This is a genomic window from Exiguobacterium sp. U13-1 (assembly GCF_001750115.1).
Taxonomy (GTDB): Bacteria; Bacillota; Bacilli; order Exiguobacteriales; family Exiguobacteriaceae; genus Exiguobacterium_A; species Exiguobacterium_A acetylicum.
The window spans coordinates 2,984,408-3,099,750 of the sequence record NZ_CP015731.1; the positions used below are offsets into that span (position 1 = coordinate 2,984,408).

102 protein-coding genes, 1 pseudogene and 1 other annotated feature (1 of these 104 cut by a window edge) are annotated in these 115,343 nt (G+C 47.0%); of the genes and pseudogenes, 33 read left to right on the forward strand and 70 right to left on the reverse strand.

Annotation, left to right across the window (positions count from 1 at the left end; genetic code table 11):
• From ESP131_RS15495 to ESP131_RS15510, 4 genes are all read left to right on the forward strand, one after another.
• On the forward strand, positions 1 to 643 hold the 3' portion of the coding sequence (locus ESP131_RS15495) for a flagellin N-terminal helical domain-containing protein (protein ID WP_029342505.1). The gene continues 248 nt to the left of window position 1, outside the view; only the last 643 of its 891 coding nucleotides appear in the window; its start codon lies beyond the left edge, outside the window; the stop codon is at positions 641 to 643.
• A 13-nt stretch (positions 644 to 656) separates the two neighbouring features.
• The gene (locus tag ESP131_RS15500) at positions 657 to 1,097 is read left to right on the forward strand and encodes a YaaR family protein (RefSeq protein WP_029342506.1); all 441 of its coding nucleotides are present in this window, start codon (positions 657 to 659) and stop codon (positions 1,095 to 1,097) included.
• Positions 1,098 to 1,121: 24 nt separating this feature from the next.
• A complete protein-coding gene (locus tag ESP131_RS15505) occupies positions 1,122 to 1,784 on the forward strand; it encodes a DUF2225 domain-containing protein (RefSeq protein ID WP_029342507.1) in 663 nt (220 codons plus the stop codon).
• Between the two features lie 87 nt (positions 1,785 to 1,871).
• Complete coding sequence (locus tag ESP131_RS15510; protein ID WP_152548193.1) at positions 1,872 to 3,611, forward strand: sensor domain-containing diguanylate cyclase; 1,740 nt, start codon at positions 1,872 to 1,874, stop codon at positions 3,609 to 3,611.
• 49 nt (positions 3,612 to 3,660) lie between these two features.
• Here the strand turns inward: ESP131_RS15510 and ESP131_RS16825 are convergent, their stop codons facing one another.
• From ESP131_RS16825 to ESP131_RS15560, 11 genes are all read right to left on the reverse strand, one after another.
• On the reverse strand, positions 3,661 to 3,837 hold the full coding sequence (locus ESP131_RS16825; RefSeq protein WP_169738097.1) for a hypothetical protein: 177 nt from the start codon (positions 3,835 to 3,837) through the stop codon (positions 3,661 to 3,663).
• 27 nt (positions 3,838 to 3,864) lie between these two features.
• Positions 3,865 to 4,218 (reverse strand): hypothetical protein, encoded by a 354-nt coding sequence (locus tag ESP131_RS15515; protein ID WP_029342509.1) that lies wholly within the window; start codon positions 4,216 to 4,218, stop codon positions 3,865 to 3,867.
• Positions 4,215 to 4,583, reverse strand: coding sequence for a flagellar export chaperone FliS (gene fliS, locus ESP131_RS15520; RefSeq protein ID WP_029342510.1), 369 nt, complete (start codon positions 4,581 to 4,583; stop codon positions 4,215 to 4,217). Before fliS ends, ESP131_RS15515 begins: the two co-directional genes overlap by 4 nt.
• A 15-nt stretch (positions 4,584 to 4,598) precedes the next feature.
• Positions 4,599 to 6,170, reverse strand: a complete 1,572-nt coding sequence (fliD, locus tag ESP131_RS15525; protein ID WP_029342511.1) for a flagellar filament capping protein FliD — start codon at positions 6,168 to 6,170, stop codon at positions 4,599 to 4,601.
• 17 nt (positions 6,171 to 6,187) lie between these two features.
• On the reverse strand, positions 6,188 to 6,544 hold the full coding sequence (locus tag ESP131_RS15530) for a flagellar protein FlaG (protein ID WP_029342512.1): 357 nt from the start codon (positions 6,542 to 6,544) through the stop codon (positions 6,188 to 6,190).
• Positions 6,545 to 7,072: 528 nt separating this feature from the next.
• Positions 7,073 to 8,272 carry a flagellin N-terminal helical domain-containing protein gene (locus ESP131_RS15535; protein ID WP_029342513.1) on the reverse strand — a complete coding sequence of 400 codons (1,200 nt, stop codon included), beginning with the start codon at positions 8,270 to 8,272 and terminating at the stop codon, positions 7,073 to 7,075.
• A gap of 214 nt (positions 8,273 to 8,486) precedes the next feature.
• Positions 8,487 to 9,770: a methyl-accepting chemotaxis protein gene (locus ESP131_RS15540; protein WP_029342514.1), complete on the reverse strand. Its 1,284-nt coding sequence runs from the start codon at positions 9,768 to 9,770 to the stop codon at positions 8,487 to 8,489.
• A 165-nt stretch (positions 9,771 to 9,935) separates the two neighbouring features.
• Positions 9,936 to 11,444, reverse strand: a complete 1,509-nt coding sequence (locus ESP131_RS15545; protein ID WP_029342515.1) for a peptide ABC transporter substrate-binding protein — start codon at positions 11,442 to 11,444, stop codon at positions 9,936 to 9,938.
• Between the two features lie 98 nt (positions 11,445 to 11,542).
• Positions 11,543 to 11,780, reverse strand: a binding site (T-box leader).
• A 62-nt stretch (positions 11,781 to 11,842) separates the two neighbouring features.
• Positions 11,843 to 12,235: a hypothetical protein gene (locus ESP131_RS15550; RefSeq protein WP_029342516.1), complete on the reverse strand. Its 393-nt coding sequence runs from the start codon at positions 12,233 to 12,235 to the stop codon at positions 11,843 to 11,845.
• 283 nt (positions 12,236 to 12,518) lie between these two features.
• A complete protein-coding gene (locus tag ESP131_RS15555) occupies positions 12,519 to 13,349 on the reverse strand; it encodes a GNAT family N-acetyltransferase (protein ID WP_029342517.1) in 831 nt (276 codons plus the stop codon).
• Positions 13,350 to 13,413: 64 nt separating this feature from the next.
• Entirely contained in the window at positions 13,414 to 13,896 is a 483-nt protein-coding gene (locus ESP131_RS15560; RefSeq protein ID WP_029342518.1) for a hypothetical protein, read from the reverse strand.
• Between the two features lie 136 nt (positions 13,897 to 14,032).
• Here ESP131_RS15560 and ESP131_RS15565 point away from each other — a divergent pair, with 136 nt between their 5' ends.
• A complete protein-coding gene (locus tag ESP131_RS15565) occupies positions 14,033 to 14,536 on the forward strand; it encodes a hypothetical protein (RefSeq protein WP_029342519.1) in 504 nt (167 codons plus the stop codon).
• An 83-nt stretch (positions 14,537 to 14,619) separates the two neighbouring features.
• On the opposite strand, the gene ESP131_RS15570 is transcribed toward ESP131_RS15565, so the two are convergent.
• Entirely contained in the window at positions 14,620 to 15,885 is a 1,266-nt protein-coding gene (locus ESP131_RS15570) for a HAMP domain-containing sensor histidine kinase (RefSeq protein ID WP_029342520.1), read from the reverse strand.
• Complete coding sequence (locus ESP131_RS15575; protein WP_029342521.1) at positions 15,882 to 16,538, reverse strand: response regulator transcription factor; 657 nt, start codon at positions 16,536 to 16,538, stop codon at positions 15,882 to 15,884. Before ESP131_RS15575 ends, ESP131_RS15570 begins: the two co-directional genes overlap by 4 nt.
• A gap of 130 nt (positions 16,539 to 16,668) precedes the next feature.
• Here ESP131_RS15575 and ESP131_RS15580 point away from each other — a divergent pair, with 130 nt between their 5' ends.
• The 5 genes from ESP131_RS15580 (at position 16,669) to ESP131_RS16705 (ending at position 22,915) form a co-directional block, all read left to right on the forward strand.
• Positions 16,669 to 17,820: a hypothetical protein gene (locus ESP131_RS15580; protein ID WP_069940934.1), complete on the forward strand. Its 1,152-nt coding sequence runs from the start codon at positions 16,669 to 16,671 to the stop codon at positions 17,818 to 17,820.
• 198 nt (positions 17,821 to 18,018) lie between these two features.
• A complete protein-coding gene (locus tag ESP131_RS15585) occupies positions 18,019 to 20,844 on the forward strand; it encodes a sensor domain-containing protein (protein ID WP_069940935.1) in 2,826 nt (941 codons plus the stop codon).
• 86 nt (positions 20,845 to 20,930) lie between these two features.
• Entirely contained in the window at positions 20,931 to 21,812 is an 882-nt protein-coding gene (locus ESP131_RS15590; RefSeq protein ID WP_029342524.1) for a YitT family protein, read from the forward strand.
• 23 nt (positions 21,813 to 21,835) lie between these two features.
• On the forward strand, positions 21,836 to 22,732 hold the full coding sequence (locus tag ESP131_RS15595) for an alpha/beta hydrolase (protein WP_034786099.1): 897 nt from the start codon (positions 21,836 to 21,838) through the stop codon (positions 22,730 to 22,732).
• Between the two features lie 15 nt (positions 22,733 to 22,747).
• Positions 22,748 to 22,915, forward strand: a complete 168-nt coding sequence (locus tag ESP131_RS16705; RefSeq protein ID WP_156772520.1) for a hypothetical protein — start codon at positions 22,748 to 22,750, stop codon at positions 22,913 to 22,915.
• Positions 22,916 to 22,965: 50 nt separating this feature from the next.
• On the opposite strand, the gene ESP131_RS15600 is transcribed toward ESP131_RS16705, so the two are convergent.
• From ESP131_RS15600 to ESP131_RS15660, 13 genes are all read right to left on the reverse strand, one after another.
• A complete protein-coding gene (locus ESP131_RS15600; RefSeq protein ID WP_069940936.1) occupies positions 22,966 to 23,790 on the reverse strand; it encodes a squalene/phytoene synthase family protein in 825 nt (274 codons plus the stop codon).
• A 194-nt stretch (positions 23,791 to 23,984) separates the two neighbouring features.
• Entirely contained in the window at positions 23,985 to 24,209 is a 225-nt protein-coding gene (gene csrA, locus ESP131_RS15605; RefSeq protein WP_069940937.1) for a carbon storage regulator CsrA, read from the reverse strand.
• Positions 24,209 to 24,649: a flagellar assembly protein FliW gene (gene fliW / locus ESP131_RS15610; protein WP_029342528.1), complete on the reverse strand. Its 441-nt coding sequence runs from the start codon at positions 24,647 to 24,649 to the stop codon at positions 24,209 to 24,211. Before fliW ends, csrA begins: the two co-directional genes overlap by 1 nt.
• Positions 24,650 to 24,653: 4 nt before the next feature.
• Positions 24,654 to 25,232 carry a DUF6470 family protein gene (locus tag ESP131_RS15615; protein WP_029342529.1) on the reverse strand — a complete coding sequence of 193 codons (579 nt, stop codon included), beginning with the start codon at positions 25,230 to 25,232 and terminating at the stop codon, positions 24,654 to 24,656.
• A gap of 13 nt (positions 25,233 to 25,245) precedes the next feature.
• The gene (gene flgL, locus ESP131_RS15620) at positions 25,246 to 26,184 is read right to left on the reverse strand and encodes a flagellar hook-associated protein FlgL (protein ID WP_029342530.1); all 939 of its coding nucleotides are present in this window, start codon (positions 26,182 to 26,184) and stop codon (positions 25,246 to 25,248) included.
• Between the two features lie 7 nt (positions 26,185 to 26,191).
• On the reverse strand, positions 26,192 to 27,718 hold the full coding sequence (flgK, locus tag ESP131_RS15625) for a flagellar hook-associated protein FlgK (RefSeq protein WP_029342531.1): 1,527 nt from the start codon (positions 27,716 to 27,718) through the stop codon (positions 26,192 to 26,194).
• Between the two features lie 12 nt (positions 27,719 to 27,730).
• Positions 27,731 to 28,138, reverse strand: a complete 408-nt coding sequence (locus ESP131_RS15630; RefSeq protein WP_069940938.1) for a flagellar protein FlgN — start codon at positions 28,136 to 28,138, stop codon at positions 27,731 to 27,733.
• Positions 28,139 to 28,234: 96 nt separating this feature from the next.
• Entirely contained in the window at positions 28,235 to 28,483 is a 249-nt protein-coding gene (flgM, locus tag ESP131_RS15635; protein ID WP_047393186.1) for a flagellar biosynthesis anti-sigma factor FlgM, read from the reverse strand.
• 459 nt (positions 28,484 to 28,942) lie between these two features.
• Positions 28,943 to 29,347, reverse strand: coding sequence for a ComF family protein (locus ESP131_RS16960; protein WP_231925652.1), 405 nt, complete (start codon positions 29,345 to 29,347; stop codon positions 28,943 to 28,945).
• Positions 29,348 to 29,580: 233 nt separating this feature from the next.
• Complete coding sequence (locus ESP131_RS15645) at positions 29,581 to 30,789, reverse strand: helicase-related protein (RefSeq protein WP_069940940.1); 1,209 nt, start codon at positions 30,787 to 30,789, stop codon at positions 29,581 to 29,583.
• 230 nt (positions 30,790 to 31,019) lie between these two features.
• Positions 31,020 to 31,868, reverse strand: a complete 849-nt coding sequence (locus ESP131_RS15650) for a DegV family protein (RefSeq protein ID WP_047393177.1) — start codon at positions 31,866 to 31,868, stop codon at positions 31,020 to 31,022.
• Positions 31,869 to 32,002: 134 nt separating this feature from the next.
• Complete coding sequence (locus ESP131_RS15655) at positions 32,003 to 32,695, reverse strand: response regulator (RefSeq protein ID WP_029342537.1); 693 nt, start codon at positions 32,693 to 32,695, stop codon at positions 32,003 to 32,005.
• Positions 32,692 to 33,864, reverse strand: a complete 1,173-nt coding sequence (locus ESP131_RS15660) for a sensor histidine kinase (RefSeq protein ID WP_069940941.1) — start codon at positions 33,862 to 33,864, stop codon at positions 32,692 to 32,694. The genes ESP131_RS15655 and ESP131_RS15660 overlap by 4 nt, the downstream gene beginning before the upstream one ends.
• Positions 33,865 to 33,963: 99 nt before the next feature.
• Between ESP131_RS15660 and ESP131_RS15665 the strand changes: the two genes are divergently transcribed.
• The 3 genes from ESP131_RS15665 to ESP131_RS15675 all read left to right on the forward strand — a co-directional run bounded on the left by ESP131_RS15665 (position 33,964) and on the right by ESP131_RS15675 (position 36,097).
• Complete coding sequence (locus tag ESP131_RS15665) at positions 33,964 to 34,605, forward strand: YigZ family protein (protein ID WP_069940942.1); 642 nt, start codon at positions 33,964 to 33,966, stop codon at positions 34,603 to 34,605.
• A gap of 135 nt (positions 34,606 to 34,740) precedes the next feature.
• On the forward strand, positions 34,741 to 35,706 hold the full coding sequence (locus ESP131_RS15670; RefSeq protein ID WP_231925653.1) for an LCP family protein: 966 nt from the start codon (positions 34,741 to 34,743) through the stop codon (positions 35,704 to 35,706).
• Positions 35,681 to 36,097 carry a GNAT family N-acetyltransferase gene (locus tag ESP131_RS15675; protein WP_069940943.1) on the forward strand — a complete coding sequence of 139 codons (417 nt, stop codon included), beginning with the start codon at positions 35,681 to 35,683 and terminating at the stop codon, positions 36,095 to 36,097. The genes ESP131_RS15670 and ESP131_RS15675 overlap by 26 nt, the downstream gene beginning before the upstream one ends.
• A 56-nt stretch (positions 36,098 to 36,153) precedes the next feature.
• On the opposite strand, the gene chrA is transcribed toward ESP131_RS15675, so the two are convergent.
• From chrA to ESP131_RS15695, 4 genes are all read right to left on the reverse strand, one after another.
• Positions 36,154 to 37,305 (reverse strand): chromate efflux transporter, encoded by a 1,152-nt coding sequence (chrA, locus tag ESP131_RS15680; RefSeq protein WP_029342541.1) that lies wholly within the window; start codon positions 37,303 to 37,305, stop codon positions 36,154 to 36,156.
• A gap of 52 nt (positions 37,306 to 37,357) precedes the next feature.
• On the reverse strand, positions 37,358 to 38,461 hold the full coding sequence (locus ESP131_RS15685; RefSeq protein WP_069940944.1) for a DUF418 domain-containing protein: 1,104 nt from the start codon (positions 38,459 to 38,461) through the stop codon (positions 37,358 to 37,360).
• A gap of 62 nt (positions 38,462 to 38,523) precedes the next feature.
• Positions 38,524 to 39,567: a glycosyltransferase family 4 protein gene (locus ESP131_RS15690; protein ID WP_029342543.1), complete on the reverse strand. Its 1,044-nt coding sequence runs from the start codon at positions 39,565 to 39,567 to the stop codon at positions 38,524 to 38,526.
• A gap of 59 nt (positions 39,568 to 39,626) precedes the next feature.
• On the reverse strand, positions 39,627 to 40,028 hold the full coding sequence (locus ESP131_RS15695) for a Rok-like winged helix domain-containing protein (RefSeq protein WP_029342544.1): 402 nt from the start codon (positions 40,026 to 40,028) through the stop codon (positions 39,627 to 39,629).
• A gap of 293 nt (positions 40,029 to 40,321) precedes the next feature.
• Between ESP131_RS15695 and ESP131_RS15700 the strand changes: the two genes are divergently transcribed.
• Positions 40,322 to 41,806, forward strand: coding sequence for an N-acetylmuramoyl-L-alanine amidase family protein (locus ESP131_RS15700; RefSeq protein ID WP_069940945.1), 1,485 nt, complete (start codon positions 40,322 to 40,324; stop codon positions 41,804 to 41,806).
• A gap of 93 nt (positions 41,807 to 41,899) precedes the next feature.
• Here the strand turns inward: ESP131_RS15700 and pgmB are convergent, their stop codons facing one another.
• Positions 41,900 to 42,571: a beta-phosphoglucomutase gene (gene pgmB / locus ESP131_RS15705; protein ID WP_029342546.1), complete on the reverse strand. Its 672-nt coding sequence runs from the start codon at positions 42,569 to 42,571 to the stop codon at positions 41,900 to 41,902.
• A gap of 279 nt (positions 42,572 to 42,850) precedes the next feature.
• Here pgmB and secA2 point away from each other — a divergent pair, with 279 nt between their 5' ends.
• Positions 42,851 to 45,214 (forward strand): accessory Sec system translocase SecA2, encoded by a 2,364-nt coding sequence (gene secA2, locus ESP131_RS15710; protein WP_069940946.1) that lies wholly within the window; start codon positions 42,851 to 42,853, stop codon positions 45,212 to 45,214.
• Positions 45,198 to 45,959, forward strand: coding sequence for an SLAP domain-containing protein (locus tag ESP131_RS15715; RefSeq protein ID WP_069940947.1), 762 nt, complete (start codon positions 45,198 to 45,200; stop codon positions 45,957 to 45,959). The genes secA2 and ESP131_RS15715 overlap by 17 nt, the downstream gene beginning before the upstream one ends.
• A 39-nt stretch (positions 45,960 to 45,998) precedes the next feature.
• Here the strand turns inward: ESP131_RS15715 and ESP131_RS15720 are convergent, their stop codons facing one another.
• Together ESP131_RS15720 and ESP131_RS15725 are read right to left on the reverse strand one after the other, a co-directional pair.
• Positions 45,999 to 46,331, reverse strand: coding sequence for an Asp23/Gls24 family envelope stress response protein (locus ESP131_RS15720; protein WP_029342549.1), 333 nt, complete (start codon positions 46,329 to 46,331; stop codon positions 45,999 to 46,001).
• Between the two features lie 57 nt (positions 46,332 to 46,388).
• A complete protein-coding gene (locus ESP131_RS15725) occupies positions 46,389 to 47,450 on the reverse strand; it encodes an acyltransferase family protein (protein ID WP_069940948.1) in 1,062 nt (353 codons plus the stop codon).
• A gap of 42 nt (positions 47,451 to 47,492) precedes the next feature.
• Between ESP131_RS15725 and ESP131_RS15730 the strand changes: the two genes are divergently transcribed.
• Together ESP131_RS15730 and ESP131_RS15735 are read left to right on the forward strand one after the other, a co-directional pair.
• Positions 47,493 to 48,233 carry an SGNH/GDSL hydrolase family protein gene (locus ESP131_RS15730; protein ID WP_029342551.1) on the forward strand — a complete coding sequence of 247 codons (741 nt, stop codon included), beginning with the start codon at positions 47,493 to 47,495 and terminating at the stop codon, positions 48,231 to 48,233.
• 333 nt (positions 48,234 to 48,566) lie between these two features.
• Complete coding sequence (locus ESP131_RS15735; protein ID WP_029342552.1) at positions 48,567 to 49,034, forward strand: hypothetical protein; 468 nt, start codon at positions 48,567 to 48,569, stop codon at positions 49,032 to 49,034.
• Positions 49,035 to 49,093: 59 nt separating this feature from the next.
• Here ESP131_RS15735 and ESP131_RS15740 read toward each other — a convergent pair whose 3' ends face one another.
• Together ESP131_RS15740 and ESP131_RS15745 are read right to left on the reverse strand one after the other, a co-directional pair.
• Positions 49,094 to 49,690: an alpha/beta hydrolase gene (locus ESP131_RS15740; RefSeq protein WP_069940949.1), complete on the reverse strand. Its 597-nt coding sequence runs from the start codon at positions 49,688 to 49,690 to the stop codon at positions 49,094 to 49,096.
• Complete coding sequence (locus ESP131_RS15745) at positions 49,687 to 50,625, reverse strand: VOC family protein (protein ID WP_069940950.1); 939 nt, start codon at positions 50,623 to 50,625, stop codon at positions 49,687 to 49,689. Before ESP131_RS15745 ends, ESP131_RS15740 begins: the two co-directional genes overlap by 4 nt.
• A gap of 178 nt (positions 50,626 to 50,803) precedes the next feature.
• Here ESP131_RS15745 and ESP131_RS15750 point away from each other — a divergent pair, with 178 nt between their 5' ends.
• The 3 genes from ESP131_RS15750 to ESP131_RS15760 all read left to right on the forward strand — a co-directional run bounded on the left by ESP131_RS15750 (position 50,804) and on the right by ESP131_RS15760 (position 53,381).
• On the forward strand, positions 50,804 to 51,697 hold the full coding sequence (locus ESP131_RS15750) for an ABC transporter ATP-binding protein (RefSeq protein ID WP_047393127.1): 894 nt from the start codon (positions 50,804 to 50,806) through the stop codon (positions 51,695 to 51,697).
• Complete coding sequence (locus ESP131_RS15755) at positions 51,687 to 52,886, forward strand: ABC transporter permease (RefSeq protein ID WP_029342556.1); 1,200 nt, start codon at positions 51,687 to 51,689, stop codon at positions 52,884 to 52,886. Before ESP131_RS15750 ends, ESP131_RS15755 begins: the two co-directional genes overlap by 11 nt.
• 66 nt (positions 52,887 to 52,952) lie before the next feature.
• Positions 52,953 to 53,381 carry a hypothetical protein gene (locus tag ESP131_RS15760; protein WP_029342557.1) on the forward strand — a complete coding sequence of 143 codons (429 nt, stop codon included), beginning with the start codon at positions 52,953 to 52,955 and terminating at the stop codon, positions 53,379 to 53,381.
• Positions 53,382 to 53,429: 48 nt separating this feature from the next.
• Here the strand turns inward: ESP131_RS15760 and ESP131_RS15765 are convergent, their stop codons facing one another.
• From ESP131_RS15765 to ESP131_RS15800, 8 genes are all read right to left on the reverse strand, one after another.
• Positions 53,430 to 54,059, reverse strand: coding sequence for a helix-turn-helix domain-containing protein (locus tag ESP131_RS15765; protein ID WP_029342558.1), 630 nt, complete (start codon positions 54,057 to 54,059; stop codon positions 53,430 to 53,432).
• Positions 54,060 to 54,089: 30 nt separating this feature from the next.
• Positions 54,090 to 56,021 carry an ABC transporter permease gene (locus ESP131_RS15770; RefSeq protein ID WP_081834737.1) on the reverse strand — a complete coding sequence of 644 codons (1,932 nt, stop codon included), beginning with the start codon at positions 56,019 to 56,021 and terminating at the stop codon, positions 54,090 to 54,092.
• The gene (locus ESP131_RS15775; protein ID WP_029342560.1) at positions 55,987 to 56,751 is read right to left on the reverse strand and encodes an ABC transporter ATP-binding protein; all 765 of its coding nucleotides are present in this window, start codon (positions 56,749 to 56,751) and stop codon (positions 55,987 to 55,989) included. The genes ESP131_RS15770 and ESP131_RS15775 overlap by 35 nt, the downstream gene beginning before the upstream one ends.
• A complete protein-coding gene (locus ESP131_RS15780) occupies positions 56,744 to 57,736 on the reverse strand; it encodes a sensor histidine kinase (RefSeq protein ID WP_029342561.1) in 993 nt (330 codons plus the stop codon). The genes ESP131_RS15775 and ESP131_RS15780 overlap by 8 nt, the downstream gene beginning before the upstream one ends.
• Positions 57,733 to 58,419, reverse strand: coding sequence for a response regulator transcription factor (locus tag ESP131_RS15785; protein WP_047393119.1), 687 nt, complete (start codon positions 58,417 to 58,419; stop codon positions 57,733 to 57,735). Before ESP131_RS15785 ends, ESP131_RS15780 begins: the two co-directional genes overlap by 4 nt.
• 97 nt (positions 58,420 to 58,516) lie before the next feature.
• A complete protein-coding gene (locus tag ESP131_RS15790; protein ID WP_069940951.1) occupies positions 58,517 to 60,433 on the reverse strand; it encodes an ABC transporter permease in 1,917 nt (638 codons plus the stop codon).
• Positions 60,420 to 61,181, reverse strand: a complete 762-nt coding sequence (locus ESP131_RS15795; protein ID WP_047393111.1) for an ABC transporter ATP-binding protein — start codon at positions 61,179 to 61,181, stop codon at positions 60,420 to 60,422. Before ESP131_RS15795 ends, ESP131_RS15790 begins: the two co-directional genes overlap by 14 nt.
• Positions 61,182 to 61,338: 157 nt before the next feature.
• Positions 61,339 to 61,842, reverse strand: a complete 504-nt coding sequence (locus ESP131_RS15800) for a PTS sugar transporter subunit IIA (protein WP_035396161.1) — start codon at positions 61,840 to 61,842, stop codon at positions 61,339 to 61,341.
• Between the two features lie 175 nt (positions 61,843 to 62,017).
• Between ESP131_RS15800 and ESP131_RS15805 the strand changes: the two genes are divergently transcribed.
• Complete coding sequence (locus ESP131_RS15805) at positions 62,018 to 63,724, forward strand: M3 family oligoendopeptidase (protein WP_069940952.1); 1,707 nt, start codon at positions 62,018 to 62,020, stop codon at positions 63,722 to 63,724.
• 296 nt (positions 63,725 to 64,020) lie between these two features.
• Here ESP131_RS15805 and ESP131_RS15810 read toward each other — a convergent pair whose 3' ends face one another.
• A complete protein-coding gene (locus ESP131_RS15810; RefSeq protein ID WP_069940953.1) occupies positions 64,021 to 66,807 on the reverse strand; it encodes a putative bifunctional diguanylate cyclase/phosphodiesterase in 2,787 nt (928 codons plus the stop codon).
• 138 nt (positions 66,808 to 66,945) lie between these two features.
• A complete protein-coding gene (locus ESP131_RS15815; protein WP_029342568.1) occupies positions 66,946 to 67,368 on the reverse strand; it encodes a CBS domain-containing protein in 423 nt (140 codons plus the stop codon).
• Positions 67,369 to 67,813: 445 nt separating this feature from the next.
• Here ESP131_RS15815 and ESP131_RS15820 point away from each other — a divergent pair, with 445 nt between their 5' ends.
• Both ESP131_RS15820 and ESP131_RS16570 read left to right on the forward strand, forming a co-directional pair.
• Positions 67,814 to 68,971, forward strand: coding sequence for a helix-turn-helix domain-containing protein (locus ESP131_RS15820; protein ID WP_047393095.1), 1,158 nt, complete (start codon positions 67,814 to 67,816; stop codon positions 68,969 to 68,971).
• Between the two features lie 101 nt (positions 68,972 to 69,072).
• Complete coding sequence (locus ESP131_RS16570; RefSeq protein ID WP_083254822.1) at positions 69,073 to 71,214, forward strand: bifunctional glycosyltransferase/CDP-glycerol:glycerophosphate glycerophosphotransferase; 2,142 nt, start codon at positions 69,073 to 69,075, stop codon at positions 71,212 to 71,214.
• Between the two features lie 218 nt (positions 71,215 to 71,432).
• Here ESP131_RS16570 and avs4 read toward each other — a convergent pair whose 3' ends face one another.
• The 15 genes and pseudogenes from avs4 to ESP131_RS15900 form a co-directional block, all read right to left on the reverse strand.
• A complete protein-coding gene (gene avs4, locus ESP131_RS15830; RefSeq protein WP_052169443.1) occupies positions 71,433 to 76,139 on the reverse strand; it encodes an AVAST type 4 anti-phage nuclease Avs4 in 4,707 nt (1,568 codons plus the stop codon).
• 779 nt (positions 76,140 to 76,918) lie between these two features.
• A pseudogene (locus tag ESP131_RS17090) lies at positions 76,919 to 77,116 on the reverse strand (transposase); the annotation flags it as partial.
• 743 nt (positions 77,117 to 77,859) lie between these two features.
• Entirely contained in the window at positions 77,860 to 79,227 is a 1,368-nt protein-coding gene (gene rlmD / locus ESP131_RS15840; protein WP_069940954.1) for a 23S rRNA (uracil(1939)-C(5))-methyltransferase RlmD, read from the reverse strand.
• Positions 79,228 to 79,252: 25 nt separating this feature from the next.
• On the reverse strand, positions 79,253 to 80,215 hold the full coding sequence (locus ESP131_RS15845; protein WP_029342573.1) for a diacylglycerol kinase: 963 nt from the start codon (positions 80,213 to 80,215) through the stop codon (positions 79,253 to 79,255).
• 147 nt (positions 80,216 to 80,362) lie between these two features.
• On the reverse strand, positions 80,363 to 81,796 hold the full coding sequence (gatB, locus tag ESP131_RS15850; protein WP_047393083.1) for an Asp-tRNA(Asn)/Glu-tRNA(Gln) amidotransferase subunit GatB: 1,434 nt from the start codon (positions 81,794 to 81,796) through the stop codon (positions 80,363 to 80,365).
• 14 nt (positions 81,797 to 81,810) lie between these two features.
• Positions 81,811 to 83,253, reverse strand: coding sequence for an Asp-tRNA(Asn)/Glu-tRNA(Gln) amidotransferase subunit GatA (gene gatA / locus ESP131_RS15855; RefSeq protein ID WP_029342575.1), 1,443 nt, complete (start codon positions 83,251 to 83,253; stop codon positions 81,811 to 81,813).
• Between the two features lie 15 nt (positions 83,254 to 83,268).
• The gene (gene gatC / locus ESP131_RS15860; protein WP_047393080.1) at positions 83,269 to 83,559 is read right to left on the reverse strand and encodes an Asp-tRNA(Asn)/Glu-tRNA(Gln) amidotransferase subunit GatC; all 291 of its coding nucleotides are present in this window, start codon (positions 83,557 to 83,559) and stop codon (positions 83,269 to 83,271) included.
• Positions 83,560 to 83,759: 200 nt separating this feature from the next.
• Positions 83,760 to 84,977 carry an Nramp family divalent metal transporter gene (locus ESP131_RS15865; RefSeq protein ID WP_047393076.1) on the reverse strand — a complete coding sequence of 406 codons (1,218 nt, stop codon included), beginning with the start codon at positions 84,975 to 84,977 and terminating at the stop codon, positions 83,760 to 83,762.
• Positions 84,978 to 85,208: 231 nt separating this feature from the next.
• On the reverse strand, positions 85,209 to 86,477 hold the full coding sequence (locus tag ESP131_RS15870; RefSeq protein WP_047393072.1) for a TIGR02679 domain-containing protein: 1,269 nt from the start codon (positions 86,475 to 86,477) through the stop codon (positions 85,209 to 85,211).
• A complete protein-coding gene (locus ESP131_RS15875) occupies positions 86,470 to 90,552 on the reverse strand; it encodes a TIGR02680 family protein (RefSeq protein WP_047393069.1) in 4,083 nt (1,360 codons plus the stop codon). The genes ESP131_RS15870 and ESP131_RS15875 overlap by 8 nt, the downstream gene beginning before the upstream one ends.
• Positions 90,553 to 90,566: 14 nt before the next feature.
• Positions 90,567 to 91,676, reverse strand: a complete 1,110-nt coding sequence (locus ESP131_RS15880) for a TIGR02678 family protein (protein ID WP_052169442.1) — start codon at positions 91,674 to 91,676, stop codon at positions 90,567 to 90,569.
• The gene (locus ESP131_RS15885) at positions 91,663 to 93,141 is read right to left on the reverse strand and encodes a TIGR02677 family protein (protein WP_335583353.1); all 1,479 of its coding nucleotides are present in this window, start codon (positions 93,139 to 93,141) and stop codon (positions 91,663 to 91,665) included. The genes ESP131_RS15880 and ESP131_RS15885 overlap by 14 nt, the downstream gene beginning before the upstream one ends.
• A gap of 190 nt (positions 93,142 to 93,331) precedes the next feature.
• Entirely contained in the window at positions 93,332 to 94,843 is a 1,512-nt protein-coding gene (putP, locus tag ESP131_RS15890; RefSeq protein WP_047393061.1) for a sodium/proline symporter PutP, read from the reverse strand.
• 78 nt (positions 94,844 to 94,921) lie between these two features.
• Positions 94,922 to 96,466 (reverse strand): L-glutamate gamma-semialdehyde dehydrogenase, encoded by a 1,545-nt coding sequence (gene pruA, locus ESP131_RS15895; protein WP_029342578.1) that lies wholly within the window; start codon positions 96,464 to 96,466, stop codon positions 94,922 to 94,924.
• Positions 96,467 to 96,596: 130 nt separating this feature from the next.
• Positions 96,597 to 96,884 carry a HesB/YadR/YfhF family protein gene (locus ESP131_RS15900; RefSeq protein ID WP_023469340.1) on the reverse strand — a complete coding sequence of 96 codons (288 nt, stop codon included), beginning with the start codon at positions 96,882 to 96,884 and terminating at the stop codon, positions 96,597 to 96,599.
• Between the two features lie 122 nt (positions 96,885 to 97,006).
• Between ESP131_RS15900 and ESP131_RS15905 the strand changes: the two genes are divergently transcribed.
• From ESP131_RS15905 to ESP131_RS15920, 4 genes are all read left to right on the forward strand, one after another.
• On the forward strand, positions 97,007 to 97,846 hold the full coding sequence (locus ESP131_RS15905) for a hypothetical protein (RefSeq protein WP_069940955.1): 840 nt from the start codon (positions 97,007 to 97,009) through the stop codon (positions 97,844 to 97,846).
• A 13-nt stretch (positions 97,847 to 97,859) separates the two neighbouring features.
• Positions 97,860 to 98,309 (forward strand): thioredoxin-dependent thiol peroxidase, encoded by a 450-nt coding sequence (bcp, locus tag ESP131_RS15910; protein WP_047393053.1) that lies wholly within the window; start codon positions 97,860 to 97,862, stop codon positions 98,307 to 98,309.
• A gap of 331 nt (positions 98,310 to 98,640) precedes the next feature.
• On the forward strand, positions 98,641 to 100,290 hold the full coding sequence (locus ESP131_RS15915) for a peptide ABC transporter substrate-binding protein (RefSeq protein WP_047393049.1): 1,650 nt from the start codon (positions 98,641 to 98,643) through the stop codon (positions 100,288 to 100,290).
• A gap of 269 nt (positions 100,291 to 100,559) precedes the next feature.
• Complete coding sequence (locus tag ESP131_RS15920; RefSeq protein ID WP_047393045.1) at positions 100,560 to 101,210, forward strand: homing endonuclease associated repeat-containing protein; 651 nt, start codon at positions 100,560 to 100,562, stop codon at positions 101,208 to 101,210.
• 96 nt (positions 101,211 to 101,306) lie between these two features.
• On the opposite strand, the gene ESP131_RS15925 is transcribed toward ESP131_RS15920, so the two are convergent.
• Complete coding sequence (locus ESP131_RS15925; RefSeq protein ID WP_069940956.1) at positions 101,307 to 103,004, reverse strand: GGDEF domain-containing protein; 1,698 nt, start codon at positions 103,002 to 103,004, stop codon at positions 101,307 to 101,309.
• A 132-nt stretch (positions 103,005 to 103,136) separates the two neighbouring features.
• Between ESP131_RS15925 and ESP131_RS15930 the strand changes: the two genes are divergently transcribed.
• Positions 103,137 to 103,745 (forward strand): YktB family protein, encoded by a 609-nt coding sequence (locus ESP131_RS15930; protein ID WP_047393037.1) that lies wholly within the window; start codon positions 103,137 to 103,139, stop codon positions 103,743 to 103,745.
• A 32-nt stretch (positions 103,746 to 103,777) separates the two neighbouring features.
• On the opposite strand, the gene ESP131_RS15935 is transcribed toward ESP131_RS15930, so the two are convergent.
• From ESP131_RS15935 to ESP131_RS15960, 6 genes are all read right to left on the reverse strand, one after another.
• Positions 103,778 to 104,287 carry a hypothetical protein gene (locus tag ESP131_RS15935; protein ID WP_047393034.1) on the reverse strand — a complete coding sequence of 170 codons (510 nt, stop codon included), beginning with the start codon at positions 104,285 to 104,287 and terminating at the stop codon, positions 103,778 to 103,780.
• A gap of 161 nt (positions 104,288 to 104,448) precedes the next feature.
• Complete coding sequence (locus ESP131_RS15940; protein WP_047393031.1) at positions 104,449 to 105,522, reverse strand: ABC transporter substrate-binding protein; 1,074 nt, start codon at positions 105,520 to 105,522, stop codon at positions 104,449 to 104,451.
• Between the two features lie 3 nt (positions 105,523 to 105,525).
• Positions 105,526 to 106,326: an ABC transporter permease gene (locus ESP131_RS15945; protein ID WP_069940957.1), complete on the reverse strand. Its 801-nt coding sequence runs from the start codon at positions 106,324 to 106,326 to the stop codon at positions 105,526 to 105,528.
• Positions 106,326 to 107,135: an ABC transporter permease gene (locus tag ESP131_RS15950; protein ID WP_047393027.1), complete on the reverse strand. Its 810-nt coding sequence runs from the start codon at positions 107,133 to 107,135 to the stop codon at positions 106,326 to 106,328. The genes ESP131_RS15945 and ESP131_RS15950 overlap by 1 nt, the downstream gene beginning before the upstream one ends.
• Positions 107,132 to 108,226: an ABC transporter ATP-binding protein gene (locus tag ESP131_RS15955; RefSeq protein ID WP_047393023.1), complete on the reverse strand. Its 1,095-nt coding sequence runs from the start codon at positions 108,224 to 108,226 to the stop codon at positions 107,132 to 107,134. Before ESP131_RS15955 ends, ESP131_RS15950 begins: the two co-directional genes overlap by 4 nt.
• A 13-nt stretch (positions 108,227 to 108,239) precedes the next feature.
• Entirely contained in the window at positions 108,240 to 108,785 is a 546-nt protein-coding gene (locus ESP131_RS15960; protein ID WP_083254825.1) for a helix-turn-helix domain-containing protein, read from the reverse strand.
• A 187-nt stretch (positions 108,786 to 108,972) separates the two neighbouring features.
• Here ESP131_RS15960 and ESP131_RS15965 point away from each other — a divergent pair, with 187 nt between their 5' ends.
• Genes ESP131_RS15965 through ESP131_RS15975 form a run of 3 tightly spaced genes read left to right on the forward strand, consistent with a single transcriptional unit; the run spans position 108,973 to position 111,008 of the window.
• On the forward strand, positions 108,973 to 109,818 hold the full coding sequence (locus tag ESP131_RS15965; protein WP_069940958.1) for a DegV family protein: 846 nt from the start codon (positions 108,973 to 108,975) through the stop codon (positions 109,816 to 109,818).
• Positions 109,819 to 109,877: 59 nt separating this feature from the next.
• On the forward strand, positions 109,878 to 110,609 hold the full coding sequence (locus tag ESP131_RS15970; RefSeq protein ID WP_029342592.1) for a hypothetical protein: 732 nt from the start codon (positions 109,878 to 109,880) through the stop codon (positions 110,607 to 110,609).
• Positions 110,610 to 110,660: 51 nt separating this feature from the next.
• Positions 110,661 to 111,008 (forward strand): iron-sulfur cluster biosynthesis family protein, encoded by a 348-nt coding sequence (locus tag ESP131_RS15975; RefSeq protein WP_047393010.1) that lies wholly within the window; start codon positions 110,661 to 110,663, stop codon positions 111,006 to 111,008.
• A gap of 229 nt (positions 111,009 to 111,237) precedes the next feature.
• On the opposite strand, the gene ESP131_RS15980 is transcribed toward ESP131_RS15975, so the two are convergent.
• From ESP131_RS15980 to ESP131_RS15990, 3 genes are all read right to left on the reverse strand, one after another.
• Positions 111,238 to 113,280: a bifunctional diguanylate cyclase/phosphodiesterase gene (locus tag ESP131_RS15980; RefSeq protein WP_047393006.1), complete on the reverse strand. Its 2,043-nt coding sequence runs from the start codon at positions 113,278 to 113,280 to the stop codon at positions 111,238 to 111,240.
• 184 nt (positions 113,281 to 113,464) lie between these two features.
• A complete protein-coding gene (locus ESP131_RS15985; RefSeq protein ID WP_029342595.1) occupies positions 113,465 to 114,202 on the reverse strand; it encodes an anti-sigma factor in 738 nt (245 codons plus the stop codon).
• The gene (locus ESP131_RS15990) at positions 114,183 to 114,746 is read right to left on the reverse strand and encodes an RNA polymerase sigma factor (protein ID WP_029342596.1); all 564 of its coding nucleotides are present in this window, start codon (positions 114,744 to 114,746) and stop codon (positions 114,183 to 114,185) included. Before ESP131_RS15990 ends, ESP131_RS15985 begins: the two co-directional genes overlap by 20 nt.
• Before the next feature lie 226 nt (positions 114,747 to 114,972).
• Here ESP131_RS15990 and ESP131_RS15995 point away from each other — a divergent pair, with 226 nt between their 5' ends.
• Positions 114,973 to 115,236: a metal-sensitive transcriptional regulator gene (locus ESP131_RS15995; RefSeq protein WP_023469359.1), complete on the forward strand. Its 264-nt coding sequence runs from the start codon at positions 114,973 to 114,975 to the stop codon at positions 115,234 to 115,236.
• Positions 115,237 to 115,343 lie beyond the last annotated feature (107 nt).

Below are 115,343 nucleotides of genomic sequence, written 5' to 3' on the forward strand. Positions count from 1 at the left end.
ACATAACCTGTTGCAACGAATGCGTGAACTGGCAGTTCAAGCTGGTAACGGTACGCTCGCAACAGAAGACCGGACTGCAATCCAAGAAGAAATTAACCAGCTGACGAACGAAGTCTCACGGATTGCGAAGACGACACAGTTCAACGGCAAGGAATTGTTGAGCGGTAAGTTCAACGATGCCGATAATGCCCTGTTCATCCAAACGAATGCTGGTGCAAACGAAGGGATCTCAATAACGATTGACGATATGCAAGCTCTTGCGCTTGATGTCAGTTCAACAACGCAAGCTGATCCGTCGATTCGCCCGCTTGATTTCCCGAGCGGTAACGCACCAGAGTATGCGCTAAGTGTAATGACAGCTACGGACGCAAACGATGCAATCAGTCGTTACACGCAAGCGATCGATACGGTCTCACAGCAACGGGCACAACTCGGTGCGATTCAGAACCGGTTCGAAGCAACGTCATCCGTCCTCAGTGTCAGCGTCGAGAATTTAACCGCATCTGAGTCACGGATTCGCGATACCGACATGGCACGGGAGATGATGGAATATGCGAAGTACAACATCCTCAATCAATCGGGGATGGCAATGATCGCTCAAGCGAATGCCCTGCCGCAAGGGGTCTTACAACTACTCAACTAAGGAGGCAGATCCGATGGATATCCGCCGCATCCAAGAAACGCAACGACTACAGTCCTTAAAAGGCGGTCCACGTGAAGTCGAAGCGTCAACGACCTTCTCTGCCTTGATGCAGGAGAAACGGGACCATAAAGGTTATGAGCGCCTGCAACAAAAGCTCGCGCTCGTCGAAGAACACGGACAATTACTCGCTGAGAGCCAGACGATCGAGCATCTCGAAAGCTACAAAGAAAAAATCAAGGACTTCCTAAAAGATGCCCTCGACCAATCGCAACAACTCGAAGAGAAGCGTGGCTTTAACCGCCGCGGACGGACGAAGATTTATAAAGTCGTCGAACAAGTTGACGCAAAGCTCCTCCAGTTGACGGATACCGTCATCTCTGGTGAATCGCGCCGTCTCGATATCCTCGACCAAATCGGCGAGATCAAGGGCATGCTCGTCAACGTCTTCGTTTAATTCAGATTAGAGGAGTTCCTCCACATGCCAGACCTATATCTTAAAAAATGTATCTGTCCCTTCTGCTTGAAGACGACGGAAACGAAACGTGTCCTGTCGCGACATATCCGTGTCGCTTCGACCGACTTCGATGGGTTCGTTCGCCATCAAGGCGTCAACGTCTACCTTTACGAACCGATCCAGTGTAGCCATTGCCGGTTCTTCTTCCACGAATCGTTTGAGAAGTTATCTCCAGATGTGCGCACGACGTTACAGGACCACGTCCTCCCAACGCTCCCCGTCCTACCATTCGCTAGCACCGAGCGGACGATCGAGCAGGCAATTCAGCTTTATAAGCTTTGCCTCTACACGGCTCAAGTTACGGAACAAAAGCCAGCGATCCAAGCGATGCTCGGTGTGCGTTTGTCCTGGTTACACCGCTTGGCCGGTCAACCGGACGATGAACAACTCTGGGCGAGTCGAGCAATCGAGAAGTATCTTCCGCTGTACGACAACTATACGTCCGTCAAAGAGAGCGGGATTCCAGAAGACGTCCTCTTGCTACGGATTGCTGACCTGTACGCCGTGACGAAAGAGAAAGACACGGCTCGCCTCTGGTACAGTCGTTTGTTCCAAAGCAAGACGGCGACTGACAAAATTAAAAAAGACGCACGAATTCACTGGGAATGGGTGCAAGAGCAGGACTAATCCTTGTTCGTCATCAGACGGGGCAAGGATTTCTTTCACCGCTCGTCGAAAAAAGCCAACACACCGCTTCGAGAAAGGAGGTCTGTGATGCGACCGACGTTACCCATTGTTTACCTACTCACGAGCTACGGTTTGATATTGCTCGTCAGCGGAACGCCATTCGTTCCACCCGTCGCGGTTCTTTCGACGTTACTCGGCGTTACCTTCGTCGCCGTTAAAGCCAGGCGTTGGTTCTTCCCGAAACACTCGGAACGTTCGGTTGGCATCGCGATTCTCTTGTTCGCCAGTGGCCTCTGGATCAATTTCATCCTGACCTTCTTCCCGCATCCACCGGAAGTTGATTCCGCCGCCAACTTGACGTTGACTGCCTTTCTCGCGCTAACAGCAATCGCCTTCGCTCGCCTGATCGACTGGTCGTCCATTCGTCATGCGCGGCTACTGTACATCGATGGTGTGCTTTTGTTCGGGATGGTCTTCGTCTTCGGCTACACGGTCATCCTCAGGCACTTACCGACGTTCGCGCGCTCTGACATCGAATTCGTCGCCATGCTTGGCTATTCAATCAGTTTTATTGCGCAGTTGTTCTTTTTTTTGATTTTGTATGCGACGGGACTGCGCGGTCCGACCCATAAGCGACTGATTCGCGCAATGATGTTATTCATCGTCGCGAATCTTGGGTATTATACATTTTTCATTCGTAATGAATTGACGTTTGCCGCCTGTTTCTTCCCGCTCTACGCTGTCAGTCTGTTTGAGCTTGCTGTCTACTTCAGGGATGTCCCACCGAAACAGCCGGCACGAGATCGACTCGGAAGATCCTATTTACCGTATATTAGTTTGCTCGTCTTGCTTGCCGGTGTGACGTTCTTGTCGATCGCGCAGGATGTCTACTTCCCGACGCTGATTGTCTTATTCTCGTTGTTTATGTTCCGGCAGTTTTTCTCCGAACGGCTCAATCGAAAATTGCTGACCGAACTTGAGACGTTCGAGGTTGACCTGACGCACCGGATCGATCGTCATACAGCGCAACTCGAACTCCGGAAGGAAGAGTACCGTCGTCTGTTCCTCGCCCACCCACAACCAATCATTCGACTCGATGGCAATGGGCATGAGAAAGCGATGAACCCGGCAGCAGAACGTTACTTCCCGCATGGTTACGTTCCTGATGCCTTAGTCGAGCAATTGAATGCGGCATTTCTAAACCTTGAGACCGGTGAAAAGCAACTCTTGATGCGTCCCATCGACGGACGGACGTTCGAAGTAACGTTAATCCCGATTCCGGGTGAGGCTGATCTGTACGTCATCCTGTCCGATTTGACCGAAGCCTTATCGCAAGAAAAGTGGCTCCAGGAACTCGGCTATCACGATGTCTTGTCGGCACTTCCGAACCGGCGTTACTTTGAGGATTATCTTGGTCCACAGCTCGCAACGCTGACGGAAGGATCGCTACTGTTCATTGATCTCGACGGCTTTAAACAAATCAATGACCGTTACGGGCATGATGCTGGAGATTACGTTCTCCAGGAGACAGCACGTCGCCTGCAGCTCGATTTAACGCATGAAGATTTGGCGGCGCGGCTCGGTGGTGACGAGTTTATCGTCTTCCTCGCCCGCAGTCGCGCCGAGACGATTACGTACGCAGAAAACGTTCTGCTCCGCTTAAATGATCCGTTCTTTTTTGACGCAACGGCGATGCAAGTGACACCGTCGATTGGTATCGCCCGTTATCCAGACGATGGACGGACGACCAGTCTACTCTTGATACGGGCGGACGAAGCGATGTACACCGTTAAGCAGGAAGAGAAGAACGCCTACCGCTTTAAATAAACGACAAAATGCCCTGTCCATTTGCTTGGACAGGGCATTTTTCATAAGCTTACGACTCACGACGGTATTTTTCTTCTTCATAGGCATCCGGTGCATCGGAGACAGGGCGTTCGAACTCTTCCCATGATTCCGATTCAACGTCCGGTTCAATGAACTGATCGTACGAGCCATCTGATTGGAAATACGGCTGCGGTACGGGACGCTTCTTGTCTTCCCGCTTGGTCACGAAAGATCCCTCCCTCACACAAGAAAGTTACTGACGAGAATCAAAATACGGTGAAAAACTATGATCAACTTCTTCATACGGATCAACGTACGATTTACGACTCGTTTGCGTCTGACGCAACTGACTGATTTGTACCCCTAATTTAGCCGTTTCCGCTGATAATTTCAAGTCGATTTTCCGACTATCAGCAACGAGTTCCTGGATGACAGCTTGATTGGCACCAGCCAGCAGATTCGAGTGTGCGGCAATGAATGCTTCCCGTTCGTTCAAGAGACCTTGAATCTTCTCGATCCATTCGTCATATGTCTCTTCATTCGGCGTTTGATCAAGCAGTTCAATCAGTCGTTTTGTCTTCAGGCGAAGCGGATCGAGCGGACTCATCGTTGCCGTGCGAGTTTCATCGCTTCTTTCCACGTCTCGCGGAATTCTTCCGCAAAACCGATCACTTCATCGATTGCAACAAGGTCATTTTTGACATTCGCATCAATCAGGCGTGTTTGCATATAATCGTACAAACTGTTCAAGTCCTTTGATAAGGCAATTGATTGATTGAGCGTCAATTGCAACTCACTAATAATGGCTTGCGCTTTTTGGATGTTCGTATTTTTTTGTTCAATCATTTTCTGTTCGATCGCTCGTTTCGCGAGCATCGAGAATTTGATCAAACCCTCATATAACATCAATGTTAAATCTTGAGGTAACGCCGTCGTTACCGAGTTTGTCTGATACGTAGTATAAGGGTTCATCGCGTTTCCTCCTTGTTATTGTCCTTGTCCGAGATAACCAGCAAGTGTCGCCGACTGACTGTTCGCTTGGTTCATCGCTTGTTCCATCGCCGCGAATCGGCGATAGTAACTGTCTTCTTTTCGTTTTAACTTGTCTTCCCACGACAGCATGCTTTTATCGAGATCAGCCAGTGATTTTCCTAATCGATATGTCGTCGCAACGGCTCCGTCACGTCCAGCAACTCCGGAAACCTTATCGCGGAGTGTCGTTGCGAAACCTTGAATTTGACGGACAAAGCCGTCGAGTCCATTTGGATTCGGAACGGTATTTCCTTGTCCATCTTTTGTTGGTTCAGGTGCATCAGCTGTGAATAGTTTATAGACGCCTTCTGGCTGTTCTTCGAGCATCTTCTTCAGTTTCGTCTCATCGATTTTCAGCTTTCCACCGTCACGGAAATCACTCGTCGAGGTAATACCAATTTGCGACATGTACTGAAGTTGAATCGTATCCGTACCTGACGTATACGAGTAACCGGTATCGATTTTTGACGAGATGGCACTCCGGAACTGATTCATGCCGTCCTGTAAGTAGCTATCGTTTTTCAGAACACCACTCATCGCTTTCTCTTCCCACTTCTTGACTTCATCTTCGCTGAGTTCCTTGCGCTGAGCGTCCGTCAACGGCTGAAAATCACGATACTTTTCTTCACGGACTTTTTTGCTCATCTTATCGATGACATCATTGTATTTGTCGACGAAGTTCTTGATCGAGTCGAAGTTTTTCTGTGTATCGAACGTCGTATTGATCGTTGTTGCCGTCGTCGCGACGTTGTTCAACGTGATCGTCAGACCGTTCTGCGTGAACGTATTCGTTGTTTGTTCGAGTTGTTGTCCACCAATCGTGTACTTGGCGTTCTGTCCTTCACGGCCGAATGTCGCATTCTCTGAATTGACCTTCGCAGTATTAGTCGAAGCATCTACGATAGAAATATCGGCTCCTGCGGGATTTAAGTTACCAGTACTCGTTTTCGTTAAGACGAATTTTCCTGTTAAATCATTGAAGACCGCGTTCATACCGAGACTTGTTTTACCGTTGATTGCCGCTGTTAAGTCCGAAATTTTTTGAGTCGCATCTAGCTGTAACGTCTCCGTCACGGCTACGCCTGAAGCATCAAATGTGTTGATTTGGACATTGATTTTTCCGTCCGCGTCTTTTGTGAACATTCCACTTTCTTCAAGGGTCGCATCGCTCTTTTTCCCGCTTGCTGCAACGATTGTTACGGATGCTGCACTGGCCAGCTGATCAATACTGTCAATCGTCACACTACCAGTTGATGCGGCTGGACTCGCCGTTACCGTCAATGCCGTCGGATTCGAGCTCGTAACGGTCTTCGATTGATAGTTCTTTGATAAGAGCATGTCACTTGCCGCTGTTCGGAAATCAAGTAGCGCCCGGTTTATCTCCCGGTACGCATCGCGTTGCCACGTCAACGTCTGTTTCTTTTGCGATAACCGATCAACCGGCGCTCGCTCCGCCTGCATCAATTGTTTGATCATCGTTTCTGTATCTATTCCACTTGCAAGACCACTCAGTCGAATACCTGCCATCCAATCAGTCCTTTCGGTTAAATCCGTTTATCGATTAATTGATTAAATTCCATGAATGCCGCAAAAAAATCAAGTTCCTTTTTACTCGGAATTTCCTGCACGACGTTATTATTCGTATCAACGACTTGAATGTAATATTCGTTCAATTGTTCATGTTTAACGAACTTCAGTCCTGTCCGTTGAAGTTCAAGTTTGATGTTCGCTTGTTCCATCGCTGTTTCAAGTTTCGTAATGTGTTGGGGTGTCGGTAGGACGACGACTCCTTCTTCTGCTAACGCTTCCTGATTCGCTTCCACAAACACATTCCGTGTCGCTTCGTACGGTAGGACGTTCGAAGGCAGATGAAGGCGAATTTCCGTATTGATGGAATTCATAGTCGGTCACTCCTTATTTTGTTCTCTATGTAGTGTATCGGTGTAATCGCTCAATTCTTTATACTAATTGATTTATAAAACCTTTTAGTCAAACAACAATAACAAAAAAGGTCACGGAACGAGTCCGTGACCTGAACAATCGATATGTGCCAATTACGATTAACGGAGTAATTGGAGAACGCCTTGCGGCTGTTGGTTCGCTTGCTACGCGCATTAGCTTTCGCTAATGATAAGACTATATCTTCATCCTTGAAATCCAAGGAGCTGGGCACTTCCCCCGCCGTTTACGGAGTACGGATTTCATAACCATCGGACAAGTCCATTAGGTCGTCTATCCTAGTCGTTGAACCTTCACCAAGGTTTCCCTACAGGTGCTTGGCTGCTGATTGTCCAATCCTTGATATTTTTCAGAACGGTCACGCTCGCTGTTTCCAGCCACGTTGTCGTACACCAAGGCTCTCAGGAGTTCCAGCAATTCACCCAGTCATGTTCTAATCCGTTACCAGATTAGACGCCCGGTAGAATCAATTATCGAAGGAGTTGGAGAACGCCCTGCGGTGTCTGATTCGATTGAGCCAACATTGCTTGTGCAGCTTGTGCAAGAATCGAGTTCTTTGTTTGGTTCATCATTTCTTTCGCCATATCAACGTCACGAACGCGTGATTCAGCCGCTGTGATATTTTCAGACGATGTTTTCAAGTTGTTGATTGTATGTTCTAGACGGTTTTGATTAGCACCTAAAGAAGAACGTTGTGTTGAAATATCTTTAATTGAACGATCCATTGTAGAAATTAAGTTTTCAAAATTAGATTTACTTAATCCATTAGCAGCTTGTAATTTATTTAAAGCTAGTTCGATGGTATCTGAACCATTCGCAGATTCGATGTTACCAATTGTCGAAGCGTCGTATTTTCCGAAAGATACAGATAGAGTTTCATCTGATCCTCCTTTTGTACCAATTAAAAATTCTGCCGCTCCACTTCCTGCTGCAGTTTTAATCGTATCAGTAGCTGTTGTTTCTAATGCTGCACCAATAAGGTCTGCTGTAGTTGTACCACTAACTGTTAAACTAATTCCCAATTCATTAAACGATAGGGTTTTAGAGTCGCCAGCAGTAGCAGGTAACGTAATAGTTTGAGCAACGTTATCTCCACTTCTTGTTAACGTTAACTTATCAGTCGTATCATCGTATGAAAACTGATAGTCACGATTGGCTAAAGCTCCAGATACATCAATTGCAGAAATTACAGAACCTGCACCTGCTGCAGTACCTACTTTTAATTCAGAAGTTGAATCTAGCTTAGCAGATAGATCACCATTCAATAATTTTTTATCGTTGAATGCTGTAGTTTTAGAAACACGATTGATTTCAGTTTCTAACTGCTCTAATTCATCTAGAATCGCGCCTTTATCATCGCTATTATTTGTTTCGTTAGCACCTTGAACCGCTAACTCACGCATACGTTGAGAAATTGCGTGTACTTCATTTAAAGCTCCTTCAGCTGTTTGAATCATTGAAATACCATCTTGTGCATTTCGTGAAGCTTGATCAAGTCCACGAACTTGAGCACGCATTTTTTCAGAAATTGAAAGACCTGCTGCATCGTCTCCAGCTTTGTTGATGCGAAGACCTGAAGCAAGTTTCTCCATTGATTTGCTTTGCGCTGCAGAAGCTGCAGACAATTTGTTGTGCGTGTTAAGCGCTGTAATGTTGTGATTGATAATCATTATAATTTCCCTCCATAGGATAATTTTTTTGTCTCTTTGAAGATCCGTCTTCGCCGAGATGTGCCCCCTGGCCGGCCCAATGGTGACACGGTGGATTAAGTCGATGACTGCTTCCACTCTATATATCGTCGTCCACTCGAAATGTTTAACAACTTTTTTCAAAAAAATGCAAAAAAATCGCACATCCGGTTTAGATGTACGATTTCCTAATAATTTAAAGACGCGTCGCACCTGTCTCTGCTTGCAATTGCTCTGCTACCGCAACAAGCTCTTCCATCGCACCATTCACTTCACCGAGCGATGCTGCTTGATGACTCGATGCCTGCAAGACTTGCTCCGCATGTTTCGACGCTTCCTCGACCATTGCCAAGATATTCGCAGTCGTTAAGCCAACTTGATCAATCTCCTGATCCGATTTGACAACGAGCTGGTCAACCGATTTAACGCGTGAGTAAACGTTCTCTGTCGAATGATGAATCTCTTCGAAAGAAGATCCTGCTTGTTCAACGAGTCCAACACCAGTCGCGACTTCACTTTGAACATCGGTCATCGCGTTCGCCGTATCATTGACGAGACGTTTGACTCCAGAAATCAAATCCGTGATTTCTTTTGCGGACGTTGCTGTCTGTTCCGCTAGTTTTTTGACTTCTGCTGCTACGACGGCAAAACCACGTCCTGCTTCACCTGCGCGTGCCGCTTCAATCGATGCGTTCAAACTGAGTAAATTCGTCTGTGCTGAAATGTCACTGATGACATCGGTGATTCGCGAGATTTCACCTGTCATATCCGTCAGACGACCGTTCAGTGTCGCTGACTGTTCCATCTTCTTCGAAATCATATGCATTGCTTCGACGGAATCCGTTGCGAGTGTCTTGCCGTTTTGCGCTTCCGTTTGCATAACCGTTGCCGATTTCAAGGCTTCGTTCATCTCTTTTGCGACTTCATCCATCGTCCGTTTGACGGCACCGAGCGCATCCATCGACAAGTAGGCTTGATCGACGTTCTCGTTCATCTTCGCGGATAGCTCTGCCATCGCTGAACGAATGCTTTCACCGGACGCGTTGCCTTCCTGGACTGCTGCTGCAATCTCTTGCGCTGACGCTGTCAACTTATCGCTTGAGCTTCCCATCTGTGTCGCTTGTTTGCGGATATGTAGAACCATGACTTCGAGTTCATGCATCAATTGGTCGACTTCATCGCCGCGCTTTGCTTCCTCGAAATCGACGTTGAAGTTGCCGTTCGCGACTTCGCGTGCCGTTTCTGTTGCCTTTTCAATCGCTTTGATCGGTTGACGCAAAATCAGCTGAATCAACGATGTTCCAATCAACGATAACAATAAGCCAATCCCTGCTCCAATCCAGATCGCGTTCGTATCCGCGACATCAAGTCCACGATGGAGATAGAGCACGAGCTGGGCTGAGATACCACTCGTGATGACTGAGATGCCCAAGACCCAAAAGAATAACCGTACTTTCAAGTTGCTTCGTAATTTACGCATAACCGAAACTCCCTTTCCTGTATCTTCTTTCACCGTCCTCTCTATCGGTTTCTTTTGTAACCGTTTTAAGTCAGTTGACCCGATTTTCAAAAACGATTCCCAGTGATACGACAAAAATACATCAAAAAGAGTGATGGACTAAATACATCCATCACTCTCTCTTTCTTATTTCCGCTCAATCTCAACATACTTATATGAGATATCCGTTCCGACATTATGTCGCGCGAGGTTCTTGACTTCTGTGTTTTGCAGGAAGGCATTCTTCCGTTGGTAGACAGGTGAGATTGCTTGATCGTCGAGCAACAAGCTTTCCGCTTTACTGAGTAACGCAAGACGCTTGTCTTGATCGAGTTCACTTTCAGCCTGTTTCAAGAGACGGTCATACTGTTTGTTCGAGTAGTCCATCATGTTAAATGGATTACCGGTCGTGAACAAATTCAAGTATGTCGTCGCATCCTGATAGTCAGGAGCCCAGCTCGCGAGTGACAAATCATAGTCCCCTCGACCTTCACGTGCGAGACGTTCTTTCTTCGGTAGTGACAACAATTTAACGTCAACGTTCTGTTTCTTTAACGCGCCTTGGATGTACTCACCGATTTTTTTCGAGACATCGTCATCCTCGATTAACATCGTCAACTCAAGATTTTGTTTAGCGAGCACTTTGTTCGCAGATGCTGCATCATACGATGATTCGATTTGACGCGCATTGTCATACTTTGGATCAAGTTCTTTCGGCACGATGTAATCCGCTGGCAGTGAACCGTTTCCGAGCAATGTCTCTGTCATCGCTTTTTTATCGTACGCTGCGTCGATTGCTTGACGTGTTTTCTTGTCTTTCAAAGCGTCTGTCTTTTCGTTCATCCGAATGAAGAACATCCGCGAGTCACTGAACGTGTTGTACTCTTTTTGGTCTTTATACGTGACGACGTTTTCCGAGTTAAGTGGTGCGACATCAAGTTCACCGGACTCGAACAAGTTGATTGCAAGCATCGGATCCTTGATGATCTTCACGTCGACTTCATCGATCTTGACGTTCTTCCGGTCCGCATACTCAGCGTTCTTCGCAAGCGTATAACCTTGCTCGGCTTGATATTTCTTGAACGTGAACGGTCCATTGTAGACGTTTGTCTTCGGATCCGTCCCGAACTGGTCGCCTTCTGCTTTGACGATATCTTCCCGGACCGGCATATACGTGCCGAACGTCGTCATGCTAAGGAAGTATGGTGTCGGACGTTTCAGTTCGATTTGGAGTGTCTCGTCGTCGACCGCTGTCGTTTTTTCAATCGGTTCAAGCAAGTAAGCGAACGGTGAGTTCGTTTTGACGACACGCTCGAACGCATAGCGGAAATTCTCTGCTGTGACGGGCTTTCCGTCCGACCATTTGGCATTCGGGTCAAGCTTGAACGTATAGACTTTTCCGTCCTCTGACACGCTATGTGATTTCGCTGCCGCCGGAACGAGTTCGTTGTTCGCGTCAAAGCGATAGAGTCCTTCGTAGATTTGGTTGAAGATGTTTGACGTGATGGCATCTGCCGGATCGACCGACAGGAGATCGTAACTCTCCATCGTATGCAAGACCTTCTTATCTGCTTTTTTGTCTTCTGTTGGTTCTGTCGTTGCACATCCTGCTAATAGGACTGCCGTGCTCGCCGCTGCGATCAATGTCTTTTTCATGTGTAGTGCCTCCTGAGAAATATGATGAGCGTTGGATGATTCGGCATACCTTGACGTACAACAAAAGGCGCCCTCTACGCATAGCTAACAGCTAATGCATAGAGGACGCCTGTATCCGCGCGGTGCCACCTCTGATTGAGACGAAAAATCGTCTCCACTTGTCGCTGGTCCAACAACCAACTAGCCCGGTAACGGGGGCAACCGTCCTGTCTACTCGAAGGTTCAACAGGCTCTCAGCGGTCCATTCTCGTTCAGCTTACCGTGTCAGGCTCTCACCATTCCTGACTCGCTTGGTCGGCAGTGTTGACGATACTTACTCCGCGTCGTCGATGTAATTGATATGGCTTAACTTGTTGTTTACTTTACACGGCTTGTTTTTCGCTGTCAACGAAAAAAACTCAGAACGGATGGTCTTCTTGTTTTTCTTGTTCCCGACGGACCGGACGTGGTCGAATCGGTTCGACGTGTTTGACATGTGTTCGTGTAACGATTCGGTTGCTGAACGCTGCGTCAAGTAAGATTGTGATCGCTGCTGCCATGTGTAAGAGCATCCCGACGACCGGAATGACACCGACCGTTGATGCGACGATCCCGACGATGTTCCCTTTTGAGACATTCCCAGCACGTGCCGTCAATACGACGACGACGATGTGAAACGCGAGCATCAACCACAGGGCATTATAACCTGAGAAAAAGACGATTGAACCACCTAAGAGCGGAATCCCAAGTACCGCTTCCATTCCACCTGATACCCACTTCAACGTCCGCAATGAATCCTGTCGACTCTCCATGACGTCGCCTCCTCTTTTTTTCCATATGTCTAGTATACGACGGATTGCAGAAAAGGTTCCAACGTTTTTGTTTAGTTTGTAAAATAACAAATAAAAAACGATCGGCGAATGTACTCAAGGCTTGCTCCCTTTCCTCAGGCGAGACACAAGCCGCGACTCTCTCGCTTTAGGCGAAGAGCCAGGTCTTGTTTGTCTCTGACAGCGCAACTGCGCTTTTTCCTGTAGGAGTGGAGCAACTTGAGCATCCAGCATGCACTGGAATTTCCGTCAATCGCTCATTATTTTAAACCGCCAACACGTGGAACTGATAGCCACGATGGACGACGAATCCTGCTTCTTTGTAAAGATCAAGCGCCCGGTCGTTATCCGTTTCGACGTCAAGCTCGAGCTGTGTCCGTCCTGTCCGGAATAACGCTTGAACCATCAGCTTCAGCATCTTTTTCCCGTAGCCATTACCTTGGGCTTCTGGACGAACCGCGAACGCGTGAATGCTCGCTTGTGTATCAGAAGCGAGATAAGCACGAATAACACCGACCGGTTTGCCGCCGGCGGCACCGATGAACGTGATCCGGTCGTCAGATTCAATCGCTTGATAGATCGATTCCGCTTCTTCGTCCGTGTTCCCGAACGATTTGCCGAGCGTTTCGACGATGAACGGACGGTCGTCCGCTGTCGCTTCCCGTAGTTCGAAATCGGGATCTGCTTTTAAGAACAACTGCGCCTTCTTCAAGATCATGTTGTACTCCGTCATCCGGTACTCAGCCCCTAGCCGTCCAAGAACAGCTTGACCTGATTCACTGGCGTCATCAATGACGAACGTGAAGGCTTCGGCGCCCGCTTCTGTCGCCCGCGCACGTGCTGCTTCAACGAGTGCTGTGAAGATGCCTTGTTTTCGGTAATCGGGATCAACGAAGACGTTTAATTCCCATTCCGTCGGTAAATACGCGAATGCTTGCAAGTATCCAATTAATTGCTCACCATCATAGATAGCAAAATCGTTCTCGCCAATCCAATCGGCTGCGACTTTTAATTCAATGCCATCATGATCGTTGACACATTTTTCAAGTTGTAATACATCTGTTGTCTGTTTGACGTCTGTGACGTTCCATTCCATAATTCACTCACCTCATTTTTAACTATACCGAACGAATAAAAGAAGCACTAGCAAAAGCTAGTGCTCATTGCAGTTTAAATGTCTTCATCATCTGCGGAACGTCCTTGACGATCAAGTTTTCGATCGCTTTCTTGCCGACAGCACCTTTGACAGCTTCTGTCGGTAAGACGTAGTAGTACGTTTTACTACCTTTCGTTCCGAGATATGTACCATATCCGATTTCACGGTCGAATTGTTTTTTTGAGAGCTTCTTCGGCTCGTAGTTCAAGTTGACGAGTAGTTGGTCCGTTCCCTTGACTTTATAGTACATTGCGAACGTCCCACTGCGCGTCACGACACCATATTTTGATTTAACGGTCTTGTTCTTGACGAGCTCGACCTTGTCTTGCTGGATTGCCTTCTTCAACGCGTCTGTCGTCTTGACTGTGTAGCCGAACGTTTTATTCGCGACGACCCCTTTACTGTATGTCACGTTACTTGCTGCAAAGCCCGTCACTGGAGTCAGACATGCTCCGAGTAAGACTCCTGTCATTGCGATTCGTTTCATGCTGACTCCCCCTAAAATGATTGATAGTTATGGATTCCCTTTTGCGAAATAGGTAAACTCTATTCTCGAAAAAGATTTGACGGAATTGTCTAAATTTCTTACGATAAGGATAACGAAACGAAATGGGGTTAAAGCGATGACTGAACAAGAACAATTAACGCAAGAACAGCTCGATAACTTGCTCAAAAATGCGTTTGCAATGCAGGTTCCGATCCTCGAGAAGTTCATGAAGGATACACACGATCGCTATGCACTAGCAACAACGTCATTCAAGCGTGACATGGAAGCGATGAAAGAGACGGAATGGCATCAGTTCTTCGCTAGTAAACTGTTACCGCACTTCTTCCTCGAGCACCTCGGATTTGGTGCATCGTTCCGCTTCAACGGACACGATAAGGAAGTCGATCTTCCTGAAAACGTCGTCCCGGTCCGTAATGATGCCGATGAGCAAATCGAAAAAGTCGTCCTCGGGGTCAAAAAGGCGATGCAAGATGAGCACATCAAGAATCACGATCTCGTCGCGAACTTCTATAAAGAAACACTCGAACTCGCTTGCCAGATGGGCAGCCGTGTCGGGATGAGCGATGAGTTTTATACTCTCGTCAAACCAAGTCTCGTTCATGCGAACGACGGTCAATAATCGTTACATTAATTCAAGAGAGGTCAGTTCCGGAATGGTTTCCGAAAACTGACCTCTCTTTTTGTATGCCTGATAGAATCCGTTTAAAACCGAACGTAGAAGACTGCTCCCCCACCACTTCGGTCTCGAACACCATAGTCGAATTGATGACTATCAAGAATCATCCGACTGATCGCAAGACCGAGTCCATGTCCGGCACTGCCTTCTTGTTTAACGTAGACGTCCCAGATCGTCGCCCGGTCTTCTGCTCGGACACCCGTTCCTTCATCCTCGACCGTCAATTCTTCATTTGTTAAACAAACGGTGACCGTCCCGCCGACGGGCGAAGCAAAACGGGCGTTCATTAGGAAGTTGATTAGGACACGTTCGAACATCCGTGGATCAAGTGACTGTTTTACCGGTTGTAGCTCCGTCGCCAGCGTCAGTCCTGCTTGCGTGAACGTCCCGCGCAGGCGTTCGACTGTCGCAAGCACAAGTTCATCGAGTGACACATCCGTTTTTTCAAGCGGCATTCGTCCACCGGCAAGCTTCGAATAAAGCAACGTCTCATCAATCAGATGACCGAGTCGATCCGTCTCCTCGATAATGCTCGTCGTCACGTCAGGCAGTTCAGCAACGGGAATGACACCTGCTGCGAGCGCCTCGGTCTCGTTTCGAATGATCGCGAGCGGCGTCCGCAAGTCATGGGTGATGCCGGCAATGAACGTTTTTTGTAGATGATCCTTTTGTTTCAGTTGCGTCTGCATCTCGTCGACCGCGTCAATCAACTCCCCGACTTCATCCTTCGGTCGTGCCGGCAAGACAACGTCCGTCTCGCCAGCACCAATCTTTTGGGCAACGGAACGGAGCGTGACGATCGGTCGTGTCAGGTGCCGTCCCATATAGTAAGCAAGCAATGATGCGAGCAATAGGGTCACGAGTAACGCAAGTCCGATCGCGAGATAAACACCGCTCAGCGCACTACTTGCCAGTGGTGCTTGTCGAACCGTCGTGATGCGTGTTCTATCAACGGTCAACTGATACGTCAGCAATCGTTCGTCTTGCACTTCAATGACATCTTCCTTCTTGAGATTATCGAGAAGTGGCAACCGTCCCGCCGGTCCACGTACCCCGATCCGTTGCGTCAACCCGTCGGTCGTCAAAAATCCTTGAATATCACGCGGTATCGGCGTGTCAGCTTCAATCGCTTGTTTGATGATGTTCGCTTCCCGGGCGAGTTGATCGTACCGTTCGCCTTCTGCGAACCGATTGACGAGGAACGCTGTCAAGACGAAACTAAGAACCCCCATCACGAGCAGCGGACCGACGACAGCGTATAAAAACTTCCGCATCAAAGGACGTCGTTTCATTCAATCGCCTCCAATCGATAGCCGACCCGGTGGACCGTCTTCAATTGTTGTTTAATGACGGGTAACTTATCCCGCAATTGTTTAACGTGTGTATCAACGGTCCGGGTATCGCCTCCGAATGCGTATCCCCAGACGTCATCAAGAATCTGATCCCGACTGAGTGCCTCCCCGAGGTGTTCAATAAAATAGAGTAACAGTTCGAACTCCATCTTTGCGAGACTGATCACCCGCTCACCTGTTTTGACTTGGCGTCCCTTCTCATCGATCGTCAAGTCACCGAACGCATGGCGAGCGATCGGACGGACTTTTAATGCCCGTTCAAGCCGGATCGTCAACTCCTTCAGAACGACCGGTTTGACGAGATAGTCATCGGCACCGAGTTCAAGTCCGAAGACGCGATCATCGGCCTCGCCGCGCGACGTCATCATGAAGACGACCGGTGGCTGAACTTGTGATTTAATACTTGGAACGAGCGACCAACCGTCCCCGTCCGGTAAGCGGACGTCGATCAAAACGGCATCAAATGCTCTCGTCAGGCACTGTTTCGCCTCTGCTAACGAACCAGCAATCGTTACGTCATATGCATGGTGCCGGAGGAAGCGTGCCGTCACCTGCGCTAACTTTTGTTCATCTTCAATCAATAGTACGTTCATGGTCATCCCTCCACTCTTAGTGTAGCGCCTTTTTGCCTTCATTTGCCTTTCTTCGCAGTTTCTTTGCAACTTCCTCACAACTTCTCTTTCGTGACCCTCTACCATAAAAGGTGAAAGGAGTGATCATCCCATGACATTCAAAAAACAATGGATCACTGCATTGACAATTAGCGCACTAACAGTCGGAGGCGCATCAGCATACGCTGCGACGAACGACGACTCGAGCACGACAAAACAAGCGAAACACGGGCACCACTTCGAAGGTATGAAAAAACATGATATGACGTTACTCTTGAAAAAATTGAACCTGACACAAGCTGAGGCAGATGCTGCCCGGGAGAAAGGGCAATCAATCGCCGATCTCGCAAAAGCAAAAGGAATCTCGTTCGCGAATTACAAGAAGGCAGAACTCGCAGCAGCGAAGGAACAACTCGCAAGTCTCGTCAAATCAGGCGACTTAACACAATCACAAGCAGACGACATGTTGAAGCGTCAAACGGAACGGTTCAGTGGCGTCAAGAGCTACGCTGAACTCAAAGACAAGATGCCGATGGGTCGCCACGGTGGATCAGGTTTCTTCAATGAATCATTGATCGCCGACGTCTTGAAGGCACTCGGACTGAGCCAGTCGAAGTTCGACGCAGCGAATCAATCGCTTGCTGCTTATGCGAAGGCACAGTCGATCAAGTTCGCCGACTATAAAAAGGCATTGCTTGCGGTACAGACAAGTGAACTCAACCAACTCGTCAAAGATGGAAAGATGACGAAAAAACAAGCAACGGAAATCAAGTCTCGTCTGACTGAGGAATATAAGGACGCGAAGAGCTACGACGATCTTCCGGATCGCGGTGATCACAGTAAGCGTGGTGACCATGGACCAGGTGGTGTCTTCGGTGACTCGACATCCGCAATCTTAAAAGAACTTGGACTCGATGAAGCGAAATTCGAAGCTGCAAAGCAATCCTTGCCTGAATTCGCGGAAGCGAACAAGATCGCTTACGCCGATTTCGAGAAAGCCGTCCTGACAGCACAAACTGCTGCGATTGATCAACAAGTCAAAGATGGCAAGCTGACAGACAAACAAGCGAAACAGATCAAAGAACACATCCAGTCTCGCGCGGATGAAGCCTCAAGCTACGCTGATCTCAAGAAAGGACCTGCACGTGATGGTCATGGTCGCGGACACGGACATGGTCCGGACGGTGACATGCCGGGCGCACCGGATCAAGGAACGGATGCGGACCCAAATGCCAGTGACACGTCCATCGATTTAGCGATTTAAAATTTCGACCGAAGCTCCTGCATGAGAGCTTCGGCTTTTTTGTGTTCGATTTAGGACAGATGTCTTTTGATCGTGATTTTCATATACTGGTTCACTTTTTTGAAAAATAAGTCTATTTCTTGAACGAAGGTTGCAATTTCCATTTCCTACACCCGATACTAGTAAAGAGAACGCTAGTATTGTAAGGAGGTGACGTGGATGGCTTTTCATGAAGCGATGAATCGGATTCGTCAATCCGACACAGCCCCACTCTATATCGGTGGACTTGAAGTGTCCCGTCCGGAAACGGCGGAAGCCTTCTTTCAGCAACAGACAGATGCAATCTTTTTATTCGATGCCTCTGGAACGATCATCTATTTCAATGAACAGTTACCAGACATGCTCGGTTATTCCGCTGAGACGCTCTATGAGCATTTCGCAGTGTTCAATCCGCCAGATCAAATCGAATCGGTGACTGCCTTTTTCACACGTGCCTTAAGTGGCGAGACCGTTCATTATACGGCACAAGGACTCCACGCTGATCAACACCGGGTCACATTGAAGATCACGAACATGCCAGTCGAACAAGATGGACAAGTCATCGGTGTCTATGGTGTCGCGCGTGATATCACACGTGAGACACAACTCGAAGAAGATGTCACGTCGATTCGCTCTCAACTCGAACTGACGGAACAGATTCCGGAACTCATCGTCTTCCATTTTGATGTTCAAAAGCAGACGATCGAATTCTCCCCTGCCTTACTGCATTTTTTAGGCCTTTCAGAAGTCGATGCGACGACACTCGATCAAGCACAACTGTTCAGTCGGATTCATCCACGTGACTTCGATCCGCTTCAGTTCGAGATGGAACGTTTGATTGCGGGTGAAAAGGAACGCTTTGAAATGGAAGTCTCCCTGCTGACGGCTGACGATACCTATCAGCTGTTACGCTTGAAAGCCTTTCACCGTCCGCACCATCCGAATCATCTGTCGGTCGTCCTGTATGATTTATCGGAAGTCGACGAGGCACGACGTCAACTCGTCACGGAACGGGCGCAGGCGCGTGAAATCTATGAAGCCGTCAATGCCGCGATCTCGCAAATTGACTTAATTTCGGGGCGAATTCTCTTTCACTCACAAGGGTTCCTGCACATCTTCGAAGAGTTACCGCAGGACTTAATCCTTAGTCACGAATGGTTATTCGAACGATTAGACGTTCGCGATCATGCGGCGATGAAACAGTTCATCGGACGGTTAGTCGACGGTCAGGCGGGAACGATTCAGTACCGTCTTCACTTTCCAGATGGTCGTATCAAATGGATCGAGGACCAACAGATCCCGGTCTTCCAACTGGACGGCACGATTGCCTATACGAATAGCATCATGCATGACATCACGCTTCAAAAAGCATACGAGGAACAATTGCGGCAGCTCGCTTTACGTGACGCCGTGACGCGCCTGCCAAACCGGCAAGCGCTGATTGAGACAATCGATACTTGGCAAACGAAGGATCAACCATTCTTTGTCTTAACTGTCTCCTTCAACCGGATCGCTGAGATTAACAACGCCTTTGGACACGGTTCCGGTGACCAGTGGTTACAAGGAACGGCAGCTTTATTACAACAAACGAAACCGGACGAGACGTTTCTCGGGCACCTTGGCGGCGATGAGTACGCCTTGCTCGTACCGACGAGCTATAAACAAGACGTAACGACATGTGCGCAGTCATTGCTCGACTTATCGGAAACACCGATCTCGATCGAACCGTATGCCCTGTTTGCGCGGATCTCGGTCGGGGTCAGCCGGTATCCGGAAGACAGTACGGACGCTGTCGAATTATTGAAGCATTCCTATACCGCCTTACGTCGCTCACGTCGTGAAAACCACAGCACGATGCACCACTACGCATCGAATCTTGATATCGATTACTACCGTCGTTATCGCCTTGAGCAGGACTTGCATTATGCGATCGAGCGCAATCAGCTGTTCCTCGAATATCAGCCGAAGGTCGATAGTTGGACCGGAAAAATTGTCGGTCTCGAGGCGTTAATTCGCTGGCAACACCCGGAATGGGGACGGATTCCACCAAACGACTTCATTCCGCTTGCCGAAGAGAGTGCCTTACATGTCGCAATCGGCGACTGGGTCGTCGAGACAGCGTGTCGTTCGATGCAGCACTGGAAGACGACAGGGGCAGAGCTCGTTCCAATTTCCGTCAACGTCTCACCAAAACGATTCTTGATTCCTGGTTTTGAACATCATATCGAGCGGATGCTGTCGACGTATCAGCTCGCACCTGAATTACTCGAACTCGAAATCACGGAAGCCGCCTTGATCATGGATGACCCGATGACGAGTCGGACGCTCGAATACGTCAGTCGGATCGGCGTTCGAATCGCACTTGACGACTTCGGAAAAGGCTACTCCTCGATGGTCTACCTGCAACGGTATCCGATCAACGTCATCAAGATTGATCGACAGTTCGCGACCCACATTACGGATGACGCCAAAGCCCAAGCGATTGTCAAAAGCATTCTCTACATGGCAGGTGAGTTCAATCTAACGGTCGTCGCAGAAGGCATCGAGACGCTCCGTCAGCTCGATACGTTCCGGACGCTCAATTGTCCGAGTATCCAAGGTTACCTGTTTAGTCACCCAGTGTCAGCGGACGTCATGGAATCGTTCCTCCTGCGCGAGATCTTGTATCCGATCGAAGCCTGTTCCTTATCGAGCGATACGGTTCCTCGCTTCTCTGTCTCAGGAAAAGTTCGCATGTTGACACATCACACCCAGTCGTTTGAACTACCCTTCTCCGATATCGAAGCCCATCGGACGAGCACGCGTGCGATCTACTTTTCGACGAAGACGTCGTTGCCGTTGTCAGATGCGACGTTTGAGATTCGATTGAGTGAAGGATTACAACTCGTCACTTGTACAGTGACGATCAACGGACAGGAAGATGAACAATATATCGGCGAATACACGAATCCGACAGAAGCGGAACAGATCATGCGCTTCTTCCAGTCGTTACGCTATCGCCCTTGACCTCTCCACGAAGACGTTCACACACGTCTTCGTGCTTTTTTGTTATAGTAATCGTAAAGCGTTTTACTTCAGAAGGGAGGAATGGCATGCAGTCACCACTACCTACGAAACATCATCGCCGTTCTACGAAAGGTCAGCTTTTTCGACGATTCCTGATGCTGACGATCGGTGCCATCATCTTCGCGCTTGGACTGAAAGGATTCCTTGTTCCAAATAACATCATCGATGGCGGGATTGTCGGAATCTCGATCATCGGCTCAAAAGTGACCGATACGACGCTCGCCTTATGGCTGTTCTTCTTGAACATTCCATTCATCTTTTTTGGCTACAAACAAATCGGAAAGACGTTCGCCCTATCGACGTTATACGCAATCTTCGTCATGGCGATCGCAACGAAACTCCTCGAACACATCGGTCCGCTGACGAGCGTGGATTTGCTCGCGACCGTCTTCGGTGGCTTGATTCTTGGAATCGGCGTTGGAATCGTCATCCGTTCGAGCGGTTCACTCGACGGAACCGAGATTCTCGCTGTCTCCTTCAGCCGCTCGACACCGTTTTCAGTCGGTGAGATCGTGATGTTCTTCAACGTCTTCATCCTCGGCGCCGCTGGATTCGTCTTCGGTTGGGACCGGGCGATGTACTCGTTGATCACCTATTTCGTTGCCTTCAAGACGATTGATGTCGTCATCGATGGACTCGATCAGTCGAAGAGTGTCTGGATCATTTCGGAGAATTATGAAGAGATTGGTCTTGCAATCATGGACCGACTTGGTCGAAGCATGACGTACTTAAACGGAGAAGGTGCCTTCACCGGCGACGGCAAAAAAGTCATCTTTTGCGTCATCAGTCGCCTCGAGGAATCGAAACTCAAAGACATCGTCCGCGACTTCGATGAGCAAGCCTTCATTGCGATCGGCAACATCCATGATGTCCACGGCGGTCGCTTCAAGAAAAAAGATATCCATTAACCGAACGAAAGGAAGGAACACGGGTGTGGAAAAAACATCGTAAGAAAATCATCGGCGGGGTGATTGTCATCGTGACGCTTGCCGTCATCGTCGTCATCGGGATTTCCGCTTATGTCGGCTCATCGTTGACGCAACCGGAGCGCGAAGCATTGACGACGACACCGAAAAAAGCGGAAGGACTCGACTATGAGGACGTCACCTTCCGCTCCTATAAAGACCGGACACGTTTGTCTGGCTGGTGGATGCCTAGCGAGGACGCAAAACTGACGGTCGTCTTCGCCCACGGTTACGGCAAGAACCGGGAGCAAGAAGATGTTCCAGTCTTCCCGTTATTCAAGAAGTTCCACGACGCCGGCTATAATGTCTTGACGTTTGATTTCCGGGGATCCGGTGAATCGGACGGAAAACGCGTCACGGTCGGTGCAAAGGAACAAGATGATTTGCTGACGGCCGTTCGCTACGCGAAGTCACGGTCTTCAAAACCAGTCGTCCTCTACGGGATCTCGATGGGTGCTGCAACATCACTCGTGACCGCTCCAAAGGCGGACGTCGTCGGTGTCATCGCCGACAGCCCGTTTAGCGATCTCGAGAACTATCTCGCAACGAACCTGCCTGTCTGGAGCGGATTACCGAACTTCCCGTTCACCCCGATCATTCTGGAGATCACGCCACCTCTGACGGGTCTCAATCCAGAACGGGTGAAACCGATTGAAGCGGTTCGACGGATTGAGTATCCAATCCTGTTGATCCACGGGAAGGACGACGATGCGATTCCAGTCACGGAAAGCATGAAGATTCAAAAGGCAGCGCCGCGCTCCGAGCTCTACGTGACGGAAAACGGTGGACACGTCCAGTCGTATGCGCACGACCGAAAAGCGTATGAAGAGAAAGTCATGACGTACTTGTCAGATCTGCATTGATGAAAGGAGATTGACATGCAACAGTTATCGTTGTTCCTGACCTTTTTCGTCGCACTGACAGTCATGACGATCGGACTGCTCGTCTCCCGCCGTGCCGGCTATCGTTTACCGTACGGACGAACGATCGCCTTGATTTGGACGGGTTCCGCCCTGATCGGACTGACCCTTTACTTATTACGTTAAACGAACAGCCGCCCGCTTCCTTGACGGAAACGAGCGGCTGTTGTTTGTGCTTATCGTTTTAGTACGGCAGCGCCGACGATCTTCAAGACTTCCGGACGACTGAGTTTTTCTTTCCCTTTTGCAAGGGCATCCAGCGTTCCATGTGCGAGTGCAAGTGGAATGTGACAGAATTCATAAATCGTCGTCTCCTTCGGAATGGACGCAAGGTAGGCATCGGCTTCTGCGAGATTCTCACGCGCATAAGCAAACATCGTATCCGTCGTCCAACCAGGTGGGAAGTAACCGACACCACGCTCCGCATCCTCCTGTTGGTTACGCAGGATGTTGACGGCTTGTAAACCACGACCAAATCCAATCGCTTGCTGTTTATCGGTAACGATACCAGCCTTCCAGTACCAAATGTCGGATAACATGACACCGACGAGTCCAGCGACATAATACGTATACTCGTCAAGATCTGCTTCCGTCTCGACCGTCCAGTCACGCTCTGCCCAGACCGCCATCCCTTCTGCCATCTCCGCCGTCGAATCGAGGACCTTCGGACGGATCGCGGCCGGACAATAGACAATCCACTCCGGTAAACGGAGTGTTACTTCGGGGAGATACGCCGTGTAAGGCGCAATCAACTCGAGGTAGGTCGTAGCGGAGAACGTGCCCCGCATCAATAACGCCGTCTCGCGAAGCAACATCGTCTTGACGTCCGTCGCCAAGTCCTCATGGTCTTCAATCTCATCGATGGCACGCATGCATAGATAAGCAGCACCGACCGCTTCCTGTAAGTCTTGCGATAGTCGACTAATCGGGATATAGAAGGTGCGACTCGTCGCTTTTAATACACGGTTCGCGTCTTTTTTCAGCTGCTTCGTCTCATTCATTCCTGACAACTCCCTCTTTGGCTCAAAAGGTTTCTTTTCTCTTCATTACTATACACGATTCAACGCGTTTCAGCATTTGTTTCATGATAAGAAAGACTCCCTTTGCAGCACATTCGGGCAAAGGGAGTCTTTTCGTCCTCGTTTGAAGCGCATCGTTCACGAAAAAGATACGTTCCGATGACATTCAAATGGAATCATTTTTCCTGTTGTTTCAAGAGTTGTCCGATCAATCCAGTACTACGGGACGCTTCCGTGTTCTCTTCTTGGATCGACAAGTAGACTTCCTTGCGGTGGATGTCAACTTGCCGTGGTGCCTTGATACCAATCTTGATTTGGTCACCTTCGATCGCAAGAATCGTCAGTTCGATGTCGTCACCGATTTGAATCGCTTCTCCCGTCTTTCGTTTCAGTAAGAGCATCAGCGACCACCTACTTCCGTCAGACTACCGATCAGATGACGATTCGTGTATGTATCGTCTAGGATGATTTGTTTTGCGAGTCGTTGTTTCGTCTCCATGACGAAAGGTGCTCGTAAGTTCGTCGTTGACGTCGTGAACGGATCCCGTAATGTGACCGTCGTATAGACAGCGACTTGCGCCGTATCCTCGATTCCGAGTTGCTCTTTTGCTGCCTCCGGTAACTCGAAGACATATTCCGGATCAATCCAGAACGGGTTCGTCACGACGAAGGCACACTCCGGCTGATCAATCGATTGAAACGACCAGAACGGGACCCCTTCTCCGAACGGGAGCAAGATGAAGCGTTTTGCTTCCGGAAAACCTGGTAATTCGGACGCGAAGGTGATGATTTCCGTCTCGTCAATCGTAATGGTTCCAAAAAAATCCGTTTCGATCTGCATGTCGTTATCCTTCCCCATCGAATATGCCACCAACCGGCCACATATTCAGTTGATTTTGTTCTTGTAGATAAATGTCGACCTGACCTTCTTTCACAGTCAGTTCCGGTCGATGCGTTTCGACATCGATTTTCGGACGATTCGCGGTATAACTTAATCGTACCTCAGCCGGTGTATAGGTCGTCTTGACTCGATCGAGGCTCCGCGGAATGAATCCGAGAGTCGCCACTTCAGCAGGTGGTGTATCATTGGCTTTCGCAATCCGCGCGACAGTTCCACCGCCCTGCTCGATCCGCATCAGTTGATCGCCTTCAGAGGCTCGTTTCGCGACAGCTTCCTGCCCTTTTTGTCGTCCATAAGTAGCATACTGCCGAACGGATTCGAGCGCAGGAACGCGCCCCATCTCGATCCAGGCTTGCGTCGAATCGATCTCAAGGCGTGCCGCGACGGTTTCAATCGATAGTTCCCCACGTGGTTGTTCGATCGACAGGGAGGCAGGTGTCTGCTTCTGCTCGATTTGCGGACGCGTGATGTTCATCCCGATTCGTGCCGCCGTCTGACGTATTTCAAGATGCGGAAGATTCATCTGCCTTCACCCCTTATCGTAGGAAATCGAGTAATGTCGGCTGAATGATTCGTGCCCCGGCGCTGAGTGCTGCGCGGTGTAACGTCTCGTATGACTTCAGCTCCATGATGACTTTTTCTGCCTCGATGTCTTCGTTATCCGACATGACCGTCTTCGCGATGATTTCTTGGTCCTCGAGCCGTGATGTGTTCAAATCCATCCGGTTGACCCGTGCTCCGAGATCTGCACGTGTCTCGACCGTTCCATTGACCATCTCATCGATATCTTTCAACATCCCGGATAAGGTAGCCCCGTTGTTATCAGCGTTCGTACCGAGTGCATCATATACTTTTTTCAACGTTTGGAACGTTTCCGGTCCAAAGACGCTGAGTGGTGAAATGTTAACTTGGACTTCGATACCAGAAGAAACTTCATAATTGATGGATTCCGTCTCCTTACCTGTCGGATCCCCATCCGTGAAGACACCGTCAACAGGACCAGTTGTACTCGCTAAGTAATCACGCAATCCGTCCATCGAGACGAATGCCGTATCCGTCTTCGTTCCGTTGAAGATGCCTTTTTCATTGTATTTCGTATTCGCGAGCGTTCCGATGTGTTCAATCAATTGACCGACTTCGCTTTGGATCGCTTTACGTTGTGTTGCATCATACGTATCCGTCGCCGCTTGTGTCGTCAACTCACGAATCCGACTCATCGCTGATGTGACTTCGTTAAGGGCAGAATCCGTCAAGTCCATCCAGCCCGTTGCTTCGCTGGCATTTTTCTTGAACTGTTCGACTTCTCGTACTTCCGTCCGGTAACGCACGCCTTGCATCGCAACGACTGGATCCTCAGACGGACGTTGAATCTTCTTCCCACTGATCAATTGTTCCTGAAGCGTGCTCAAGCGCTGATAGCTTGAGGATAAGTGCCCGATATTCGTTTTCGTCAACATCGTTTGTGTTACTCTCATCTATTCATCACCGTCCTACGAGTCCCATACCGTTGATGATTTTATCAAGCATCTCATCGACGGTCGTAATATTTCGTGCTGCTGCATTATAAGCGTGTTGATACTGAATCATCATCGTCATCTCTTCATCGATCGAGACGGCAGACATCGACATGCGGCGCTGATCCGCACTTTCCATCAAGACAGCAGCACTCTTACCAAGGCGTCCGACCTGATCGGTCGAGACCGCCATATCGCCGATGACGTTTTGATAGAACGAGCCGATCGTCGTCGTCGTTTTCGACTCCGTGAATTCGATGCTCGCTGTCTTCATCTTCGCCAGTTTCAATGCCCCTTGACTATCCCCGATGTTACCGTCCGTCGACGTCGCGATGTTATCAAGACTCGCCTTGATGTCCGAACCGACGGAGATCGTTGCTGCCGTGATGTCACCGCTTGTTGATGCGAAGAAGGCGTTTGATCCCGCTGTACCATCTTTCTTCAAGTTCGTCGCATGCGCAGCGTTAAAGGCATTCGCGAATGTCTTTGCCATCTCATTGAGTTGACTTTCCATCTTGACGTATTCCCCGACGGCTTTTCCGTCTCGCTCTTGCCCGTACATCTCAATTAGTCCTGATAAACGTCCTGTTGAGAAGCCGCCGAGCTGATCAAACGTATAGGTTTGTGTCTCAGACTTAAAGCCGGTGTACAGTCCCTGTTCGTTCGTCGTGAACGTCAGTGTGCCCGCTTTCGGTAAATCGGAGTCGACAGCAAGTAGCTTGTCCCCGTTCGGAAACTTGATGTTGACGTCGATGCGCCCTTCCGCATTGCGCAACGCATTCCCCATCTGTCCTGTTTCGATCGCCTGAGCATCTACTGTCACTTTTTCGAAATCGACATATTGAGCAAGCTCATCAAAGTAACGATCTCGTTCATCGTAGAGTGCGTTTGGTAAAGCACCAAGTGGTTCGACAACGTGGATTTCCGTATTGATGTTATGGATTTTTTGTAAGAGGTCGTTGACTTTTTTCGTCGAGACCTCGATTTCACTTTTTAAGTCTGTTTTGACTTGATTGATCGCTTTTGCCATGTAATTGAAGGTCTGCGTGAGAGTCTCCGCCTTTTGTCGGACGACACTGCGTGCACCTGAATCTTGCGGATTCGTCGACAAGGTCTGGAGTGATTCCCAGAATCCATCGAATGCTTTTGCAAGACCGGTGTCAGACGGTTCATTGATGATATCTTCCATCCGCCCGAATGCCGCTTGTTTCGTACCGTAATAAGAGACCTTCGTCACTTCATCCCGGTACTGCTTATCGAGCATGACATCGCGAATTCGCTCGAGCATTTCTCCGCGGACCCCAGTTCCGACTTGTCCATTTCGTCCAGATCCAAGTGAAATCGAAAGTTGTTCCGTCGTTCCCATGACGAGACGCTGGCGAGAGAATCCTTCCGTTCCGGCGTTCGCAATATTATTTCCAGTCGATTGCAGAGCCCACTGGTTCGTCGTTAATGCCCGACGTCCTGTCTCAAGCCCCATGAAAGTCGATCCCATCCGTATTCCTCCTTACGCGTTTCGATTGAAGTGTGTCTGGTTCAGTGCGGACTGTCCGTATGTGAAGTCGTCCGCTTCTGGAATCAAGAGTTGGAGATGCCAATCCAAATAATACAGGGATTGCTCCAGCAACTCCGCGTTTAGTGTGTTGAGCTGTCGCAATTGACCGATCGTCTGCAACAACGTTCGGAGTGAGTCGACATCTTCCGGATGTGTCGCGATCCATTCCGTCATCGTCACACTCCCCATCAGTGCGAGCCGTTCTTGTTCTAATCCTTCGATTCGTTTGATATGTACGGGTTCTTCTTTGACGATTTCAGACAAACGACGCATGTCATTTGCAATCAAGACTTGCTTCTTTTCTTCTGCGAGCGCAAGTAAATGAGCATGCGCCTCGTCGAGCTGATTGATGAGTTGCATTCGGTTTCTCCTTCCGAATTGAAAAGGTTCCATTCATATAAAAAACGACCCGCGCATCCGTGCCCCGAGTCGCCTCCATTGTCTACGATGTCCAACTTACAGGTTCAAGAAACGTTCCGCGATTTTTTTCGCATCCGGTTTATAGGTTCCATCCTGGATCGCCTGTTTGAGGGATTCAATCTTTTCAGTCCGTGACGACTGTGTCTCGTTGAAACGCGCACGCGCCTCTGTAGAGATACTGACTTCGTCTGGACGATTCGTACGTTGGTTTTTTGTTCCTTCTACTGATTGAGTTCTTTCGTACGTTTTGGGCATGTTCACCCATTTCGTAGAATCAATTCGCATGTGAACACCTGCTTTCTAGACTACAAGATTCTTAGTTCAAGTCCGATACGTCCTTGGTTTCGAAGAGTCAGAAGAGTCAAGCATCGCCTGGGCGAGGTCACGTCGTAAACGATCACGACATGTGGCACAAATCGTGCCTTCACGGGAGGGCTTCCCGCAACTCTCACACATGATTTCCATCTGGGAAATCTCGGAGATCAATAAGCGCCCTTCCTTGATGTAACGGAAGACGGTATCTCGACTAACACCCGTTCCGATCTCGACATCTTTAGGTGAAGTTCGGATTTTTCGTCGTTCTCGCAGAAATTCGCGTACCTTCTCAAAATCCGTATGATCCTTTCGTATGCAATCAATACACAGTTCTGAAGATTGACGCACGACTAACTTCCCGCAAGATTTACAATTGATGACATCCATTTCCTTCACCTCACATAGAGTATCGGCAGGAATGTTACTTTCTTAAACACTTCGAAATAAAGTTACAGCAGAAATTTCTTTCGCTCCCGCTTCCTTGAGTCGAAACATCGCTTGGCGAAGCGTCGTACCTGTCGTATAGACATCATCGATAAGTACAATGTTCTTCCCCTTGACGTCACTCGTTACGCAAAACGGATTGCTACGCGCAAGTCGCGCTTGTCGTCCCGCCTTACTTTGTTCTGGACCATCGAGACGACTTAAACACGGAACGATCTTTCCGCGCATCCGACGTGCGATCAGCTCCGCTTGATTGAAACGGCGGTCCGAGAGACGCTCGATGCTTAGCGGTATCGGCACAAGAACTGCTTGTTTGATTTTTACCTTCTTCAAGTCATCGGTAAACATCTCAAGCAACGCAGTATCACCGAGAAACTTGAAGCGATGCATGAAATCCTTCGCTGCATCATTGTATAGATAAAGAGGTACTGTTTGGAGCGTCAGCCCTTGCCTTCGCCATTCTGTGCAGTCTGAACAGCACACTGGACCCGGCTTTCCACAATCGACGCATTCCCCTCTTTTTACAAACTTTATTTTACAGGTCGGACAGGTCGCTTGCCTAGTCCAGAGATTTCCGAGTTCCCAACTAGGTAAATAGACCTCTTGACAGAATAGACATCGATTCATGGTCGTACAGCGTTCGCTTTCTTGATGTGATGGATCGCTTCGTACATCGCATCACTCCGGTCATTGGCGCAAAATAAAATGTCACCATCCGGGTATGCCGCCGATCGTCCGACTCGTCCGCTGATTTGAATCAGGGCTGCCGTGCTGAAACCTTGATCCGCATCCAGAATCGCGACTTGAACGTTTTCGATCGTCACACCCCGCTCAAGAATCGTTGTCGTCAGTAAGATTCCTGTCGACTGTCGAAAACGCTGGACCTTCTCGACTCGTTCCGAGTCTGCAGCATGGACGGTCTCGACGTCATAGCCTGCTGTCGCGAATCGGTTTTGCCATCGCTCGAGCTCCGCGATTCGTGAGACGAAGACGAGCCGTGGTACAGCGCTATGACGCGCCAACCAATCGAACACGGTCTGTTCGCTATACGGTACGACGAGCTTTGGGACCGGTAACGGATAGCCATGATAGCGTCGCATCAATCGAACCGTCGGGAATCGTCGATGCCAAAACGAAGGCGTTGCGCTTAATAAAATCAGCGCGGCATCTTTCGTCATCGCGCGCTTGACGTATCGATGCAACGTCCGGTCGAGCCGGTAAGGAAAGGCATCGACCTCGTCCAAGAAGACGACGTCGAAACAATCCCGGTAATGAATCAATTGATGTGTCGTACTGACTGTGATGTCCCCCAGCTCAAGACGTTCAGACGAACCACCGTACAAGGAGACGATGGCGGCGTCTGCAAACGCTCGTTTTAGATGTCCCGTCAATTCCCGAACGACGTCCGCCCGTGGTGCTGCGACAAGTACACGGCGCCCGCTAGCGAGAGCGTCTGCGATTCCCGGGAAAAGAATCGGTGTCTTCCCGGCACCACACACGGCATGAACGAGAAGCCGTTTGTTAGTTAGAACCGTTCGTTGGATCGCTTGAGCAACACGTAATTGTGCCGGCGTCAACGTCAATGGTCCATGTTGTGCCGGTGTCACCGGATCAAGTGCCCGCTGATCCGTCACGAGTCGTCCACAGCTTCGTAGTTTGCCGTAAGCGAGACATTTCCGACAATAATAACAGGCTTTACCACATGTACAGTCTCCTCGCACTGGAAGCGCGCCACATCGTTGGCAACGCCATGTCACGGCTGGTCTGAATCGGTATGTCACTTGTGGTGCGTCGATCCATTCAACAGGTACGAGTCGTCCTCGAAGATCCATCGTCATCTCTCCTTTTCTGTTTCGTCTCTTTCTCGCGGACGTCCGTCATCTCCTTGTGAGCGTTCCACTACTCAACTTGAGCTTTTGACTCGCAGAATTTCGAGGTAACGCCATACGGTACGGTTTCAACAGGCGTTTCCATATAGTCATCCATGATTTTTGAGGATTTTGACAAAACAAAAGCAGCAGGTATCCTCATGAAGAGAATTCCTACTGCTTCCGCTCCTATCTTATTCTGCTGCGTGATACCATGTGACACCGATTGCCCCTGGTCCGAGGTGTGTACCGATGACGGGTCCAAAGACACTCATCTCGATGCGTGCCTGCGGGAAAAGTGCCTTCAGTTCAGCAATCTCTGCCTCTGCTTTCGCAGAATCCTCGGCATGGATGACACCGATGACATAACCTGTACCATCACCGCGGATATCTTCCTTCATCATTTCCTCAATCCGATTGACTGCCCGCTTAAACGTTCGAATCTTTTCAAACGGAACGATTTTTCCATCAACGAAATGAAGGACCGGCTTGATTTTCAGGAACGAGCCGACGAATGCCTGCGCGACACTCAAACGTCCTCCGCGCTGGAGGTGTTCGAGATCGTCGACGACGAAATACGCACGAATCTGTTCCTTTAATGTCTCAAGACGCTGGACGATCGTCTCTGCCGTCGCTCCTGCATCTCGCAAACGAACGGCTTCTTGGACGAGAAACGCTTGCGGCATACAGGAAATACGTGAATCGACTGGATGGACGTTGACATGATCCACCATCATGTTGATCGTATGTAACGCTTGGTACGTTCCGCTGATCCCACTTGATAGTGTAATACCGATGATATCTGTTCCTTCTGGCAACTGCTCGAACGACGACACGAGATCACCGATGTTCGGTTGTGAGGTCGTCGGGAGACTGCCCGTCTGGATGCGTTCATAAAATTCAGCTACTGAGATATCAAACCCTTCCCGGTAGGCGTCACCGTCGAAGATGACACTAAGTGGTGCGACGTGCACTTGATGTTCTTCACAATAGGTAGTTGGCAGATAGGCTGTGCTATCCGTTAAGATCACAATCTGGCTCATCCGTGAATTTCCTCGCTTTTATAGTTCCGTCGTGACGCTGCCAAATGTGACACGCCACAATCGCTTTTAAGTGTAGCATTTTTTACTGGATAAAAAAAGAAAGACGGAAGCGAGCGCTCCTGTCTTTCGAGATATTAAACGACGACCCATCCACGACGGATGGATTCGACGACAGCACCGGTCCGGTCCGGCACATTCATCTTCCGGAGGATCGATGAAACGTGGTTCTTGACCGTCTTTTCACTGATGTATAACGTATCACTGATCGCACGGTTCGAGAAACCGTCCGCTAACAATTGCAAGACTTCACATTCGCGACGCGTCAAGACGTGGAGTGGTGCTTCCGCGACTCGTTTTTCAACAGGTTGTGACGCCATCGTTTGTTTCATCTTCATCAAACGACGGTATTCCTGCAATAAGTTCGGTGTGACTTTCGGGTGGACATATCCACCTTCGCGGTACACGGAACGAATCGCATTGACGAGTTCGTCCGTTGCCATTTCCTTTAAGAGGTAACCGACTGCACCGGCACCTAGGGCGTGCATGACATACGTCTCATCATCATGAATCGATAAGATAATGACACGTACGTCCGGATAGACTTCCATCAGACGTTTTGTTGCTTCAACACCGTTGACTTGCGGCATGTTGATATCCATTAAGACGATATCCGGTTGATGGGTTTCGACGAGCGAGATGACTTCTGCTCCGCTTTCCCCTTCCGCTACGACAACGAATTCTTCTTCGAAATCAAGAATTCGTTTAACGCCTTCGCGGAATAACTGATGATCGTCGACGATGACTACTTTCACTTGCTCGTTGTTCACAGTGTTTCCCCTCTCCCTTCGGATTCCTCGATTGGAATCTTGACCTTGATGACCGTACCTTTTCCGGGATGCGTCTCGATATCGAATTCACCATCGATCAATTCGATCCGTTCACGCATACCAACGAGTCCGAATGACTCGTCGCATGATGCGACGATGGAATCGAAATCAAATCCAACGCCATTATCCTTCACGTGGATTCGTACGGAATGTTGATATTGTTCTATGATAATACGAATGTCACTCGCTTTGGAATGCTTTACTGCATTTTGGACGGCTTCTTGGACGATTCGGAAGACAGCAACTTCATACGTCGAATCGATCCGTTCACCGCCTCCTAGATAATTGAAGTGAACCGGAATATTCGAAATTTCTTGAATATGGCGAAGATAGCGTTCGAGCGTCGGAACGAATCCGAGATCGTCAAGCGTCATCGGACGTAAATCGTATATGATACGGCGGATATCGGCAAGTCCATCCCGAATCAACGTCCGTAAACGGTGAATCTCTTCAAAAGCTGCCTCTGCCCCATTATGCTGGTGAATCTTTTCAATCAAATCAGCCCGGATCAAAACGTGGGCAAGCGTCTGCGCCGGACCATCGTGCATGTCGCGCGACAAGCGGCGGCGTTCATTTTCGGCGGACTGGAAGACTTTTAGACCCATCTCCTGTTTTTGCATCGCCTTTTCATATTTTTCATTCATCATCTGCATATCGTCCGTCAAGAAGTTGAGGACGACCGAGACACGTCCAATCAATTGATCTGCCCGTTCAATCGTCTCATCGAGCTGAATCAGTCGGCGTTCGAGCTCATCGCGGCGCTTTCGGCAATTCATCTCATCTCGTTGATTGATGAACGATTCGAGTTGCAACGCGTTTGCTGTCTCGTAGGCCGACCGGACATCCTGTTCCGAGTAGCTGTCGAAGTTCTTACTGACGACGACGAGTCGCGCCTTTGCATCCTTGATATGGCGTTCGAGTCGTTCTGCTTCTTTTATATAGTCGTGCACCCGAATTTTCAGGTCGCGCAGTTCTTGCTGGATTTCGGCATATTGTTCGCGAGAACTTTCCGTGATCCGGACGATTTCTTCCCGACTCTCTTCTACGACGCCGATGATGTTCTGTACGATATCATTCAAGGATAGCCGCTCCCTCATCTCATTCGTCATGGTATTCCCTCCATTCCTTGCCAGTCGTCTACGGTTGTCTCTCTCTTGGAACGTCGTTATGCTAGAAAGAACTAGTTAACGAGGAGGACATTTTTGATTATGACATTATCTAATTATTATACAGTAAAAGAAAACGGTTTCCACGAAATCATTATCCAAAAGTCTCGATTCATCACTTATTTAGCTCGCGCAACGACGGAAGAACAAGCCCAGGCGTTCATTTCCGATCTGAAAAAAAAACATCACGATGCGAACCATAACTGCTCCGCCTACGTCATCGGTGAGCGTAATGAGATCCAAAAAGCGAATGATGACGGTGAACCGAGCGGAACGGCCGGTGTTCCGATGCTTGAAGTATTGAAGAAGCGTGACTTACGCGATACGGTCGTCGTCGTGACACGGTATTTCGGCGGCATCAAGTTAGGCGGTGGTGGACTGATTCGAGCATATGGTTCGAGTGTCTCTGAAGCATTGAACGCAGTCGGTGTCGTCGAGCGGATCGAACATACCGTCATTTCTGTCAACGTCGACTACACATGGCTTGGAAAGCTCGAGAACGAATTACGGGCGAGTGTCCATCCGATTGATCAGATTCATTACCTCGATCAAGTCCAGATCGACGTCCTCGTCAAGACAGCCGATGTCCCTGATTTTCTCGATTGGATGACGAACATGACGAACGGTCAAGCTGATTTGTCAAGCGGCTCTACCCGCTACCTCGAACGTGACATTATTTCCTGACCTGCTATACTGATTGTAAAGAAATTTAAAGTTTTTTTAAAATTCAGTTAATGTTAGGAGTTAATAAAAGTGGAAGAGCGAACCCGAAGTAATAAAAAAAAGATAAAGAAAAAACGTTCGTGGTTTAAAGTGTTCGTGATCAGTTTTCTTGTCGTGCTTGTGGGTGGAGGTGCAACCTTCGCTTACGTTGCATATAAAACGTTCCAGACCGCAAACGACTCAAACGTTGATTTAGCGCGCGGTGACAAGTCCGAGAAACGAGAAGCAGCCATTGATTTGACGAAAGATCACTTTTCCGTTCTGCTCGTCGGAACGGATGAACGACCTGGTGACACCTCATCGCGTGCTGATACGATGATCGTCGCGACATTCAACAAGGACGATCAAACTGTGGATATGGTCAGCATTCCCCGCGATTCACTCGTCGAGATTCCTTCTGTCGGTTACGAGGATAAAATCAATCACTCTTATGCCTTTGGTGGCATCGATTCAACGATTGAAACGGTCGAGACATTGCTCGATATTCCAATCGATTATTATGCATCGATCAACTTCAATGGTGTCGTCGCGATCGTCGACGCATTAGGCGGCATCGATGTCGACGTCAAGTTACCGATCGATACACTCGACTCGTCCGATAAGCGCAATGGCGTTAAATTGGAACCGGGACAACAAACGTTGAACGGCGAAGAAGCACTCGCTTATGCTCGAATGCGTTATCAAGATCCTGAAGGAGATATCGGACGGACAAAACGTCAACAACAGATTGTCGAAGCCATCGTTGATCAGTCGACATCGTTCGGTTCAATCACCAAACTAAATACGCTGATGGATGCGACCGGGGACAACTTCCGGACGAACATGTCGTTGACGGAAGCGTTCCAACTGCAACCGTTCATCAAAAAAATCGGTTCCATCAACCGGATTGATTTAAAAGGTACCGATGCGAAAATCAATGGCGCTTATTATTACCAGCTCGATCCAACATCACTGGCTGACGCGAAGACGACATTGAAGGAACAACTTAATTTGCCAATCGATGAGACGACAGACAGCATCACGTCGGAGGCTGTAGATGATTCGTTCACTCCAAGCAACTGATCATGTGTCACTACTGGAAGTACAACGTCGCGCTTATCAGATAGAAGCCGCATTACTCAATGCGACTGATTTCCCGCCATTACGCGAAACGATCGATGAGATCGACGTTGAAGAGCCAATCGGTTTCGTTTACGTCATTGATGACGACATTGTTGGTGCTGTCACGATTGCTGATGGAACGATCACGCGACTCGTCGTGGATCCGTCATACTTCCGTCAAGGAATCGCACAATCTTTGCTACGACACGTGTTCGAACACAGTCTCGCCAAACACGTCATGACCGGTGCACGTAATCTGCCAGCGCTTTCGCTTTACAATCGTTTCGGCTTTTCAGAAGTCCGGCGCGAGTGGCGTAGTGGAATCGAACTTGTCTTTTTGATGCGAACCTGACGTTTAGGAACAACAAAGAAGCAGTAGACACCGGGTCTACTGCTTCTTTGTGTCGTTTAGAAGAAAAGGAATCCGAGAGCGGCTCCGATTAACACGATTCGTAACGGCGACTGTTTATAAAAACGAAGTAAACAGAACAAACCGAATGCAATCAAGAAATCAAGACCACTCTTGATGCTTGATGTAAAGATCGGATCGTAGAGAGCAGCAAGTAGGATACCGACGACAGCGGCATTGACACCAATCAATATTCGTCCGACCGATTGATTCTTTCGAATACGATCCCAGTACGGTAAAACACCGATGACGAGTAGGAATCCTGGTAGGAAGATGGCAAGCGTCGCAAGAATCCCTCCAGAAATACCAGAGACGACCGTACCGAGATACGTCGCAAACGTGAAGAGTGGACCCGGTACCGCTTGTGCTGCGGCATAACCGGCAAGGAACGTATCCGTGTTCATCAATCCAGGTACAAGTGTTTGCTCAAGGAATGGCAAGACGACATGTCCACCACCAAAGACGAGGGCACCTGCACTGTACATGATACTCGTCAGCTGGACGGTTCCCGTCGCAGATTGCGCGAGAAATGGTGTGACGGCGAGTAAGACGAAGAATAAGACGAGTGCCGTGATACTAAGTAGGCGTGGTACGCGAATTGACAGGGATCCACCCGTCTCCGTCTCTTCTTTGAACCAGAAGAACGCAAAAAGACCTGCGAACAACAAGACACCGACTTGCGCCAGTGGATGTGCGATCAACAGTACCCCTGCTAGCGCTAGTAGCATCAACGTCATCCGTTTGACGCCTGTCGCAAGTTTCATTCCCATGCCAAGGACGGCGTCAGCAACGATCGCGACAGCGACAAGTTTCAAGCCATGAATGAATCCGGCTTCCGCGACATCGAATTGTGTCGCAAGAATCGCGAATAGAATCAAAGCGATACTCGACGGTAACGTGAAGCCGACGAAGGAAATAATTGCCCCTGCTACTCCTCCACGGATCAAACCAATTCCCATTCCGACCTGACTCGAAGCGGGACCCGGGAGGAATTGACAGAGCGCAACTAAGTCAGCATACGCTTTCTCATCAATCCATTTTTTCCGTTTGACATATTCTTCATAAAAATACCCAAGATGGGCGACCGGACCTCCGAACGACGTTAGTCCGAGCTTGAACGATACAAGAAAGATTTCGATTAGACGATTCATGCTTCACCTCCATCCTTCATTCTAAACAAAAAATGTTAAGTTCCTGTGAACTTCAACGGTTTTTCTTACCATAAGTCCCTTTTCGCCACAATTTCTCCATGGGACCTTGTGGATGAGACTGGAGATATCTGTTTGATGTAACCCCTTGTGAGATCAAAAGCAGGAAAACGAGTAACAGTCCTTGCCATAACGGTATCGTTCCATGTTGTCCACTGAAGAAGACAAATACGGTAAAGACGAGTGTATGCATCAAATAATTCGTCAATGCCATCCGCCCCAGTCCAGCAAACCATTGCATACGTCCAGCACGAACGAGTAACGCTACGGCACAAGCATAGGTGATCGCAAGCGTGCGCCCTGAGAGCCAAACGTAAAATAGATTGATTGATCCGTCCGGTACGTCAGCATGCGCTTGTATGATTCCAGCGAATGATGGAAGTGTCAGTAATAAGCTAATGCCAAGCGTCCACCACAGGAAACGATTCGTCGGGGGCGTTGCACTGAAGCGTTCCATCAAATAGGCTCCGATCAAGAACAGTGATAGAATTTCTGGCCAAATGACACCGGAATTCATGAGGGCTTCCGGCAATTGAACTGTCGCATGATGCGCTAAAAATCCGAGGAGATCGCGCGATGCGACGAACGACTGAAGTGTCTTATCCAGCTCGACGACGGGAGCGTCGCCGAGTTGACGAGCCCCAAAGAAAATAAGTAGATAGAGCAAAATGGCATAGATTTGAAATGCTATCGCAAACAAGAGCTTCGTGATTGGCTTTGTTTTAGCGAACAATAACAAAATGAAGCCCGTCAACGCATACGTATGTAAGATATCGCCCTGCCAGACAAGCAGGTGCAAAAGACCAATGATGAGCAGAATTCCGAGCCGCCTTGCGAAGATCGTCATCGGTAGACCACGTTGTCGTAACCGGTTGATGAACAGGTAAAAACCGGCTCCAAATAGAACACTAAACAGGGTATAGAATTTCGTCTGGATGAAGAGATCGAAAATGAGACGAATCGATTGATCCATCTCCCCCATCATCGCATTCGGTCGATCACCGAGAAAACTCGGCATGTTGACGAATAAAATCCCGCATAGTGCAAAACCACGTAACACATCCAAATAGACGATGCGTTGATTCAATGATTGATTCATTCCAACACTCCCTTTCTGAAAAAAGACCGCTCACACGGATGAGCGGTCTTTTTTGATATACGTTATTTCGATGTAAAACGTTCCAACAAATTCAACAATGGTCGATAGCGTTCACCAAGCAAACCGAGTGACTCGACAAGAATGTCAAGAACGAGCAACAGCATGACGAGTGAGACGAGAGCACCAATCGAATTCGTCTGCGAGAACAGAATCGCCGTCATCCCGAAGATGGCACAGAGTCCGTAGATGACGAGCACGGCTTGGCGCATCGTAAAGCCGAGATCAAGCAACCGGTGATGCAGATGGGCCTTATCCGGCGCAAATGGTGGTTTTCCTTGCAATACCCGTCGAACAATCGCAAACAACGTGTCGGAAATCGGGATCCCAAGCAAAATAACTGGAACGGCAAGCGAGAACAGTGTCACGTTCTTGAATCCAAGAAGTGATAACACACCAAGCATATAGCCGAGGAACAAGGCACCGGTATCACCCATGAAGATTTTCGCTGGGTAGAAGTTATGAAACAGAAAACCGAACGTACTCATCAATAAGAGAATCGCGACGATCGTCACGTAGACGTTTCCTTGAATGACGGCAAGACTGATCAATGTCAACAAGACGATGCTCGAGACACCCGCTGCTAACCCGTCTAATCCATCAATCAAATTGACGGCATTCGTGATTCCGATGACCCAAAGGAACGTCAGCGGAACACTCCACCATCCAAGATATAACTGCTGATCGAACGGTAGATTGATGAACTCGATCCGAATCCCACCGTTTAGGACGATGACGGCAGCAACGATTTGCCCCATCAGCTTCAAACGGGCATTGAGTTGGAATCGATCATCCAGTGCACCGGTCAAAATAATAACGAACCCACCGACTAAAATATGCGTCGCGTACGGACTCGAAGGTTGTAAGATAAAATAACCGATCATAAAAGCGATATAGATCGCTAATCCGCCAAGTCGCGGCATGATTCGGACGTGTACTTTTCGCGCGTCCGGACTGTCAACGGCACCGACTGCAATCGCAAAGCGTTTCACGACGGGTGTGATCAGTAAGGCGGCGATAAAACAGACGATGGACGCAGTCCATAACATAGTAACATCACGCTCCTGCGCGAATTATATCATAAAAAAAAAGAGCCGACGAGCGGCTCTTACATGAAGATCGGTACTTCAGCAGCTGGATCATATGTATAGATACCGCGCCCGACTTTTTTAATGGCAGGGTTTGCCTGTTCGACTTTCGCCATCAATTGGTAGATGTTACTAATTTGGTGACGGTAACGCAATTCAAGCTCCATTTGGATGTCACGTGCTGTCATCGATTCACGCTCGCGCATCAAATCGCTGATTTGGTGCACGTAGACTTCTAGTGGATACCGCTGGTTGACACGACGTTGTTTTAACGGACGTTCATGCGTGACGGCGACTTCTTGCGAATGTTCCCCCGTTCCACGGCTTAATTCCGAGATTAAATACTCGGCACGTCGCTGTAAGCGACGGTATTCCTCTTCGATTTCCATTAGTTCGCGGTAGATGTGTTCACTGTTACCCATTCCTTGCCCCTCTTTCCTTTTTTATACATTAATGTTTCAATTGTGTTTCAGTTGTATGTATTTTGAAATATTTTAAACTATAATTTGCCTTGATAATATATAATTTCTTTAATTATTTAATTATCCTGTAATATTTTCATATCCTTACCGATAAATTGGCTACACCTCATATTAACAGAAAGGAGTGAAAACGGAACATATAATTTCTACATTTAACTATTTTAATAATACTTAAGTTCTACTAATCCAATATATATCTTTCTTATTTTACCGAAAAGGAGACTGGAAATTTAATGGGCAAATTACCTAAAACACTTCGTACCGCTCTAGTACTTTCGTTGGTATCCGGTTGCTTCGCTTCTACTTCTACTGTATCGGCTGCTTCTGGTACAACCTTTACGAAAACTTCGTATCAGACGACAGATGCCTTGAATCTACGCAGTTCGAACTCGACGTCTTCTAAAAAATTGCTGACGATCCCGAAGACGACGAAAGTCACATCGAGCTATCGAAAAGGCTCTTGGTATAAGTTGTCATATAAAGGAAAGACGGGATATGTGACCGGATCTTATCTGAAAAAAATCGAGAGTGGCACTTCTTTTTCGAAGACGTCTTATAAGACGACGGATGCGCTATCCTTACGTAGTGCCGCAACGACATCTTCTACTCGATTACTGACGATTCCTAAGGGAGCCGGTGTACAATCAAGTTTCAAAAGCGGGAATTGGTATAAAGTGACCTATGCAAATAAGACCGGTTATGTTTCTGGTTCGTATTTAAAGAAAGTGACTACACCAGCCAAAACGACGGTCTATACGACGACGGATCGCTTGAATTTCCGTTCGTCTCCTTCGACATCCGGAAAAGTCCTGACGACGATTCCAAGTGGAACTGCCGTCAATTCCCTCGCCGTTAAATCGAATTGGCACACGGTCCAGTACCAAGGGAAAACGGGGTATGTCATGGGAACGTACCTGAAGAAAGGGACTTCCGTTCCTGCCTCGACGACTGGAAACGTCGATTATAGTGGTTCAAAGATGTATGTGTTGATCCCATCAGGCAATAGTGTCGCGCTTCGTGCGAGTGCGTCGACGCTCAGTGGTCAAATCGCTCGTCTTGGACGCGGTACTCCTGTCGTCGTCACGAATTCGCGTCATCAAACAAAAGGCTTCGTCGCCGTCCGGACAGCAAGTGGTCAAAGCGGTTATGTCGATGCGACGTATCTGACGTTGTTCCAACCGGCACCATCGAATCGTCCACTTCTCGTCCTTGATCCGGGTCACGGCGGACACGACGCAGGTGCAGTTCGTTACGGTGTGACAGAGCGTGACATCGTCCTTGCTGTCACGAAACAAGTCGCCGAGCGCCTTGCCGGAAAAGTCGATGTGACGATGTCACGCTATACGAACGACTACTATCCGTCTCTTGGAGAGCGGAGTGCCCTTGCGAACAGTCATGCAACGACTGCTTTCGTCAGTGTCCACATCAATGCTTCAACGAGTACGCAAGCATACGGAGCAGAGACCTTCTACTATAAAGGCGCCTCTTCGATCAACCTTGCTCGTAACGTCCAACAACGCCTTGTCTCCTACGCGGGCATGCGCGACCGAAGCGTCCACTATGCAAACTACGCTGTCATTCGTGGTACGAAAGCACCGTCGATTCTAGCGGAACTCGGTTTCCTCTCGAACAGCGCGGATCGGGCGAAACTGACAAACGCATCGTATCAGTCACGTTACGCGCAAGCAATCGCAGACGGCATTCTTGCCTCACTTTAAATCAACGCCATATCAAAAAGGATCGCTCAGGGAAGCGATCCTTTTTGCATACACATAACTTTCAAGGAATGTCCTTCACCATCAGGGAATGGTTCAGACAAGGGAGCGACTAGCGAGGATTTGCTCAAGGGATAGCAAATCTGTCGAATCGACACGATAGTCTGCCTCATGGAGCGCCGACTCCGGTCCAACTCCGACGGCATACATGCCGGCAGCGTGGATGGCAGTGATGCCAGCTGTCGCATCTTCTACACCGATGCAACGGCTCGGTTCGACGTCGAGTGCTTCTGCAGCACGGAGAAACACTTCAGGGTGTGGTTTCGATTGTGCAACGGTCGCAGCGTCTACGATGTCATCGAAATAGTGTCGGACCTTTAGTGCCTCGACGACCATCAGCGCATTTTTAGAGGCGGACGCCATTCCGATCTTCAGCCCAGCGTTTCGGATTTCATCGAGGAATGCAGTGATTCCAGGAAGAAGATCCTGTTCAGAAATATGTTGGATCAATGTGACGTAGTGTTCGTTTTTCTTCGCAGCAAGTGCTAGCTTCTCTTCCTCCGAAAAAGCGTTCTGTTTTCCACCAAGCGCAAGGATACGCTCGAGTGAATCCATCCGGCTGACACCTTTTAATGTCTCATTGAATTCCCGGTCGAACGGGATATCCAAATCCTCTCCAAGTTGTTTCCACGCTAAGTAATGATACTCTGCTGTATCGGTAATTACGCCGTCTAAATCAAAAATGACCGCTTCGATCGTTGGTGCCATCCGACATCCATCCTTTCTTCCATCGTCCATGAAAGGCAAGAAATCGAATGACTTTGCGCAAACGATTGCACTTGCCTTATGAATAATTTTACTGGTTCTTCCGAATCTTTGCAAGCGTTATCAAATATTTCTGATTTTCTATTTTTAAGCACGAAACACGTTAATTTTGATAACGCTTTCAATTTTAAGGGAATGTTTTACTTATTTCGTTCTTTACTATTCGTTTTACATTTTTTAACTGCTATAATGAATCTCATAGCATATGAGGGAGTGACGAAGATGTTTCAACGTGTTAAACAGTTGTTGAATGATCAAAGTCGAAGAATTCATCGTTATGAAAAAATCGTAACGACGATCAATAGCCTAGAACGAGAAATGGAACAAACATCCGATCAAGCGTTACGTGAATTGACCGCCTCATTACGTGAGCGGCTACAAACTGGGGAACGAATCGATGCGATCACACCAATGGCATTCGCCCTTGTCCGAGAAGCGAGTAAACGAACGCTCGGCTTACGGCATTACGATGTGCAGCTCATGGGCGGTCTGGCATTACTTGAAGGACAAATCGCCGAGATGGCGACCGGTGAAGGAAAGACGCTCGTTGCTTCACTCGCGAGCTTCACTCAGGCGCTTCACGGAAAAGGTGTCCACGTCATTACCGTCAATGAGTATCTGGCACAACGCGATGCGGAGCAAATCGGTCAGATTCACCGATTTTTAGGGTTGCAGGTCGGAATCAATTCCGCTGAAGCTACGTTTGAGGAAAAACGGATCGCCTACGCAGCAGACATTACATACGGTGTCGGGACTGAATTCGGGTTCGATTACCTGCGCGATCATCTGATCATGGAGCCGACGGAACGTCTACAACGTCCGCTTCATTTCGCCTTGATCGACGAAGTCGATAGCATTTTAATCGATGAAGCGAAAACACCACTCATCATGGCGGAACGAGACAGTGTCCACGAAGGGTTACAGCAACTCGTCCGTCATGTCGTGCAGACATTCGAAGACGAGCGGGATTATACGTTCGACGAAGAGATTAAAGCGGTCGCCTTGACTGATCAGGGGATTGAGACGATCGAGGAGGCGTTTGCGATTGATCATCTGTTTGCTGCTGAGCACTCCGTCCTCTTCCATTACGTCATTCAAGCCTTACGTGCCCATGTCGTCCTCAAGCGAGATGTCGACTATATCGTCAAGGATCAAAAAATCGCGCTCGTCGACCTCTTCACGGGTCGTCTGATGGAAGGACGCAGTCTATCCGACGGGTTACATCAGGCACTTGAAGCAAAAGAAGGTGTTCCCGTCACGGAAGAGAACCGGACGACGGCACAAATCACGATTCAGCATTATTTCCGTCTTTATCACCAGGTGGCAGGAATGACGGGTACAGCGGCGACGTCACGGGAGGAGTTCCAAAAGACGTACGGGATGGATGTCGTGACGATTCCATCAAATCGTCCGAAAATCCGGATCGATGCGGAGGACGTCATCTTTGCGACGCGTGACGAAAAATTAGAGGCAATCGCGCTGGCGACAAAATCGGCACACGTCACGGGACGACCAGTTCTGATCGGTACTTCGTCGATTGAACAGTCCTTACGCGTCGCGAAGACACTTGATACACATGAACTCACCTACGAGATCCTGAACGCAAAAACCGTCGATCAGGAAGTCCGGATCATCGCTTCAGCCGGACAAGCCGGTCGAATCACGATCGCCACGAACATGGCAGGTCGCGGAACGGATATTTTACTTGATGAAACAGCACAACAACAAGGCGGCTTGTTCGTCATCGGAACCGAACGCCATGAATCTATTCGGATCGACAACCAACTCCGTGGTCGGGCAGGTCGCCAAGGCGATCCCGGATTGACGCAATTTTATCTCTCGCTCGAAGATGAACTGCCTCGTCGTTTCGCGCGCGACCGTCTCGCACGCGTGCAACAAAAAGTACGAGATGCTTCCGGTCTACTGGCTTCACGTGACGTTCGGGATCTATTGCAGTTCGCTCAGTCGACGTGTGAATCCGTCAATCGGAGTGTTCGGGATGAACTCGTCCAGCTCGAAGAAGTCATCAGCGAACAACGGCAAGCAATCTATCATCTCCGCAACAGAATCGTTGATGCGACGTCACTCGAAGACATCGTCCAACCGTTTGCCGGACGTGTCTTGCCGTCGATCATCGACCAAACACTTTCTGACGATCTCGTCCCGGAAGAATGGCCGCTGGCTCTCGTCACGACAGAACTCGAGCAACTGTTGCATCAACCGGTCACGTTGGAACGACTGGAAACGATCGACGAGATGAAACGCCAACTTGAGCCGCTGATTGCTGACACCGAAGCCTTACTCGTTGCCCATGTTGCGGCTGAAAAAGAGACCGTCAAACGCTTCATCCTCCTTGCACTGGATGAGCAATGGACGCGCCACTTAACAGCCATGAACAGCTTAAAAGAAGGAATCCACCTCCGGAGTTACGGACAAGAGCAACCAGTGCGCATCTTTGAGCGGGAAGGCGTGGATTACTTCGAATATGCCATTGCGAGTTTCGAAAAGCAGGTCCTTTCTGGTATCTGCCGCGCCGAACAGACACACGATAGCGAAGGAGAACTGCATCATGCACACGTCGAATGAAGTGTTCCGTCCCCCGCTCTATTTCACGGAGGACATGCCGATCGTCAAGGAAGACGAATACGTCTTTCGTCACGTCGCGAAACAACTACCTGAGTTACAGGTCAATCAGATGGCGATTCATCTGTTTCAAGTTTTATCGCGTCGTCCGCTTCAAGTCATCGCCTTATTCCAAAACACGTTGTCTCGGTCGTTCCATCTGAATGATCTTGTCGTCCTTGCGCTCTCCGGTGACGAACTCGTCGCTCGCAAAGTCCTCAGTATCGAAGAAGTTCCCGTCATACTCCCGATGGCGACATTGCCGCTCTGGTTGACGTTTGAAGAAGATGATTGTTTCGTCGACCTCGAACAGTTAACGGAACCGCTACAACTCGTCTTCTCAAGCGAGACGCTGACTGAGCTTTTCATCGACGATGACTTCACGGAACCCGAGCAACGGATGATTCGTCAAGTCGCTTATTCGCACCCGACACCTCCAGCAGATGGATGGTCGTTATTACCGGTCTCGATCATGCGCGAGCCGGATACTGTGACAGCGACCGTCCTCGTCCGTAATGCGAGCGATCAGACACTGACGCTCGAGGCGCTAGCGTTCGAACTGATGGATGGCGAGACGCCACTCGCAGACGTCATCCATCCTGGATTGTCCTTACCTGCTCATAGCCAACATGCGATTCGTCTCCGTTTCGCCTGCACCGCAACAGATGTCCCGGCATTCGGTCTCCGTTATCTTCCTCCCTCTTCCTAAAAAAAACGTCTCGGCACACAAGATGCCGAGACGTTTTGCTTATCCTTTTAAGAGTCCGATGACGCGGACGTTGATTGCTTTTGGTTGGAACGCGAGCATGTTTTCCATGTCTTGTGCGATCCGTTCTTGGACTTTTCCAGCTGTCTTGATGATCGACATGCCGTATTTGATATGCACGGACAGACTAACCGTGATATCGCCGCCGACATCTTCGACTTTCACGAGTTTGACCATCTGTTTTTCCTGCAGTTTCGAATCATCTGCTGTAAAGGCGATGCCTTCCGTTTCTTGAACGGCTACCCCTGCGATGACCTCGATGACTTGTTGCGAGACGTTCACGACACCGTCCGCATTATTTAAATTATATGACATACCTTCCACGCCCTTCGTCTAGTAATCCATCTATCTTAAAGTGTAATGCATTCCGCCTTATTTTGAAAGGTCTTCCCGTTTCTCGACGATCGGGCGAATGTCAATCTCAATCAAAGGACGGAGGACACGGACGACGAGCGGGTGTATGATGATACCAACGATCAACAAGGCGACGCCAATCATGATCAGTAAAGCGAGCCACGGTTGCGGTACGAATGCATCCGTCACATATTGACGCCACGCCATGACGAAGAAGACGTGGAGTAGATAGACGTAGAGGCTGAGTTCCCCAGCTCGTGTGATGAGCGGAAGACGACGCATCGGGATCAACATCATGAAACCGAGCGAGGCCGCGATCGACAAGACATAGATGACGCTATGCTTGAGTACACCAATCCACGTGTCACTGTCATACTGTTCAGCGTACGGGAAACGATGCTTGAAGGCATTCGCGAAATCGACGATCTCTTGCGGTGTGTCACGCCACGCCTCGAACAATAAGAAGCCCATGACGGCTGCGAACGTCACACCACCAATCAAGCGGACGTTCATCCGGCGCTTGAAGTTCTTCGGCATCTCGAAGATGCGGATGAATTCGTGCTCCGATAGGTAGTTCCCGAGCAAGAAATACGGATAGAACATGATCAGCTTCCGAAGTGCCAAGAATCCCGTGTTCTCGAGTTCAAATCCATACAGCAAGGCGAAGGCAAGACCGAACCAGACATATCCACGCAAGTGAACGACATACGGCGTCACGATATACCAGACGACCATGACAAACAGATACCAAAGTGCCCAGTAGGGACGTAGGAGATGCGTACCGATGTTTTCACCAGAAAAGAGCGGCATTCCTTCTCCAAGCGTCGCCCAAGATCCAATTAAGATTTGCCAGACACAGTAGACGGCAAATAGTTGGATGACACGTAAATACTTGTTTTCGCGGAAGAAATAACCGCTTAAAATAATGAATAATGGCATATGAAACGAGTAAATCAACAGATAAACCGTCTCAAGCAACTTTCCGTCATAATCAAACCGTAAATCCGTTAACATGTGACCGATGACGACGAAAATGACAAGAAAACCTTTGATATTATCAAACCACGGATTCCGATTCATGTTACACTACCCCTTATACTCCCTCGAAAGGAACGAATGTTTATGAAAAAGACACTCTTGATTCTATCTGTCGTCTTGAACGTCGTTCTCCTTGCATTGTTACTGGGACGTAAACCGCTCGAACTATTCGAAAGCGTCTTACCTGCAACGAGTACGACTCCAGTCACGACCTTCCAATACGATAAGAATCCAAACTATGTCCGTCTGAATAGTCTATTCCATACTTATCAATACCCAAAATCTGCGAATGCTGTCATGTTAGGCGACTCGATGACGAATTTTGCCGATTGGCGTATCTTGATGAAGGATCCGACGATCGTGAATTTCGGGATTCCTGGTGATACGACAGAAGGCTTTTTGACTCGCCTCGACTTGATCATTGAGATGAAACCAAAACGCGTCTTCCTGATGGGCGGTATCAATGATATTCGTCACTATACACCGATTCCGCAAATCACTGAGAACATGACGACGATCGTGACGACACTTCGAAAAAATAACATCGACGTCGTCATTCAGTCAACCGTTCCTGTCGCACCGAAATATTCGGACTCCGTCCGAATCAACCGGGACGTCGAAGCATTGAATCGGAATTTACAAAACCTCGCTCAATCCGTGGAAGTACCATTCGTTGATCTGCGACCTGTCTTGACGAATAAACAGGGGTACCTACAAAATCGGATGACGTACGACGGACTCCACCTCGTCGGTGGCGGTTACCTGCGTTGGAGTGATGCGCTGAAACCCTATGCACTTAAAACCGATTTGACAGCAAATAACTAAATCAAAAAACGGCTCATCCCGATTTCCGAGATGAGCCGTTTTTTGATTATTAATCTTCTTGGTTTTTGACACCCATGTAGGCTGCGACGCTCGATGCTGAGAAAACAGCAACGGCAACGATTCCGACAGCAATCCAAATCACTTGATCCATCATTTCTTTATATCCCCCTTTATGTAAACGCTCGCTTCTTCATTTAGCGTACACGAATTTCGTCAAGAAAGAAACACATTTTCCATGTCTAATGACTAGACGATTCGGGAAAAAGTAACTATAGTAGAAGGACAACTACAAATTGTCAGAAAATTCGATTATTTAACAAGGAGGTGTTTCTGATGGCCACTTCATTGCTTACGCCGAAAGTGACGTTACGACATCGAAGTACTCTCAACTTTGGATATTGGCTTGTCATCGGATGCATAGGATGGGTGATGCTTGCCCTCGTCACGAATGTTGGTACCGTTCTTGGTCGTCTTCCTTTATATGAAAGCATTCCCCTCGCCATCCTTGTACTTGGTCTCACGGGTGTCGTACTAAAAATGGCGCGTGACGAGTGGTGGATTCGTTATCTCGAACGTCAGACGCAGTATTATATCGGACACGAGACCGTGACCGGTTGGTGTACGACGATTGATAGCATGTGGCTGATCCGTAAGACGATGCGCCGTGAACTTCGCTTGCTCTACCGGCATCTTGCGCAGACGAAAGCATCGGAAGAAGTGAAACAGATTCTTGCACTCCAGCTCGTCGAGCGTGGTGTTCTGATCGTCTACTCCCGACCAAAAAGTGATCATCCCGCTTGAAACGAAAAGAGGACTGCCCCATCATCTTCTATGAAAGAAGCAGATGGGACAGCCCTTTTTTAGTGTTTTAACCAATCCGTTGCCGCTTCAATCGTTGGCATGACGAGTTGGTGACCGTAATTCGACCACGTGACGTCGACTGATGCACCGGCTTGCTTCAAGAGTGCTGATAACTCTTCCGTTTCCTGAGCCGGACAAATCGGGTCATTGCTTCCGGCGCCGATGAAGACGCGCACGTCCGATAAGTCAGGTAGCGTCACACCACGACGTGGTACCATCGGATGCAACAGAATCGCTTGTTTGAACAAAGCTTCTTCGAACAACATATTCGCCGCGATGTTCGCACCGTTCGAGTACCCGACTGGAATCAGACGATCGAGATCAAAACCGCGCTCCGCTGCCTGGTCACGTAAAAACTGAATTAAACGTGCTGTCCGTAAAGCGAGGTCTTCTTCATCAAAGACACCTTCTGCGAGTCGTTTGAAGAAGCGTGGCATCCCGTTTTCCGAGACTTCCCCACGGACGGACAAGTAGCCTGCTTCCGAATCGAGCAACGAGACGAGTCCAACGAGATCTTGTTCCGTTCCGCCTGTGCCATGTAAGAATAAAAAGATCGGTGCGTCTGATGTTTTTGGTGCTTGGTATAAATGAATCATACGAGTCTCCCCTTCGGTACAGTAATAGGTGTTACATGATTTGTGATCGCCGTACGATGTGCTTCGAATTGTTCCGGTAACTTCAAGTCTTCTCCGAGCATCTCGAACTCTTCATCGATCGCGAACCCTGGATTATCGGTCGCGATTTCATGGAGGATCCGACCGCGGTCATGGAAATAGATCGATGTGAAGTAGTTGCGATCCTTCACTTCAGTCGTCAACAAACCGAACGTGTTGATGGCGTTCATCCAGTCGAGTTGTTCCTTTTGATCCGTTGCCCGCCACGCAATATGGTGAACCGTTCCAGTCCCCGGACGACCGACTGGCATTTGACCATGAACGACGTCAACGACATTCCCGAACTCGCCTTCTGCGATGTACCGGTCAACGGTTTCCGTCCGTTTGCTGAGTGTCAGTCCGAATGTGTCTGTCAGTAATTTTGCTGTGTCTGATGGATCTCTTGACAGTAACGTCGCTCCCGCAAATCCTTTGATGGCGACATCACGTGTGATGCCGTCGATTTCATAGCGACTGCCTTGTCCCGCCTCGCGTTCGACGAGTTCAATCTGAAGACCGTGTGGATCTTCGAAGGCGATCTGTTGCTCTCCGAACCGAACCGTTTCTTCAAACGAGACGTTTTTTTCTGTCAGTCGCGCTTTCCAAAAATCTGCTGCACCGACCGGAATCGCGTAAGCTGTCGTTCCGACTTGTCCGGCACCGACCTGTCCTTTTGCCATGCCTTCAAACGGAAAGAACGTGATGATCGTTCCCGGTGCTCCAGATTCGTTACCGAAGTAGAAGTGGTACGTTCCTGGATCATCGAAGTTGACCGTTTTTTTGACGAATCGTAGCCCGAGAATCGTTCCGTAAAAATCGAGATTTTCTTGTGGATCGCCAACCATCGCTGAGATATGATGGATACCTTGCGTTTTCATATGATGCGTTCCTCCTTCAGTCGTATCTGTTAAAACAATAATAGTAACTAAAGAACAAAAAGTAAACTGATAAGCCTTCCCTCGTTCTTTTTTGGAACCTTTATCCATTTCCGACCGTAGGACACTATGTAACAATGGTACACTTGTCGTGCAACAGACGTCTTTAAAGGAGGTTCTTATGTTAGAAATCAAACACATCACGAAGCGTTTCGGCGATTTCACGGCCGTTGATGCCTTGACGATCGAGGTGCCACGAGGGCAAATTTTTGGTTTGCTTGGTGCGAACGGTGCCGGAAAAACAACGACGTTCCGGATGCTGCTCGGTCTACTGCAACCGACTGAAGGATCGATCACCTGGAATGGAGAGCGCATCCCGACTTCAAAAATCGGATACCTTCCGGAAGAACGAGGGCTGTATCCAAAAGTTCGCGTCGATGAACAGCTCTTGTTCCTTGCTGAACTTCGCGATATGAAACGGAAGGATGCGAAACGAGCCTTGACGGAATGGCTAGAGTATTTCCAAATTCCGCAGTATGAAAAAATGCGCGTCGAACAACTCTCAAAAGGAAATCAACAAAAAATCCAGTTGATCTCCGCCGTCCTACATAAACCCGAACTGCTGATTTTAGATGAGCCGTTCAGCGGACTCGATCCGGTCAACGCCGAACAGTTGAAACGTGCTGTCAAAAAGTTGACCGTCGACGGAACGACGATCGTCTTCTCGAGTCACCGGATGGACCACGTCGAAGAACTCTGCGAACATGTCGCGATCCTCGATCATGGGAAACCCGTCGTCGCCGGTTATCTTCCTGACATCAAGGCAGGATACGGAAAAACACGTGTCCTTTTGACGACAGATGCTCCGCCACTCCTATGGGATAGCTTACCAGGTGTGCTCCAGGTCGAGTCAGATAACAATGGGCATATCGTCCAAGTCTCTTCGAAAGAAACGGCTGATCAACTTCTCCAACATATCGTCAGTCAAGGACACCATGTCGATCGTTTCGTTTGGGATCAGTTATCCCTGCAGGATATCTTCATCGAGGAGGTCGGCAAACGTTATGAACCGTAAATTCCTGACTTTATATCGCTTCAATCTACTTCAAAAATTGCGTGCGAAAAGCTTTTTGATCTCGACTGTCTTGATGGTCCTGTTCCTCGTCGGCTTCGGCAATATCGAACGGATTCTCGACTGGTTTTCGGGTGACGATCCGAAAGTTGCTCTTGTCAGTGAATTGTCGACCGATCTTCGTCCAGCCTTGAAGAAGGCTGGTGTCACTTCAGACATCACGACGAAGGACTATACGGTCGCACAAGCACGAAAGGCAATCGACCGCGGTACATTCGATGCCGTGGCAATCGTTCAGGATTCGTATGACGTGACACTCGTCAGCGCTAGTCCTGAGTCTGAATTACAGACACAGGTCGCAACAGTCGTCAAACAAGTCCGTGACCAAGCCGTCATCACGGATGCTGAAATCGATCCGAACGTTCTTGCTTCGCTCGCTGAACCCGTTCCCATCAAGCAAGAATTGACGTCGACTGGCGGAAAAAGCGAGGATGAATTATTCGCTGCCTCAGCGCTCGTCTACGTGTTGCTGTTCTTGATGTACTTCACGATTGCCATCTACGGTGGAATGATCGTCACAGAAATCGCGAACGAAAAATCATCCCGTGTCATGGAGCTGCTGATCTCAGCAGCGAGTCCGATCCAACACATGCTCGCGAAGATTCTTTCGATTGCTACGGTCAGTCTCGTACAATTGTCGATTCTCGTTGGTGTCGGCTACTACAGTGCTCAAAGCAGCAGTTTATTCGATCAGTTATCACTCGATTCCCTGAGTGCCCGAACGATCATTTATCTGTTCGTTTTCTTCCTGCTCGGATACTTCCTGTACGCGACGCTCCTCGCGGCACTCGGTTCACTCGTCAGTCGGGTCGAGGATGCGCAGCAAGTGACGTTACCGGTCATCTTGTTGATCGTCGCTGCTTTCATGATTTCGATGTTTAGTCTGAATGCACCGACGAACCAAGCCGTCGTCGTCCTGTCATTCGTTCCGTTCTTTACACCGATGGTCATGTTCCTGCGCGTCATGTTGACCGATGTACCGCTATGGCAAGTGTCGATTTCGCTCATTTTGATGCTGATCAGCATCTCGCTCGCCTTATTAGTCGGAACCAAATTCTACCGGGGTGGCGTTCTGTTCTATGGATCGAATCCACTCAAACAGTTGCGCCGGATCTTAAGCGGTCGCCGGTAACAGTTTACAAGACGAATCGTTTCCGCTATCGTTAGGAGAGAAAAAGCCTTTAGGAGGAACTACGTTATGCGGTCTCGTTTTTGGGCAGCGATCCTTTTCACAGCTGCTGCCATGGTCTCGTCACTTGTCATGTTCACGAAATTCCCGCAAGCGAGTGCGACATGGGAACTCGTCCTTGCCTATGGAGGCATGGCGTTCGTCTCTAGCCTCTTTTGCTGGTCCTTCGTTGCGGTGCGCCGCCACTCTTCCCGTTTATACGGAAGCTGGGTCGGTGTCTTCATCGCCGGACTGACTGTCTTACTCGTCTGTATCGCGCGATTCGTCTTGCGTGGTGATGTGATGATGATTTTCAAATGGCAAGCGATGCTTGGTAGCTTAACTCTCAATTTCGGCTATGTCGGTTGGGTACTCGTCATTGCAAATGCGATCATTGGTTTTATCATCGGTCGGATCCGTCAAAAGACGCGTCGTCCACGCCCGATGCCACAACGTTAATAAAAAGTCGCTGTCTTCTGAACGTCAATCAGAAGACAGCGACTTTTTTTATTTTCGGTGATAACGGGAACGACTTTTCCGGTCACTGTAATCCGCATAATAGGTCGAACTGGATAAAGAGACACCGTCCGTCATGCGGTCGAGGTATTCATCCAGTTGCATCATCGATGGTAACTTATCCTCGAACAACTCATATGTCTCTTCTGCTTGATCGCGTTGCAACTCCCCTGCTTCCATCACGGCTTCGACGAGCTCATGGAAGATCCGTTGCTCGGTCGCACTCATTGTCTGCTCGATCCGTTTGACGTCCTCGTCATACATTAAATCAAACAGGCGCATCCGTTCTTCGAGCTGTTCTTCGACCCACGTCCCGTCTTGTCCGAGCGTCTGTTCATAAGCAAGCTTCATCTCTTCAAGCGGTGTATTCTGTTGCATGATGAACTTCAATGACTCTCCCGTCCAGATATGCCGTGCCAAATAACTGGCGTCAATGTTCAAGACGTCCGCCAATGCTTCGATGTAGGGTTTGGTTGGATAGACTTCGCTGAGCTCCGTCCGGCGGATGAAGTACGGTGCGACGCCGAGTCGTTCAGCCAGCTGTTCGATCGTAATCCCGGCACGCTCCCGTAAAATACGAATCCGGTCACCGTAACCCCGATATGGTGAATGGTCTAGCATACGATTCCCTCCCTTATTCCTATGGTATCATCATACCCTTGAATCCGGTGTCGGATACATCGAACTTTCGGATGAATTCCGAAACAGATGCCGCGGGTAACGCAACCAAATCGGTAGGACACTCAAGAAGTACCCAACCGTGACGATACTGATCCAAAATACAGCTAAGTTAAGAAATGATCCCGGCTGTAGTCCGGCTTGTGTCACGACGACTTGGAACAATAAGAAGGCATGGAAGACAGAAATTAGATACGGAATAAGCAGAACAGCACCATACTTCATTAACAAGTAGCTGCGAATGTTCCCGGAACCGAACCCTAACGCAAACAACGTCTTCATCCGCTTTTGTTCCTGTTCCGCCGTCATCTGCATCCATACATGTAGAAAACTCGCATTGATGACGAACAACCAGATCGTCAAGAGAACGACGACGAACGTGACAAGTCGCACGATTCGGATTCCGTCGATTTCATCTTCTGTCTCATTGATCAACTGATAAGGAACCGGTTGCTTCTCATCTAGCTTCGCTGCCGACTGGATGTTGCGGACGATTTTCATCCACTGTTTCCAGTCCTTCGTTCCATAATCATGGTAGGCTGGCGTATCGAAGACGACGATTTGCCGGACGGGTTGCTTGAGTGTTTGAAAAACGGCATCACTGACGACGAAGATCGTCTCGATTTGATAATTGTAACCAAATACTAAATCGTGAGAAGCAGCGGGAAGTAACTCAAAGTCAGCGTTCTTCATCGCCTGCTTCTCTTTTTTCATCGTCGGTGTATTCTCTTCAAGTTGTACCGGACGTGCCGGTACAAAGAAACTTTGTCGCCCCGTCGCCGTTCGATCCTTAAGATGCAGTTGACGCATCATCTTGTTGTACGACGAAATCGGTAAGAGGACACGTGTGCCATCTGCTTTTACTTCAATATCCTGCTGGTAGCGATCCGGGAATGCCTCCGTCATCGTCTGCTTGATATCCTTCAATCGCTTCGTCGGTTGAGCGGATTCTTCGTAATAGACGAGACCGAATTGATTTTGGGATGATAAGTCGAGTCCGATCAATTGAAACAAGAAGACCAGTCCGACTGCTGTTAGCGCACACGATGTCAGAATCGTTCCGAGGGCAATGAGCGTACTATTCGTTCTGAGTTGATTGGCGATTTCCGAGACGATCAGCTTCCGCAGCGACAAACGACGTGGTCGATATAACTTGGTCAACCACGGTAAGACATATCGGCAAATGAAGAAGGAGCCGATGAAGATGACAAGTGGGAAAAATATATAAAATCCTTCCGTCCGAACAAAGGCTAAGGCATAACCATAGATCAACAGAAGTAACGCTCCGATTTGCGTCAGAATCCAGACTCGTTTTCGAAATAGCGAACGGGAACGCGTCGGTCGGTCGGGACGAAAGCGATAGATCGCAAGGACCGTTGCCGTCAGCAACACAAGGAAGGCGCCACCGATCAAAGCAAGAATCGCATAAAAGGATAATTCGAATTCGATTGCTGGTAAGAACATGACTTTGACGACGGACAGCAACAGCATCTTCGTCAAGACATTACCTAGAATCATCCCCGCAGTGATGGCTAAACCACCGACGATCAACACTTCAATCAAAAAATACTTTAAAAAATGCGACAGACCACTACCGAGCGTCCGCATTGTCCGTAAATCGTTCTTGCGGTGCTCAAGCATCGTATAGGTCGTCGAATAGATGAACAGTACACTGAAAAATAGGATGATCAGCTCCGCGATGAAGACGAAGAAGATCGTCATCTCGATGACTTGGTTCAATTGACTAAGGATTTTGGCGACGTTTTGGAATGATCCATTCGTCAACAAGTTCCAATAACTCGTCACGATCGTCATCGCGATGATGATCGTCAAGGCATAGCCGTAATACAAGCGCTGATAACGCCGGATATTACGTAGGGCGTATTGCAGATAATTGATGCTCATCCCCTCCTAGCAGCGATAGTGATTCGATGACCCGTTGGAAAAAGATGCGGCGTGGTTCATCGCGGAATAACTCCGTCTGAATGCTACCGTCCTTTAGGAACAAGACATGGTTACAGTACGACGCGACTTGTGGATCGTGTGTCACGATGACCATCGTCATCCCCGTCGCGTTCAACTCGGCTAGGACGTCCATGACGTGTTTTGTCGCTTGGAAGTCGAGTGCTCCCGTCGGTTCGTCCGCAAGCATCAGACGTGGTGTATGAATCAAGGCACGACCGATCGCGGTCCGTTGTCGTTGTCCACCACTGACCTCATCGACCTGTTTATCTAGCAGATCATCAATTTGTAGACGACGTGCCAACTCCTCCATCTCTTCCCGCGCGAGCTTCGTCTTTTTCCCCGATAGCATCAACGGGACGAGCATGTTCTCGCCGAGCGTTAACGAATCGAGTAGATTGAATTCCTGAAAGATGATCCCGAGCGTCTCGCGCCGGAAACGTGTCATCTCTTTTCGTTTGAACGTCGCCGTATCGACGCCGTCAATCAAAATCGATCCCCAACTCGGTTCGTCGAGTGTTGCAAGCAAGTTGATCAGCGTCGATTTCCCACTACCGGATGGTCCCATGACTGCGACCATCTCACCTTCTTCGACTCGGAAATTGATATCCGTCAACGGTTGTTCCGTCACCTTTCCGGGATAGACTTTCCCTAATTGTTTAACCTCAATCATGTGCGCGACCTCCTACTAATCGAATCCGGCATGTCGTACCGACCCCTTCTTCACTCTCGAGTTCAATCTCGTGCCCGAGCTTCAAGCAGACCTGCTGGACGAAATACAACCCCATCCCGGTCGATTCTCCGTAACGTCGTCCGTTTTCGCCAGTGAAGAACGCATTAAAGACACGTGGGACGTCTCGTTTTGGAATCCCTACACCGTCGTCTTGAACCGAAAGGACGACTTGCCCGTTTGTCACTTCTGCCGTCAGAACGACTTCTCGACCATGTCCCGTCGTGTACTTGATGGCGTTCGTCACGAGCTGTAGGACGAGGAAACGAAACCACTTCGCATCCGTGTATACGTACACGTCGTCAGCGATATCGAGTTTCGGAAAGACCTGATTTTTAACGAATAATCGTTTCTCTTGATTGATGATACTCGTGACGAGCGGCTTCAGTGCCAATCGTTCCGCCTTCAAATCTGTCTCGATCGCTTCTAAACGTGACGAATAGAGCATCTGGTCGAGTCCACTGCGCAATCGATCGACCTCTTGACGTAAATCCGCTTGATAGTGTTCTCCTGGGTGTTCAAGGATCAACTCGATGACGGATAACGGTGTCTTCATCTGGTGAATCCATTGATCGACATACCGATGCCGTTCCTTTTCTTTTCGTCGCTCAGCAAACAGACTGTTTCGAAACAATGTCTGTTGCCGCTCTAAAAATTGTTCGACGGCAACGGAAATCGGTTCTTCACTATCACTGCGAATCGGTTCTGCGACCGATTGAACTGGCTGTTGCATCCGTCGTAGCAATGGAAGCATGCTGAAGAAACGATAACTGAGATAAATCAAGAGACCGATACTGTTCAAAAGTACGATATAAAAGAAGGCTGCTGGGCGATACAAATCATAGAGCCATAAGACGGCATATAAAATCAGCATTTGTCCGGTAAAGAAGAGGATTCCTGGTATCGCGTGCCGTAAAAAGAGCTTCATGGTTCAAGAACCAGTTTATAACCGACGCCTCGCACCGTCTCAAGTCCAGCGACACCAATCTCGGCAAGTCGTTTGCGAACACGCGTAATATTGACGTTCAACGTATTCTCATCGACGAACGCTTCGTCATCCCAAATCCGTTCGAGCAGATCGCCCCGACTGACGATCCGGGGACTTGCCGTCAGCAGCATCTCAAGGATCAACCCCTCTTTTTTTGACAGCTCGATTGACTGTTCCCCGTACTCGACGATATAACGATCTAAGTACAACGTGACACCTTCTTTCGTCACCGTTCGCTCATCCGTCTCGTTCGACAGCGTGCCATAGGCCCGGCGAATCTGACTTTTAATCTTCGCGATGACGACCGCTCCTTGGAACGGTTTAACGATGTAATCATCCGCTCCGTATTCGAGCGCCATGACTTGATCCATCTCCCCGACCCGTGCCGAGATGAACAAGATCGGTGCCCGTGTCTTCATCCGTAACTGCCGGCACCAATAGAAACCGTCAAACTTCGGTAAATTGACATCTAATAGAATGACGTCCGGATTCGTCTCTTCATAGACCGCGACGACATCCCCTCGCCCATCTTCAACGACGACTCTAAAATCATAGCGTTCGAGTAGTTCTTTCAATAGTGTAGCAATCTTCATATCATCTTCGACTAATAAAATCGTATGCATCGTTTCTGTCAACTCCTTCTCCCTTTATCATAACGAACTCAAAAAGGACTGGAAACGATTATTCCGTTTCCAGTTCTGTGTCCCCCTATTTAGTTCATCACGTGACGATGCGGCGATACGCACGGACCGTGACGATATAGTAGATCAGATAGACGATCGTATAACAAACAATCGCAAGTAATGTCGGACGAACGATGTTGTAGTTCAACAGTTTCTGCAAGACCTGCATCGCCACTAAACTATGAACGAGTCCGAGCACGTACGGTAAAGAGAAGACGAATCCAACAAGGCGACGGATGATGCCTGTCTGTTCCTTCTCATCGACACCAATCTTCTGGATGATGGCAAACCGTTGTTTCGATTCTTCTGCTTCCGCGAGCATCTTGAAGTAGATGATCGAACCTGTCGCAAGCAAGAAAACGAGTCCGAGGAAGCCGGCAGCAAACGCGAGTAAGCCGGTCGTTGCCGTCGTCATCGCGTAGACAGGATAATAAGCCGCCATCTCCGTGTCCGCTTGTTTTCCATATAGTTGTGTCAACTGTTTCATCAATCCATCGTCATGACGTTCATCTGAGAACTGATAATTCGTCAGCGTGAAGCCTTTTTCCGGGATCTTCGCGAACGCATCATCGTTTACGACGAAGGCAAGTCGCTGTTTCTCATAAAGTTGAGCGATTGGTAGATTCGTCGCAGCGGTGATACGAAAGGAATCATGAACGTCCTTGATTTTAACACCGACCGGCGATTTGACTTTCATCTTCAACAAATCATTTCCTTTGAACGTCTCAAGGACGATCGCTTCGCCTTGTTTCGGTTCTTTGATGACCGTTTTCCCGTTCGCTTTCGCGAGCTTGACGTAGTCCGAATAGTTGACGTAGCTGAATTGTCCCGGCTGGTCTTCATATGCGTACGTCGCATAGTAGCGTGTAAACGTCAAAGGGTTCGGCAGGTCGGTCATCTCATGGTCGACGTTCTTGACGTTGACCATCGTCCGGCTGTCGATCTTCTGGTCAGACTTCGCAATCAGCTTTTCCGCTTCCGCTTGTTTACTCGCAATCGACAGACTGTACGGGACTTGCTCCTCGACCGTCTGATCGATGAAGTAATAGATCGATGTCGCTGTACCGACCGTCGTCAATGTCACCGCAGTGATGACCGTAATCGTCGACAGCATGACGGCATTCGATTTGATCCGTGACAACAATTGCCCGTGCAGAATTAAGTTCGTCCCTTTAAAGTGCCGCGCTTGATTACTTAAGACGCGCAATAAGAAGATCGTGAAATAACTCATCGTTCCGAACGTCCCGAGAATGACGCAGAGCATCAAAAGCGGTGCGACGATCGTAAAGTGATCCATCAATGGTTGTCCCGTTAAATAGTAACCGACACCGATCAAGACGACCGAAAGAACGGCTAGAATCGGATGAACTTTCGGAAGGGATTCCGCTTGTTGTTCTGCCTTGAACAATTCGATCAATGTAAAACGATAAATCGTTCGTGCCGAACGTAAAGCGATGATTAAGAAAATCAACAGGAAGACACCGATCGTCTGTATGACGGAAGCTCCGCTGATCGTAAAGGTCGCATCGACTTGCATCGCCATGACGGAAGCCAGCAACTGCACGAAGTATTTCGAAGCGACGGTACCGATCGCAATCCCGAGGATCAGACCAATCACCCCATACCCCATCGTCTCAAGGAAGATCAGGCGAGCAATCTGCCCCCGTTCTAAACCAAGCAATGCATAAAGTCCGATTTCCTTCTTACGGCGGCGCAAAAAGAAGTCACTTGAATACCAGATGAAGATGGCAGAGAAAAGCGCTAGAATGACACTTGCTCCGGTAAAGACTGTTCCCAGTTTTCCGTACAATTCGTTCGCCTGAAGCATCGCTTCATTCGATCGAATCGCGAGGAACGTATAGTAAATCAGAATCGCAAATGTGACCGCACCGAGGTACATCACGTTTTGACGAATGTTCTTCAAATTTTGAAACGCCAGTTTAGACAAGCTCACGGACGGCACCTCCGAGTTCACGCTGGACTTCCATGATCTGTTCGAAGAACTCCTTCTGCGAACCGAAGCGATGGACTTCCTTGAACAGCTCTCCGTCCTTGACGAACAGAATTCGTTCCGCGTAAGACGCCGTCATCGGATCGTGTGTCACCATCAAGATCGTCGCGCCTTCATCATTCAGTGATCGCATCGCTTCGAGCAATCCGGTCGCGGACTTCGAATCGAGCGCACCGGTCGGCTCGTCGGCTAAAATGAGCGACGGATCATGAATGATGGCACGCGCGGCAGCTGTCCGTTGTTTTTGTCCACCTGATAGTTCGACCGGACGTTTATCGAGTAAGTCGTGGATACCAAGTTGGCGCGCCACACGATCGACACGTTCTAAGATCATCTTTTTATCAACGTTCGCGAGTGATAGCGGTAAGGCGATGTTTTCCCGGACCGTCATCGTATCGAGGAGATTAAAATCCTGGAAAATGAAGCCGAGTTGTTCCCGGCGAAAGCGGGCCAATTGTTTTTCCTTCATCGCCGTCACGTCTGCTCCGTTGATTAAAATCGAGCCGTCCGTCGGCTGATCGATCGTCGATAATAAATTGAGTAATGTCGATTTCCCGGCACCGGATGGACCCATGATACTGACGAACTCTCCTTCGTGAACACGGAGCGTCGTCGGACGCAGTGCTTCGTGGCGCGCGGTTTTCGTTTGATAGGTTTTTGAGATTTGTTCTGCTTGTAAGATTGCTTTCATCTGTAATGCCTCCTGTGTTTGATTCATTACACTTAGTCTAGTCCTTCCATGCTTTTCTCAAAATGGACTTTGCTTTCACTTCTCTTACAAAACGGTAAGACAAGGGAGGAGACATCAAAAAAGCCCCCATCCGCAAGGGATGGAGGCATATCGTATCTTATTTATGAGTTGCTTTGAAGAGCTCTGTGTCACCTGCGACAACAGAAGTTCCTTCAGCTGGTACAGCTGAAAGCGTGAATTGATCGTGGTTTGTCACGATGATCGGTGTGATCGTCGATGGTGCGTTCGCACGGATGTAGTCAAGGTCGAACTCGACGAGGACGTCTCCTGCTTTGACTTTGTCACCTGACTGGACGTGAGCCGTGAAGCCTTCGCCTTTGAGGTTAACGGTATCAAGACCAACGTGGATCAAGAGTTCAAGACCATCTTCACCTTTAAGACCGATTGCGTGTTTCGTCGGGAAGATCGTTTCGACCGTCGCGTTGATCGGCGAGACGACTTTACCTTCTGTTGGTTCGATCGCGACACCGTCGCCCATCATTTTTTGAGAGAAAACTTGATCGGGTACGTTCTCGATGTTGACGATTTTACCTGTAAGTGCAGAAGCGATTTTCGCGTTTCCTGCGTCGTTACCACCAAACAATTTTTTTAAGAATCCCATGATACTATCCCTCTACTTTCTCGATCGTTTTTCTTCCGAATGGAAGTTTCGATTTTTTATAGGAGTAAGCTGTTAGACAGCTCGCTCACGTTCTCACAAAAAGCATACGTTTGTCCCTCTAGTTTTGCAAGTATTTTTGTGTGATAATAGTTAGAAATCATAAGGAGGCGCTTACATGTTACCATTTTCAGAAATTACATATGTCCGTCCTGACCTTGCCTTGCTTGAAACATCAATGAATCAAGCGATCGCTCGACTGACGGAAGCCACACAGGTAGATGAAGCAAACGCAGCCATCACTGAGATTAATACCCTCAGAAATCAATTTGAAACGGCAAGCCAGCTCGTCGAGATCCGTCATACGATTGATACACGTGATACGTTTTACGAAACGGAGCAAGGATTCTTTGATGAAGCGAGTGCAATCTATCAAGGATATGTCTCAAGCTATTATCAAGCGTTGACGACGCACCCACTCCGTAGTGAACTCAAACAGACGCAAGGCAAACAGTTATTCCTAATTGCTGAAGCGAGCCTGAAGACGTTCTCGGAAGAAATCATTCCGAAACTCCAAGAAGAGAACCGTCTCTCGAGTGAATATACAAAACTGATGTCTTCTGCTCAAATCGAGTTCGATGGCAAGACGCTCAACTTATCGCAGTTCGGTCCATATCTTCAATCCCCTGATCGTGATGTCCGTAAAGCAGCTTCTGAAGCACGCTATGGCTATTTAAACGAGCATGGTGAAGCAATCGATACGATTTACGACAAACTCGTCCGGATCCGGACAGATATCGCAAAGACACTCGGTTTCCCATCGTTCGTCGAGCTCGGATACGCACGGATGCTCCGCGTCGATTATAACCAATCAATGGTTGAACAATACCGCGAACAAATCCGCGAGACAATCGTTCCACTCGCGACACAACTCAAAGAGCGCCAGCAACGACGGATCGGCGTCGATCAGTTGTATTACTACGATGAAGGATTTGCCTTCAAGTCTGGGAATGCGACACCGAAAGGCGAAGAGTCGTTCATCATCGAAGGCGGCAAAAAGATGTATGCGGAGATGTCACCGGAGACGAACGAGTTCTTCAACTACATGCTCGACCGGGAAGCACTCGATTTAACGGCGAAGCCTGGGAAAGCCGGCGGTGGGTATTGTACCTACATCGCAGACGAAAAACTCCCGTTCATCTTCTCGAACTTCAATGGAACGGCAGGCGACATCGATGTCCTGACTCACGAAGTCGGGCACGCCTTCCAAGTCTATGAGAGCCGTCACCTGACAGCTCCAGAGAGTGCTTTCCCAACGTATGAAGCGTGTGAGATCCACTCGATGTCGATGGAATTCTTCGCTTATCCGTGGATGGAAGAGTTCTTCGGTGAAGAGACAGCGAAATACAAATTCAATCACCTCGCAGGAAGCGTCACATTCCTTCCGTACGGCGTTGCGATTGACGAGTTCCAACACGTCATCTACAACCAACCGGAATTGACACCAGCTGAGCGTCGCGAAGCATGGCGGACGATCGAGAAGAAATACCTACCGCATCGTGATTACGAAGCGAACGATTATCTCGATTCAGGTGCATGGTGGCATCAACAAGGACACGTCTTCGGTAGTCCGTTCTACTATATCGATTACACACTTGCTCAAGTCTGTGCCTTCCAGTTCTATGCATGGATGGAACAAGACCGGGAAGCGGCTTGGAAGTCGTATCTCGATCTCTGTCGTGCCGGCGGATCGGAAAGCTTCCTCACGCTCGTCGAACGTGCTGGATTGAAGTCTCCGTTCGCACCAGGTACGGTCGAGGCAGCCGTCGCACCGGTTAAAACCTACCTTGAACAAGCAGACGACATCGTGCTCGATCGCGTTTAATTCTTTGCGTGCAAGGTCGTACTGGCTAAAAGTCAGAACATCTCGAGCAACATCAATAAAAGAAGAGGCGTTTTCCAGAATATCATCTGGAAAACGCCTCTTCTTTTTTGCTACATGATTATAGAACGTATATGTTCATCCTTGACTCCTAGAGGAAAAGAAAGCATGACTTCCGCTTTCGTCAGGGTTAGGTAAGACCCGGCACACCGAATGGAGTGCGTGGTGCCGCGGCTTACCTCCCGCCTGTGGAAAGCAAGGATGACAAAAACGTTCGTAAAACGACGATAGGACTCATTTCATTCAGATAGAAGCTTTTCATGGTACTTCCCGTACCAGACCCGAAACTCGTCAGCTGGAATCGGTCTTGAATAATAGAATCCTTGCGCATACTCACAGTCAAGCACTCGTAAATGATCCGCTTGTTCAAGTTCCTCGATTCCTTCAGCGACGACGTCATACTTCAGCGTATGAGCAAGCTTGATGATCGTCTCGATGAGCGGTGCGTTTGAACACGCATCCGGACCACTGATGAACGAACGATCAATTTTTAGCCGCTGGATCGGTAATCGACTTAAGTACGACAAGGAAGAATACCCCGTACCAAAGTCGTCAATCGCAAGACGATATCCCATCTGGTGCAATGTCTGTAAGGCATCAAATACGCGTGTGTCTGAAAAGACACCAAACGATTCCGTGATTTCAAGTTCCATCCGTTGTTCAATCCCCGGATGAATCTCTCGGACATCGGTCAGGTAATCGACGATTCGACCGGAGACGAGCTCTTTGACGGATAAGTTCGCTGAGACACGTAGTATTCCGAGCTCCGTGTCCTTCCACTCTTCGACTTGTCGAACCGTTTCAGCAACGACCCACATCCCAATCTCTTCAATCAACATCGATCGTTCAGCGATCGGAATGAAGATTGCTGGACTAATCATTCCCCGTTCAGGGTGGAACCAACGCAAGAGTGCTTCACAGCCATCGACCTGACCTGTTGCGAGATTAATCTGTGGTTGATAGAACAATTGTAGCTCGTTCTTCTCGATCGCTTCTCGTAATTCCCCTTCGAGGGCAACCGATTCAAGATACTCCGCACTCATCCAGGACTCGAACCAGATTGGTCCACCCTCTGTCTGTTGTTTCGCATGTTGCATCGCGATATCAACTGAGGATAATAAGGAGGTGACCGCCACTGCATCATCCGGGTAACGGACCATGCTCATGCTGATACTGACATTGACGTATTCTCCGTTAATCTCATAGACATGTTCGATGACCTGCTTTAATTTCTGGTAATCGACGATATCCTGTTGTCCGACCAACACGGCGAATTCATCTCCACCAATCCGTGCTGCTTGTCCCGTTCCGATGAAATGATGCTTGAGGCGATTCGCAAGATCTTTTAGAATCTGATCTCCCGCACCATGTCCGTAGATATCATTGATTCGTCGGAATTGCCGGACGCTGATAGTGACGAGTTCTCCCGGTTGAGGTGCTTTTAGGGCATCTGCCATCTTTTGCTCGAAACCATTCCGGTTCAACAAGCCCGTCAACATATCGAAGAGTGCGAGTTGTGTGATTCGTTCTTCCCGCCGGAACTGATCCGTCTCATCATGGCAGGATAAGTAGAGTGCGACGCCTGTGTCATCCTCTTTGTTTGCGACGTGGATGATATTGACGAACATGTTCAAAATCTTTTCATTAAAGAGCATCTTACAACGAATCGTCTGACTCTGCCCTTCCAGCGATCGTCTCAACGCCCGGCGCATCCGGTTCAAATCAGCCGGATGAATCAGTTCTTCAATCGTCCATCCCGCCGGCGCATCCGTTAATTGTCGAAAGCGTTCATTCCCGTTCACGATCGTGTAATCCGATGACATCGCAAAGATTGGATCGGTATTTTGGGAAAAGAGTGATTCGATTTCCGCTTTCTTTTGTTTAATCTCTTTTGTCTTCGCATCACTATGGTCTAATAACCCAGCAATGATGGCCGTCATCGTCCGAAAGGCTTGGACGACGGGCTGGAAATCATTTCGCTCTGGTACGTTATAACCGGATTGTCGGCGGTCTTCCGCGAAGGTATTCGCTTCTCCCTTCAGTAAAGAAAGGTCTTGGCGAAACGCGCGTAATAACGATAAGGTCAATATCAATAATCCAAGAATCAAGACACTGGTCGCGCCAAACAGAAGCCAGGCATTACGAATGATTTGATTGCCTCGATCTTGCATTTCTTGCGCGACTTGATTAAGTTCTTGATCGTATAGACGATACATGCTGGATTCATATTGTTCGGCTTGATTTGCTAACGCAACGTACGTTGAATCTTTCGGAGCACGTAATAGGTCATCGAGCGTTTGTGTGTAGGCATCCATCTGTTCCCGCATGATTGCGATATCCTGACGTCCTGCATCATTTTGAAGCGGAATCACGTCGTACAAGGATTTGATGAGCGACTCCTGTCGCAAAGGTAAATCGATCCGCATCTGTTGAATCCGTAACTGATCTATGGAACTAGGTTCTTCTTTTTGTCGGGCATTCTTCAAGATTTCAGCGGACTTACCCAGTTGTTCTTCCATCAAAATCAGATTGGAGAACACATTATAATAAGACCCTGTTTCTTTACTTAGCACGAGCTGATTGAAGATGATTTCACTTTTGAAGTTCGTCATCGTCGTGAAAAAGCGATGATTCGATTCGTATCCTTGTCGTTGTAGTTTTTGGATTTCTGTCAGGACTTCTTCGCGTGTCGACTCGGTCGCTTTCATATTCGGAAGCCGGTCCGTCAATTGTTCGAGCGATCGATTGGCCCGTTCTGAAGCTTGCGCCAAATCAGTGTCGTCATTCAAAGATGAAAAATAGTAACGCGTCACTTCTTGTTCGGCACGATTAAAAGGTGTCACTTCGGCAATCGTTTTACCCGATTCCTTGAAGCGATACCCTTCATCCAACGTTTTCGTCAAATGCTGACACGCGACGATCAACGCCACCAAACCGATGATCGCAATCATCCATGAGAACGTTTTATAGTAGGAGCGTCTTCGAAAAGCTTCTACGATGAAGACTGGTGATAAACGTCGCAACACATCGTCCTCCCTAAATTGTCATTATGCTTCTATATCGTCGTCTCCTCCCGTTTCGTGAAGTCGTTTTGGGGCAATAAAAAGCACTTCTTCCCACATTTCTGTGAAAATAAGTGCTTTTTTTACTAGTTTTATTCATTTTTAATAACTGACATTCTCTCGTGCTACTTTTTTAGCAAAATAATCGATGATATCACGTCGTCGGATGATCCCGATAAAATGTCTTCCGTCATCAATGACGGGGACGAAATTTTGATCGGTAATGACTTCAATCATCTCTTCCATTTGCGCTGTAATTGAAACTGGTTTATAACGGACGCGTTGTTTGATATCGGTTAATCGCGTCTGCAAGACGTGGTCATAATCGGCATGCTCGAGATTTGCTTCGAGTGCCCACAAGATATCGCCTTCTGTCAGCGTTCCTGCGTATTTCCCTTTATTGTCAACGAGTGGGACCGACGTAAAACGATGATGTTTCATCTTTTCTAGTGCTTGTCTGACCGTTGACTCAGGATCTAAATATTTCACCTCATCTTTAGGTAATAAGAAAAAAGCAATATTCATTTCTGTTCCTCCCTAGCCACTCTGTGACACCCTTTTCATTTTATCATGAACCCCGCGTTGATTCATTTCTCAAATGATGAAAATCTCTACATAATTCCTTCATATTTAGCTATACTATTTCGATGTTCCAAGATGAAAGATGAACTGACCGGTAACATCAACGGGTTGATGCAAGCAACGGAAGAAGCCTTGCCGACTAGATTCTTACTTTGACAGATGAATCCATTTAAGAGATTACCTGTTGAGAAGAAATATTTTTGTGTAAAGAATCCATTCTCGCACTACTGGACGATGAAAGATTCAAAAGATCCCTCGGCTTTTCCGATTGCATGTGCAGACGAAGCCTTTTTCGGAAGGCTTCGTTTTTTCTTGGTTCGTTCTCGACTATCCGTGAAAGAGGACATACACTAGAAGCAATCCACTTTATTTCGAAAGGAGTCGTGTCATGAATCGCTTGTCGACATCTGACTTGACGCAAATCGCAGAGCACCTTTACGGGATGACCGGTTTTTTCGTCACGTACCGAGATCATCATGGTACTCCGCTTGCATTACGTCCAGAAGCTCCACCTCATCCCGGAACCTTGCCGATTGAGAACGAATGGCCAGTACTTAAGAAGACTCCTCTACTCTATACCCTGAAAGATGGAACAGCTTACCTCTTTTTAGACGTTCCGGAACAAGGAATGTACCGGATTGGACCTGTTTTATTGCAATCCGCTCTTTTTCGGGCGCACATTCAAGACGAAGCGTATCATCAGTTTTATAAGGTCTTGCCGCGCACGACGGAGAACCGATTGATTGATTGTGCCCATCTGATGTATCGCTTGTTGCACGGGGAAGCATTGCCGAAGCGAGAAATCGAACAGCTGTCTGAGATTCAGGAAGCTGAAATTCCGCTCGTCGCAGATGCTCCCTCGCATACTGGTGTGACCGCGTATCGTAAAGCATGGCAACGGGAACAACAAATCATCGATTGGATCGCAACGGGTCAAAGTGAGCGACTCGCAACGACCTACTCCTTACCTGCTTATGGTGAATTTGGAACGCTCGCGCGACATCAGCCGTTACGTGCAGAAAAGAATCTGTTGCTTGGAACTGTTCTGTTGAGCGCACGCGCTGCGATTCGCGGAGGACTCGAACCCGATGAAGCGTTCTCTTTAAGCGACCGGATGATCGAGACGATCGAAGCAGCGACGAGTATTGCCGAACTCCGCAATCGTCACGTCCGTATTACGGTGTCATTTGCAGAAGCCGTCAAGGAACTTCAGGCGCTACGGCATTCCCCACATGTACTGGCTGCGATTCGCTATATTCAGCAACATCTCTATGAACCATTGTCTGTCTCATCGATCAGTCAAGCCATCCATGTCTCGTCTAATTATTTGTCCGTTCTATTTAAAGATGAAACAGGGTTACCACTTGCCCGATACGTCATCCGGGAACGCATCCGGGAAGCGAAGCGCCTCTTACGTTCTTCCGACGACTCGCTGCTTGACATCTCAAACAAGTTGCATTTCTCGAGCCAAAGTCATTTTAGTCAAGCTTTTAAACAGACGACCGGTGAGACCCCAACGCATTATCGACAACGAAGTGAATTTTAAGAGAGTCGTGCCTTTTTTTCGTTTTGTGATATCCTATTCAACAGGAACTATTTTCGTGAATCCGTTTTTGACGGATTCTTTCATCAAAAAGGAGAATCAACATGAACTCAATTAGTGTCATCATTCCTGTCTATCAAACTGAATCACAAACGAAGGCAGCCATTCAATCCGTTCTCGACCAGAAGGTATCTATCCCGGTGGAAATCGTCGTCGTCTTTGATGGTCCGAGCACATACATCGATGAGCTCCGTTCCCTCTATCCGACATGTACGATCGTGGAACAGGCGCATCAAGGAACTTACGCTGCACGTCGACGCGGTCTTGAAGTCGCGACAGGTGATTACGTTACCTTCCTCGATAGCGATGATATCCTCGCACCACGTGCGCTCTATACGTATATCAAAGCCTATGAGAAATCACGAGGTGAAGTCATCATCGGTAAAGTCTCGCCCGTCTACAACAAGAAGAAATGGCTCATGCCGATCGATGATGATCGTTATTTCTTCTATACCCGTACAAAGTTCAGTTCACGTCATCTGACGACGATTCATGGTTGGATGATCAAAAAGGATTTGTTGAACGATTTGCCGGTTCTTGAGACAAGATGGTTCGCCGATACGATCATCGCCCATACGATCATCTCGAAATTGACGAACCTGACATCGGTCAGTTACGTCGTCTATGGTCGAAACTCACGCAGTACGCCACTCGAAGGACAATCGCTCTATCAAGCACGCGATATCACGACATTGTCCGATATCTCACGAATTTATGGCATGTTATCTGCCCATACGCAGGATCATGACGTTCAAAAGTTCTTGAATACATGGTACAAACGTTTCATCTCAAAACGTGGTCGCGCATTGCTTGAGCGAAGCTCTTCAAAAAGTCAGCAGGCAGACGTCTTCCGTCATGTCGCTTACGATTTAAGACGAACGAAGGCACAGAGTAAGTACCTGCAAGCATGGTCAACGGGTTCATATATCATGTTCCGTTCATATATCACTGCTGTTAAGACAAAACAAACGTTACGGACGGCGCGACGTAAAAAAATCAAGAACGGTCTCATGCTCTATCGTCTGTTCCAAAAGATGCCGGTCAAAGAGAACCTTGTCTTATTCGAGAGTTTCCTCGGACGAAGCTACTCCGATAATCCGAAGGCTCTTTATCTGAAATTAAAAGAACAACGCCCAGAGCTTGAGCTCGTCTGGATTTTCGCGAATGAGCCTTCAGATGACGTCAAGGAAGCTTGCCCAAACTGGGTGCTCAAAAACAGCTTCGCGTATTACCAAGCGATGGCACGTGCGAAGTACTGGATTTTCAATACGCGTCAGCCACTCAGCTTAACGAAACGCGAAGAGACGATCTATCTCCAGACATGGCACGGTACACCATTAAAACGACTAGGTCTCGACATGGAAGAAGTCCATATGGCAGGAACGAATGCAACCCGCTACAAACGGAACTTCTACAACCAAGCACAGGAATGGAACTACCTCATTTCTCCGAATGCCTATTCGAGCGAAATTTTCAAGAGTGCGTTCGGTTTCCAAAACACGATGCTTGAGGCGGGATACCCACGAAACGACCTCTTGTATGCAGACGATCAAGCTGGTTTAATCAGTGAAATCAAAGCACGCCTGGATATCCCTGCTGAAAAGAAAGTCGTCTTATATGCACCGACATGGCGAGATGACGAGTTCATCGCTCGTGGAAAATATCGTTTTGATCTCCAGCTCGACTTGAATGAGATGCAGGCACGCCTTGGTGACGATTATGTCGTCTTGCTCCGGATGCATTACTTGATCGCTCAAAACATGGACATTAGTGGACACGAAGGATTCGCCTATGACGTCTCTTCGTACGGCGATATCGCAGAGTTGTACTTGATCAGTGACGTACTGATCACTGACTATTCGTCTGTCTTCTTCGATTACGCACACTTACAGCGTCCAATGATTTTCTTTACGTATGACTTAGAGAAATATGCGTCGACGTTACGTGGATTCTACTTCGATTTTGAAGCAGTCGTTCCGGGACCACTCTTGAAAGAGACGGATCAAGTCATCGATTATATCGAACAAATCGATACGAAATCTCTCGCTTATCAAGAAAAGTATGACCGTTTCCTCGAGCGGTTCTGTAGTCTAGATGATGGCACGGCAAGTGAACGTGTTCTTGCTGAGTTGTTCCCGAATACAGCACAATCGGCTAATGAGGATGAATCAACAGAAGCTGAATGACAATCAGCACAAATGAGTATAAAAATGCCTCCTTCCTTTAAGGAAAGAGGCATTTTTGGATTTAGTTACGGACGAACAAGGGAACGCTCTCGACGTGTGGTGAGTGTTGAGAGTAGACAGTTAATGAATAAGATGTAGTCGAATCACCTTATTACTAAACTTTTAACACTGAATGAATGATGGTATATCCATGACCAATTGAATCTTTAGTCTGTATTTTATAAGATACTTTCTCTTAACATATATCCGGCTACCGATCCCTTTTCAACTAGAAAGTCTAGTACAGTTAGAACTTCCCGCTTTAACCTAGCTTCTCGTCGGATATTCTCACGATTGATGTGAATATATTTTTTAGTAACACTCTCTAAATAATAGATAGTATAATCTTCTAGTTCATCGTTCCATAAATCCCTATTATTAGATAACATACTTGAAATCCACGATATTCCTTCTTTAATGAAATGTTGTCCAATCCCATTTAATAACTTAGCAATTGAATATAAAGCTGCCGGTGCATCGCCTAATCGTCTTGTAACTTTCATTAAGAATCTTTTATTTTGTTCATTTAAAGAGTGCCATTCTTTGATGTTATCGTTCCACAATGTTTCGGCAAAAAGAAAGCTTTTAATTAGTCGCGAATTACCGTAACTATTTTTACGTTTTTGGTTTAATTCAACAACTTTTTCAAAAAACAAATCCCATACCAACCAAAATTCATCATATTTTTTTAGGATATCTTCTACATAAATAAATTCTTTAAATAGGTCAGCCATAGATTCATTATTATTAAATTTTTCTATAAATGGACTCAAATATTCTTGTATATCATTACTCGAAGCAGACAATACAATTTCTGCTAACTTCACCAGAAAATCATGACTGACTTTGTAATCCATTTTATTTCTTCGATCATCCAGTAATAGCTTTTCAGCAAACACTGTTACTATACTTTTAATTAAACACTTATGAACGACATTATTAGTTCCGAGTGGAATTAATTGAAATGCTGTTTTTAAAATACGTGGAGAAATATCGCTAATATTTTCAATTTCTTCAAATATAATTTTATTCCCCATAAATTTGTCTATATCGGCTTCATATTCTTCTATGAACTTTTGTAAAAAGTCTTCATCAACACCCAAACTTCTATGCTTATTAAAATTCTCTATACGTAATTTTTCTCGCATATCTTCATACTTAGGTTTTAAATATAAGTATCCCAATAATAAAGATTGTGCATCTTCAAAGTTTGTATCCCACAATTCATTTAAGATTGCTTTAGTTGAATAACTTGAAAAGTCCGTAGTTATTCCTATAGGATTACTATCGAACAGGGTAATTAATAGAATGCCTTTAACAAGTTCACTTTCTTCTGGGAAATACCTCAACAAAATCGGTAAGATCGCAATAGCAGCTTCAACACCATCTCCAATTTGATATGCGTAATTGCCCCTTAAAGAAGATGAAGCGAAAGTTAGAATAACTTCTTTACAAAATTCTTTGTCGGATTCTGAAAGAATCTCAAAATAATCTCGAATTAAAACTGCACATACATACGAGGGAATACCTCTGGAAAAAAAAGAATTTTCTACATGTCTATCTTGTATTTCTTTATGCATCTCTCTGATTTCTGCCAAAGCTAATAAAGGATCTTCTTCATATTTATTATATTCCCTGAATTTAATGTCATTTTTAAATTTATAATCAGACCATAATCTTAATGGTAAATACTTAGTAGCCTCGGAGCTTTTTTGAAGAGCAGATTCACTGTATTCTATTAATTCTGGCTCTAGCTCTGGATTAAAATCAATTTGGATACCTTGCTCAATTTCCTCAACAATAGGGTTCATTTTTCTTCTATCCATACGCGCTAAGAACAGTCGCCATGTTTTATCTTCTTCAAAGGATGTCTTTTCAAGTTCCAAATAATAATCATCAAAAATACCCCATAAAGTTTCCATTCTTTCAGTTGCTTCATCATCTGTTGTATCCTCATTTCTAAAGAACTGATACATCAGAGCAATTGTTTCAAGTGTTTTTTTTCTATGATCATAGCCACAACTTTGTATTCTTTCGTCCTGATGAACTTTATGTTTAGCGATCATCCCATAACCCATTCTAAATGTACTTATTGCTGTTTGTTCTAAAACCGATCTAGTGATATCGTAAAAAAAGAATTTTTTAGTTTTAAATAATACCTTTGCTACATTAAATGTTTTTTCATAATTAGCTATTACTATACTTGCAACCATCGCAGTTATAGAAGCAGACTTCGATTTTTCAATCAAATATAATAGATTATTTTCCAATATTTCTGAATCTGTCCGTTTCGACTGTTCCAACAAAAATTTTTCTAGTGCCATATGTACAGATTCAAGTATTTCCGGTGAAACCTGTGTTCCTCGATAAGTATTCCATAGTCTATCACTTACATATTGTTTAATCACCTTATTGTTAATATTTACTTCTACCTCTTCTACTTCTCCTTTACTTAGATCAGAATTTGCGTAACTTTCAGCAGTATGATTTACTAATCTAATAATAAAATCAATAGTTTCTTTAAAAGCGTAATTCAATAACCAATATACAGGAGTTTGAAATGCACTGGCTGGAGAGTAATCCATTTTATTACTACAAATTGAAAATTCATCTGAGATATCTGAGCTACTGTAATATGGATGAGGTGGTTCATCTGGTTTAATCCAATATAATTCTGCTAACTGTAATACATAACTAGGAAGTACCTTCAAAACTTCTTGGTTGTCACCCAACTTAGATAAAATAGCATTTACCAGGCTATAGTATGGGTCCCTATATTTTCTCCAATTATTATCAATTACTTCTGAAAAAATCGTTGTAAGTTCACTACTAATTTCACTTGCCCCATATAAAATAGTTTGGATTACTTTTTCTTCAGTTTCATTTTCTCTGAAAGCATAATTATCTTTTTCACTAATTAGCTTATAGTATCTCAATGCTAATAAAGCCGCTAATCTTGTAGATTCACCGCTTTTATATTTGTTATTCCATTCGTAAATTACAGGTAATATATAATTTATTGTTTCTATTTCAAAAGACTCTTTATATTGATAAATCAGCTTAATTACACTGTTCCAGCCATGCCCTTTTGGTTTTGTTACTATATATTTCATATGTGATATTGAATATCTATCTAAACCAATTAATTTAAGATAGTCTTCATCAACTTCTTTGCATGCTACCCTCAGTAAAAAAGTGATTCTTTTTAACAACTTACAATTATCTTCAAATATTTCTTTTTCAAATAGGCTGATAAAATTATCAGAGTATGGTGAAAGTAAAATAGATACTAAAATTTCATCTTTCCAAAAATAAGGTATATCTTCGGCTTCAAAAACCTCTTCAATTAGATTTTCAATTGAACTATCTTCTTGTAAAAGCTTATCAGATACCCATTTTCTAAAACTCCGACGAATAGGCAAGGATTCTCCTATTTGATTGAAAAAACCTTGTAAATTAACTCTTTTAACAAATTCAGAGTCTATTTTCTTCTCTAATGCCCATTCTTCATATATATCATGTGCAATAAAATAACCTGCTGTTTCATAGCCCAATACACCATCTTGTACGAAAGACGACATTGTCATTACATCAGAATTTGGTGAAATGAAAAATTGTCCTTCATCTGCTCTTTGAAAAGCAATTTTCATAAAACATTGTTCTCTAGCTGGCTTCGATTTTTTTATTACCTTATCCCATAGCTTATCTTTAAAATTTTTATAATTAATTAATTCTTCTTTATCATAAAGTCTTAAATACTCATTCAAATAAAAGGGATTTCTAAGCACTTCTAACAATTTTTCATCACTAGGCAAATTAAAATCATATTCTTGAGCGTATTCGGTTAATTCTTCCGAAGTTAAAGACTCAATATAAAATTTGAACGGCTTAACTTTATAATGATCTATAAACTGCATATCTAAATCAGACAAATAATTACTTCTTGCAGTAAAAATAATTTTCCATCTACACTTAATTAAAGTATTGATAAATTCATTAAATGGATCTGTTTTTTCTAAGTCTAATATCTTTTCAGCAGAATCAACTACTATCACCTTTTTTTCATCTTCTTTATGAACTTCTATAAAATCATTAAAACTACAACCATTAAAGAGATTATTTATCTGGTTAGTTTCAAACTCACTAGCTTTGAAAATATAAAAAGAACTATCAACCTTCATATCTTCATATAACTTTTTAATAACGGCTGTTTTGCCAACACCACCTATTCCTGAAACAACTAAAACTTGTTCACTTTCCATCTTATCTAAAATACCTTGCAATAGATTGGTTCTATTAATTTCTATTTTCTTATCTTGAAAAGAAATAGATGTCTGAATTCCTTCTAAAATCGACTCAGTATGTAATTCCTTTTCCAATAACATTTGGAAAATACTAGTTTCGAAAGTAAAAAAGTGTTTAGCCATTAATTCATTTTCCATAGTCACAAATGGAGATTCAAAAAAGCTAGCAGTTCTCCATTCTATCTGAATTTCTAATTCATTAGCTTTAGCTTCAACGTCAATTTTAGCCTGAGGATCATTTTGTTCTGGTTTATCAGAAGTATGGCTTTGTCCCCATTCTTGATTAGTATAAAAAATAATTTTATTTATTTCTGGATAATCCCTTTTACTTTTTTCTAAAGTATCTATTAATTCTTTCTTATGCGGTGATAAAGTTGTATCATAAAATTTTGATTGCCAGCCTATGACATCTTCATTTATCGAAATCGGATTTGTTTCAATACCAGATTGATTTTTATATCTGAAAATTCCTGTTTCTTTTTTAAACTCTAAACAAAATAGAATATAGCAAAGCCATTCAAAATTACCTTGTGGATTTTCACTAAATTTAGCCTCAAAAACCTTCCAATCAGGTTTAATCATAATCACACCTCTTTTTATATTTTTTACTTTATGTTACAAAATTTATTGGGAGTAGCGACTTTTCCCCTTCTTCTTTAAAAAACACCTCTTAGCTCTAGGACATGCTCTACATAAGTCATCTTTTAGAATCCGCTTCAAAATATCTTCTTTCTTTTTCCTAACTTAACACAAATATCTTCCTCATGTAGTAAAGCGAATGCTTTAAAAGAAAGGTTTTCTCCGTGTTGTAATCTAGCTTTCAATGAGGATATCTACTTGTTCTTCACAACTTTTTAAGAGGGATAGATAAAAAATATGTTTTTTTTAATCAACTAATATTGGTTACTAATAAATGTTTCTATTCTGTGTATTGAAATCAAATTTGCTTAATTACAAACAGCAAAAACCTTTAATTTTATTGCGATATAAATATCAACTTATGCCTTCCTAAATACGTTTCTTTTATTCATTACTAATACAAGAACCCGACCTTTTAGACTGACCTAGCAATATGAGACATATATAAAACACCTTGATTAGGCTGCCAGTTCACCGTATTTTTTCAGTGTCAGGTAGCCTAATTTTTCCTTGACGTACTGAAACTCCTCAGACTTTAAGTTATAGTGGAACGATTCGATAACTGCATTGTCCCAACAGTTTCATTTACGAGACATGCTGCTTATTAGGTGATTCCTCGTAACGAATTCTTGAAAGGCGTACGACGTATAGATACTTCCTTGGTCCGAATGAAGGATGACCCCTTCGGGGTAATTTCGATAAGGGTTCATCCTTCGGATTTTGGTCACGATGTTATATTTGCGCATCAGTAGGAGAATCCGTTCATGGTTGATTCGAAAACCGAGGGTAGCGAACACCTTCATGTACAGCCCCCGATAACCGACTTTGCCTTTGTGACGATCATGGATTTTCTTGAGGAGTGTCGCATCTAGGTAATCATGCTCTTCCAGAAGGGAATCCGCCTCGCACGGTTCAACCAAGCGTAATAGCCACTGCGGCTCACTCCGGCGATCTCACATAGTGGGCGGACGAGATTCTTAAGCTGTGCGATGCGGATGACGGTGTTGAAGACCTGATACTTCTCTACTGGTGTTAGTTCGTACGTTTCGCCTGCCCTTCTAACTTCTCTAGCTTTTTTAAGAGCTCGTTCTCTGCCGTCAGGTATTTGATTCGTGCCTCTGCCTTCGCCAATCGTCTCTCCATCGACTCGTCTCACTTCGGGAGTCCACCCCCGGAGCCTTTCCACATTTATCGTTCAGGAGACCCTCCTCTCCGTCTTTTCGGAACGTTTGGCGCCAGCGAATTAACGCGGATTGCGCTTTTCGTTTCCCGATCACCGTCAGGTCGAATCCAGCCTCCACGAAGATTTATTGAGGTCTCTTCCCTCCATATTCTCACGTACGGCCTTGACCTTGAACTCGGCGATGTACTGGATCGAGCGTTCTGATACGGAAGCGACGTTCGGATTTTCTTCGAGCTGATTGATTTGAGTCATAGTGAAGATGATTTTACTTATGGTTGTTTCTCCCGTCTGAATGAATAGGTTCATTATAGCGATTCGTATCCACACGAAAAACCCCGAATGATACACTTTTTTTCAAGTGTCTATCACTCGGGGTTCAGTTCACTTCTAAACCGTCTGCTTTTTATATTTCAACAAATTTTAAATTATCTATTTCTAAAGCAAATCTGAGTAATGCAAATATAAAAGAACATGCATAACTTAGGATTTGTTAACTATTTCAAACAAGGCAACGCTCTCGACGTGTGTCGTATGTGGGAACATATCGACTGGCGTCACTTCAACGAGTGTATAACCGAGTTCTGTTAACAACTTCGCGTCACGCGCTTGTGTCGACGCATTACATGAGACGTAGACGATCCGCTTCGGTGCGACATCTGCTGCAGCACGCAAGAACTCTTCGTCACACCCTTTACGTGGTGGGTCGACGACGATGACGTCCGGTTGAATACCGGCTTTGACGAGTGCCGGCATGACCTTCTCGGCTGCACCGTACTCGAACGTCACGTTCTCGATACCATTCGCTTGGGCGTTACGACGTGCGTCATCGATCGCTTGCGGTACGATTTCGATGCCGTAGACGTGCTTCGCTTGTTGTGCGAGTGACAATGAAATCGAGCCGATGCCACAGTAAGCATCAACGACGGTCTCATCTCCTGTTAACTGAGCATACTCGAGCGCTTTCGCGTAGAGTTTCTCCGTTTGAAGCGGGTTGACTTGGAAGAACGAATGCGGTGAGATCTCATACGTCAAACCAGCAATTTGATCGCGGATGACAGACGGTCCGTACAAGACGACGTTCTTTTTCCCAAGAATGACGTTCGTATCATCTGGGTTGATGTTGTGCTGGATTGATGTGACGTTCGGTAACGCCTTTAAAATCCCTTCGACAATCTTATCGATACCGCGAAGTTGTTTGACCTTTGTGACGAGAACGACCATCAACTCGTTCGTATGGTAGCCATGACGTGCCATGATATGACGGATGACACCTGCTTTTTTCTTCTCGTCGTATGCTGGTACTTTTAAATCAGCAAGGACTTTACGAACCGTTTGAACAGCTTCGTCGTTTTCTTTGTTCTGAATCAAGCAGTAGTCCATATCGATGATCCGGTGACTCCGTTTTTGGTAGAAGCCAGCCATCAATTTGTTCGATTGGAATGCAACCGGTACTTGTGCTTTGTTGCGGTAACCCCACGGATCTTCCATTCCGATCGTCTCATGGACTGGAATTTCAAGACCTGCCAGGCGCGCGAACGCGTCACGGACACGGTTGTGCTTGAACTTGAGTTCTGCGTCGTATGATAAATGTTGCAATTGGCAACCGCCACACTGGTTGTAAACCGGACAAGGTGGCTCGACACGATCGACACTCTTCGTCTTTTGACGGATGATGCGACCGAATCCGTAAGACTTCGTCGTTTTCGTGATTTTGATCTTGACCTGCTCCGTCGGCAATGCGCCTGGGATGAAGACCGTGTACCCATCGATACGCGCGACCCCCGACCCTTCATGTGTCAGGTCGACGATTTCGACGACGTGTTCATCGTTCTTTTGTACTGGAATCATGAATATCCTCCTTAAAAACCTCGCTTCACGCGAGGTTCGTTTCTGCTTCTTGTAATTGTGTATTGATTTGTTCCATCTCTTCGATCCGGAACTTTGGTGTCATGACTTCGAAATGAGAGCGAAGATTCGTCATCTCGCCTTCGCAAATGCCGCCAAACTCACCATCGATGTTCAAACTCATCTCTGATGTATTCTTCATGCGGACGAATGAGGTCGTGACATGCTCGATGCAAGGGTCCGAGAAATGATCCCCTTTTAAGGCAAGACGCATGACACGAATCAATTCGACGAGGTTACATTTCTTAAGAATGAAGAGATCGAATCGACCGTCATTGAGTGACGCGTTCGGTGACAACTTCTCGAATCCGCCGACGGAGTTCGTATTGGATGTCAAGAACAGCATGACTTCTCCTTTGAATATACCCTTTTCATGCTCCAGTTCGACATATGTCGGTCGGATTTGCGGAAGTTTCTCCATCCCTTTGACATAGTACGCGAGCTGTCCAAGTGCCGTTTTCAGCTTCGAAGGCACTTCATACGACAGTTCTGTCATGATGCCCCCACCAGCGATATTGATGAAGTAATGGACGCCTGCTGATCCTTCGATCTTACCGATATCGACCGGCATCGTATGTCCTGTGCAGATGACATCCATCGCCCCTTCAATCGTCAATGGAATACGCATCGCCCGACCAAAGTCATTCGTCGTTCCAACAGGTAATACACCAAGCTTTGGACGTTTATTGTAGGCAGCCATTCCACTGATCACTTCGTTCAACGTACCATCGCCGCCTGCTGCGACGACGAGATCAAATTCTGCTTCGCATGCTCGTGCTGCTTCATACGTCGCATCGCCGACCGCTTTCGTCGAGTAGACAGATGTCTCATAACCCGCTGCTTCGAGTCGGTCGAGGATATACGGTAAATTTCGTTTAACCATCTCTTTCCCGGAAGTCGGGTTATAAATCACGCGCGCTCTAGGTCTCATAAGATTTTCTCCTTTTTGACTCAACCGTTCATTTGATACATAACTGTTTTATTTTACATGAACTCTCGAGACATTACAAAGCCAAAAAAGACAGCGCCCGATTCCTAACAGAAGTAAAGGAGGAACGGACGCTGTTCGATCAGGTATTTATTTTAGTTTTTCAAGCTCTTCGTAGAAGAGTTGATCGAGAAGGGCAGGGTTTGCCATTCCTTTTGTTTTCTTCATGATTTGACCGATGACGAAGCCTTTTTTCCGGTCACGTCCACCGAGTAATTCCTCGACGACGGCTGGGTTTGCTTCGAACATCTCGACGATGAGACCACGTAGCAATCCTTCGTCCGAAATTTGTGCAAGACCGTTTGCTTCGACGTATGCACGCGGTTCAGCACCTTCTTCGATGACGGCCGTGAAAACTTGTTTAGCGATTTTCGAAGAAATCGTTCCGCTTGCGATCAAGTCGATCATCTCCGCCAGACGAGCCGGTGTCATCTTGACTGTTTCGAACGTTTCCGTCGACTTATTCAAGTGACCTTGGATTTCACCGATCGTCCAGTTGGCTGCCGCTTTTGGTTCTGCGCCTGCTGCAAGTGTCGCCTCGAAATACTCTGCCATCTCACGCGTGACCGTCAATTGTTTCGCATCATACGCTGAAAGACCAAGTTCTTCTTGGTAACGAACGCGACGTGCATCCGGAAGTTCTGGGATACCCGCACGGATCGCTTCTTTCCAATCGTGATCAAGCACGAGCTTGACGAGGTCAGGCTCTGGGAAGTAACGGTAATCCGACGCCCCTTCTTTGACACGCATGAGGACCGTTTGTTTTTTCGTCTCATCGAAACGAAGTGTTTCTTGACGCATCACTCCACCCGCAAGCAACAACTTGCGGTGACGATCTTCTTCGAACTCAAGTCCTTTTAAGACGTTTCCGAACGAGTTCAAGTTCTTGAGTTCTGTTTTCGTACCGAACTTCTCTTGTCCGTATGGACGGACCGAGATGTTACAGTCACAACGAAGTGATCCTTCTTCCATCTTGACGTCCGAGACGCCTGCATATTGCAAGACTTCCTTAAGACGTTCGAGATAAGCGACTGCATCTTTCGGTGAACGCATGTCCGCTTCACTAACGATCTCAATTAGTGGTGCGCCTGTCCGGTTGAAGTCGACGACCGAGTGGTTCGCACCCGTGTGGTTCATCTTACCAGCATCCTCTTCCAAATGGACACGTTCGATTCGGAAGCGTTTCGTTTCGCCATCGACTTCCGCATCAATATAGCCATCGAAGCCGATCGGTTGATCGAACTGTGAGATTTGATACGCTTTTGGCGTATCTGGATAGAAGTAGTTCTTCCGGTCGAATTTCGTTTGATCGGCCACTTGACAGTTAAGTGCCATTGCTGCACGAACAGCGAGTTCAACAGCTTTTTCGTTAATTTTCGGTAAGACGCCCGGATGTCCAAGACAAATCGGACACGTTTTTGTGTTCGTCTCTGCGCCGTATTCCCGCGCACAACCACAGAACATCTTCGTGTTCGTGCTCAGTTCGGCGTGGACCTCGATCCCGATGATCGTTTCAAAGTTCATGATACATTCGCTCCTTATAACTTCGGAAGCGCGAATCCGCCTGTCGCAAGCTCAAACGCATGCGCAGCGCGATAGATCGTCGCCTCATCGAAATGTTTTCCAATGATTTGTAAGCCGACTGGAAGACCGTCGACGAATCCAGCTGGAACTGAGATCGCTGGAACACCTGCCAAGTTGATCGGAATCGTCAAGATGTCATTCGCATACATCGTGACCGGATCGTCGAGCTGTGCACCGAGTTCGAATGCTGGTGTCGGTGCTGTTGGTCCGATGATGACGTCATAGTTCGCGAGAACATCGTCAAAGTCTTTTTTGATCAACGTCCGGGCTTGTTGTGCTTTTTTATAGTAAGCATCGTAATAACCTGAGCTGAGTGCATACGTTCCGAGCATGATCCGGCGCTTGACTTCGTCTCCGAATCCTTGTGAACGGGAATACTTGAAGACATCTTCAAGTGCATCCGCTTCGGCACGGACTCCGTAACGAATGCCGTCAAAGCGTGCGAGGTTCGATGATGCTTCCGATGAAGCAAGTAAGTAGTACGTCGCAAGCGCATATTTCGAGTTCGGAAGTGACACTTCATCGACTGTCGCACCGAGTGCTTCGAGTTTTTGGATTGCTTCCCGGATGTTGGCTTTGACGCCTTCACTGACACCCTCACCGAAGTATTCTTTCGGAACAGCGATTTTCAGACCTTTGATATCACCTGTCAACGCTTGTGTGTAATCCGTAGCTGCGACGTTCGCAGATGTTGAATCCATCTCACAGTGTCCTGCGATCGCGCTCAACAGATACGCGTTGTCTTCGACTGTCCGTGTCAACGGACCGATTTGGTCAAGCGACGACGCGAACGCAACAAGACCGAAACGTGAGACGAGACCGTATGTCGGTTTCAACCCGACGACACCACAATAGGCAGCCGGTTGACGAATCGAGCCACCTGTATCCGAACCAAGGCTGAATAAGACTTCGCCTGCTGCGACGGCTGCTGCCGAACCACCCGAAGAACCACCTGGAACGTGTTTTGTATTCCATGGGTTGCGAACTGGTTTATACGCTGAGTTCTCGTTTGAAGAACCCATCGCGAACTCATCCATGTTCAATTTCCCGATTGTGATCGCCCCTGCTTCATGCAGACGCTCGACGACCGTCGCATCGTGTGCCGGTACGAAGTTCTCGAGGAATTTCGAACCACATGTCGTCGTCATCCCTTTCGTGACGATGTTATCCTTGACGCCGATTGGAAGACCAAACAATGGATTCGCTTCGTGTTTCGCGACATCATCCATTCGTTTTGCTTGCTCGAATGCTTCTTCGTTCAATGAAAGAAACGCACCGATTTTTCCATCGACACGGTCGATTTGATCAAAGGATTCTTGGACGAGTTCAGAAACTTTGACTTCGCCATCCTGAATGAGTGTGTGTAGTGTTTTGACACCATGTTCAAAAAGTGACATCGGGTCATTTCCTCCTTATTCGAACACCGCTGGGACGCGGACTTGTCCGTCTTCCCAATCGGGTGCGAGTCGTTCTACTTCCGTACGCGGAAGCGATGGACGTACTTCGTCCTTACGTAGGACGTTTTTTAAATCGAGGACATGTGTCGTTGGTTCAACGCCCGTCGTATCGAGTTCATTTAATTGTTCAGCGAACCCAAGAATTTTCTCGAGTTGTACTGTGAATTGTGCTACTTCTTCATCTGTCACGGCAAGGCGTGCCAAATGCGCCACGTGGCGGACTTGCTCCTCATTAATCTTTGCCATGTCATTCCACCTCCGGAACTTTTGCGATATATTTTACACTATTTCTAATCATAGCACTTTTCGTCCAGACAAAAAAGACGATGGTGCATCGGGGGGAGGTCCGCACCATCGTCCTTATAGGGGTAGCAAAGCTTCCGGGCGGAAAGCTTCTAGTTATGAAATACCCGCTTTAAATCAGACGAAACAAAAATACTGAATATTCATACTAAGACATCGACGAGCAGATAGACATTGAAGACGATGACAATCGAGACGATCACCCAGGCCAACGCGTTCATGAACCGACTGTTCCGGTGTTCCCCCATGTATCGCTCACTTGCTGTTGCCCGAATCAAGGGAATCAAGGCGAACGGAATCCCGAACGATAAGGCGACCTGACTGAGGACAAGTGCCCGTGTCGGATCAAAACCGGAGAACAGCAACAAGATAGCCGGTAACATCGTCACGGTCCGGCGAACGAACAGTGGTAATTGAAGATGGAGGAATCCACGCATGATCGCGTCACCTGACATCGTCCCGACGCTTGATGAAGCAAGACCTGAAACGAGTAAAGCAATCGCAAACAGATACGGTGCAATGCCGCCAAGCGTGACGTGCAATCCTTCATAGATTTCTTCTAGCGAACCCGCTTGATACTTCGTACCATAAAAGACACTGGCTGCGATGACGAGCATCGCTCCGTTGACCGCTCCGGCAATCAACATCGCTCCCCAGATGTCGAAGCGCTGGATCCGTAACATCGACACTTTATTCGCAACGTGCCCCATCCGTCGTTTCGTTAAATCGGAATGGAGATAGATGGCGTGTGGCATGACGGTCGCACCAAGCATGCCGGCAGCAAGGACGATACTCGACGTGCCTTCGAATCCCGGTAACAATCCTGTCGATAAATCACGGAACACGGGATGGACTTCAAAGACTTCAATCGCAAAAGCCGCTGCGATGATTAAAACAAGAACGGCGATGACAGCTTCGAAATGACGGAGTCCTTTTTGCTCGAATCCGAGGATGACGAATGATAGGACTGCCGTCAACAATGCTGCCATTCGTAAATCGATCGCAAACAGTAAATGAAATCCAAGTGCGGCTCCGACGAATTCAGCGAGATCGGTCGCCATCGCGACGAGCTCCGCCTGGACCCAGTAGAAGAAGCGATAGACCGGCGATAACTCTTCCCGGATCACCTCCGCTAAACTGAGATTGCTGACGATTCCAAGTTTGGCTGACAGGAACTGAATGACGACGGCCATCAAGTTCGAGGCAACGATGACCCAGAGCAACAAGTAGCCATACTGAGCACCTGCCGTCATGTTCGTCGCGAAGTTTCCCGGATCGAGATACGCGACGGCAGCAACGAATGCCGGTCCGATATATGTCCGTTTTTTGGGTAGATCTTGTGTAAGTGGCTGTGTCGCCATCTCGTTCACCTCACTTTTTGTTTTTCATTATACGCTCATTTTGCGCAAGCGCAACAAATATGTTTATGGTAAATAACAACGTATGAAGTGAATCAATTATGACTTCTAAATTCAACGATGAACGTTTCAGTCACTCTCGCTTTCCGAAGACGGGATGCTGAATTTTCATGTTCTGCTCCACTAAAAAGGAGTGTCCGTTTCCGATACGTTACTCGGAAACAGACACTCGATTCATCCATTCTGATATTCTTCAACCATCCGTCGAATCAACGCTTCTTGATAACCAGCTCGTTTTTCCTGACGCATGATCTCAATCACACGACGCAGTGACTCGTCCTGTATACCGTTCAATTTCGCAAGCCGTTCGTCCGATAAGATGACATCTGACTTCGACTGAAGATACGCTTCTTCGTCTAAACACCAGTATGTCAAACGATCAGCATATCGCGCTTTAAGTCTTGCTGCCATCTGAAGCCCTTCCGGATCTAAATCTCCTGCATATCGTAAGTGATGACCCGATACGACGAGCTGATCGAGCAACTGATACGCTGCTAGTTTGAATTGACCGTGCGTACACACGAGCTGCATACCAGGTAAGAAATCAAGCATCTCCGAAAAGACACCTGAATTTTCAACGATCCAAACCGGTCGTTTTTCACCATAAATCCGGTCGACCTGTAATAATTCGCGAAGCGGAACATTCAAAACGCTGTTACGCTTTGACGCTCCGCTCCACATTTCATGGAGGATGCCGTGCTTCTCAGCCACGAGGTTCACACAGGTTACGAAATTCAACACGTCATCTCGTAACAAATGAAAACGAAGATACAACTCATTGAGACTTTCGGAATCCATCGAAGGTGCACCTAGTCGTTGTGCTTTTACGTGCAGCAGATGAATGAACAATTTTCCGAGCTCCGTATCGCGGTCGAGCGCATGCGGATCTCCTGTCATCCGTTGTGCGTAAAGTGGGATTCGTTCGTATTCAACAGGGAGTGATTGATTCATTTTCTCGAGTTGCACACACAAGTGTTCAAAGTGAGGCAGTTCACTCGTTCGATGAACGAACAACGTATCCGGTGTTTTTTGTGCAAGATGGTCGAACCAATCTAGTAATCCCGGGAACGTCTCTTTTAAGCTTTCCCATTTCTGAATCTCCTGCTGCTTCACCAGCAGACGACGTTCTTGATTCGTCTGAAGCGGTGAGTCGAAATAGGCTTCTAATAATTGCTGCAACGTGATGCTCTCGAACCGTGACTGTCGCAGTCTTCGTTCAAAACGTATCAATGTCACAGTACCCCGTCGTCGTAAGTCCTCGACGTCCTCGCTCAAGAAAAGTGCGATCGCTTGTTGATCCTCCCGTCGAAAGGTTCGAATCGACACACTTCCCCCGACGCGACCGTACGATGCATACTTTTTACGAAATTGTTGAAAAAGCTGTTCGAAACGCTTCCCCTCGCGAAAGTAACATAATGCTTCTTCGAGAACCTGCTCACTCATAGACTAAGACTCGCTGCTTTCCGTTCCAGTAGTATTTCAACACGCCGACGTAATCGGCGTTTTGCGGACGGAGCAATTCGTACACCGATAAATGATCAATCGTGTCATAGTCACCCCAAAGAATTTGCGAATTCATGATGAAATCGAAATCGAGTTGTTTGACGACATCGAACATTTCACGAATGTTATTTTCATCGACACCCGCGAATGCCTCATCTAGCGAAATGATATAAGGTGCCGTATCAGTCGCCTCTTGATAGCGCGAATAACAAGCCGTGAACAATGGAATATACATGGCGAGTGCTTTTTCACCACCACTGAACTTATCAAATTTATTATTCGTCAGTTCCGTCTTCGGCTCATTCGTCCGCTCATGATACAAGATGAATGAGAACCATTTCCGGTAATCGAGGACCTCTTTCAATACTTGTAACAGCGTTTGTCCTGCTCCTTCTTCTTTCATCAAACGTTGCGCACGATCGATCCGGGAGCGGAAGTGATTCGTGATGCGTTCATAGTCCTCATCCTTCATCAATCGAACGTCTTGTTTCAGAATCGCGACGAGGTCTTTCGTATCCAGTTCATCCTCTACATCAGCAGTCCGTGGCTTCCACTTGATCGAGAAGGTGATGCCAGATGAGATATTTCGGTTTTCCATGATTTGATTCATTTGTGTCGTCCACTTCTCAGCCCGACGAATCCGACTACGTAACTTAGATCCGACAGACTTGAAGAGAATTTCCTCGTAGAGTTCCCGGTCATCCTCGTTTAGAATCTGTTGCTGTCGTGCATATTCTTCTTCGACCGTCTGTTTGACGAGACGTGGATTGACCTGCTGTCCTCTCAAATCGAGCGTGATCATCCGTTGCGTCGTCTTTTGTTGGAACGTCTCCACTTCATGCCGGAAATGCTCTTCGTTTTCCTGCATCCATTCTGGTAGAGACCGCTCTTCCGTGTAGTCACGCATACGGTATTCCATCAAATCACTCTGTAACTCATAAAATGTCTTCGATAAGAGTTCATCTGCTTTTGATCGCGTCATGTTCAATCGATGCGCATAGTGTGTCGATTGATTTCTTACCCATTCCGCGAATGGCATCTCAGCTGGTTCACTTTCCGTCTCCGTTTGTTGAAAACGTTCACGCAATACGTCTTCCCATATTTGCTGCAACTGTTGATAAAAGGCTTGGATCGGTTCTTGGCGCAATCGTTCTTTTTGGTCGACCTCGAGTTGTGTCGCATGTGTCGTCGCTAGAATCGTGATCGTCTCCAACTCTTTTTCCACGACTCGTAACTGTTCTTGGATGTCTTGAATTTGCTGACGAATATCCTCTGCCTTTTCTTGTTGCAGTTGCTGTTCGATGTGTTGAATCAATTCCTCGATTTGTTCGCGCTCCGACTCGAGTTGATACAACTCCCCCGACTGTTCATCAAGATCGTGCTCGATCTCGCTGATATCGAGTTGAAGTTGTTGCGACGTGCGCTTTACCTGTAGCAGGTGTCGTTGAAGTTGTTCGATTTCACGCAGATCGTCTTTATACGTATACGCATGCTCGAGTGCGTATCGGAACGCTTGAGCGGTCGTATCGATTCCAAAGAATCGCGCTTCTTCTGAAACGGTATGTCGTAGCTGACTGAAACGTTCGTTCAATACTCTAAGGGTCGCGTTCATCCGTTCTGCTTGGCGTCTCAGTCCTTCCATCTCTTTTTTCTTCTCCCAGATGGATTCCTGGATCGTTCGCAACTCACGATCGAGCGGAAATGCGTTCCATGCTTCCTCTGCATCCTGAAGGCGTTGCAGTAAACGTTCAATCTCTTGTCCGGCGAAAGATCGCATAGTCGATAGTTCATCGATTTCGCCGCGTAATGCATCAATCAATTTCTCCCGATAGTTCTTTCGCGCCTCACGTCCGATATAACGAACATATTCTACTTCAACGGCATGACCTGCTAAGAGACCGATTCGGTATGTTCCGTCCTCCATGATTCTCGTCTCGCCAGCATCAATTTGAACACTTCGAAGGAGTTCGTCAATTCGTTCGACCGTGACATGCTCGTTTTCAGTCGGTTGCAGATAATCTGCTAACGTGTGCGTCATTTCATGCGGATCAGCTATCAAAGTACGGTCGTGTATGACCGGTAAATCCGTGATCAACGCGTTCAACATGCCGCTATCGCTTAGGGCGGCCTCGATCCGACACTTCACTTCTTCAGGTACTCCCGACTGGAAATCAATCACGGAATAAAACGGTACGACGGGAACGCCTTCTTCCTGCATCATCTCCCGCGCATGTCTTGTTTCGGGATGTAACGGTGGCTCCGGATCGATTTGTTGCTTCCAGCTTTGAAGCTCCTGTTCTTTTACGGTCAGTTGCTGAACCAGTGTTTCTTGTCTTGATTTATGAAGTGCAATATCCTCGCGAATATGATCTTGAAAACGCGAGATCGATGGTCGAATCTGACGACGGATGCTCTCCATCGTGTCGATGCCATATTCGTTTCGTAATATCCGTTCCGTAAACTGGACGCTTTTCTCATCAACGGAAAATTCCTGATGACGTTGTAACCACATATGAATATCTGCTATGTACGTCTCTAGTTCTTGATCAAATGTTTTTTGCCAATCATCATGCTCCCGCTTCGTTTGATCAAACAATTGTTCTTCATGCGCCAACTCTTTTTGTTGAAGTTGCAATCGTTCTTTCGTTTCTTCAAAATGACGGACCTGTTCTACATCATTGTTTAATCGCGTAAGATGCGCCGCCACTTCAGTGTGCCAAACGGTAAAATCGAACGTTTCTCTTTGACGCTCGAAATCCGCCACATTTATTGCATGTCGCTGAAATGAAGCCATTTCTGCCTCTTCTTCTAATTGAGACAAACCGTCCTCAATATCACTTGCCGTCTGACGAAGCATGATCTGTTGTTCATCGATTCGACTTTTGAACGTCCGCATCTTATCACGCGTACGGTCCTGTTTTTGCTCTTGAGACTCGATTTTCCGTTCGAGTTTCAGTTTCTTATCCTGTTCTCGTTTTTTCTCATCTTCGAGACTCCATACCTTGTGTGCTTGCAAGCGTTGTTGCTGACGCTCTAGCGTCTCTTTTTTAAGATGGAATCGATTTTTTTCAGCAGACGCTTGCGCGACCTGCTGTTCATGCTGTGCGATTCGTGCAAGAAGATGAGTCTGTTTTTCCATCTCTTCCTGTGCCTTCGTAGCCACCAATTCGTATTCTTGAGCCATATCTGCCAGCTGTCGTTCAGAATAAGCGTCATAGCCCTTACTTAATCGTGCGAGCGCCTCTTTTTCACGACTGAGCTGTTCGAGCTGCTGTTTCGTCTGGTCCATATGTTCGATCGTATCCGATAAATGACGTAAATCCTCATCCGATAACGCTGGTAAGGACGCCTCTAGAATCTCGTAGATGACCGTCGGACGAAAGTCCTTTGATAGCTTCGGACTTCTCAATTGAATCAATAGCTTGATCAATTCCTCATACGCTTCCATCGTCTCAAAACCAAATACGTGTTTGTTGACGAGTTGCATATATTCCCCTTGTGTCTGAACGACTCGACCGCCATCTCCGATCATCCGTTCGAGTTCGATTCTCGAATATGGAATTTTTTGTTCCGTCTCGCCTTGACGACTCTTCTTGTACAGTGTGATATCTTTGCCAATCCGGCGATGATCCGTGATGACGAAACCCCAGAATTTCATCGGTTTTCCCCGTTTTGCCTGTAAGCCGATTCCTGTCGTGACGTATTGTTCCGAATCCGTTCGCTTGTACTCAAGGAATAGATAACCGGTCCGTTCTTCTCGATTCGAGATTTCCTTTTCACCTAATAGGTAGTCTTCCATCTTCCGCGCACGTGACCCGAATGGATCGAGACGATCTGGTGATTTTTTTCCGTCTAGTAAGATTGGGAGGAAGCTTTGCATCGTGACCGACTTTCCTGATCCATTACTTCCGCGAAGTAGCATCTTTCCGTCCGACAAGTCAAAAATCTGTTCAGTGTAGTACCAAAAATTCAACAATCCAGCTCGGTTCATTTGCCAGCGGTTCGTCGCTCTCATCTCTGTTCTCTCCTTCATGTTCCGATCATCCGACCAAATCCCGAATGCAGAACAATCATTTCTGACTCTTCTTCGACTTCTATAAGCTCCCAGTTTCGCAGTAACGGAATTAACTCCTTCGCGATCACACGCGCTGTACTCTCCCGGTACTGTTTAGACCATTTCGCTTCATACGTCTGTTTTGTTTGTTCAATCAAAGCATGAAATTCGAATAACGTCATCCGGATCCCTCCCATCTCATCCGGCACAGGTGCTTCTTGCCGCAGCTTCGTCGCGACGTGCAGCGCGACCGTCGAAATTCCTTTCTTATCCGGGAACAAGGTAAAGCGTTGTTTCGCTTCAGGTAAAACGAGAAGTGCCGCATTCTTAAACACTTCTAATCGAAACGGTGTATACCGTTCGAACTCATCGACGAGACGATTACGGAAATTGCGGATATACGCGAAGTCCAAGTCGTCCTTCGATTCACGATAGACGATCGGTGATAACATCAACTTCCGGTATACACGTTTTCGCCGTTCATCGTCTTTTTGTCGTGACCATTCACTTGATAGAACCGATTCGATCGAATCATACTGAAACAAATCTTCTGGATACGAACGCATGAAGTAACGGGCGTGCACACTGACTTCATACAACACTTCCTCCGTATCGTTCATCGCAAATGCATCGATTTCGCCATCCACTGTTCGAATCAGCTTTAACGCATCCAGCTGCTTCAATGCTCGGACGAGCGATTTTCGATGCTGATAATTCGTCCAATCGATTGGAAGTTCACCAGGATACATTTCTTCGATCTCTTCTGTCAGATGTGTTAGTAGAAATTGTTCATCTGTTGATTTTCCTTCCGTGAAGGCTAACGCACAACAAAAGATCGCGTAATCCATTGGTTCAACGAATGATTGGATGCCCATCCAGGCTTTAGGATCGACAGGAATCTTCTCCAGTTTGATGAAGTGCTGATGCACGATCAAATCGAAGCCGAATTTTTCCGACACATATCGCTTCAGCTGGTGCTCTTGTTCGCGTAAACGGTGATAGACAAGTGGTTCATCGGCACGCAACACCCAAAACTGTTCAAATAAAATTCCGAGCGCTTCCTCCATCCGTTCATCTTGTTGCATCCGCTTCACCTCTTTTCTCTAAAAACTCATAATGCACATCCGGCATTTCCAAATCCCCATCAGTCGAACGCAGGATGACACGTTCTTGTTGAATCGTCACGCGAACCGTCGTTCCAAATTCCGTCTGTACTAATTGATCTTCATGTAACATCGCTTTTCCGACCCAGTTCAACAATAACTTTCGAACGAAAGGCTCAATGACCGGTAACTGCTTGATACGCAACCAGCGCTCATCCATGTACTGTTCGATGATCTGTCGTTGCTGATTAAGTCGTGACAGATACTCGCGTTGAACGGCTTCAATTTCTGCTTTTCGATCGATGATGGCTATTGTCTTATTCGCATTCCGTGTCGGTTCCGCTCGCTCATTCACGACGTGTTCAATCGGTTGCTCTTCCCAAATATCCGTATAGAGATCATCGGTTGGCCTCGCGTCACCAACGAAGTGTTTCGTATGAAAAATCCCGAATACGACGGACGATAATTCATGCGCTTCTTCGATCGAGTCCAATCGTTCGAACCATTTCGCTAAATGTTCGTAATCGCGCCGCCGACTTCTGAATTGTTGATGACGCTCACTCATTCGTTGCACGACACGCGTAATGCGCCGGATTGCCTCGTTCGTCCGCTCCTGAAGGCGTTCGAATTCACTTTCGCCGTAAGCTGATCCTAAAAACCATTCTTTGAGACTTTTCCACTTTTCAAGCTGCTCTGTTAAGGTATCTCGCTGCTCTTCTTCAATTCGAAAAGTCTGTTGTTGATGCAAGACGACCTTTTCGAAAAACAATCGCAACGATTCGTCCGAAAACTCCGTCAGTAATTCCTGAATTTGATTGGATGTTCGTTGCAGACCAACGATGAAATCACGTAAATAGATCGTAAAACGATCCTTATAGACGAGAAAGGCTTCCGTCTTCATTTTTTCCGCGACTTTTTCACTATGAATATAGGCGATATAGTCTGATGTATTCCGCGTGATTTGCCGGAAGTACGTCATGGCATCAGCCCATAATTGAGCAGATTCCTCAGCTGATTGATGATTTGACTTCTCGATTTTCAAGAGAACCTGATACAGGCGCTCGAACTGTGTCTTCTCGAGTGAGCCCCCGAACGTATCACCCATCTGTTCTAGCTGAACCATCATCCGTTCGAATTCAACCGTATACGGTGTGCATTGATACCGTGCATTTTTCTTTTTATACTCATCAATCGTTTTCGCTTTCCTATGATCCTGACTCGCGATGAGGTTTCCCCACTTCGTAAGTGATTCTAAATCCTGTTGCACCATTTCAAGCGTATAATCTTCGAACTCCTCATACTGTTTCAAATAATCGAAGATTTCTTCCGGGAATAAGAACTCCCGCATCCGTTCATGCTGTATGTAGAAATAACGTAGGATTGGACGATAAATCCAAGCCTTCTCTGCTGTTAAGTATGTCGCTTCCTTGATTTTTCTTTTGATCACTGGATCCAACTATTCCGCCTCCCTTCTCTTTAATTGTAACTTTATCCCAATATAATTAATATATTTTCCATGAAAAAATAAATCAGATATCAATGATTTGCGTCTCTTCTAAAATTATTCGACAAAAAATAGCGGCTGCTCCTCATCGAGAACAACCGCTATCATTAGTTCGTATCGTTTTTCGTTTGAATTAAACAATCTTCCGCTCAGGTTCCGCACCTTTTAGTTGTGCTTGTACTTGATCGAATTCATCATAAATCGCTTGACTTGGTTCCTTCGTCACGAGACTACCGATGACGAGCGCGATCGTCGAAGCGATGAAAGCTGGAATCATCTCATACATTTCCGAAATGTAGGATGGTAATCCATCAACATTTTGGTTAATGAGAATCCAAGCGATGACGACGACGGATCCCGTAATCATTGAAGCAAGTGCTCCCGTCTTGTTCATCCGGCGCCAAAGCAGGCTGAACAGAACGACTGGTCCGAACGCTGAACCAAAGCCAGCCCATGCGTATCCGACGAGCGTCAGGATCGACTTCTGCGCGCCAAACGATAAGAGAATCGCAAGAACCGCTACGACTAGAACCATGACGCGACCCATGATCATCAGTTCACGGTCTGAAGCACTGCGTTTAAAGAAACGGTGATAGAAATCATTTGTTGCCGCACTCGAAGAGACGAGTAGCTGTGTCGAGATCGTCGACATGATCGCAGCAAGTAATGCTGCTAACAACAGTCCCGTAATGAACCCAGGGAAGAGATCTCGTGATAACTGAATGAAGACATTCTCTGGATTTTTTAGTCCAGCACTTTGTTGTGTGAAATAGGCATAACCGATTAAACCTGTCACCATCGCACCAACGATCGAGAACGTCATCCAGATCATTCCGACGCGACGTGCTGACTTCATCTCATGTAAGTTACGGATCGCCATGAAACGAACGATGATATGCGGTTGACCGAAATACCCGAGTCCCCACGCCAGGAGCGAGACGATACCGATCGTCGTCGTCCCTTTGAAGAGCTCCAGTTTCGAGCCGTCCGTCGACCGGATCGTCTCGAGCGTCTCATTGATCCCGCCACTTAAAGTCAGCGCGACAGCTGGTACGATCAGCAACGCGATGACCATGATCATCCCTTGCACGACGTCCGTCCAACTGACGGCAAGGAAACCACCGAGGAAGACATACGCAATGACGACACCTGCTAGAATCCAAAGACCTGTCGTGTACTCGAGACCAAAGACGGCTTCGAACAAACGACCACCTGCGACAAAACCACTTGATGCGTACATTATAAAGAATATTAAGATAACTCCAGCTGAAACCGTACGCAATACACCACTTTTATCGTGGAATCGTTTTTCAAAGTAATCGGGAATCGTGATCGCATCCCCTGCATGTGCCGTATACGCACGCAGACGCGGCGCGACGAGTAACCAGTTGGCATAAGCGCCAAGCAATAATCCGATGACGATCCATCCACTGGACAGACCAGTTGCATACATCGCACCCGGCAATCCCATCAACAGCCAGCCACTCATGTCACTTGCTCCTGCAGAGAGCGCCGTGACGACGGGACCGATCGTACGTCCCCCAAGCATGTAGTCATTCATGTTCTTTGTCCGATAATACGCAATGACGCCAAGTGCGACCATCAGTCCGAGATACAACAAAATCGCAAACCACATTCCGTTCATCCTTGCTCCCCCTTTTTCCGTGATATAAGAAAAACGGGCATGCAGGTCGCACACCCGTTTCATCTATTAAACACCATTTCAGAACATTTCTGAAGTTGTTTTTGCTTGAAGATGTAAAGTCAAGTAATCCGGTCCGCCTGCTTTTGAATCCGTACCTGACATGTTGAATCCACCGAATGGTTGGTAGCCAACGATTGCTCCTGTGCATCCACGGTTGAAGTAGAGGTTACCGACGTGGAAGTTCGCACGCGCGTACTCTTGGTTCGTCCGGTCTTGTGTGATGACAGCACCTGTCAAACCGTATTCCGTGTTGTTCGCGATGTCGATCGCTTCTTTGAAATCTTTCGCTTTCGTGAAGGCGACGACTGGTCCGAAGATCTCTTCTTGCATCAAACGATCCGTTGGTTGAACGTCCGCGACGACTGTCGGTGAGACGAAGAATCCTGTTGAATCATCTGCCGTACCACCTGCGACGATACGTCCTTCTTCTTTTGCGACGTCGAAGTATGACGTGATTTTCTTGAATGCTGCTGCGTCGATGACTGGTCCGACATTATTTGAGACATCCGTCGGGTTACCGATGCTAAGTTTGTTCGTGTTCGCGACGACTTTTTCGAGCAACTCGTCATAGACAGAGTCGAGTGCGACGACACGTGAACAAGCTGAACATTTTTGACCCGAGAATCCAAATGCTGCTTTCGTGATCATGTCCGCTGCGTAATCGAGGTCAGCCGACTCATCGATGACCATCGTATCTTTTCCGCCCATTTCCGCGATGACGCGTTTGAGCCAGATTTGACCTTCGTTTAGTTTCGATGCCCGCTCGTTGATGCGAAGACCGACATCGCGTGATCCCGTGAAGCTGATGAAACGTGTTTTCGGGTGATCGACGAGGTAGTCACCGACTTCTGCTCCTGAACCGGGTACGAAGTTCAAGACGCCAGCCGGAAGACCAGCCTGCTCCATCACTTCGACGAATTTCGCTGCGACGACCGGTGTCGTCGATGCGGGTTTCAAGAGGATCGGGTTCCCTGCCACGATTGCTGCGACAGCTGTTCCAGCCATGATCGCGAGTGGGAAGTTCCATGGTGAGATGATGACACCAACACCGAGTGGAATGTAATCATAACGGTTGTATTCGCCTGGACGACTCTCGACTTTTTTGCCGTCTTTTAAGACGAGCATCTGACGTGCGTAGTACTCGAGGAAGTCGATCGCTTCTGCTGTATCGGCATCAGCTTCGTTCCAAGGTTTCCCTGCTTCTTTTACGAGGTAGGCAGAGAACTCATGCTTCCGCTTACGGATGATGTTCGCTGCTTTGAATAGGACGTCCGCACGTACAGACGGATTGACGAATTTCCATGTTTCGAAAGCTGTGACTGCTGCTTGCATCGCTTCTTCTGCATGTTCCTGTGTCGCTTTCGAGACACGTCCGACGATCTCTTCTTTGTTAGCCGGATTGACGGAGACGATTTTATCTTCCGTCGTCACATGTTTTCCACCGATGACGAGCGGATAATCTTTGCCGAGTTCTTGCGTGACGAGTGCAAGTGCCTCTTCGAACGCTTTCTTGTTTGCTTCTTGTGAGAAGTCCGTGAATGGTTCGTGTTTGTACGGAATCATCTCTATTCCCCCTTTAATCTCTACTTTAAACCGCTTACATTCTCCATTGTACAGAAGCATGAGTCCGCTTACAATTATTCTAGTCAAAAAAATAGAGGAGAGACCGATTTGGTCTCTCCTCAGTTCTCGATTATTCCTTTGCTTGTGAGAAGACGATCTCTTCATGTTCAATTGAAACTTTGACGTCTTGTCCTTGGAATAACCAGTCATCTTGATCCGAGACGACGAAGTGGATGCCGTCGACAACTTCTTCGACCGCTGCCCGTTCGACTTCTTCCATATGAACACCAACCGAGAAACCTTGTGTTAAATCCGTTGAGCCACCATATTTTGCAAAGAAGCGAATCGTATCTCCTGATTTTGCTTCCATCTCATCTTTAAAGTATTGTAATGCCTCATCTGTAATATGAATTTTCATATCTATCACTCCCCTTTCGTTTAGTGTACCGATATCCTACTCAAAAAAGCGAATTTCCTGTATGGTAGAGACAAGATTAGCTAAGGAATCACCATGAAACATTCATCTTAGGAGGAATTCGAATGAAACGATCGCTCGTAGTGCTGCTTGCGACCAGTCTCGTACTCGTCGGTTGCGGAAACGACTCCTCGTCTTCTACAGATACCAAATCCCCGAAGACGACGGAAACGAAACAACAGAAGGCTGAACAAGCCGTTATTGACGTCTATCAAACATACGAAAAAACGCTCGGTCAATCAGGACGAGCAGATGCAAAAGACCTTGCATCGATTGAATATACGGGTGACGAAAAACAACTTGAGCCGCTCGCCGTCGGTGCGAAGAACTTGAATGTCGTTCCCGGTAAGGTCGTCAAGTCGTTCCAAAAAGGCGATGTCGCCTACATCATCCACGAATTCAAGGATGCGAAAGGATCGATTCTCCCGAACCGAGGATCGAAGCTGTTATTGAAGAAAGACGATGAATGGAAGATCGTCCTGACACCGACGACATTCGATCCGTCCGTCTTCTCGACGCTTGGCGACATGTTCACTGGATTTAACGCTGACGAGTATGGTGTCAATGCGAAGGCGGCCGACGAGATCGGAAAAACGGATGAAAAAGAGCAGGATGCTGTCTTCTCTCGCGTCAATGCCCAAACGGATTATATGGCACTCGAGATGAACAGTAATATCCTGATGATTTACGGTGAGGCATTGAAGAACGAAGGAAATCCTGAGACGCTCGTTGATTACTATCAAGACTATGCAGACTGGTATGAAGAAGAACAACCACTCCTCATGAAGACGGCGAAAGCCGGAACGGATTATGAGAAGTACTTGATTGCCCTCGATCCTTTAAAAGAAAGTCTTCAAAAGAAGCTTGAGAAATATGCGGATCAATTAAACATGGAATTAGGATAAGGAGGAGTTTTTCATGCAAGCACCTACATTTACCCTTCCGAACGCACAAGGAGAACCGATTTCCCTCGAGGATTATCGTGGAAAAAAAGTCGTACTCTATTTCTATCCGAAGGATTCAACGCCTGGTTGTACGACCGAGGCGTGTGATTTCCGTGATGCGTCGCAAGCGTTCGAAGAAAATAACACCGTCATTCTCGGTGTTTCTGCTGATAGTCAGAAACGGCATCAAAACTTTATTGCAAAATACGAATTACCGTTCCAATTGTTATCAGATGTCGAGCACGAAGTGTGTGAGCAATATGGCGTCTGGCAACTGAAAAAGAATTACGGGAAGGAATATTTTGGAATTGTTCGTTCGACTTTCCTGATTGATGAGTCCGGTGAAATCGTCAAGGAATGGCGCAGCGTAAAAGTAAAGGATCACGTCGCAGAAGCACTCCAGTACGTCCAAGAGCAGAAATAAGCTCAAGAACCAGTTGTTTTATACAACTGGTTCTTTTTGTATTAAATCCTTTTAAATACTCCTAATTTTATCCTTACATAAAAATAATTTTTCGTGAAAAAACGTTGGTATCACACATAAATTTAATAATTTTGAAATAATCTGAAAATATTCTATTGATTTTTCTGAATATTGTATTTATTATTGATAACAAGTTGATCCGGTGCTTTCCACAGCTTAAGAATAAAAGGCGATGACCCCTCTTATTTTTAGTCGGACACCGGATCGCTATCCTATTCGGTTCTTATCGTTTCACCAGATATATCTATTTCTTTTGGGAGGGATTTACTTTATGGAAAAGAAAAAGGCACTTGCACTCGTCGGAGCACTGACAATCGCTGGATCAAGTCTTGCGGCATGTTCGACGACAGATGAAGGTAAAAAAGAAGGCGGTTCGACATCGGGAGAAAAATCTTCAGACAAACAAGTCTTGAATATCATCAGCGGTTCGGATATTCCAGCACTTAGCCCGACAGTCGCAACAGACTCTGTATCCTTCACAGTCTTGAACAACGTTCAAGAAGGTCTGTTCCGTCTAGACGAGAATCAAGAAGCAACACCAGGTGTTGCGGAGAGTGTTGATGTTTCTGAAGATGGACTTACATACACGTTCAAACTTCGTGATTCGAAATGGTCGGATGGCAGCGATGTCACAGCAAAAGACTTCGAATACGCATGGAAACGCGTCCTTGATCCGAAGAGTGGTTCGCAGTATGCATACATCATGTATATCATCGATGGTGCAGAAGCTTACAACACAAGTAAAGGAAAAGCAGACGATGTCGCGGTCAAAGCGGTTGATGACAAAACACTTGAAGTCAAGTTGACTCAACCAGCTGAATACTTCAAATCGTTGACTGGTTTCGGTTCATTCATGCCACTAAAACAAGAATTCGTTGAGAAACAAGGTAAAAACTTTGCTTCGAAGCCGGACACATTCCTTTACAACGGACCATTCGTCCTCTCAGATTGGAAAACGGATGTTGGCTGGAGCTATAAGAAAAACGATCAGTACTGGGATAAAGATAATGTCAAACTTGAAGAAATCAACACGAAAATCGTTAAAGAAGTCTCTACAGGCGTCAACTTGTACGAAAAAGGTGACATCGATCTAGCTGGTTTAACGAGTGAGTTCGTTGATCAATACAAAGACAAAGAAGACTTTGATACACGTCTTGATGCAGCAATGTACTATATCCAAATGAACTTCAAGAATGACCTCTTGAAAAACAAGGATATCCGTAAAGCGATCGACTCAGGATACGATAAGAAGCAGATGGCTGATGTTCTCTTGAACAACGGTTCGATCCCTGCTTACTACTACGTACCAAAAGACTTCGCGAAAGGTCCAGACGGTAAAGATTTCCGTGATGGCAACGAAGGTTTCGGTTCATATGACGCATCATCTGCAAAAGCATCATTCGAAAAAGGACTGAAAGCCGTCGGCAAGAAGTCTCTCAAACTCGAACTTCTTTCATACGATGATGACAACTCGAAAAAAATCTCGGAGTACCTCAAAGGCGAGTGGGAGAAAAACCTTCCAGGTCTTGAAGTCACGATCAAACAACAACCATTCAAGAACAAGTTGGATCTCGAGTCTAAAGGTGAGTTCGAGCTATCGTTCGCAGGATGGGGACCTGACTATCAGGATCCGATGACATTCCTCGATATGTGGGTAACTGGTGGACCATACAACCGTGGTAAGTACACAAGCGATAAGTATGATTCACTCATCAAGTCAGCTCAAAAAGAAGTAGATGCTGAGAAACGCTGGCAGGCTCTCAAGGATGCTGAGAAAACACTCCTTGAAGAGGATCAAGCGATCTCAGTTATGTACCAAAAAGGTGTTTCGCTTCTTCGTAAACCGTACGTCAAAGGAATCGTCAACCACAAAGTCGGTGCCGATACTTCGTACAAATGGGCTTACATCGAAGGAAAATAAGTTATATCAAAAGACCAGATTCGCTGACGAGCGTGTCTGGTCTTTTTTTCCATCTGAGTCGTTTGTCCTATTTTTCTGAATAGAATTAAAATTTCGTGTCATTCTGTTTTCATTTCCATGACTTCCATTTATACTAAGCAAAGAATCCGATTCACTTTATTTACAATATTTTGCGGGAATTATTCATAATTAATGGAAATGTACCGATATATCTAATACAGAGGACTTTTGCCTCAATACTACATCGAACTAGGAAGGAGGACTCACTCATGAAGCAACGTGTACTTACGAGTCAACAGAGTTATACAGAAGAGCAACTTGAGATGATTGAAGCCATCCGTGCGGTCGGTGAACTCATCCAGGACCGTCCACGCCGTACTGTCTATCGCCGTTATGCTTTAGTTAATGACTGGCCTCAGCCGGAAAATATCATTCGTCAATTCGGATCGTGGCCGGAAGCTTTGTCTGCTGCTGGATACGAGTGGAATGTCGATCAACAGCCGGAGGAGCTCGAGCGGGCACCAAAATATACGAAAGACGAAATCTTAAAGTCGTTCGAACGGTACGCACAAGACGTCGGCTCTACGATCACACTCAAGAAGTACCAGATGTGGCGTAAATCCGTCCATCATGCACCGAGTCACTATCACATCGTCAAGATGTTCGGTTCGTGGCACGATGCGTGTACCGCTGCAGGACTTGAAGCGAGCGTCACTTATTCGAAAGCTGAACTTGCTGCTTCTCTGCGTCAAGCAATCGAGGAAGTCGGCTTTGCCCTCTCTTTTGAAGCGTATCGGGAATGGGCAAAACGGAACAACAAACCGTCGACGAAAGCTTTACTTCATCGTTATGGTTCTTGGTCAGCTGCAATCCATGCGATTGAAAACGAGATTCGTCTCAGCAAACAACAAGCACAATGAACTTATTCTTTTTCGATCCTTCTCGTTCATCTGAACTGGGAGGATTTTTTATATCAAAAAAGAAGATAGCGTCTCTGCCACCTTCTTCTACTTGATTTAAATAACCTTCTCTTTCCACTCCTGATACGATGCGACACGGTCGCGTCCTTGGAACTTCGCTCCGACGTACATCGCGCGGTCGGCATTTCGAATCAAACTCGCAAGATCACCAAGTTCCTTTAATGTATCGATTCCGATACTAGCCGTAATCCGGAGCGTATGTCCTTCGACTAAGATTGGATTTGCATGCAACGTCTCGCGAATTCGTTCTGCGACGATTTGGGCAGAATCAAGATCCGTATTCGGTAGTAAAATGACGAATTCCTCTCCCCCGTAACGCGCGACAAGATCCGTGATACGTGTTGCCTGCATCAATAACTTCGCAACTTCAAATAGGACGACGTCTCCGACTTCATGCCCGTACGTATCATTAATTTGTTTAAAATGATCTAGATCGATCATTAAGGCTGAAAACGGATAAAGATCGCGTTGTTTAATACGACGATCGCCCCACTCTTGCAAGGCACGATAGTTCGGTAGTTTTGTCATCGCATCCGTCCGACTGTCTGTCAACAAGCGCTCTCGTTCGTGTGCTCGTTCCACTGCCCACGACAGAACACGTAAAGCGCGGTATAGCTCATATCCGAAATCCTGTGTGAATTCACCACTTGCGTTCGAGGCAAGGAGCAACGAGCAGTTGATCGTCTCTGTCGCTTCCGGTTGAATGAAGAGGACGGACTGTGTCTCTTCCGGCAAACTATCGTAAAGACGGATATCCCACTCCTGTTGCATCCCGTAAAGAAGAACTTCTTCTTTTTCGATGATGTCTTCAATGATTCGCCCTTCGACATGATCGGCTTTTAACTTTCGTCCATCCTTCAACGAATAGTACACGCTTTGCTTTCCTTCTTTGAAATCAAACTTAATCCAAGCGATATCCGGTTTGACGAATTGATTAAGCTGTCGTAGATATCGTTCAATGATGAACTGGGCATCGCCGTCCTTCCAAGCAGCCTCTTTCAAACGCTCAATCTGTTCCCAATGTTCGATCCGATCCGTCGCTTCGACCGAACTCCCCAGTGCGCGTTTGATGATGAATAAGGCAAACGCCGCCATGACAAGTCCACTATTTCCGTTTCCTTGAACGACGAGCGTACTGAAAATCCCGTATAACAATTCTGCCGTGATGACGACCGCTTCAAAACGTAGCAGCTGGAACATGACGTCACTTGGAATGTTTTCTCCAAGAAGAAATCGAGATAACTGATATTGCAATAAGAGGACGATCCAAAGAATCGCGACCATCGCCAGTAACGGCACGACGTTTTCTGTCAATACGAACGCTTTGCCATGCGTTCCACCGAGTGCATTATAAGCAAGACCTGCTGGAACGATCAAAAACAATTCGAGGGCAACGTTGAACGGATAGTTATGTAACATCCGTCGACGTCCGATTGGTGTATGAATCGTTCGCAACTGATAGATAAGCATCGTCAATTGCCCGACAAAAATCGCTGATAACAATCCATACGTTAAGAATGTGAAGAGAACGAATCCAAAATGGAAAGTAAAACTCATATGGCGACGGCGTACAGGATCGACGACAAAAATCGTCGATAAGGCGGCAATCAATAAGAATGTAAACAAATCGATGCTGAGATTATAATCCTTCGACTTCGCAAAAAGATCGATGCCAATGACGATTACGAAAAAAACAACCCAGCTTCGAAGGAGATATTGTTGAAAACGACGCACAAAACATTCCCCTTCCTTTAAATTATGTAGTTGTATATTACTGGAAATCGATATGTCCATTATTCTACTTTTCAAGCAAAAAGTCGAACTTCGTTGGTATCCTTTGATACAATTGACGCGAGGTGATTTTTCATGACAAAAACATTCACGCAACACGCATTTGATACATTTCAAATTGATGGATTAGAACCACGGATGGAAGCGATTCGCGAACGCATCCAGCCGGTCTTTCGGGACATCGGTCAGGAAGTCGCACCTGACTTAACGGTCGCAACAGCAGAAGATGTCCATGTCCATATCGCGCAACACGCTCGCCGGAAGGTCAATCCTCCAAAAGATACTTGGATGGCATTCTCCCCCGATAAACGTGGATACAAAAAGCATCCCCATTTCCAAGTCGGTCTGTTTGATGATCATCTGTTCATTTGGCTCGCTTATATCTATGAGTTGCCGAACAAACAACAATATGCGTCAAAACTGTTGCAGCATACCGAACTGCTGACATCCCTTCCTGATGATTTCGTCGTCTCATACGACCACATGAAAAAAGACGCTGTTTCCGTTCATGAGACGGATATTGAAAAAGGATTACAACGTTTCCACGACGTCAAAAAGGCAGAATTCCTTGTCGGCCGCCATATTTCGGCAGAACAAGTGCATCAATTATCACGCGAAGAATTACTGGAAATGATTCGAAATACCTATTCGTATCTCGTACCACTCTACAAAACGATTAAATAAAAAGGATGGCCGAATCGGTCATCCTTTTTACATTAGTTATATTTTACTAGAATTGACATGACTTGTGTACGGTCGGAATTCAAATTTAGATAAATGTTGACCTGTTTTGAGGAAACCGTCATGACGTTGAATGTTTTATCGAGTTTCGCTGTCGGATACGCTTTTTTAACTTCCTTGACCGTCATAGTCCGTTTAACCTGCTTCGGATCATAGACGATAGCACTGACTTTCGCTTTTGAATCTTTCACACCATACGTAGAACAGTAATGGAGGGCACGATCCGCTGAGGCGAGACCATTTCCGCTTTGACACCAATTCGAGTTCTTTTCCCCCTTGTACGCTTTATGTACTTGTGCAAGTGTCGTTTTTTCAAGTACGACTTTTCCATCGAGTGAACGCGCTTGTTTCGCTTGTGTTTGAATTTCTTGCAACCATTTGACGTCTATCTGTTTTGTTGCTTCGACCGGTTGGTTATATGAAGTGCCTGACACGATGCTGACAGTGAGAGCGGCAGTTAAGATGATTCCTAAGACTTGTTTCATGATGATGTCCTCCTCGGCGCCTATGAAAGGCGTTGATAATAAACTGATTCCCCTATTTCAAAAAATTATTCAGTTTTTATAGTTTTTTTCTGGGAACTTATATTTATTTTTTTGATGAGAAATAAAAAAGAACCTAGTGTCGCATGACACTAGGTTCTGCCTCATTTCTTATGCATCTTAAACTCCAAGAACAACTCATTGTAATGCGCGAGCATTTTCTTTCCGAGGTTCTCATAGACTTCAAGCGTATCAGTAACTTGTTTATCAGGATAGAATCGCTCATCGGTCCGAACCGATTTATCGAGCAGTTTCAAGCCTTCTTTGTTTGGTGTCGAATAGCCGACGTAGTCTGCGTTCTTCGCTGAAATATCAGGACGCAACATGAAGTTGATGAACTCATGTGCCCCCTCGACGTTTTTCGCTGTCTTCGGAATGACGATGTTGTCGAACCAGACGTTTGATCCTTCTTTTGGAATGACATAGTCGAGATTCTCGTTTTCACTCATGATCTCGTTTGCGTCACCAGACCAGACGACACCAAGTCCTGCTTCTTCATTCGCGAGCAATAACTTGATCTCGTCCCCGACGATTGCCTTGACGTTTGGTGTCAGGCGCATCAAGTTCGCTTTGGCTTCCTGTAGTTTCGACTCATCCGTTTCATTCAACGAATAACCTAGACTATTCAGGCTCATCCCCATGACTTCACGGGCACCGTCAGCGAGTAGAATCTGATTCTTTAGCTTCGGATCCCAAAGGTCCTTCCAGCTCGTCGGTTTTTTCCCACCAATTAAGTCTTTATTGTAAACGATACCGACCGTTCCCCAGAAATACGGAATCGAGTACTTGTTGTTCGGATCGAACGATAAATCTAGAAAGCGTGAATCGATGTTTTTGAGATTCGGAATCTTTTGATGATCGATTGGAACGACGAGCTTCTCATCGATCATCTTCGCAATCGCATAGTCGGACGGAACGGCGATATCGTATGTCGTTCCGCCTTGTTCGATCTTCGTCAGCATTGCTTCGTTTGAATCGAATGTTTGATAGACGACCTTGATGCCGCTCTCTTTTTCAAACTGTTTGATCAATGCTGGGTCGATGTAATCGCCCCAGTTGTAGATGTTCAGGACATTTTTACCCGAATACCCTTGTGTCTCGTTCAACTGATTCAAGGTGAATAGGATGACACCTGAAATCAAGAAAATCGCGGCGAACAATTGAATCAATTTTTTCAACGGTCATTTCACCTCCGGTCGCGAAAGCTTCGTAGCAACTCGTTGGTTCAAGAAGTAGTAGCCGATGACGAGTAAGAACGTAAACAAGAAGATGACAGTCGACAAGGCGTTGATCTTCATCGAAATTCCTTGACGGGCAAGAGAGTAGATTTCTACAGATAATGTCGTAAAGCCATTTCCTGTCACAAAGAACGTCACCGCAAAATCATCAAGTGAGTACGTCAATGCCGTGAAGAAGCCGGCAAAGATACCTGGTGTAATGTACGGCAGGATGACTTTCGTCAGAACGTCCCAACGGCTTGCACCTAAGTCACGCGCTGCATCAACGAGCGTCGGACTCATCTCCTGCAACTTCGGCAGGACGAGAATGACGACGATCGGTACCGAAAATGCGATGTGTGACAGTAAGACCGACGTAAACCCGAGCTGGATGCCAAGTAGCGTGAAGAAAATCAAGAACGATGCCCCGATGATGACATCCGGACTGACGATCAAGATGCTGTTCAGTGTTAGTAATGACGTCTCGACTCGCTTCTTGCGCACGGCTTGAATTCCGATCGCTCCGAACACGCCAAGAATCGTCGAGATCGCTGCGGATAACAAGGCGATGACGAGTGTGTTCAAGACGATGATCAACAAGCGTGAGTCTTGGAAGACTTCCTTGTACCAATCCCACGTGAACGAATCGAAGTTCGTCATGTTATCAGCACTATTAAACGAATAGAATGCCAAGTAGAAAATCGGAGCATACAAAATGATGAAGACACCGATTAAATAAAGATTTGCTAGTTTCAGACGTTTCATCAAGTCGTCGCTCCTTTCTTCCGTTTCGTGCTCGTTAACGCAAGGATGATTGCCATCGCGATGATGAGGAAGACGGCAATCGTCGCTCCCATACCCCAGTTTTGCGTTACGAGGAACTGCTGTTCAATCGCTGTACCGAGCGTGATGACGCGGTTCCCGGCAATCAGACGCGTAATCATGAACAGCGATAATGCCGGAATGAAGACGAGCTGACAGCCCGATTTCACACCATCAAGCGTCAACGGGAAGACGACACGGCGGAACGTCGTGAAGTTCGATGCCCCAAGGTCACGTGCAGCGAAGACGAGTGACGGACTCAATTTTTCGATCGCGTTGAAGATCGGTAGGATCATGAACGGAATGAAGATATAGACCGATACGAAAACAAAACTGAAGTCGGTAAAGAGAATCTGTTGTCGCCCGATCCCAATCGCTTCAAGCGTTTGGTTCGCGAGACCATACGTACTGAACAATCCGATGAAGGCATAAGCTTTCAGCAACAAGTTGATCCACGTCGGCAAGATGATCAGCAATAGCCACAGCTGTTTATGCTTCGTTTTCGTCAACAAGTAAGCGGTTGGATAACCGATCAAGAGCGAAAACACCGTGATCAAAAACGCATACCAGAACGAGCTGAGTGTCATCGTCAAATATGTCGACGTAAAGAAGTTCTGGTAGTTCTCAAATGAGAAGTTGCCATCCAAATCAAGGAACGAATAGTAGACGACGAGTACGATTGGTGCAATGACAAACAAGGCAATCCAGAATAGATACGGAATGAGATACCAGTTACGTGTTTTTTGCATCATAACACCCCGTCGTAAGATTCCAGACGCTTATCAAATTCTTCCTCTGTCTCATTCAGTCGCATGACGTGAATCGCTTCTGGATCAAATGTCAGTCCGATTTGCTCACCCACCGTCGCTTTTTTCGTACTGTGGACGAGCCATTCGTTACCGACTTCATCCATACAAGCGATCTCATAGTGCACGCCACGGAAGAGTTGCGAATCGACGGTGACTTGTAGTTTCCCTTGTGTCACGTTCGTGATTTCAAGATCCTCCGGACGGATGACGATCTCGACCGGTTCGTTTAGTTCAAGACCACGGTCGACACATTCGAATTCCTTTTCTGCGAACCAGACTCGGCAATCTTCCACCATTCGGCCTGGAATGATGTTCGACTCACCGATGAAATCAGCGACGAAGCGGTTGATCGGTTCGTCATAGATATCTGTCGGCGTACCCGATTGTTGGATGACACCGTGGTTGAGGACGAAAATCTCATCCGACATCGCGAGTGCTTCTTCCTGGTCGTGCGTGACGAAGATGAACGTGATCCCTAGGCGACGTTGTAAGTCGCGGAGCTCATACTGCATCTCCGTCCGTAGTTTTAAATCGAGTGCTGAGAGTGGTTCATCAAGCAGGATGACTTCCGGCTCATTGACGATCGCCCGGGCAATCGCGACACGTTGCCGCTGTCCACCTGACATCTCGGTGATTTCTCGTTTCTCATAACCAGACAAGTTGACGAACTTCAATGCATCCGTCACACGTTTAGCGATTTCTGCTTCTTTCACCTTCTTGATCCGAAGACCAAAGGCGATGTTCTCGAAAACGTTCAAGTGCGGGAAGAGTGCATAGTCTTGGAAAACAGTGTTGACTTGACGTTTGTTCGCCGGTACATCGTTGATCCGTTTTCCATTGAAGATGATGTCTCCTTCTGTCGCTTCCGAAAAGCCAGCAATCAGTCGTAAGATCGTCGTTTTCCCACAACCCGATGGTCCGAGTAACGTATAGAACTTCCCGCGTTCGATTTCAAAGCTAACTTGGTCGAGGACGGTCTGATCGTCGTATCGTTTCGTAACGTCCTTGAATTGAATGATCGTAGTATCTGCCAATCTAGTTCCTCCTTTATAAGTATGAGTCAGTCGCAGTCACGAGGACCTTCGCCTCTTGTGTCGACTCATTGCGTAATTGATGAATTTCTGAAGCCTTATAGTAAAGTGTCTCCCCTTGATTCGCTACAAAAGACTGATGACCAAGCGTCAGCGTGACGCTTCCTGCCAACACGTAGACGAATGTTTCAGCACCCGACGGTTCATATGTCTTAAATGCTCCATCTGGTGCGAGTGTCAGCAAGACCGGTTCCATCTCTTTTTCGTTCGATTCTGGAATGAGCCATGTGACATGATACCCTTGCTCCTCATCGGCATACGTCGTGACATCCTCTTCCCCATAGACGACTTTTTGATTGAGTGTGTCCTCATCAAAGAAATCCTTCGGGGAGATGCCAAGGACCTCAAGGAGATGAAACAACGTCTCGATCGACGGGGAACTGATTTCCCGTTCGAGTTGCGAGATATATCCTTTACTCAGGTCTGTTCTTTCCCCTAGTTCCTCTTGCGTCAATCCCTTTTGAAGACGGAGGTTCTTGATTTTTTGTCCGATTGAGTACAATCGACGTCCTCCTCTCATCGGCTTAGTTTAGTATAAGATGACTAAAAGTTTACTAATCACGTACCGATTATAGCGTATTTCATTATTTAATCAACTAAAACGTTCAATATTTTTTAATGTTCATTTGACAGCGAGAACGCTTACACCTACAATTAATATCAGGTACTAATTTAAGGAGGAACTTGTTATGCGGATCGCTTGGATCACTGATAGTACAACGATTTTACCGGATACGATTGCTCGGCGCGATGATCTTTCGGTTGTCCCTTTACTCGTCATGAAGGATGGAGAAAGTTTCATCGATGGTGTCGATGTTGATGCGGAGACTGTCTACAGCTGGATTGATGCAAAACATAAGGTAACAACGAGCCAACCTTCGATCGGAAGTTTCACCGAGCATTATGAACGGTTGAAAGAAGAATATGATGTCGGTTTTGCTGTTCACTTATCGAGTGAACTGAGCGGAACGTACAGCGCTTCCGTTCAAGGGGCAGAGATTGCTGGTTTTCGTCTGATTGCAATCGATTCCCGCTGTGGCATTTACCCAGCCGGTCAACTTCTGGCAGAAGCAATTGAACTCGTCGAAGCGGGGCACTCGATCGAATCCGTCGAACAGATCATTCTCGAGCGTCGTTTCGATCACCACATTGAATTCACGGTTGCGAACCTCGATCAATTACAAGCAGGTGGACGCATTTCTTCGACGAAGGCATTCGTCGGTAACTTGTTGCAGCTTCGCCCGTTATTCCACTTTGAAGAAGGAAAGATCGTTCCTTATCAAACCGTCCGGACATTCAAGAAAGCCCATTCGAAAATTTTTGATCATCTCGTCGCGATTATTGAACAGGGGCAAGTGACCGATATTTCTTTATTCCATGCGACAGCGTATGAACTGGCACTCGAATGGAAACAACGCCTCGAATCGAAGTACGATGTGCGTGTCCGCATTGATGACTTAACACCGGTTCTCGGTTCGCATACGGGGAATCCAGCTATTGGTATGTCCTTTTTGAACCCGACGCGCCGACCTTGATGACTAATGAAAATGATTTTTGGGTAAACCTTCTTTAGAGAATAAAGGAGGTTTTTTGTTTGAAAAATAATAAATGGATTTGGCTCAACTGGGTCGGCTTCATCTTCACGATTGCCGTGAACGCTCTCGATGGAGGAAAGACGGGACGGATTTCCGACTCGATCATCACATTGTTCAAACCTGCTGGATATGCATTCTCGATTTGGGGATTGATTTATGCGGTATTACTCATCTGGTTGATTTTACAATCGATTCCGAAATTCAAGGAACACGAACTCGCGAAAAAAATCGGACCATGGTTCTTAATCAGCTGTCTGTTCAACGCGGGTTGGATCGTCTCGTTCACGTTTGAACTGTTCGTTGTCTCGGTCGTCGTCATCGTCGGTCTATTGCTATCATTGATCGTCATCTACTCAAAAATTGATCGTGAGACGAAAGGGTTACGCTTCAAGTTACCCTTCTCGCTGTATCTCGGCTGGGTATCGGTCGCAACGATTGCTGATATCTTCCTGACGATTAACGCAGAAGGTGTGACATCTTGGCTCGGAATCGGAGATGCGGGTTGGACGATGATCATACTTGTCGTCGGAGTCATCATCGCGCTTCTCTTCATGTTCGCTAACCGTGATCCGATTTATCCGCTCGTCTTCGTCTGGGCATACATCGCGATCAATTTCGAGTCCGATAACGGTCTCGTCGATACGACGGTTCTCGGTAGTGTCGTCTTATTATTAGCCGGTTACATCTTCCTTCTCGTCCGGATGCGCCGCCAGGTCAGCGTGAGCAAGTGACGTTCTTTTCCGCTACAAACGGCGTATACTAAGGTAAAGGAGTGAATGACCATGAACATCACATTTACACCATCTGCTCAGGAGCGGATCCGCCAATTACGCGGTGAAGTATCCGGTCAACTGCACCTCTATTACGATACAGAGGGTTGCGGTTGCGGAAACTCTGGTATTTTCAGTATTCGTATCGTCGATGAAGCGACACCGGAAGACATGACGATCGACTCGAACGTTGGTCCCGTTCTCGTCAAACGGTGGTCGAGCCATTTCCTCGATCAAGAAATGAAACTCGATTACAACGCAGAGAAAAAATCCCTCATCTTAAAAAGTGATGGACAATACTTCAATACGAATGTGCTCGTGACGGATCAGACAGGCTGTGTGCTGACGGTTCGTTCATAAGCACAGATGAAAAAGGCAACTTCCGTCGTGGAAGTTGCCTTTGTTTGTGTTCGAACAGACAGTTGCTGCGTTGAAAGCTGGATTGCCTGAGTATAGTTAAATGTACTGGATGTCTGTCTGCATCGTGCACGAGCTGGTGAAACCCAGCGCTTTGCGTCCCCCCAGACGTCGCATGCATCGTCCTCGCATGCTTATCTAGTATACGAACGAAAGTCGTGTTTGGATTGCCTCATCCGACATTTAGAACCGTTTCTTCAATCGTCCGCTGGTTTAGATCCTTGACGTGCATCGGTCTACTGTAATAGTAGCCTTGACCATAATCGCAACCGAGGCGTTTCAAGAAAAGATGCTGCTCAAGTGTCTCGACACCTTCCGCGACGACTTCGATCCCAAGACTTTTCGCGAGTTGGATGATCATTTCCGTAATCGCCGTTCCTCGTTCATCATGCGGTACTTCATCGATGAACGACTTGTCGATCTTCAGGATATCAATCGGAAGATGCTTCAGGTGCGTTAGCGACGATAGACCGGTTCCAAAGTCGTCAAGTGCAATCGTCAAACTAAGTTGTTTCAATTCACCAAGCATCGTCATCGCTCGGTCGAGGTTCTCCATGACGGACGTTTCCGTGATTTCGAGCTGTAGTTGCAATTCACTTCCATTCTTTAAGGAATGGTGAACGATTTCTTTGATCATTACGTTGTGCGACTCGGACCGGAAGTGCATCGCGGATAAGTTGACAGAGACTTGGCGAATGAAATAATCTTCCTTCTTCCAAATTTCCATCTGTGCGACGGTCTCTTTTAGTACCCACTCCGTTAAACGATGAATCAGACTATATTTCTCAGCCAGCGGGATGAACTCTGCCGGTGAGATGAAACCGAACTTCGGATGATTCCAGCGAATCAAGACTTCTGCTTGATCGACCTTTCCTGTAGCGAGTGCGATTTTCGGTTGGTAAACGAGGGCGAACTCCTTGAAGTCCGTCATCGCTCGGCGTAACGAACCGACGATCAATTGCTCTCTGCGATCCGAGTGTAGCGTTTCATCATACACGATGAAGCGGTCGCGCCCCTCGTTTTTTCCAGCACGTAACGCACTCTCCATCTGACCAATCCGCATCTCAAGCGATTCCTTCGTATTTGGTAAGATGACGCCCATCGTCGCTGTCAGATGGACTGCCTGATCTTCGAGGTCGATCGGTTGACGCACGTCCTCTAAAATCTGTTCGAATACCTCTGTCATATCTTCCTGCGAGACACGTTTGATCAGGAAGAACTGCGTACCATTGTAACGGATACATGCTTCATCTTCCTTTAGCGTCCGTAGCATCCGCTCCGCGAACTGGCGGATGACGGCATCACCCTTATCAAAACCGAATGTATCATTGACCCATTTGTATCCATCCAGATCAAGTAATGCCATCGCCATTTCCTGTTTCGATCGACCATAATGGGTATCGACCTTCGCCATATGATGATCGAGCCACCGGCGATTATGCAGCCCCGTCAAATGATCGGTATACGCCATCATTTGCAGTGCTCGACGTTCAAGATGAATATAAAGACCTGCAATCAAGATGACGATCAAGAAGACGGGAATCGCGACTTCGCTCAAGATATTCGACGTGATCGGAGTATCCCCGATGATTCCGGCATTAGTAGATGGAATACAAAACGAGGTGCCAAGCATCCCGACATAATGCATCGACGAGATGGCAAACCCCATCACGATCGCGATGGGAATCAGAATGCGTTTCTTATCGACATGTCGCAAACGATGAAGCAGTAGCAAGGCGATATAGGCGACCGTGACAGCAATCAAGACCGATAAGAGAAATAAGCTTGTCTCATACCGGACGGTTCCGCCGAACTCCATTGCCATCATCCCGAGATAATGCATCATGGCGATTCCGCCCCCCATCAGTCCTCCCGCTAAAATGACTTTCTTGCGTGTAATCACCGACGAATACAACAGATGGAAGGCAATGAAAGCAGCCAAAATGGCGGGAATGACGGACAAGAACATTAAAAACCAATCATAGCGAACCGTAACCGACAGCGCGAACGCGCCCATCCCGACGAAATGCATTCCCCAGATCGATAATCCCATCGTTAACGACGATAGAAACAAAGCACGCTTCTTTAAGGCAGTGGCCTTCGCCAGACGCCGATTTAACTCTAGTGAGCCGTATGATCCAATGATGGCAACAAGCACCGACAACACGACCAATGTCACTTCGTAATGTTTCGTTAAGATAATCCATTCATTCATTGTATGAGGCCTCTCTTTGTGGATTGTCATTCTCCTAACTATCGTCTGCTCGGTCTCATTTCTTCAGTAAAAATTAGAAATTCATTCGATTTCTTATCATTTCAACGCGTATTTACTTATTCCATTCAGCACCTTGCACAAAAAAAAGCGAATCCGTACGAGACGGATCCGCTAAACTTCATTCTTATAACGCAACCGATGCGACGATTTCGCCTGTCGGTTTTTCTAAATCCGGTTCGGGTTCAACCGTAATGGCGACCGCGTCCACTTTGCCGTCTCCTTTAAGTGGGAAGACAGCTGCTGCTTCTCCATCTTTTTCGATGACACCGTTCGCAGTAGGTGTTTCGCCTTCGATCGTCCATAACTGATAAAGTTGCCCTTCTTGAAGGGGTGGTAAATCTTTTAACTGAACCAGCATGTACGATTTATCGTTTTGTGTGAAAATCATGCTCGATCCTTTGATGGACTCTGTGCTTTCGAAGTTCCCCATCCCTTTGATTTCATCCATCGCTAACGTCTCAGGTGTATCCGTACTTTCTTCCTGTGAGAGGAAGTAGGCATTCGCACCAAGTGAGAGAATCAAGGCGGCGGCGATACTCATCAACCAGCCGAGTGGGACACTCTTTTTCTTCGTTTGTTGCTGACGTGCTTGTTTGATGTCTACCGGAGTAGTCATCGGTGCTTCCTTCGGAGATGCTGTCTCTGCTGAACCAAGGACTTCTCCAAGAATCCGTGCTTTCATACCTGCAGGAACGGGTCGCTCCGGAAGCGATTCAGCGATGGGAAGCATGAGTTCTTCCATTTCTAAAAGCGCTTCACGACATTCTTCGCACGTCGCAAGATGCGCTTCGAACGCGTCGCGATCTGCTGCGGATAATGTTCCATTGAAATAATCGATTAAGTCATGACAACGTTCTTCCATCTCGTTCCCTCCCATCCATTCGTTTTCGTAATGCTTGAATCGCGCTCCTGATTCGCGTCTTGACCGTTCCAAGAGGTAAATCGAGCTGCTCTGAAATCTGTTGCTGCGTCATACCCTGGAAGTAAACGAGTTCAATCAGCTCTTGCTGTTCGGGTTTCAGTTCACTAACCGCCCCGCGCACTTCAGCAGCCGTTTCCCGCTGCATGACCGTCCGCTCGACCGGCTCGTCATATCCACCATCGCGCTCCTCGACTTCGATTGTCGGTTGTCGTTTTTCGCGACGGAGACAATCAAGTGCCGCGTTACGTGTAATCGTTAAAATCCACGATGAAAACTTTCCTTTTTGTGTATCAAAATCAACACGACCATTCCAAATCTTCATCCATACTTCTTGTATGACTTCTTCGGACAACCGGTCATTATTCGTAAAGCGATGGGCGAATGAGAACAACAGCCTCTCGTACTTATCGTACAATGTCTCGAGAGCTTGCTCATCACCGCTACGCATCAGATGATAAAGCGATTCATCGGATTGAGTGTGCATCCTTCTCCTCCTTCTGATGTCAGCCTTATCATATAGTATACGCAAGCTGACACCAAATCGTTTTCGATTTTATCAAATTTCTAAGTAAAAAACTTCACCACATCCATATTCCCTCATTCTATCAAAAATATAGCTTAAAATTCTGTTGAATTGACAGCGATACCGTAATGGGCATAGCATAAAGATACTACATGACGTCAGGTCAACGGGAATCGGAGGAATAATAATGGATTATGATCGGAAGATGAAGAACCGTGTTAGTCGGATCGAAGGACAGCTACGAGGCATTTTACGGATGATGGAAGAAGGGCAAGATTGCCGCGATGTCATCACCCAGCTTTCCGCTGCCCGTTCCGCGATTGACCGGACGATCGGCGTCGTCGTCAGTTCGAATCTAATTGAGTGCGTCAAGGACGCCGAACAAAATGGCGATGGACAAACCGAGGAACTCGTCAAGGAAGCGGTCAACTTGCTCGTTAAGAGCCGCTGATATAACGCTCGTAGGATAGTCTGCTTTGATAGCAGGCTATTTTTTTTAGACGTTTATTTAGTATACCAGCTGTTTGATCCAGGTTTGATTGCGCGTCAAAACAGGTA

Excerpts from the sequence above, each read along its gene's own strand:
- chrA (WP_029342541.1), bottom strand. The coding sequence starts at position 37,305 with ATGAATCGTCTAATCGAAATCTTTCTTGTATCGTTCAAGCTCGGACTA.
- ESP131_RS15870 (WP_047393072.1), bottom strand. The coding sequence starts at position 86,477 with ATGAGTGAGCAGGTTCTCGAAGAAGCATTATGTTACTTTCGCGAGGGG.
- ESP131_RS15540 (WP_029342514.1), bottom strand. The coding sequence starts at position 9,770 with ATGCGTAAATTACGAAGCAACTTGAAAGTACGGTTATTCTTTTGGGTC.
- csrA (WP_069940937.1), bottom strand. The coding sequence starts at position 24,209 with ATGCTCTTACTGAAACGAAAGACGGGAGAAGCGATTCAAATCGGTGAC.
- secA2 (WP_069940946.1), top strand. The coding sequence starts at position 42,851 with ATGTTTCAACGTGTTAAACAGTTGTTGAATGATCAAAGTCGAAGAATT.
- ESP131_RS15965 (WP_069940958.1), top strand. The coding sequence starts at position 108,973 with ATGCGGATCGCTTGGATCACTGATAGTACAACGATTTTACCGGATACG.
- ESP131_RS15865 (WP_047393076.1), bottom strand. The coding sequence starts at position 84,977 with ATGGCGACACAGCCACTTACACAAGATCTACCCAAAAAACGGACATAT.
- ESP131_RS16705 (WP_156772520.1), top strand. The coding sequence starts at position 22,748 with ATGCAACAGTTATCGTTGTTCCTGACCTTTTTCGTCGCACTGACAGTC.
- ESP131_RS15730 (WP_029342551.1), top strand. The coding sequence starts at position 47,493 with ATGAAAAAGACACTCTTGATTCTATCTGTCGTCTTGAACGTCGTTCTC.
- ESP131_RS15990 (WP_029342596.1), bottom strand. The coding sequence starts at position 114,746 with ATGCACACTCAATCCGATGAATCGCTTTATCATCTGATGCGTAGCGGT.
- ESP131_RS15585 (WP_069940935.1), top strand. The coding sequence starts at position 18,019 with ATGGCTTTTCATGAAGCGATGAATCGGATTCGTCAATCCGACACAGCC.
- ESP131_RS15575 (WP_029342521.1), bottom strand. The coding sequence starts at position 16,538 with ATGAACGTACTATTGATTGAAGATGAACAAAAGTTAGCGCAGGTGACG.
- ESP131_RS15815 (WP_029342568.1), bottom strand. The coding sequence starts at position 67,368 with ATGAATATTGCTTTTTTCTTATTACCTAAAGATGAGGTGAAATATTTA.
- ESP131_RS15950 (WP_047393027.1), bottom strand. The coding sequence starts at position 107,135 with ATGATGCAAAAAACACGTAACTGGTATCTCATTCCGTATCTATTCTGG.
- ESP131_RS15545 (WP_029342515.1), bottom strand. The coding sequence starts at position 11,444 with ATGAAAAAGACATTGATCGCAGCGGCGAGCACGGCAGTCCTATTAGCA.
- ESP131_RS15820 (WP_047393095.1), top strand. The coding sequence starts at position 67,814 with ATGAATCGCTTGTCGACATCTGACTTGACGCAAATCGCAGAGCACCTT.
- ESP131_RS15985 (WP_029342595.1), bottom strand. The coding sequence starts at position 114,202 with ATGGAAGAACGTTGTCATGACTTAATCGATTATTTCAATGGAACATTA.
- fliS (WP_029342510.1), bottom strand. The coding sequence starts at position 4,583 with ATGAACCCTTATACTACGTATCAGACAAACTCGGTAACGACGGCGTTA.
- ESP131_RS15565 (WP_029342519.1), top strand. The coding sequence starts at position 14,033 with ATGACTGAACAAGAACAATTAACGCAAGAACAGCTCGATAACTTGCTC.
- gatB (WP_047393083.1), bottom strand. The coding sequence starts at position 81,796 with ATGAACTTTGAAACGATCATCGGGATCGAGGTCCACGCCGAACTGAGC.
- ESP131_RS15715 (WP_069940947.1), top strand. The coding sequence starts at position 45,198 with ATGCACACGTCGAATGAAGTGTTCCGTCCCCCGCTCTATTTCACGGAG.
- ESP131_RS15510 (WP_152548193.1), top strand. The coding sequence starts at position 1,872 with ATGCGACCGACGTTACCCATTGTTTACCTACTCACGAGCTACGGTTTG.
- flgK (WP_029342531.1), bottom strand. The coding sequence starts at position 27,718 with ATGGGATCGACTTTCATGGGGCTTGAGACAGGACGTCGGGCATTAACG.
- ESP131_RS15880 (WP_052169442.1), bottom strand. The coding sequence starts at position 91,676 with ATGCAACAAGATGAACGGATGGAGGAAGCGCTCGGAATTTTATTTGAA.
- avs4 (WP_052169443.1), bottom strand. The coding sequence starts at position 76,139 with ATGATTAAACCTGATTGGAAGGTTTTTGAGGCTAAATTTAGTGAAAAT.
- ESP131_RS16960 (WP_231925652.1), bottom strand. The coding sequence starts at position 29,347 with ATGCATCGCTTCAAGTTTCTCGGTGATACTGCGTTGCTTGAGATGTTT.
- ESP131_RS15945 (WP_069940957.1), bottom strand. The coding sequence starts at position 106,326 with ATGAAACGTCTGAAACTAGCAAATCTTTATTTAATCGGTGTCTTCATC.
- ESP131_RS15550 (WP_029342516.1), bottom strand. The coding sequence starts at position 12,235 with ATGGAGAGTCGACAGGATTCATTGCGGACGTTGAAGTGGGTATCAGGT.
- rlmD (WP_069940954.1), bottom strand. The coding sequence starts at position 79,227 with ATGATTCCAGTACAAAAGAACGATGAACACGTCGTCGAAATCGTCGAC.
- ESP131_RS15690 (WP_029342543.1), bottom strand. The coding sequence starts at position 39,567 with ATGTTATGGACTGCGTCCATCGTCTGTTTTATCGCCGCCTTACTGATC.
- ESP131_RS15580 (WP_069940934.1), top strand. The coding sequence starts at position 16,669 with ATGACATTCAAAAAACAATGGATCACTGCATTGACAATTAGCGCACTA.
- ESP131_RS15755 (WP_029342556.1), top strand. The coding sequence starts at position 51,687 with ATGAACCGTAAATTCCTGACTTTATATCGCTTCAATCTACTTCAAAAA.
- ESP131_RS15660 (WP_069940941.1), bottom strand. The coding sequence starts at position 33,864 with ATGACGAATGAGATGAGGGAGCGGCTATCCTTGAATGATATCGTACAG.
- ESP131_RS15920 (WP_047393045.1), top strand. The coding sequence starts at position 100,560 with ATGAAGCAACGTGTACTTACGAGTCAACAGAGTTATACAGAAGAGCAA.
- ESP131_RS15560 (WP_029342518.1), bottom strand. The coding sequence starts at position 13,896 with ATGAAACGAATCGCAATGACAGGAGTCTTACTCGGAGCATGTCTGACT.
- ESP131_RS15780 (WP_029342561.1), bottom strand. The coding sequence starts at position 57,736 with ATGAAGCTCTTTTTACGGCACGCGATACCAGGAATCCTCTTCTTTACC.
- ESP131_RS15800 (WP_035396161.1), bottom strand. The coding sequence starts at position 61,842 with ATGGGATTCTTAAAAAAATTGTTTGGTGGTAACGACGCAGGAAACGCG.
- ESP131_RS15720 (WP_029342549.1), bottom strand. The coding sequence starts at position 46,331 with ATGTCATATAATTTAAATAATGCGGACGGTGTCGTGAACGTCTCGCAA.
- gatA (WP_029342575.1), bottom strand. The coding sequence starts at position 83,253 with ATGTCACTTTTTGAACATGGTGTCAAAACACTACACACACTCATTCAG.
- ESP131_RS15675 (WP_069940943.1), top strand. The coding sequence starts at position 35,681 with ATGATTCGTTCACTCCAAGCAACTGATCATGTGTCACTACTGGAAGTA.
- ESP131_RS15760 (WP_029342557.1), top strand. The coding sequence starts at position 52,953 with ATGCGGTCTCGTTTTTGGGCAGCGATCCTTTTCACAGCTGCTGCCATG.
- ESP131_RS15570 (WP_029342520.1), bottom strand. The coding sequence starts at position 15,885 with ATGAAACGACGTCCTTTGATGCGGAAGTTTTTATACGCTGTCGTCGGT.
- ESP131_RS15915 (WP_047393049.1), top strand. The coding sequence starts at position 98,641 with ATGGAAAAGAAAAAGGCACTTGCACTCGTCGGAGCACTGACAATCGCT.
- ESP131_RS15775 (WP_029342560.1), bottom strand. The coding sequence starts at position 56,751 with ATGATTGAGGTTAAACAATTAGGGAAAGTCTATCCCGGAAAGGTGACG.
- ESP131_RS15735 (WP_029342552.1), top strand. The coding sequence starts at position 48,567 with ATGGCCACTTCATTGCTTACGCCGAAAGTGACGTTACGACATCGAAGT.
- ESP131_RS15500 (WP_029342506.1), top strand. The coding sequence starts at position 657 with ATGGATATCCGCCGCATCCAAGAAACGCAACGACTACAGTCCTTAAAA.
- bcp (WP_047393053.1), top strand. The coding sequence starts at position 97,860 with ATGCAAGCACCTACATTTACCCTTCCGAACGCACAAGGAGAACCGATT.
- ESP131_RS15795 (WP_047393111.1), bottom strand. The coding sequence starts at position 61,181 with ATGAAAGCAATCTTACAAGCAGAACAAATCTCAAAAACCTATCAAACG.
- ESP131_RS15905 (WP_069940955.1), top strand. The coding sequence starts at position 97,007 with ATGAAACGATCGCTCGTAGTGCTGCTTGCGACCAGTCTCGTACTCGTC.
- gatC (WP_047393080.1), bottom strand. The coding sequence starts at position 83,559 with ATGGCAAAGATTAATGAGGAGCAAGTCCGCCACGTGGCGCATTTGGCA.
- ESP131_RS15615 (WP_029342529.1), bottom strand. The coding sequence starts at position 25,232 with ATGAATCTTCCGCATCTTGAAATACGTCAGACGGCGGCACGAATCGGG.
- ESP131_RS15590 (WP_029342524.1), top strand. The coding sequence starts at position 20,931 with ATGCAGTCACCACTACCTACGAAACATCATCGCCGTTCTACGAAAGGT.
- ESP131_RS15750 (WP_047393127.1), top strand. The coding sequence starts at position 50,804 with ATGTTAGAAATCAAACACATCACGAAGCGTTTCGGCGATTTCACGGCC.
- ESP131_RS15665 (WP_069940942.1), top strand. The coding sequence starts at position 33,964 with ATGACATTATCTAATTATTATACAGTAAAAGAAAACGGTTTCCACGAA.
- ESP131_RS15630 (WP_069940938.1), bottom strand. The coding sequence starts at position 28,138 with ATGCAACTCATCAATCAGCTCGACGAGGCGCATGCTCATTTACTTGCG.
- ESP131_RS15695 (WP_029342544.1), bottom strand. The coding sequence starts at position 40,028 with ATGGGTAACAGTGAACACATCTACCGCGAACTAATGGAAATCGAAGAG.
- ESP131_RS15700 (WP_069940945.1), top strand. The coding sequence starts at position 40,322 with ATGGGCAAATTACCTAAAACACTTCGTACCGCTCTAGTACTTTCGTTG.
- ESP131_RS15930 (WP_047393037.1), top strand. The coding sequence starts at position 103,137 with ATGACAAAAACATTCACGCAACACGCATTTGATACATTTCAAATTGAT.
- ESP131_RS15515 (WP_029342509.1), bottom strand. The coding sequence starts at position 4,218 with ATGAGTCCGCTCGATCCGCTTCGCCTGAAGACAAAACGACTGATTGAA.
- ESP131_RS15935 (WP_047393034.1), bottom strand. The coding sequence starts at position 104,287 with ATGAAACAAGTCTTAGGAATCATCTTAACTGCCGCTCTCACTGTCAGC.
- flgM (WP_047393186.1), bottom strand. The coding sequence starts at position 28,483 with ATGCGAATTGATTCTACGAAATGGGTGAACATGCCCAAAACGTACGAA.
- ESP131_RS15650 (WP_047393177.1), bottom strand. The coding sequence starts at position 31,868 with ATGAGCCAGATTGTGATCTTAACGGATAGCACAGCCTATCTGCCAACT.
- flgL (WP_029342530.1), bottom strand. The coding sequence starts at position 26,184 with ATGAGAGTAACACAAACGATGTTGACGAAAACGAATATCGGGCACTTA.
- ESP131_RS15600 (WP_069940936.1), bottom strand. The coding sequence starts at position 23,790 with ATGAATGAGACGAAGCAGCTGAAAAAAGACGCGAACCGTGTATTAAAA.
- ESP131_RS15995 (WP_023469359.1), top strand. The coding sequence starts at position 114,973 with ATGGATTATGATCGGAAGATGAAGAACCGTGTTAGTCGGATCGAAGGA.
- pgmB (WP_029342546.1), bottom strand. The coding sequence starts at position 42,571 with ATGGCACCAACGATCGAAGCGGTCATTTTTGATTTAGACGGCGTAATT.
- ESP131_RS15530 (WP_029342512.1), bottom strand. The coding sequence starts at position 6,544 with ATGAATTCCATCAATACGGAAATTCGCCTTCATCTGCCTTCGAACGTC.
- ESP131_RS15505 (WP_029342507.1), top strand. The coding sequence starts at position 1,122 with ATGCCAGACCTATATCTTAAAAAATGTATCTGTCCCTTCTGCTTGAAG.
- ESP131_RS15900 (WP_023469340.1), bottom strand. The coding sequence starts at position 96,884 with ATGAAAATTCATATTACAGATGAGGCATTACAATACTTTAAAGATGAG.
- ESP131_RS15745 (WP_069940950.1), bottom strand. The coding sequence starts at position 50,625 with ATGAAAACGCAAGGTATCCATCATATCTCAGCGATGGTTGGCGATCCA.
- putP (WP_047393061.1), bottom strand. The coding sequence starts at position 94,843 with ATGAACGGAATGTGGTTTGCGATTTTGTTGTATCTCGGACTGATGGTC.
- ESP131_RS15805 (WP_069940952.1), top strand. The coding sequence starts at position 62,018 with ATGTTACCATTTTCAGAAATTACATATGTCCGTCCTGACCTTGCCTTG.
- ESP131_RS15740 (WP_069940949.1), bottom strand. The coding sequence starts at position 49,690 with ATGATTCATTTATACCAAGCACCAAAAACATCAGACGCACCGATCTTT.
- ESP131_RS15980 (WP_047393006.1), bottom strand. The coding sequence starts at position 113,280 with ATGAATGAATGGATTATCTTAACGAAACATTACGAAGTGACATTGGTC.
- ESP131_RS15770 (WP_081834737.1), bottom strand. The coding sequence starts at position 56,021 with ATGAGCATCAATTATCTGCAATACGCCCTACGTAATATCCGGCGTTAT.
- fliW (WP_029342528.1), bottom strand. The coding sequence starts at position 24,649 with ATGCAGATCGAAACGGATTTTTTTGGAACCATTACGATTGACGAGACG.
- ESP131_RS15845 (WP_029342573.1), bottom strand. The coding sequence starts at position 80,215 with ATGAGACCTAGAGCGCGCGTGATTTATAACCCGACTTCCGGGAAAGAG.
- ESP131_RS15645 (WP_069940940.1), bottom strand. The coding sequence starts at position 30,789 with ATGGATCTTCGAGGACGACTCGTACCTGTTGAATGGATCGACGCACCA.
- ESP131_RS15535 (WP_029342513.1), bottom strand. The coding sequence starts at position 8,272 with ATGATTATCAATCACAACATTACAGCGCTTAACACGCACAACAAATTG.
- ESP131_RS15555 (WP_029342517.1), bottom strand. The coding sequence starts at position 13,349 with ATGGAATGGAACGTCACAGACGTCAAACAGACAACAGATGTATTACAA.
- pruA (WP_029342578.1), bottom strand. The coding sequence starts at position 96,466 with ATGATTCCGTACAAACACGAACCATTCACGGACTTCTCACAAGAAGCA.
- ESP131_RS16570 (WP_083254822.1), top strand. The coding sequence starts at position 69,073 with ATGAACTCAATTAGTGTCATCATTCCTGTCTATCAAACTGAATCACAA.
- ESP131_RS15875 (WP_047393069.1), bottom strand. The coding sequence starts at position 90,552 with ATGAGAGCGACGAACCGCTGGCAAATGAACCGAGCTGGATTGTTGAAT.
- ESP131_RS15975 (WP_047393010.1), top strand. The coding sequence starts at position 110,661 with ATGAACATCACATTTACACCATCTGCTCAGGAGCGGATCCGCCAATTA.
- fliD (WP_029342511.1), bottom strand. The coding sequence starts at position 6,170 with ATGGCAGGTATTCGACTGAGTGGTCTTGCAAGTGGAATAGATACAGAA.
- ESP131_RS15685 (WP_069940944.1), bottom strand. The coding sequence starts at position 38,461 with ATGAATCAATCATTGAATCAACGCATCGTCTATTTGGATGTGTTACGT.
- ESP131_RS15725 (WP_069940948.1), bottom strand. The coding sequence starts at position 47,450 with ATGAATCGGAATCCGTGGTTTGATAATATCAAAGGTTTTCTTGTCATT.
- ESP131_RS15765 (WP_029342558.1), bottom strand. The coding sequence starts at position 54,059 with ATGCTAGACCATTCACCATATCGGGGTTACGGTGACCGGATTCGTATT.
- ESP131_RS15785 (WP_047393119.1), bottom strand. The coding sequence starts at position 58,419 with ATGCATACGATTTTATTAGTCGAAGATGATATGAAGATTGCTACACTA.